The 113,992-nt window shown below is 71.3% G+C and carries 104 protein-coding genes, 3 tRNA genes and 1 riboswitch (2 of these 108 cut by a window edge); of the genes, 66 read left to right on the top strand and 41 right to left on the bottom strand.

Features of this window, described 5'->3' with window-relative positions:
• Together SROS_RS38980 and SROS_RS50385 are read right to left on the bottom strand one after the other, a co-directional pair.
• A protein-coding gene (locus SROS_RS38980; RefSeq protein ID WP_012894469.1) for a hypothetical protein crosses the window boundary here: on the bottom strand, positions 1-264 show its beginning. The gene continues 573 nt to the left of window position 1, outside the view; 264 of the gene's 837 nt are visible here — the first part of the coding sequence; its start codon is at positions 262-264; its stop codon lies off the left edge, out of view.
• Complete coding sequence (locus SROS_RS50385; protein WP_012894468.1) at positions 261-560, bottom strand: hypothetical protein; 300 nt, start codon at positions 558-560, stop codon at positions 261-263. Before SROS_RS50385 ends, SROS_RS38980 begins: the two co-directional genes overlap by 4 nt.
• Positions 561-719: 159 nt before the next feature.
• On the opposite strand from SROS_RS50385, the gene SROS_RS46575 reads away from it, so the two are divergent.
• Complete coding sequence (locus SROS_RS46575; RefSeq protein ID WP_012894467.1) at positions 720-1,133, top strand: YbaB/EbfC family nucleoid-associated protein; 414 nt, start codon at positions 720-722, stop codon at positions 1,131-1,133.
• Positions 1,134-1,268: 135 nt separating this feature from the next.
• Here the strand turns inward: SROS_RS46575 and SROS_RS38970 are convergent, their stop codons facing one another.
• The 3 genes from SROS_RS38970 to SROS_RS38960 form a co-directional block, all read right to left on the bottom strand.
• The gene (locus SROS_RS38970) at positions 1,269-3,578 is read right to left on the bottom strand and encodes a serine/threonine protein kinase (RefSeq protein ID WP_012894466.1); all 2,310 of its coding nucleotides are present in this window, start codon (positions 3,576-3,578) and stop codon (positions 1,269-1,271) included.
• Between the two features lie 281 nt (positions 3,579-3,859).
• Positions 3,860-6,040 carry a protein kinase domain-containing protein gene (locus SROS_RS54105; RefSeq protein ID WP_012894465.1) on the bottom strand — a complete coding sequence of 727 codons (2,181 nt, stop codon included), beginning with the start codon at positions 6,038-6,040 and terminating at the stop codon, positions 3,860-3,862.
• 101 nt (positions 6,041-6,141) lie between these two features.
• Positions 6,142-7,302, bottom strand: a complete 1,161-nt coding sequence (locus SROS_RS38960) for a S8 family serine peptidase (protein ID WP_012894464.1) — start codon at positions 7,300-7,302, stop codon at positions 6,142-6,144.
• Between the two features lie 204 nt (positions 7,303-7,506).
• Here SROS_RS38960 and SROS_RS38955 point away from each other — a divergent pair, with 204 nt between their 5' ends.
• The 10 genes from SROS_RS38955 (at position 7,507) to SROS_RS38910 (ending at position 19,962) form a co-directional block, all read left to right on the top strand.
• Entirely contained in the window at positions 7,507-8,511 is a 1,005-nt protein-coding gene (locus tag SROS_RS38955; RefSeq protein ID WP_012894463.1) for a methionine synthase, read from the top strand.
• Between the two features lie 130 nt (positions 8,512-8,641).
• Positions 8,642-10,822, top strand: coding sequence for an NAD-dependent DNA ligase LigA (ligA, locus tag SROS_RS38950; RefSeq protein ID WP_012894462.1), 2,181 nt, complete (start codon positions 8,642-8,644; stop codon positions 10,820-10,822).
• 203 nt (positions 10,823-11,025) lie between these two features.
• The gene (locus SROS_RS38945) at positions 11,026-13,107 is read left to right on the top strand and encodes a putative bifunctional diguanylate cyclase/phosphodiesterase (protein ID WP_012894461.1); all 2,082 of its coding nucleotides are present in this window, start codon (positions 11,026-11,028) and stop codon (positions 13,105-13,107) included.
• Positions 13,108-13,342: 235 nt separating this feature from the next.
• On the top strand, positions 13,343-13,642 hold the full coding sequence (gatC, locus tag SROS_RS38940; protein ID WP_012894460.1) for an Asp-tRNA(Asn)/Glu-tRNA(Gln) amidotransferase subunit GatC: 300 nt from the start codon (positions 13,343-13,345) through the stop codon (positions 13,640-13,642).
• On the top strand, positions 13,639-15,129 hold the full coding sequence (gene gatA, locus SROS_RS38935) for an Asp-tRNA(Asn)/Glu-tRNA(Gln) amidotransferase subunit GatA (RefSeq protein WP_012894459.1): 1,491 nt from the start codon (positions 13,639-13,641) through the stop codon (positions 15,127-15,129). The genes gatC and gatA overlap by 4 nt, the downstream gene beginning before the upstream one ends.
• Positions 15,130-15,177: 48 nt before the next feature.
• A complete protein-coding gene (locus tag SROS_RS38930) occupies positions 15,178-16,266 on the top strand; it encodes an AAA family ATPase (RefSeq protein WP_012894458.1) in 1,089 nt (362 codons plus the stop codon).
• Entirely contained in the window at positions 16,263-16,841 is a 579-nt protein-coding gene (locus SROS_RS38925; protein WP_012894457.1) for a hypothetical protein, read from the top strand. Before SROS_RS38930 ends, SROS_RS38925 begins: the two co-directional genes overlap by 4 nt.
• 84 nt (positions 16,842-16,925) lie before the next feature.
• Complete coding sequence (gene gatB, locus SROS_RS38920) at positions 16,926-18,431, top strand: Asp-tRNA(Asn)/Glu-tRNA(Gln) amidotransferase subunit GatB (RefSeq protein ID WP_012894456.1); 1,506 nt, start codon at positions 16,926-16,928, stop codon at positions 18,429-18,431.
• A gap of 203 nt (positions 18,432-18,634) precedes the next feature.
• A complete protein-coding gene (locus tag SROS_RS38915; RefSeq protein ID WP_012894455.1) occupies positions 18,635-19,003 on the top strand; it encodes an SH3 domain-containing protein in 369 nt (122 codons plus the stop codon).
• Positions 19,004-19,311: 308 nt separating this feature from the next.
• On the top strand, positions 19,312-19,962 hold the full coding sequence (locus SROS_RS38910) for an NADPH-dependent F420 reductase (protein WP_012894454.1): 651 nt from the start codon (positions 19,312-19,314) through the stop codon (positions 19,960-19,962).
• A gap of 30 nt (positions 19,963-19,992) precedes the next feature.
• Here SROS_RS38910 and SROS_RS54100 read toward each other — a convergent pair whose 3' ends face one another.
• The 4 genes from SROS_RS54100 to SROS_RS38895 form a co-directional block, all read right to left on the bottom strand.
• Positions 19,993-20,121 carry a hypothetical protein gene (locus tag SROS_RS54100; RefSeq protein ID WP_281047980.1) on the bottom strand — a complete coding sequence of 43 codons (129 nt, stop codon included), beginning with the start codon at positions 20,119-20,121 and terminating at the stop codon, positions 19,993-19,995.
• Between the two features lie 283 nt (positions 20,122-20,404).
• The gene (locus SROS_RS38905; RefSeq protein WP_012894453.1) at positions 20,405-21,904 is read right to left on the bottom strand and encodes a tripartite tricarboxylate transporter permease; all 1,500 of its coding nucleotides are present in this window, start codon (positions 21,902-21,904) and stop codon (positions 20,405-20,407) included.
• The gene (locus SROS_RS38900) at positions 21,905-22,441 is read right to left on the bottom strand and encodes a tripartite tricarboxylate transporter TctB family protein (protein ID WP_012894452.1); all 537 of its coding nucleotides are present in this window, start codon (positions 22,439-22,441) and stop codon (positions 21,905-21,907) included.
• Complete coding sequence (locus SROS_RS38895; protein ID WP_012894451.1) at positions 22,441-23,418, bottom strand: tripartite tricarboxylate transporter substrate binding protein; 978 nt, start codon at positions 23,416-23,418, stop codon at positions 22,441-22,443. The genes SROS_RS38900 and SROS_RS38895 overlap by 1 nt, the downstream gene beginning before the upstream one ends.
• Positions 23,419-23,598: 180 nt before the next feature.
• Between SROS_RS38895 and SROS_RS38890 the strand changes: the two genes are divergently transcribed.
• From SROS_RS38890 to SROS_RS38880, 3 genes are all read left to right on the top strand, one after another.
• On the top strand, positions 23,599-25,350 hold the full coding sequence (locus SROS_RS38890) for an ATP-binding protein (protein WP_012894450.1): 1,752 nt from the start codon (positions 23,599-23,601) through the stop codon (positions 25,348-25,350).
• Complete coding sequence (locus SROS_RS38885) at positions 25,344-26,018, top strand: response regulator (RefSeq protein ID WP_012894449.1); 675 nt, start codon at positions 25,344-25,346, stop codon at positions 26,016-26,018. The genes SROS_RS38890 and SROS_RS38885 overlap by 7 nt, the downstream gene beginning before the upstream one ends.
• 87 nt (positions 26,019-26,105) lie before the next feature.
• Positions 26,106-28,178 carry a VanW family protein gene (locus tag SROS_RS38880; protein WP_012894448.1) on the top strand — a complete coding sequence of 691 codons (2,073 nt, stop codon included), beginning with the start codon at positions 26,106-26,108 and terminating at the stop codon, positions 28,176-28,178.
• A 522-nt stretch (positions 28,179-28,700) separates the two neighbouring features.
• Here SROS_RS38880 and SROS_RS38875 read toward each other — a convergent pair.
• The gene (locus SROS_RS38875) at positions 28,701-29,783 is read right to left on the bottom strand and encodes a PQQ-dependent sugar dehydrogenase (protein WP_012894447.1); all 1,083 of its coding nucleotides are present in this window, start codon (positions 29,781-29,783) and stop codon (positions 28,701-28,703) included.
• 73 nt (positions 29,784-29,856) lie between these two features.
• On the opposite strand from SROS_RS38875, the gene SROS_RS38870 reads away from it, so the two are divergent.
• From SROS_RS38870 to ilvC, 5 genes are all read left to right on the top strand, one after another.
• Positions 29,857-30,765: a 2-hydroxyacid dehydrogenase gene (locus SROS_RS38870; protein WP_012894446.1), complete on the top strand. Its 909-nt coding sequence runs from the start codon at positions 29,857-29,859 to the stop codon at positions 30,763-30,765.
• Between the two features lie 370 nt (positions 30,766-31,135).
• Positions 31,136-33,694, top strand: coding sequence for a putative bifunctional diguanylate cyclase/phosphodiesterase (locus tag SROS_RS38865; protein ID WP_245564438.1), 2,559 nt, complete (start codon positions 31,136-31,138; stop codon positions 33,692-33,694).
• A gap of 307 nt (positions 33,695-34,001) precedes the next feature.
• Positions 34,002-35,765: an acetolactate synthase large subunit gene (locus SROS_RS38860; protein WP_081453322.1), complete on the top strand. Its 1,764-nt coding sequence runs from the start codon at positions 34,002-34,004 to the stop codon at positions 35,763-35,765.
• Positions 35,766-35,847: 82 nt separating this feature from the next.
• The gene (gene ilvN / locus SROS_RS38855) at positions 35,848-36,372 is read left to right on the top strand and encodes an acetolactate synthase small subunit (protein ID WP_012894443.1); all 525 of its coding nucleotides are present in this window, start codon (positions 35,848-35,850) and stop codon (positions 36,370-36,372) included.
• Between the two features lie 39 nt (positions 36,373-36,411).
• Positions 36,412-37,392: a ketol-acid reductoisomerase gene (ilvC, locus tag SROS_RS38850; RefSeq protein WP_043657831.1), complete on the top strand. Its 981-nt coding sequence runs from the start codon at positions 36,412-36,414 to the stop codon at positions 37,390-37,392.
• Positions 37,393-37,516: 124 nt separating this feature from the next.
• Here the strand turns inward: ilvC and SROS_RS53520 are convergent, their stop codons facing one another.
• Together SROS_RS53520 and dacB are read right to left on the bottom strand one after the other, a co-directional pair.
• Positions 37,517-38,434: a CAP domain-containing protein gene (locus SROS_RS53520; protein WP_012894441.1), complete on the bottom strand. Its 918-nt coding sequence runs from the start codon at positions 38,432-38,434 to the stop codon at positions 37,517-37,519.
• Positions 38,435-38,625: 191 nt separating this feature from the next.
• Positions 38,626-40,176: a D-alanyl-D-alanine carboxypeptidase/D-alanyl-D-alanine endopeptidase gene (gene dacB / locus SROS_RS38840; RefSeq protein ID WP_012894440.1), complete on the bottom strand. Its 1,551-nt coding sequence runs from the start codon at positions 40,174-40,176 to the stop codon at positions 38,626-38,628.
• 122 nt (positions 40,177-40,298) lie between these two features.
• On the opposite strand from dacB, the gene SROS_RS38835 reads away from it, so the two are divergent.
• The gene (locus SROS_RS38835) at positions 40,299-41,660 is read left to right on the top strand and encodes an MFS transporter (RefSeq protein ID WP_043653822.1); all 1,362 of its coding nucleotides are present in this window, start codon (positions 40,299-40,301) and stop codon (positions 41,658-41,660) included.
• On the opposite strand, the gene SROS_RS38830 is transcribed toward SROS_RS38835, so the two are convergent.
• Positions 41,641-42,186, bottom strand: a complete 546-nt coding sequence (locus SROS_RS38830; protein WP_012894438.1) for an FHA domain-containing protein — start codon at positions 42,184-42,186, stop codon at positions 41,641-41,643. The two genes, SROS_RS38835 and SROS_RS38830, sit on opposite strands and share 20 nt — an antisense overlap.
• Before the next feature lie 97 nt (positions 42,187-42,283).
• Here SROS_RS38830 and SROS_RS38825 point away from each other — a divergent pair, with 97 nt between their 5' ends.
• The 4 genes from SROS_RS38825 (at position 42,284) to SROS_RS38810 (ending at position 48,888) form a co-directional block, all read left to right on the top strand.
• Positions 42,284-42,811, top strand: a complete 528-nt coding sequence (locus SROS_RS38825; protein ID WP_012894437.1) for a PadR family transcriptional regulator — start codon at positions 42,284-42,286, stop codon at positions 42,809-42,811.
• Entirely contained in the window at positions 42,808-43,515 is a 708-nt protein-coding gene (locus SROS_RS38820; RefSeq protein WP_012894436.1) for an ABC transporter ATP-binding protein, read from the top strand. Before SROS_RS38825 ends, SROS_RS38820 begins: the two co-directional genes overlap by 4 nt.
• Positions 43,516-43,576: 61 nt before the next feature.
• Positions 43,577-46,135, top strand: coding sequence for an ABC transporter permease (locus SROS_RS38815; protein WP_012894435.1), 2,559 nt, complete (start codon positions 43,577-43,579; stop codon positions 46,133-46,135).
• Positions 46,136-46,212: 77 nt separating this feature from the next.
• Entirely contained in the window at positions 46,213-48,888 is a 2,676-nt protein-coding gene (locus SROS_RS38810) for an FtsX-like permease family protein (protein WP_012894434.1), read from the top strand.
• A gap of 160 nt (positions 48,889-49,048) precedes the next feature.
• On the opposite strand, the gene SROS_RS38805 is transcribed toward SROS_RS38810, so the two are convergent.
• Complete coding sequence (locus SROS_RS38805; RefSeq protein ID WP_012894433.1) at positions 49,049-50,008, bottom strand: hypothetical protein; 960 nt, start codon at positions 50,006-50,008, stop codon at positions 49,049-49,051.
• 216 nt (positions 50,009-50,224) lie between these two features.
• On the opposite strand from SROS_RS38805, the gene serA reads away from it, so the two are divergent.
• Positions 50,225-51,814: a phosphoglycerate dehydrogenase gene (gene serA / locus SROS_RS38800; protein ID WP_012894432.1), complete on the top strand. Its 1,590-nt coding sequence runs from the start codon at positions 50,225-50,227 to the stop codon at positions 51,812-51,814.
• Positions 51,815-52,118: 304 nt separating this feature from the next.
• Positions 52,119-52,241 (top strand): hypothetical protein, encoded by a 123-nt coding sequence (locus tag SROS_RS54095; RefSeq protein ID WP_012894431.1) that lies wholly within the window; start codon positions 52,119-52,121, stop codon positions 52,239-52,241.
• 103 nt (positions 52,242-52,344) lie between these two features.
• Here SROS_RS54095 and SROS_RS38795 read toward each other — a convergent pair whose 3' ends face one another.
• Positions 52,345-53,868, bottom strand: coding sequence for an MFS transporter (locus tag SROS_RS38795; RefSeq protein ID WP_012894430.1), 1,524 nt, complete (start codon positions 53,866-53,868; stop codon positions 52,345-52,347).
• A gap of 170 nt (positions 53,869-54,038) precedes the next feature.
• Here SROS_RS38795 and SROS_RS38790 point away from each other — a divergent pair, with 170 nt between their 5' ends.
• Entirely contained in the window at positions 54,039-54,788 is a 750-nt protein-coding gene (locus SROS_RS38790; protein WP_012894429.1) for a TetR/AcrR family transcriptional regulator, read from the top strand.
• A 58-nt stretch (positions 54,789-54,846) separates the two neighbouring features.
• On the opposite strand, the gene SROS_RS51850 is transcribed toward SROS_RS38790, so the two are convergent.
• Positions 54,847-55,479 carry a C40 family peptidase gene (locus SROS_RS51850; RefSeq protein WP_012894428.1) on the bottom strand — a complete coding sequence of 211 codons (633 nt, stop codon included), beginning with the start codon at positions 55,477-55,479 and terminating at the stop codon, positions 54,847-54,849.
• A riboswitch (cyclic di-AMP (ydaO/yuaA leader) is annotated at positions 55,467-55,683 on the bottom strand. Its footprint overlaps the gene before it by 13 nt.
• Before the next feature lie 157 nt (positions 55,684-55,840).
• Here SROS_RS51850 and SROS_RS38780 point away from each other — a divergent pair.
• The gene (locus tag SROS_RS38780; protein ID WP_012894427.1) at positions 55,841-56,887 is read left to right on the top strand and encodes a 3-isopropylmalate dehydrogenase; all 1,047 of its coding nucleotides are present in this window, start codon (positions 55,841-55,843) and stop codon (positions 56,885-56,887) included.
• Positions 56,888-57,059: 172 nt separating this feature from the next.
• Positions 57,060-58,154 carry a branched-chain amino acid aminotransferase gene (locus SROS_RS38775; protein ID WP_012894426.1) on the top strand — a complete coding sequence of 365 codons (1,095 nt, stop codon included), beginning with the start codon at positions 57,060-57,062 and terminating at the stop codon, positions 58,152-58,154.
• Between the two features lie 57 nt (positions 58,155-58,211).
• Here SROS_RS38775 and SROS_RS46565 read toward each other — a convergent pair whose 3' ends face one another.
• Both SROS_RS46565 and SROS_RS38765 read right to left on the bottom strand, forming a co-directional pair.
• Complete coding sequence (locus SROS_RS46565; RefSeq protein ID WP_012894425.1) at positions 58,212-58,805, bottom strand: Uma2 family endonuclease; 594 nt, start codon at positions 58,803-58,805, stop codon at positions 58,212-58,214.
• A 102-nt stretch (positions 58,806-58,907) separates the two neighbouring features.
• The gene (locus SROS_RS38765) at positions 58,908-59,570 is read right to left on the bottom strand and encodes an O-methyltransferase (RefSeq protein ID WP_425358624.1); all 663 of its coding nucleotides are present in this window, start codon (positions 59,568-59,570) and stop codon (positions 58,908-58,910) included.
• Between the two features lie 270 nt (positions 59,571-59,840).
• Between SROS_RS38765 and cimA the strand changes: the two genes are divergently transcribed.
• On the top strand, positions 59,841-61,418 hold the full coding sequence (cimA, locus tag SROS_RS38760) for a citramalate synthase (protein ID WP_012894423.1): 1,578 nt from the start codon (positions 59,841-59,843) through the stop codon (positions 61,416-61,418).
• Between the two features lie 57 nt (positions 61,419-61,475).
• On the opposite strand, the gene SROS_RS38755 is transcribed toward cimA, so the two are convergent.
• From SROS_RS38755 to SROS_RS38745, 3 genes are all read right to left on the bottom strand, one after another.
• Entirely contained in the window at positions 61,476-63,158 is a 1,683-nt protein-coding gene (locus SROS_RS38755) for a heparinase II/III domain-containing protein (protein ID WP_012894422.1), read from the bottom strand.
• A 128-nt stretch (positions 63,159-63,286) separates the two neighbouring features.
• Positions 63,287-63,892: a cysteine hydrolase family protein gene (locus tag SROS_RS38750; RefSeq protein WP_012894421.1), complete on the bottom strand. Its 606-nt coding sequence runs from the start codon at positions 63,890-63,892 to the stop codon at positions 63,287-63,289.
• Positions 63,893-63,956: 64 nt separating this feature from the next.
• A complete protein-coding gene (locus tag SROS_RS38745) occupies positions 63,957-64,958 on the bottom strand; it encodes a helix-turn-helix domain-containing protein (RefSeq protein WP_012894420.1) in 1,002 nt (333 codons plus the stop codon).
• 70 nt (positions 64,959-65,028) lie between these two features.
• Here SROS_RS38745 and SROS_RS38740 point away from each other — a divergent pair, with 70 nt between their 5' ends.
• Positions 65,029-65,625 (top strand): HD domain-containing protein, encoded by a 597-nt coding sequence (locus SROS_RS38740; protein WP_012894419.1) that lies wholly within the window; start codon positions 65,029-65,031, stop codon positions 65,623-65,625.
• A gap of 169 nt (positions 65,626-65,794) precedes the next feature.
• Here the strand turns inward: SROS_RS38740 and SROS_RS38735 are convergent, their stop codons facing one another.
• The 7 genes from SROS_RS38735 to SROS_RS38705 all read right to left on the bottom strand — a co-directional run bounded on the left by SROS_RS38735 (position 65,795) and on the right by SROS_RS38705 (position 68,918).
• Entirely contained in the window at positions 65,795-66,169 is a 375-nt protein-coding gene (locus SROS_RS38735; protein ID WP_012894418.1) for an antibiotic biosynthesis monooxygenase family protein, read from the bottom strand.
• A 63-nt stretch (positions 66,170-66,232) separates the two neighbouring features.
• Complete coding sequence (locus tag SROS_RS38730; RefSeq protein ID WP_148269348.1) at positions 66,233-66,820, bottom strand: hypothetical protein; 588 nt, start codon at positions 66,818-66,820, stop codon at positions 66,233-66,235.
• A 5-nt stretch (positions 66,821-66,825) separates the two neighbouring features.
• Entirely contained in the window at positions 66,826-67,320 is a 495-nt protein-coding gene (locus SROS_RS38725) for a DUF6286 domain-containing protein (protein WP_148269347.1), read from the bottom strand.
• Between the two features lie 182 nt (positions 67,321-67,502).
• The gene (locus SROS_RS38720; RefSeq protein WP_012894415.1) at positions 67,503-67,976 is read right to left on the bottom strand and encodes an Asp23/Gls24 family envelope stress response protein; all 474 of its coding nucleotides are present in this window, start codon (positions 67,974-67,976) and stop codon (positions 67,503-67,505) included.
• Positions 67,973-68,161 (bottom strand): hypothetical protein, encoded by a 189-nt coding sequence (locus SROS_RS38715; RefSeq protein ID WP_012894414.1) that lies wholly within the window; start codon positions 68,159-68,161, stop codon positions 67,973-67,975. The genes SROS_RS38720 and SROS_RS38715 overlap by 4 nt, the downstream gene beginning before the upstream one ends.
• Entirely contained in the window at positions 68,158-68,424 is a 267-nt protein-coding gene (locus SROS_RS38710) for an Asp23/Gls24 family envelope stress response protein (RefSeq protein WP_012894413.1), read from the bottom strand. The genes SROS_RS38715 and SROS_RS38710 overlap by 4 nt, the downstream gene beginning before the upstream one ends.
• Entirely contained in the window at positions 68,421-68,918 is a 498-nt protein-coding gene (locus SROS_RS38705) for an Asp23/Gls24 family envelope stress response protein (protein ID WP_012894412.1), read from the bottom strand. The genes SROS_RS38710 and SROS_RS38705 overlap by 4 nt, the downstream gene beginning before the upstream one ends.
• A gap of 265 nt (positions 68,919-69,183) precedes the next feature.
• Between SROS_RS38705 and SROS_RS38700 the strand changes: the two genes are divergently transcribed.
• Positions 69,184-69,960 (top strand): fumarylacetoacetate hydrolase family protein, encoded by a 777-nt coding sequence (locus tag SROS_RS38700; protein WP_012894411.1) that lies wholly within the window; start codon positions 69,184-69,186, stop codon positions 69,958-69,960.
• A 28-nt stretch (positions 69,961-69,988) separates the two neighbouring features.
• The gene (gltX, locus tag SROS_RS38695; RefSeq protein WP_043653815.1) at positions 69,989-71,320 is read left to right on the top strand and encodes a glutamate--tRNA ligase; all 1,332 of its coding nucleotides are present in this window, start codon (positions 69,989-69,991) and stop codon (positions 71,318-71,320) included.
• Here the strand turns inward: gltX and SROS_RS38690 are convergent.
• Positions 71,214-72,578 (bottom strand): MATE family efflux transporter, encoded by a 1,365-nt coding sequence (locus SROS_RS38690; RefSeq protein WP_012894409.1) that lies wholly within the window; start codon positions 72,576-72,578, stop codon positions 71,214-71,216. The two genes, gltX and SROS_RS38690, sit on opposite strands and share 107 nt — an antisense overlap.
• A gap of 55 nt (positions 72,579-72,633) precedes the next feature.
• On the opposite strand from SROS_RS38690, the gene SROS_RS38685 reads away from it, so the two are divergent.
• Entirely contained in the window at positions 72,634-73,170 is a 537-nt protein-coding gene (locus tag SROS_RS38685) for a PadR family transcriptional regulator (RefSeq protein WP_012894408.1), read from the top strand.
• Between the two features lie 257 nt (positions 73,171-73,427).
• Here SROS_RS38685 and SROS_RS38680 read toward each other — a convergent pair whose 3' ends face one another.
• A complete protein-coding gene (locus tag SROS_RS38680; RefSeq protein WP_012894407.1) occupies positions 73,428-75,407 on the bottom strand; it encodes a M3 family metallopeptidase in 1,980 nt (659 codons plus the stop codon).
• Positions 75,408-75,581: 174 nt separating this feature from the next.
• On the opposite strand from SROS_RS38680, the gene SROS_RS38675 reads away from it, so the two are divergent.
• The 4 genes from SROS_RS38675 (at position 75,582) to SROS_RS38660 (ending at position 76,986) form a co-directional block, all read left to right on the top strand.
• A tRNA-Gln gene (locus SROS_RS38675) sits at positions 75,582-75,653 on the top strand.
• A 61-nt stretch (positions 75,654-75,714) separates the two neighbouring features.
• A tRNA-Glu gene (locus SROS_RS38670) sits at positions 75,715-75,790 on the top strand.
• Positions 75,791-75,805: 15 nt separating this feature from the next.
• Positions 75,806-75,878 (top strand) — tRNA-Glu (locus tag SROS_RS38665).
• Positions 75,879-76,017: 139 nt separating this feature from the next.
• Positions 76,018-76,986, top strand: coding sequence for a TlpA disulfide reductase family protein (locus SROS_RS38660; protein ID WP_012894406.1), 969 nt, complete (start codon positions 76,018-76,020; stop codon positions 76,984-76,986).
• A gap of 60 nt (positions 76,987-77,046) precedes the next feature.
• On the opposite strand, the gene SROS_RS38655 is transcribed toward SROS_RS38660, so the two are convergent.
• The gene (locus SROS_RS38655) at positions 77,047-78,783 is read right to left on the bottom strand and encodes a hypothetical protein (protein WP_012894405.1); all 1,737 of its coding nucleotides are present in this window, start codon (positions 78,781-78,783) and stop codon (positions 77,047-77,049) included.
• Positions 78,784-78,834: 51 nt separating this feature from the next.
• On the bottom strand, positions 78,835-79,551 hold the full coding sequence (locus SROS_RS38650) for an IclR family transcriptional regulator (protein WP_012894404.1): 717 nt from the start codon (positions 79,549-79,551) through the stop codon (positions 78,835-78,837).
• A gap of 70 nt (positions 79,552-79,621) precedes the next feature.
• On the opposite strand from SROS_RS38650, the gene leuC reads away from it, so the two are divergent.
• The 4 genes from leuC (at position 79,622) to SROS_RS38635 (ending at position 82,275) form a co-directional block, all read left to right on the top strand.
• Positions 79,622-81,001 (top strand): 3-isopropylmalate dehydratase large subunit, encoded by a 1,380-nt coding sequence (leuC, locus tag SROS_RS38645; RefSeq protein ID WP_012894403.1) that lies wholly within the window; start codon positions 79,622-79,624, stop codon positions 80,999-81,001.
• A gap of 11 nt (positions 81,002-81,012) precedes the next feature.
• Positions 81,013-81,600 (top strand): 3-isopropylmalate dehydratase small subunit, encoded by a 588-nt coding sequence (leuD, locus tag SROS_RS38640; RefSeq protein WP_012894402.1) that lies wholly within the window; start codon positions 81,013-81,015, stop codon positions 81,598-81,600.
• Positions 81,579-81,833 (top strand): SCO5555 family protein, encoded by a 255-nt coding sequence (locus tag SROS_RS48285; protein ID WP_012894401.1) that lies wholly within the window; start codon positions 81,579-81,581, stop codon positions 81,831-81,833. The genes leuD and SROS_RS48285 overlap by 22 nt, the downstream gene beginning before the upstream one ends.
• Positions 81,834-81,975: 142 nt before the next feature.
• Positions 81,976-82,275: an HU family DNA-binding protein gene (locus tag SROS_RS38635; RefSeq protein WP_012894400.1), complete on the top strand. Its 300-nt coding sequence runs from the start codon at positions 81,976-81,978 to the stop codon at positions 82,273-82,275.
• Positions 82,276-82,326: 51 nt separating this feature from the next.
• Here the strand turns inward: SROS_RS38635 and SROS_RS38630 are convergent, their stop codons facing one another.
• Complete coding sequence (locus SROS_RS38630; RefSeq protein ID WP_043653812.1) at positions 82,327-82,548, bottom strand: hypothetical protein; 222 nt, start codon at positions 82,546-82,548, stop codon at positions 82,327-82,329.
• Positions 82,549-82,615: 67 nt separating this feature from the next.
• On the opposite strand from SROS_RS38630, the gene SROS_RS38625 reads away from it, so the two are divergent.
• Complete coding sequence (locus SROS_RS38625) at positions 82,616-83,842, top strand: MFS transporter (protein WP_012894398.1); 1,227 nt, start codon at positions 82,616-82,618, stop codon at positions 83,840-83,842.
• Between the two features lie 106 nt (positions 83,843-83,948).
• Here SROS_RS38625 and cofC read toward each other — a convergent pair whose 3' ends face one another.
• On the bottom strand, positions 83,949-84,617 hold the full coding sequence (gene cofC / locus SROS_RS38620; protein ID WP_012894397.1) for a 2-phospho-L-lactate guanylyltransferase: 669 nt from the start codon (positions 84,615-84,617) through the stop codon (positions 83,949-83,951).
• A gap of 66 nt (positions 84,618-84,683) precedes the next feature.
• Here cofC and SROS_RS38615 point away from each other — a divergent pair, with 66 nt between their 5' ends.
• Genes SROS_RS38615 through SROS_RS38600 form a run of 4 tightly spaced genes read left to right on the top strand, consistent with a single transcriptional unit; the run spans position 84,684 to position 88,805 of the window.
• Positions 84,684-85,397 (top strand): lysophospholipid acyltransferase family protein, encoded by a 714-nt coding sequence (locus SROS_RS38615; RefSeq protein WP_012894396.1) that lies wholly within the window; start codon positions 84,684-84,686, stop codon positions 85,395-85,397.
• 20 nt (positions 85,398-85,417) lie between these two features.
• A complete protein-coding gene (locus tag SROS_RS38610) occupies positions 85,418-86,428 on the top strand; it encodes an NAD(P)H-dependent glycerol-3-phosphate dehydrogenase (protein ID WP_012894395.1) in 1,011 nt (336 codons plus the stop codon).
• Complete coding sequence (locus SROS_RS38605; protein WP_012894394.1) at positions 86,425-87,645, top strand: trans-sulfuration enzyme family protein; 1,221 nt, start codon at positions 86,425-86,427, stop codon at positions 87,643-87,645. Before SROS_RS38610 ends, SROS_RS38605 begins: the two co-directional genes overlap by 4 nt.
• 50 nt (positions 87,646-87,695) lie before the next feature.
• On the top strand, positions 87,696-88,805 hold the full coding sequence (locus SROS_RS38600) for a D-alanine--D-alanine ligase family protein (protein ID WP_012894393.1): 1,110 nt from the start codon (positions 87,696-87,698) through the stop codon (positions 88,803-88,805).
• Here SROS_RS38600 and SROS_RS38595 read toward each other — a convergent pair.
• The gene (locus SROS_RS38595) at positions 88,797-89,234 is read right to left on the bottom strand and encodes a DUF3515 domain-containing protein (protein WP_012894392.1); all 438 of its coding nucleotides are present in this window, start codon (positions 89,232-89,234) and stop codon (positions 88,797-88,799) included. The genes SROS_RS38600 and SROS_RS38595 overlap by 9 nt on opposite strands.
• Before the next feature lie 17 nt (positions 89,235-89,251).
• Positions 89,252-89,485: an Lrp/AsnC family transcriptional regulator gene (locus SROS_RS38590; RefSeq protein WP_012894391.1), complete on the bottom strand. Its 234-nt coding sequence runs from the start codon at positions 89,483-89,485 to the stop codon at positions 89,252-89,254.
• A 51-nt stretch (positions 89,486-89,536) separates the two neighbouring features.
• On the opposite strand from SROS_RS38590, the gene SROS_RS38585 reads away from it, so the two are divergent.
• From SROS_RS38585 to thiD, 3 genes are all read left to right on the top strand, one after another.
• The gene (locus SROS_RS38585; protein WP_012894390.1) at positions 89,537-90,493 is read left to right on the top strand and encodes a thiamine-phosphate kinase; all 957 of its coding nucleotides are present in this window, start codon (positions 89,537-89,539) and stop codon (positions 90,491-90,493) included.
• 292 nt (positions 90,494-90,785) lie between these two features.
• A complete protein-coding gene (locus tag SROS_RS38580) occupies positions 90,786-91,622 on the top strand; it encodes a hypothetical protein (RefSeq protein ID WP_148269345.1) in 837 nt (278 codons plus the stop codon).
• Between the two features lie 15 nt (positions 91,623-91,637).
• Positions 91,638-92,456, top strand: a complete 819-nt coding sequence (gene thiD, locus SROS_RS38575; protein ID WP_012894388.1) for a bifunctional hydroxymethylpyrimidine kinase/phosphomethylpyrimidine kinase — start codon at positions 91,638-91,640, stop codon at positions 92,454-92,456.
• Positions 92,457-92,512: 56 nt separating this feature from the next.
• Here the strand turns inward: thiD and rpmB are convergent, their stop codons facing one another.
• Positions 92,513-92,698: a 50S ribosomal protein L28 gene (gene rpmB, locus SROS_RS38570; RefSeq protein WP_012894387.1), complete on the bottom strand. Its 186-nt coding sequence runs from the start codon at positions 92,696-92,698 to the stop codon at positions 92,513-92,515.
• 198 nt (positions 92,699-92,896) lie between these two features.
• On the opposite strand from rpmB, the gene SROS_RS38565 reads away from it, so the two are divergent.
• From SROS_RS38565 to ftsY, 12 genes are all read left to right on the top strand, one after another.
• Positions 92,897-94,462 carry a DAK2 domain-containing protein gene (locus SROS_RS38565; RefSeq protein ID WP_012894386.1) on the top strand — a complete coding sequence of 522 codons (1,566 nt, stop codon included), beginning with the start codon at positions 92,897-92,899 and terminating at the stop codon, positions 94,460-94,462.
• Positions 94,463-94,596: 134 nt separating this feature from the next.
• Entirely contained in the window at positions 94,597-96,768 is a 2,172-nt protein-coding gene (gene recG / locus SROS_RS38560; protein WP_012894385.1) for an ATP-dependent DNA helicase RecG, read from the top strand.
• A gap of 666 nt (positions 96,769-97,434) precedes the next feature.
• Positions 97,435-98,004, top strand: a complete 570-nt coding sequence (rsmD, locus tag SROS_RS51755; protein ID WP_012894384.1) for a 16S rRNA (guanine(966)-N(2))-methyltransferase RsmD — start codon at positions 97,435-97,437, stop codon at positions 98,002-98,004.
• Between the two features lie 15 nt (positions 98,005-98,019).
• A complete protein-coding gene (gene coaD, locus SROS_RS51750; protein WP_012894383.1) occupies positions 98,020-98,496 on the top strand; it encodes a pantetheine-phosphate adenylyltransferase in 477 nt (158 codons plus the stop codon).
• 66 nt (positions 98,497-98,562) lie between these two features.
• On the top strand, positions 98,563-99,117 hold the full coding sequence (locus tag SROS_RS38540; RefSeq protein ID WP_012894382.1) for a YceD family protein: 555 nt from the start codon (positions 98,563-98,565) through the stop codon (positions 99,115-99,117).
• A gap of 1 nt (position 99,118) precedes the next feature.
• Positions 99,119-99,298, top strand: a complete 180-nt coding sequence (gene rpmF / locus SROS_RS48275; RefSeq protein WP_012894381.1) for a 50S ribosomal protein L32 — start codon at positions 99,119-99,121, stop codon at positions 99,296-99,298.
• Between the two features lie 218 nt (positions 99,299-99,516).
• Positions 99,517-100,242: a ribonuclease III gene (rnc, locus tag SROS_RS38535; RefSeq protein WP_043653806.1), complete on the top strand. Its 726-nt coding sequence runs from the start codon at positions 99,517-99,519 to the stop codon at positions 100,240-100,242.
• A gap of 19 nt (positions 100,243-100,261) precedes the next feature.
• Positions 100,262-101,128 carry a bifunctional DNA-formamidopyrimidine glycosylase/DNA-(apurinic or apyrimidinic site) lyase gene (mutM, locus tag SROS_RS38530; RefSeq protein ID WP_012894379.1) on the top strand — a complete coding sequence of 289 codons (867 nt, stop codon included), beginning with the start codon at positions 100,262-100,264 and terminating at the stop codon, positions 101,126-101,128.
• Entirely contained in the window at positions 101,125-101,400 is a 276-nt protein-coding gene (locus SROS_RS38525) for an acylphosphatase (protein WP_012894378.1), read from the top strand. Before mutM ends, SROS_RS38525 begins: the two co-directional genes overlap by 4 nt.
• A gap of 188 nt (positions 101,401-101,588) precedes the next feature.
• Entirely contained in the window at positions 101,589-101,783 is a 195-nt protein-coding gene (locus SROS_RS38520) for a hypothetical protein (RefSeq protein WP_012894377.1), read from the top strand.
• A gap of 494 nt (positions 101,784-102,277) precedes the next feature.
• The gene (gene smc / locus SROS_RS38510) at positions 102,278-105,961 is read left to right on the top strand and encodes a chromosome segregation protein SMC (protein ID WP_012894375.1); all 3,684 of its coding nucleotides are present in this window, start codon (positions 102,278-102,280) and stop codon (positions 105,959-105,961) included.
• A gap of 47 nt (positions 105,962-106,008) precedes the next feature.
• Positions 106,009-107,193, top strand: coding sequence for a signal recognition particle-docking protein FtsY (ftsY, locus tag SROS_RS38505; protein ID WP_012894374.1), 1,185 nt, complete (start codon positions 106,009-106,011; stop codon positions 107,191-107,193).
• A 15-nt stretch (positions 107,194-107,208) separates the two neighbouring features.
• Here the strand turns inward: ftsY and SROS_RS38500 are convergent, their stop codons facing one another.
• Genes SROS_RS38500 through SROS_RS38490 form a run of 3 tightly spaced genes read right to left on the bottom strand, consistent with a single transcriptional unit; the run spans position 107,209 to position 110,137 of the window.
• Positions 107,209-107,991 carry an ABC transporter ATP-binding protein gene (locus SROS_RS38500; protein WP_012894373.1) on the bottom strand — a complete coding sequence of 261 codons (783 nt, stop codon included), beginning with the start codon at positions 107,989-107,991 and terminating at the stop codon, positions 107,209-107,211.
• On the bottom strand, positions 107,988-109,088 hold the full coding sequence (locus SROS_RS38495; RefSeq protein WP_012894372.1) for a FecCD family ABC transporter permease: 1,101 nt from the start codon (positions 109,086-109,088) through the stop codon (positions 107,988-107,990). The genes SROS_RS38500 and SROS_RS38495 overlap by 4 nt, the downstream gene beginning before the upstream one ends.
• Positions 109,085-110,137, bottom strand: a complete 1,053-nt coding sequence (locus tag SROS_RS38490) for a FecCD family ABC transporter permease (protein WP_012894371.1) — start codon at positions 110,135-110,137, stop codon at positions 109,085-109,087. The genes SROS_RS38495 and SROS_RS38490 overlap by 4 nt, the downstream gene beginning before the upstream one ends.
• A 95-nt stretch (positions 110,138-110,232) precedes the next feature.
• Here SROS_RS38490 and SROS_RS38485 point away from each other — a divergent pair, with 95 nt between their 5' ends.
• A complete protein-coding gene (locus SROS_RS38485) occupies positions 110,233-111,243 on the top strand; it encodes an ABC transporter substrate-binding protein (RefSeq protein ID WP_012894370.1) in 1,011 nt (336 codons plus the stop codon).
• An 87-nt stretch (positions 111,244-111,330) separates the two neighbouring features.
• On the opposite strand, the gene cds1 is transcribed toward SROS_RS38485, so the two are convergent.
• Complete coding sequence (gene cds1, locus SROS_RS38480) at positions 111,331-112,407, bottom strand: L-cysteine desulfhydrase Cds1 (protein WP_012894369.1); 1,077 nt, start codon at positions 112,405-112,407, stop codon at positions 111,331-111,333.
• A gap of 278 nt (positions 112,408-112,685) precedes the next feature.
• Between cds1 and SROS_RS38475 the strand changes: the two genes are divergently transcribed.
• The 3 genes from SROS_RS38475 to SROS_RS38465 all read left to right on the top strand — a co-directional run.
• Positions 112,686-113,273 carry a sigma-70 family RNA polymerase sigma factor gene (locus SROS_RS38475; protein ID WP_043657805.1) on the top strand — a complete coding sequence of 196 codons (588 nt, stop codon included), beginning with the start codon at positions 112,686-112,688 and terminating at the stop codon, positions 113,271-113,273.
• A gap of 332 nt (positions 113,274-113,605) precedes the next feature.
• The gene (locus tag SROS_RS38470; protein WP_012894367.1) at positions 113,606-113,911 is read left to right on the top strand and encodes a hypothetical protein; all 306 of its coding nucleotides are present in this window, start codon (positions 113,606-113,608) and stop codon (positions 113,909-113,911) included.
• A 27-nt stretch (positions 113,912-113,938) separates the two neighbouring features.
• Positions 113,939-113,992 carry the 5' end (the start) of a polysaccharide deacetylase family protein gene (locus tag SROS_RS38465; RefSeq protein ID WP_012894366.1) on the top strand. Its footprint extends 810 nt past the window's final position, so the window shows 54 of its 864 coding nt (coding positions 1-54); the start codon lies at positions 113,939-113,941; its stop codon lies off the right edge, out of view.

Here is a 113,992-nt window from a genome sequence, read left to right as displayed (position 1 = left end):
GGGATATTTGACCTCAAGCTCTTTGGCGAGGGCTTGCCAGTTCGCCTTGGCGTCGCCCATCCCGTCGACGTTCGCGATAGCCGTGGTGGCGATGGCCACCGCCGTCATCAGGCTGGGAACAAGCCTGCAGCTTGTCTTGAGCGTGTCGAGCGCGGCTTTGGACGCGGCCTTCAGTTCGGCCTGCGCCAGCGCCAGTGCCTGCGCCTCGGCCTGCGCGGCCCGCGCCGCACGGCCGGCGTGGACGAGACTTATCGGAGTCGTCATATGTACTTGACCGTACTCGCCTCTTCGGCGTCTCTCCAGTTCCTTTGGATGGTCTCCAACGCCTCGATCCAGGATTTGAGGGCGTCGATGGCACTGTCGGAGAATTCTTTGATGTCGTTCTGGGCGGCTCTGTACTTGTAGGAGAGTGCCGCGCCCAGCACACCGAATTCGGGGAAGCCGATATTGGTGTTATTGATGTCCGATTTGAGTTGCCTGAAGGCCGGAATTGTTTCCTCGTTGAGGTTGCGTTGAATTTTTTCGATGCAACTTGAGGTGACGTATTTGTCTTGAGCCATGTGTTGACTTGCCTCCGGATCTGTGCGTACCGGATGCTCTCCTGTCCATTCTTAAGACAGGGGCGACAGTTACATTGATTTAACAGTATCTTCGCTTTGGACTTATGTCAGTAGCGCTTGGGTAACCTGATTGTCACGCAATGTTTAGGAGGGCGTGCGGTGTTCGATTCCACCAACTTCGAGTTGGAAGACCTGGAGCGGTTCAGCCGGGACGCGGAGCAGGAGATACGGCGCCTCGCCGGTATCGAAGGCGAGCTCCGAGAGATACACGGCACCGGAACGGGTGCCGACGGGCTGATCAGCGTGACCGCCAACGGCTCAGGGCAGGTGGAGAAGATCGACCTCAACCCCCGAGTGATGCGGCTGGACAGTCACGTCCTGGCGGCAGAGCTCATGAAGGCGATCGACGCGGCCCGAGCGGACGGGGAGCGCAAGACCAACGAGCTTCTGAGCGGTGCGGGTATCTCCGCCGACACGCCGAACCTCGACGAGTTGCAGGAGCGGATGACCGTGACCTACGAGGCGTTCGCTCGCTCCATGGACGGCCTCTCACGCCGCCTGGACCGTGACTGAGCGCGGGAGCCCCGACCTCCTTCCGGCGCCGGTCTCGTGCCGGCCGGCGCTCCACTGAGGTCCTTCACACGCGGAGAGCCCCTTCCCCGGGCGGATGCGGGGGAAGGGGCTCTCGTCATCGGAGCCGGAACCGCGTTATCCGCAGTTGGCCCAGCTGGAGGTGCCGGTGCTGCCGCCGGGGCCGCCGCCGCTGAAGCGGACGCACTTGCCCTTGGAGGACAGGATGACGCCTCCGGCGTAGTACTCGAAGTTGCCGCGGTCGGTCTTGCTGCTGCCGCCCTGGACTTCGAGGGTGGCCCAGACCGAGGTGGCGGTGCCCACGTCGGCGGTCTTCATGGTGACGACGCAGTTGGAGCCGGTGGAGGTGTTGTAGAGCTGGTAGGTGGTTCCGCCGGGGAAGGAGGCGGAGCGCTGCACGTAGTAGCCCGATCCACAGGCCTGCTGCGGGGTGTAGGGGTTGGAACGCGCGGCCGGCGGAGTCGACTTCGCCGGGCTCGGCTTCGGGGTCGGCTTGACGGCCGGCGGGGTGGGCTTCGGGGTCGGCTTGACGGCTGGCGGGGTGGGCTTCGGTGTCGGTTTCGGGGTCGGCTTGACGGTCGGTTGCGCGGTCTTGGTGGGCTGCGCGGGGGGTTTCGTGGGCTGCGCGGTCTTGGTGGGCTGCGCGGGCCTGGTCGGCTGTGTGGACTTGGCCGGCGTCGACGGCTGAGCCCGGGGAGGCTTCTGCGTCGGGCTCGCCTTCCGCGTCGGCGCCGTCGTGGGCTTGGAGGCCGGTTCGCCGGTCGGCTTGGGCGTCCGGCTGGGCCTGGCGCTCCGGGTGTTCCCGGGCTTGGCCGTGGGCTTGGCGTTCCGGGTGTTTCTGGGCTTGGCCGTGGGCGGAGCCTTGGTAGCGGCCTTCTGCGTGGCCTGCGGCGCGATGGGGGCCGGGAACGTCGGCACCGGGATCGGCGGCGCGGTGACGGGGGAGGTCATCGACTGCGCCGGAACCGTCGGGCTGCCCGTGCTCAGCCGCAGCGGCGCGACGTCCGGGTTCCGCGGCTCCGACGTGGCGCCCGAGGGCACGGTCATCTTGTCCGCCGACGTGTCCTCGCCTCCCTGCCCGGCCTCCTGCGGCAGGCCCTGACCCTGGCCCGCCGGCGCGGAGATGACGTCGGGGATCTTTCCCTCGGCGGCCGTCCGCCCCATGGCGCCGAGGGAGGTGTAGTTCCCGGCGGCCCACAGGCCGAGTCCGGACAGCAGGGCGACCACGCCGACGCAGGCGGCGAGTATGAGGGGGAAACCCCTGGTCCTCGGCCGTTCCCGGACGGGCGCGGCCTTCGGCGGCGCGGCCGCGCCCGCCGGAGGCGGGCTCCCCGGGAGCACCGGAGCCCCCCAGAGCGGCAGTGCCGTCGGCTGCGCCGGCGCGTCCGCCACGGCCGCGGCCGGGGGAACGGCCCCCTCAGAGGAGTTCCGCTCCGTCCCGGAGCCGGCCGTACGGTCGCCCTCGGCGGGGGTGGGGGGCACTGACTGCTCGCCGAGGAGGCGGAGCATGGCGGTCTTGGTGTCGGGGCGTGCGTGGGGGTCCTTGTCGAGGCACGAGGCCAGGAGGGCGGCGAGCTCGGGTGGGAGGCCGCTGAGGTCGGCGGCGCCCTCCCGCACCCTGCCGGTCTCCCCGCCGAAGGGCGGCTTCCCGGTGGCGGCGTAGGCGAGGGCGGCGGCCCAGGAGAAGAGGTCCGCGGGTCTGCCGAGGCCGGGAACGGCAGCGGTGGCGGAGCTGGGCTCGGTGGGCGGGGGGGCGACCTGTGAGGGCTCGGCCTGCGGAAGCTCGGCCTGTGAGGGCTCGGCGTGCGGGGGCTCGGTGGGCGGAAGCTCGGCGTGTGCGGGGGCGGCCTGTGGGGGCTCGGCGTGCGAGGGCCCGGATATGAGGGCGGGCTCGGCGTGCAGGTTTTCGGGGGCGCGGTAGTCGGGTTCGCCGCTGGTGATGCCGAGGCCGATGTCGCAGACGCGGGGTCCGTCGGGGCCGAGGATGACGGTGTCGGGGGTGAGGGCGTCGTGGGTGAGGCCGGCCAGGTGGATGGCGGTGAGTGCGGTGAGGGTGGTGACGGCGAGGTGTTCGAGGGCGTCGCCGGTCAGGGGGCCGTCGGCGGTGACGGCCTGGCGCAGGGAGCGGCCTTCGACGTGCTCGCGGACGATGTAGGGGGAGTCGTCGAACCAGCCGACTTCGATGAGTTTGGCGGTGTGGGCGCCGGAGACGCGTTTGGCGGCGTGCAGTCCGTTGGTGATCTGCTCGCGGGCCTGGGGGGTGGCTTCCGGGCGCGGGGCGAGTACGCGGATGACGCGGAGGGTTTCCTCGTCGGGCAGGTGGCCCAGGTACACGGCCTGCTGAGGGTCCTGGCCGAGCCGCCCGACGAGGATGTGGACGCCTACGCGTTCCGGATCCTCTGGCAGTAATGGGTTGAAATCCCCCATTGCAATCCTTCCACCTCAGCTACCGATAGGTATCACTATCGGACGATCTAGCAACATCCAACCAAATTTGTCACACCAAAATGGTCGATTTCAGACGTCAGTTCCGATCCGAATCGGCCGCGATCCCCTCTCAGCCCTCCGAGAGGAGGTCCGGGCAACGGAGAAGGCCCCCGCCCCTTGCGCTTTCTGGGGAGAGGGCCTTCCGGCGACGGGGCGCGGTCAGCCCCGTTACGCCTCCGCTTTCAGGTCGGTCGGTGCCCGGCCGTTCCGGGTCGGGGATGTCATCCGCAGTTGGCCCAGCTGGAGGTGCCGGTGCTGCCGCCGGGGCCGCCGCCGCTGAAGCGGACGCACTTGCCCTTGGAGGACAGGATGACGCCTCCGGCGTAGTACTCGAAGTTGCCGCGGTCGGTCTTGCTGCTGCCGCCCTGGACTTCGAGGGTGGCCCAGACCGAGGTGGCGGTGCCCACGTCGGCGGTCTTCATGGTGACGACGCAGTTGGAGCCGGTGGAGGTGTTGTAGAGCTGGTAGGTGGTTCCGCCGGGGAAGGAGGCGGAGCGCTGCACGTAGTAGCCCGATCCACAGGCCTGCTGCGGGGTGTAGGGGTTGGAACGCGCGGCCGGCGGAGCCGACTTCGCCGGACTCTGCGTCGGCTTGGTGGTCGCCGGAGGCGGTGTCGGTTTGACGGTGGGCGCCGGAGGCTGCGTCGGCTCGACGACCGGGGGCGGCGATGACGGCTTCGGCGTCGGCTTGGGGGTCGCCGCGGGAGGCGTCGGCCTGACCGTGGCCGTCTGTGTCGCGGATGGCTTCGGCGTCGGCTTGGGGGCCACCGCGGGAGGCGTCGGCTTGGCGGTCGGCGTCTCCGTGGCGGGCTCGCTCGGTGCCGGAGCGGGCGTCTCCGTGGCGGGCTCGCTCGGCCTGGGCGTCGTGCTCGGGGACGGCGTGGCCGTCGGGGCCGGGGTCGGATCGACCCTGGGCGGCGTCGGGGTCGCGCTCGGGGTCGGGGTGACGGTCACGGTCGCGGTCGTGCTCGGGGACGGCGTGGCCGTCGGGGCCGGGGGCGCCGTCGGGGCCGCGGTCGGAACCGCGGTCGGCGGCACGGGCGCGTTGGTCGGGATCGCCGGCGGGGTGACGAACGAGGTCATCGACGGGGCCGGAACCGTCGGGCTGCCCGTGTTCAGCTGCATCGGCCCGACATCCGGGTTCTGCGGGTCGGTCGTGGCGCCCCAGGGCACGGTCACCTTGTCCGGAGGCTCTTCTCCGACGCCGTCGCCGACGCCGATGCCCTGCCCGTCGCCCTGGGGCTGTCCCGGCCCCTGCTGGCCCTGGTCGACCAGTCCCAAGGACGCGTGGGGAGCGGCGGCGGCGTTGGCGGCCGCCCGTTCCGCCTCACCGAGGGAGGTGTAGCTCCCGGCGGCCCACAGGCCGAGTCCGGACAGCAGGGCGACCACGCCGACGCAGGCGACCAGCACGAGGGAGAAGCCGCCGCGCTTCGGCCGCTCGCCGGGCTGGGCCGCTCCCCGCAGGACGAACGTCGCCTGCGCCGGGGGAGCCGGGTCCTGCGGGAGCGGCGGTGCGCCCCAGCCGGCCGGCGGCGGCGCCTGCGCGGGAGCCGGCTGCTGCGGTACGGCCGGCAGCGCCTCGTCCTGCCACGTGTCGTCCCCGGTGATCAGGACCGCCGACTGCTCGCCGAGGAGGCGGAGCATGGCGGCCTTGGTGTCGGGGCGTGCGTGAGGGTTCTTGTCGAGGCACGAGGCCAGGAGGGCGGCGAGCTCGGCGGGGATGCCGGTGAGGTCGGCGGGCCCTTCCATGACGCGGGGGAGCTCTCCGCCGAAGGGCGGCTTCCCGGTGGCGGCGTAGGCGAGGGCGGCGGCCCAGGAGAAGAGGTCCGCGGGCCTGCCCGCGGTGGGGGCGGCGCCGGGGTTGAGTTCGGCGTGCAGGTTTTCGGGGGCGCGGTAGTCGGGTTCGCCGCTGGTGATGCCGAGGCCGATGTCGCAGACGCGGGGTCCGTCGGGGCCGAGGATGACGGTGTCGGGGGTGAGGGCGTCGTGGGTGAGGCCGGCCAGGTGGATGGCGGTGAGTGCGGTGAGGGTGGTGACGGCGAGGTGTTCGAGGGCGTCGCCGGTCAGGGGGCCGTCGGCGGTGACGGCCTGGCGCAGGGAGCGGCCTTCGACGTGCTCGCGGACGATGTAGGGGGAGTCGTCGAACCAGCCGACTTCGATGAGTTTGGCGGTGTGGGCGCCGGAGACGCGTTTGGCGGCGTGCAGTCCGTTGGTGATCTGCTCGCGGGCCTGGGGGGTGGCTTCCGGGCGCGGGGCGAGTACGCGGATGACGCGGAGGGTTTCCTCGTCGGGCAGGTGGCCCAGGTACACGGCCTGCTGAGGGTCCTGGCCGAGCCGCCCGACGAGGATGTGGACGCCTACGCGTTCCGGATCCTCTGGCAGTAATGGGTTGAAATCCCCCATTGCAATCCTTCCACCTCAGCTACCGATAAAGCTGCTAATAAGTTGATCTAGGGCTATCAAAGCAAATATCGACCCTGAAATTCACTGATTTCACATGTCTTTCACGATCTGTTATCCAGGGCTCCCGGCTGCCACCTGCGACGACGTCCCGCCGGAATCGTGACGCTACCCAGGGCGATCAGAATGACGGCGGCGAGCGACAGCAGGGCGATCCACGTGGCGACCGAAATGCTCCGGGTGTCCTCCGGCGGCGCCTGCCGGATCGCGTCGGCCGCCAGCGGGGCGGGCTCCGGCGGCGCGAGCGCCACCGCCTCCGACGACAGGATCGCCGAGACGGCCTGCAGCGGGTTGACCATCCCCTTTCCGGTGCCGGTCCCGGAGCCGCCGTCCGCGGTCAGCGCGATGCGCCGCACCACCTCCGCCTGGCTCAGCTCCGGATAGCGGGAGCGGACCAGCGCGGCGACCCCGGACACGTACGCCGCGGCGAAGCTGGTGCCCTCCCGTTTCTCCGCGTAGACCTGGAAGGGCCAGGGGGCGGTGAGGTCCGTGCCGGGAGCCAGCACGGTGACGGGCGTGATCGGGTTCGAGGAGTCGGCTCTGCGCCCGTCGGGACCGGCGGAGCCGACGGACAGCACGCCGGCGTAGGAGGCCGGATAGGCGGGCACGGGGGAGCCGTCGTCCTTGTTGACGTTGCCGGCCGCGGCGACCACCACCACGTCCTTGGACAGCGCGTAGGCGATGGCGTTGCTCAGGTCGGGCTGGTCGGCCGCCTGGGTCGACACGTTGATCACGTCGGCGCCGAGCTCGACGGCCTTGGCGACGGCCTGGACCAGCCTGCCGACCTCTCCGCTGCGCTCCACGGTGTATTTGACGGAGACCAGCTTCACCGCCGGCGCGACCCCGGAGAAGAGGACCCGGGCGTGCGGGACGGCGGCGATGATGCCCGCCACCGCGGTGCCGTGGCCGTAGCAGTCGCGCGGCCCGGTGCCGGTGACGTCCTCCGCGCGGGCCCCCCTCAACTGGGGATGCGTGGTGTCCAGGCCGCTGTCGAGGACCGCGACGGTCACCCCGGCTCCCTTGGTCAGCCGCCACACCTCGGGCAGGTTGAGCCGCTTCTGGCCCCATGACTCCGCGATGCTCACCGTGCCGCGCTCGGGGGCGCACTTCTCGGGCGCCGCCGCGGCGGACGCGACCGCCGGAGCCGCCGACACCGTGGCCGCCGTCAGCAGCGACACCGCGGCGAGCATCCGACCGATCACCATGTGTTCCCCCAATGCGGGTGAAAGACCGCCAGAACCCTACTCAACTTGATCAAGCGTTGTCACGACGGGACGGGCCACGCGCGATCGCTCAGGTGAGCGGCGGCGCCCGGCGGTCCTAAGCTGGCTGTCGAACGAGCGAGGCGGACGGGCCGACAGGCGCGCCGGTGATCGATCGTTTCCCGACATATGTGGCTGGGAGCGGGCATGAGCGAATATCCGTGGGGCGAGGCGACCGCCACCGGCGTCGGGTCGCACCCGGGGGCGGACCACGCGGAGGCGATCAGGGTCGTCTTCGGAGAGCTGCCCGCGCTGCCGTACCTGCCGGAGCTGCCCGCGCGCGGGGTGGGCGCCGACCTGATCGGGCGCACCGCGTCGCTGCTGGTGGACTTGGCGGTGGAGGTGCAGCCGTCCGGCTGGCGGTTCGCCGACCGCCCGGGGCGCGACTTCAAGCGGGCCCGCGACCACCTCGTACGCGACCTCGACGCGCTGGAGGAGTCGGCCCAGGGATACGAGGGGCCCTTCAAGATCCAGGTGTGCGGGCCGTGGACGCTGGCCGGGGCGGTCGAGCTGCGCCACGGCGACAAGACGCTCGCCGACCCCGGGGCCGTGCGCGACCTGGTGGGCTCCTTCGCCGAAGGGCTCGCCGCGCACGTCGCCGACGTGCGCCGCAGGGTGCCGGGCGCCTCGCAGATCGTGGTCCAGCTCGACGAGCCCGGCCTGCCCGGCGTCCTCGCCGGCACGGTGCCGACCGCGTCGGGTTTCGGGCGGCTGGCCGCCGTCGAGGCCCCGATCGCCGCCGAGCGGCTCGGGGAGGTGCTGCCCGAGGGCGCGTTCACGGTCGTGCACTGCTGCGCCCCCGGAGTGCCCTTCGGCGTGCTCCGCGCGGCGGGCGCCGGCGGCATCTCGCTGGACGCCTCCCTGCTCAGGCGGCGCGACGAGGACGCGATCGGGGAGGCGATCGAGGCGGGGACGGCCTTCTTCCTCGGCGTGGTGCCCGGCGTCGACTCCCGGCTGCCCGACGTCGACGTGGTCGCCAAGCCCGCCGTCAAACTCTGGCGCCGCCTCGGCTTCCCCGTCGCCACCCTGGCCTCGCAGGTCGTGCTCACCCCCGCCTGCGGGCTGGCCGGAGCCTCGCCCGGCTACGCCAGGGCGGCTCTGGCCAAGGTGCGGGAGGCGGCCCGCGTGCTGAGAGACGACCCCGGGGAGTGAGCGCGGCCGGCACCTCCGGACTGGAGGGCGGGGCCGGGGGGATTGCCCATCTCCGGGTAAGGCCGCCGCGGGATGTCGGTGTCCGGCGATAGCGTTTCCCTTGGTCGGATCGATGAGGGGAGAGCTGGCGATGGGTGCTGAGGTCGAGGGTGTGCCGGTGGCGGCGCTGGATCGGCACGCGGAGCTGACCGAGCTGGTCGAGCAGGCCAACTGGCGCTATCACGTGCTCGACTCGCCCACCGTGAGCGACGCCCAGTACGACACGTGGATGCGCGAGCTGCGCGGCATCGAGGAGGAGCACCCGAGCCTGCGCACGCCCGACTCGCCCACGCAGAAGGTCGGCGCGCCGATCTCCAGCGACTTCACGCCGGTCGCCCACCTGCAGCGGATGGAGAGCCTGGACAACGCGTTCAACGCCGACGATCTCGCCTCCTGGCAGGCGCGGGCCGAACGGCTGGCCGAGCGTGACCCGGCCCCCTACCTGTGCGAGCTGAAGATCGACGGCCTGGCCATCGCCCTGGTCTACGAGAAGGGCCGCCTGGTCCGGGGCGCGACCCGGGGCGACGGACGCGTGGGCGACGACGTGACGGCCAACGTGCGCACCGTCGCCGGTGTGCCGCACCGCCTGGCCGGTGACGACGTGCCCGACCTGGTCGAGATCCGGGGCGAGGTCTACATGCCCGTCGACGGGTTCGTGAAGCTCAACGAGCAGCTCGTCGCGGCGGGCAAGGCGCCGTTCGCCAACCCGCGCAACTCGGCCGCCGGCTCGCTGCGGATGAAGGACCCGCGGATCACCGCGCAGCGCCCGCTGCACCTGATCGTGCACGGCGTGGGCAGGTGGGAGGGGACCGCCCTGCCCCGGACCCAGTCCGGGGTCTACGAGCGGCTCCGGGAGTTCGGCCTGCCGGTCAGCGATCTCTACAAGGTCGTCGACGACCTCGACGGCATCAACGCCTTCATCGAGTTCTACCGCGAGCACCGCCACGACCCGGCCTACGAGATCGACGGCGTCGTGGTGAAGGTGGACCGCATCGAGCTCCAGAACAACCTCGGCTCCACCAGCCGGGCGCCCCGCTGGGCGATCGCCTACAAATACCCGCCCGAGGAGGTCAACACCAAGCTCCTGGACATCCAGGTGGGAGTGGGCCGGACCGGCCGGGTCACGCCGTACGGCGTCATGGAGCCGATCGTCGTGGCCGGTTCCACGGTCGAGCGCGCCACGCTCCACAACGGCTCGGAGGTCGCTCGCAAGGGCGTGCGCATCGGCGACACCGTGGTGCTGCGCAAGGCGGGCGACGTCATCCCCGAGATCGTCGGGCCGGTCGTGGACCTGCGTGACGGCACCGAGCGCGAGTTCACGATGCCGACGCACTGCCCGGAGTGCGGCACCGCGCTGGCCTACGAGAAGGAGGGCGACGCCGACCTGCGCTGCCCCAACACCAGGGCGTGCCCCGCCCAGCTCCGCGAGCGGATCTTCTTCGCCGCCGGGCGCAGGGCCCTCGACATCGAGGGCCTGGGCTACGTGGCGGCCACCGCGCTGACCCAGCCGCTGCCGCCCCAGGAGCCCCCGGTCCGCACCGAGGCCGACCTGTTCGACCTGACCATCGAGCGGCTGCTGCCGATCCGGTCGGTCGTCCGCGACCCCGACACCGGCCTGCCCAAGACCGACCCGGAGACGGGCGATCCCAAGGTTGTCGCCTTCTTCGCCAACCAGAGCGGCGAGCCGAGCAAGAACGCCGAGAAGATGCTGGAGGAGCTGGAGAAGGCCAAGGACCAGCCGGTCTGGCGGGTCCTGGTCGCGCTCTCCATCCGGCACGTCGGACCGCCCACCGCCCAGGCCATCGCCGCCGAGTTCCGCTCGATCGACGCGATCGCGGCCGCCTCGGAGGAGGAGCTCGCCGCCGTCGAGGGCGTCGGCCCCCGGGTGGCCGCCGCGATCCGCGACTGGTTCGAGGTCGACTGGCACCGGGAGATCGTCGACCGGTGGAAGGCCGCGGGGGTCCGGATGGAGGACGAGCCGCCCACGGATCAGCTCCCGCAGACCCTGGCCGGGCTCACCTTCGTGGTGACCGGCACGCTGGAGGCCTTCACCCGCGACGAGGCGGGCGCGGCCCTGGCGGCCCGGGGCGGCAAGGTGTCGAGTTCGGTGTCGAAGAAGACCGCCTTCCTGGTCGCGGGCGAGAACGCCGGATCCAAGTTCGACAAGGCGGTCAAGCTCGGCGTGCCGATCCTCGACGAGGAGGGTCTCCGGGTCCTCCTGGCCGAGGGGCCGGAGGCGGCGGCCGGGCCGGCGGTCCAGCCCGAGGAGTGACCGAGCCGGTGAGACGACCGGTGGCGGGAGCCGGGCCGGGGTGGGAGCCGGACCGGCGGCCGGGCCGGAGGATTGACCGGGGGCGGGAGTCGCGACAGCGCGGGCGTTTCAAATGACCGGTAACGGAACGTGCGCAACCGGTTTCGCGAAGTGGCCCAGAGGCCGTACTCTCCCATAGTGAACTAATGGGGGTTTTGTTACTCATGGCCGACCCAAACGACACACGCGACAGCGGACCGCGCATGGGCTCACCTCTGTGGGCCTATCTCGCCACCGTCATCACGATCGGGTTCACCGCCCTCGTCGTGGCCCAGTGGTGGATCAGCCCGCCGGAGCTGGCCGACCTCGCCCGCAGCCCGCTGTTCTGGATGCTGACGGCCCTGGTCGTGCTGGGGGAGCTGCGGCCGGTGCTGCTGTCGTCGTCGATGACGGTGGGCGGCACCTACCCGTCGACGATGTTCACCTTCGCCGCGCTGCTCCACTACGGGCTGCCGGTCGCCGTGCTGATGCAGGCGGTCGGCATGGTCGTCAACTGCGCCGTCACCCGCAAGGCGTGGCACCGGGTCATGTTCAACATCGCCCAGGCGACACTGGCCTGCACCGCGGCCGGGCTGGTGCTCGCGCTGTTCGGGAGCCCTCCGTCCCCGGAGGTCTCCTGGGTGCCCAGGGGGCCCGACATGCTCGCGATCGGGCTGGCCGGGCTCGCCTACTTCGTGGTCCGGGCGCTGCTGGTCTCCGGCGCGGTGGCGCTGCACGAGCGCCGGTCGATCAACCGGGTGATCAGGACCACGATCGGCCACCAGAGCCTGGTCTACGCCGGGCTGCTCGGGCTGGCCCCGCTGGTGGTGGTGGTGATGAACCACTCGCCGGCACTGGTGCCGCTGTTCGTCGCCCCGATGGCCGCCGTCTACTTCACCGCCACCCTGTCGGTCCGCCGCGACCACCAGGCGATGCACGACGGGCTCACCGGGCTGCCCAACCGCAAGCTGCTCGTGCTCGGCACCGAGGAGGCGCTCGCCGAGGCGCGGCTGAGCGAGCGGGTCGGCCTGTTCCTGCTCGACCTCGACAGGTTCAAGGAGGTCAACGACACGCTGGGGCACCCGGTGGGCGACCGGCTGCTGCAGATCGTGGCGCACCGGCTCACCCACAGCGTACGGCCGGGCGACGTGGTGGCCAGGCTCGGCGGCGACGAGTTCGCGGTGCTGCTGCCCTCGATCAGGGACGCCGCCGCGGCCCGGGAGGTGGCCGCGCGGCTGCGGGTGGCCCTCACCGAGCCGGTCCTGCTGGAGGGGATGACCTTCGACCTGGACGCCTCGGTCGGCATCGCGCTCTACCCCGACCACGCGCCGGACTTCGAGCTGCTGCTGCAACGCGCCGACGTCGCGATGTACCTGGCCAAGGAGGGGCGGACCGGTGTCGAGATCTACGTCGCCGACAAGGACCGAAACAGCCCCGAACGGCTCAACCTCATCGGCGACCTGCGCAGGGCCATCGACCGCTCCGAGCTCCGGCTCCACTACCAGCCCAAGCTCGACCTGGCCAGCGGGCAGGTGCGGGGGGTGGAGGCGCTGCTGCGCTGGCGTCACCCGGAGCGGGGGATGATCTCCCCGGGGGAGTTCGTGCCGATGGCCGAGCAGTCCTACCTCATGCGGCACCTCACCCAGTACGTCATCGACGCGGCACTGGAGCAGGCGGCTCACTGGTGGCATACCGGAGTGCATGAGCAGATATCGGTAAACGTTTCCGCCCGTGATCTGCTCGACTCCGCCCTCCCCGACCGGCTGGAGGCGGGCCTCGCCCAGTACCGGCTGCCGCCCAAGGCGATCCAGCTGGAGGTCACCGAGCGCATCCTGATGACCGACCAGGCCTACACCGCCGACGCCGTCCGCGCCCTGGCCTCGCTCGGCGTGCCGCTCGCGCTGGACGACTTCGGCACCGGCTACTCCTCGCTGGTCCGCCTGCAGCGCCTGCCGGTCTCCGAGGTCAAGATCGACTCCTCGTTCGTCCGCAGGATCTGCGAGTCCAAGGACGACGAGCGGATCGTCCGCTCCATCGTCGACCTGGTCCGCTCCCTGGGCCTGCGCTCGGTCGCCGAGGGCGTCGAGTCCGCGGAGGTGGCCACCTGCCTGGCCGACATGGGGTGCGACCTCGCCCAGGGCTGGCTGTTCGCCGAGCCGATGTCGGCCGTCGACGCCACCGTCTGGCTCCGCAAACACCGCGGTCCGGCCACGCCCGGATTCTGTTTCCTCGGCTCCGCCGAGGTCCTCGACCCCCAGACGGCCTAGTCTCCGGATCCGGCGGGCCGCTCGGAGCCCGCCGTGCGGCCGGTCGGGCGGGGCCGGACCTCTCCGGCCGGCCGGAGGCCTCATCACCGCCCCCGCGTACGGCGGCGCGGCCGGTCCGACCCTTCCAACAGATCTTCGCGGGGTTACCGCGACGTTAATGAGTCAGGCACGTTAGGTCACGAGCCCTAAGATGACAGTGTCCAATTGCCATTCCACGAAACGGGTTCAACGACTCATGTCCGCCATAACCCGCGACGAGGTCGCTCACCTCGCCCGGCTGTCCCGGCTGGCGCTGGCCGACGAGGAACTCGACCACTTCGCCGCCCAGCTCGATGTGATCATCGGTGCGGTCGCCCGCGTCGCCGAGGTGGCGGCCGACGACATCCCGCCGTCCTCGCACGCGCTCCCGCTCACCAACGTCTACCGCCCCGACGAGGTACGGCCCAGCCTGACGCCCGACCAGGCGCTTTCGGGCGCCCCGGCAGTCGAGGACGGCCGCTTCCGTGTTCCGCGCATCCTCGGGGAGGAAGCATGAGCCTCATCCACAAGTCCGCCGCCGAACTGGGCGCGCTGGTCGCAGGCGGAGAGGTCTCGGCCGTCGAGGTGGCCCAGGCCCACCTCGACCGGATCGCCGCCGTCGAACCGCAGGTCAACGCCTTCCTGCACGTCGACGCCGAGACGACGCTGGGGCAGGCACGCGCCGTCGACGCCCGCAGGGCCGCCGGGGAGGACCTCGGCCCGCTCGCCGGTGTGCCGATCGCGCACAAGGACGTCTTCACCACCGTCGACATGCCGACCACGGCCGGATCCAAGATCCTTGAGGGCTACCGCCCGCCGTACGACGCCACCGTGACCCGCCGCCTGCGCGAGGCCGGACTGGTGATCCTCGGCAAGACCAACCTCGACGAGTTCGCGATGGGCTCCTCCACGGAGAACTCGGCCTACGGTCCCACCCGCAACCCGTGGGACCTGAGCCGCATCCCGGGCGGCTCCTCCGGCGGCTCGTCCGCCGCGGTCGCGGCCTACGAGGCCCCGCTGTCCACCGGCACCGACACCGGCGGCTCGATCCGCCAGCCCGCCGCGGTCACCGGCATCGTCGGCATGAAGCCGACCTACGGCGGCTCGTCCCGCTACGGCCTGATCGCCTTCGCGAGCTCCCTGGACACGCCGGGCCCCTTCGCCCGCAACGTCATGGACGCGGCGCTCCTGCACGAGGCGTTCTCCGGACACGACGCCATGGACTCCACCTCCATCGACGCCCCGGTGCCCTCCGTCGTCGAGGCGGCGCGCAACGGCGACGTGGCCGGGCTGCGCATCGGCGTGGTCAAGGAGTTCGGCGGCGACGGCTACCAGGCGGGCGTGCTCGCCCGCTTCCACGAGACCGTCGAGCTGCTGGAGTCCCTCGGCGCCAAGGTCGTCGAGGTCTCCTGCCCGTCGTTCAGCACGGCCCTGCCGGCCTACTACCTGATCGCCCCGTCGGAGGCCTCCTCCAACCTGGCCCGTTTCGACGCCATGCGCTACGGCCTGCGCGTCGGCGACGACGGCACGCGGAGCGCCGAGGAGGTCATGGCGCTGACCCGGGCCGCCGGTTTCGGCCCCGAGGTCAAGCGGCGCATCATCCTGGGCACCTACGCGCTGTCCAGCGGCTACTACGACGCCTACTACGGCCAGGCGCAGAAGGTCCGCACGCTGATCGCGCGTGACTTCGAGGCGGCCTTCCACCAGGTGGACGTGCTCGTCTCGCCGACCACGCCGACCACGGCGTTCCCGATCGGCGAGCGGGCCGACGACCCCATGGCGATGTACCTCGCCGACCTGTGCACCATCCCGACCAATCTGGCGGGCAACGCGGCCATCTCGGTGCCGTGCGGCCTGGCCGACGAGGACGGCCTGCCGGTCGGCCTGCAGGTCATGGCTCCGGTGCTCGGCGACGACCGCTGCTACCGGGTCGGCGCCGCGGTGGAGAGGGCTCTCGAAGGCCGCTGGGGCGGCAGCCTGCTGTCCAAGGCCCCGGCGCTGTAGGGCGCTGCGGGGCTTTCGGGGCGACAGGGCGACAGGGGGAACGGCGGCATGATCACTCGGATCGAGATCGACGGGTTCAAGTCATTCTTGAACTTCGACCTCGACGTGCCGCCCTTCCTCGCGCTGGTCGGCCCCAACTCAAGCGGCAAGTCGAACCTGTTCGACGCCGTCGGATACGTCGCGGACGAGATCGTCGGTTCCGGCGGGCTGCTCGACGCGCGCCGCGGCCTGCCGGGGGAGCAGTTCCACCGGGTCGCGCGGGGCACTCCCGTGCCGGGGTTCGTCGTCTCGGTGGAAGCCCTGGTCTCCCCGGAGCCCGGCGCGCTGCTGCCGATCCGGTTCGACGTGGGCGCGGAGATGGTGCTCAGGATCCCCAGGTCCAGCGGGGCCGTCATCAGCCATGTGGCCCACCGGCTCCCGGAGGAGCTGCTGGAGTTCATGGTCGAGGACCCGGAGCCGGAGATCACGCCTCGCCGTACGGTCCAGTCGTGGCGCCGCTACGTCCCGTCGCCGGGGGCCATGCGCCGCCGGTCCTCCCCGGCCGACCGCGGGCCGCTCGCGGCCGACGGCGCGAACCTCGCCGCGGTGCTCGGGCGGATGGCGGGCTCGGCGGCGCTGGCCGACCTCGTGGCCGACCTCGCCGGGGTGGTCCCCGACGTGGTCGGGCTGGTGCCCCGGGCCGACCGTGAGGAATGCTCCTTCGACCTGGTCGTCGACGGTCAGGGCACGGTGCCGGCCCCGCTGCTGTCGGACGGGACCCTGCGGATCCTCGGCCTGCTCGCGGCCCTGCACGATCCGGACCACTCCGGGACCCTGCTGGTGGAGGAGATCGAGAGCGGGGTGCACCCGAGCCGGCTCGGCGAGCTGCTCCGCCGGATCCGGCAGCGGATCGCCGAGCCGGGGAGCGTGAAGCCGTTCCGGCAGGTGATCCTCACCAGCCACTCCCCGGTGGTGGTCGCCGAGATCTACCGGAGCGACCCCGGCGCGCTGACCTTCCTGGACACCGCCGTCCGCGTCGACCCCGACAAGGACCGGGTCTCGCGGGTGACCGTGGCCAAACCGGTCCAGCCGGACGGCGAGCCGGGCACGTACGTGTCGCCCCGGCAGGTCCGCAAATACCTGGGCGCGGCGGCATGAGCCGCCCCCTGGTCCCGGGGCTGGTCGCGGAGGGAGAGGCCGACGAGGGTTTCCTCGGCATCGTCATCTCCCGGCAGCTGCGCGAGCTCACGTGGATGTCGCCGCACGCGGTCGACGTCGAGGCGACGGAGGTCGTCTCGTGCGATCGGGAGCACATGGTGACGGCGCTGGAGGAGCTCGCGGCGGACTGCCACCTGCTCTTCACCCACGACGACATACGGGAGCGCGGGAAGACGGGCGGCAAGACGGACGGCGTCCGCTACCACTCGCACTACCTGGTGCCGGTCATCGGTCTGGGAGAGACCGAGGCCTGGCTGCTCGCGGACCGCGGTGTGTGGGCCGGTCTGGAGGGCAGCGACCTCAGCCTGCTGCCCGCCCGGCCGCGCGACGTCGAGAGGATCACGGACCCCGCCGGGATCCTGGCCGTGACCGTTCCCCGCAGGGGGAAGCCGATCCGCGACTACTTCGAATACATAGGACGGAACATCGATCTCGCGGTCCTTGCTCAGGTGCCCGCCTACGCGGACTGGGTCGCCGAGACGAGAAACGCACTGAAGGGACTTGGTTACCTGTGAGCGGGAGAGAACCCGACGCAGTGAGCGTAGTGGCGCGCGAGGGACGAGCGCTCCGCGTAGTAAATGAGGAGTGGTGAACGACCGATGAACACCGAAACGCTGATGCCGTACGACGAGGCGCTGGAGCGCTTCGAGCCGGTGCTGGGCCTGGAGACGCACGTCGAGCTGGGCACGGCGTCGAAGATGTTCTGTGGTTGCCCGACCACGTTCGGCGCCCCGCCGAACACCCATGTCTGCCCGGTCTGCCTGGCCCTTCCCGGGGCGCTGCCGACGGCCAACGCCGCGGCGATCGAGTCGACGATCCGGATCGGCCTGGCGCTCAACTGCTCGATCGCCGAGTGGTGCCGCTTCGCCCGGAAGAACTACTTCTATCCGGACATGCCGAAGAACTACCAGATCAGCCAGTACGACGAGCCGCTCTGCTCCGACGGCTACCTCGACGTCGAGGTGGACGGGAAGACCGTGCGGATCGAGATCGAGCGGGTCCACCTGGAGGAGGACACCGGCAAGTCCACCCACGTGGGCGGTGCGACCGGCCGCATCCACGGCGCCGACTACTCGATCGTCGACTACAACCGCGCGGGCATCCCGCTGGTGGAGATCGTCACCAAGCCGATCCCGGGGACGGACCGGCTGGCCCCCGAGATCGCCCGCGCCTACGGCACCGAGCTGCGCGAGGTCATGCGCGGTCTCGGCGTCTCGGACGTGCGCATGGAGGAGGGTTCCATGCGCTTCGACGTGAACGTCTCCCTCATGCCGCGCGGCTCCTCGGAGTGGGGCACCCGTACCGAGACCAAGAACGTGAACTCGCTGCGCAGCGTCGAGCGTTCGGTCCGCGGTGAGATCGAGCGCCAGGCCGCGATCCTGGCGGGCGGTGGCCGGATCTTCCAGGAGACCCGCCACTTCCACGAGAACACCGGCACCACCACCTCGGGCCGCTCCAAGGAGGAGGCGCAGGACTACCGCTACTTCCCCGAGCCCGACCTGGTGCCGATCGCCCCCGACACCGCGTGGGTGGCCTCGCTCAAGGCCGCCCTGCCGGAGCTGCCGAGCGCGCGGCGCAAGCGGCTCCAGCAGGAGTGGGGCGTCTCCGACCTCGACATGGCGGCGATGCACAACGCCGACGCCATCGGCCTGGTCGAGGCGACGGTCGCCGCCGGTGCCCCGCCCGCGGACGCCCGCAAGTGGTGGATGGGCGAGCTGGCGCGCCGGGCCAACGAGGCCGGGGTGCCGCTCAGCGAGCTGCTGATCACCCCGGACCAGATCGCCCGGGTGTGCGCGATGGTCGCCGGAGGGGCGCTGAACGACAAGCTGGCCCGCCAGGTGCTGGAGGGCGTGCTGAACGGGGAGGGCTCCCCGGACGAGGTGGTGGCCGCGCGCGGCCTGCAGATCGTCAACGACGAGGGCGAGCTGACGGCGATCATCGACCAGGTCCTGGCCGACAACGCGGCCGCGGCCGACAAGGTCCGCAGTGGCAAGATCGCTGCGGTCGGCGCTCTCGTCGGCGGTGTCATGAAGGCCAGCCGCGGCAAGGCCGACGCGGGCCGGGCCCGTGAGCTCCTGCTGGAGAAGCTGGGCGTCTCCGAGTAGTCCGCTCGGGTCTCCGCGGGCCGCTCTCCGCGCGGACCATATAAAAGGCCCCGCCGATCGAAAGACCGGCGGGGCTTTTGTATGTGGTAATTCCGATTTTTCATATCAAGTACATATTGACTCAATTGTTCATTACTTGCACAGTAATCACGTTAGTAACCCCTTTATCTCTGGCGCTGTTCGGCCCCAGGATCGGAGAACGCGTGAAAAGGTATTTGGCGCTCCTGGCCATGGTCTCGGCCGTGCTCGGCGGGACGCTGGCGACCGTCTCCCCAGCTCACGCCGCCACCCCCGCCCCCAGCGCCTCGGCGGCCCTCGGAGTGGACGCCGTCATCGTCGCCAACGGCGTCCGCCTGCGGTCGAGTCCCGGAGGCTCGTACGTGATCGGCCTTCTCTACTACGGCGATTACGGCCAGATACTGGGCTCGTCGAATGGCTGGTGCCGCTTCCGGCTGGGCGGCAGGTCGTCGTCCGGGCTGCCCGCGGGGACCACGGGCTGGGCGTCCTGCTCCTACTTCGCGACGGAGGAGGGCCGGCGCATGTCGGAGGTGTCCGTCGACTCCCTGGAATAGCGGGCTCCCCACGACCGACTCCCCGCGACGGCGGTGGTCCCGAGGGGGCGGGCGGGGCCCCGCCGCTCTCCGGTGAAACCGTTGGCGAAGTAGTTCGAACAGCAGCGGCCCCGTGATCACATGAGTGATCACGGGGCCGGTTTCATGTCAGGAGGCGTGTGCTCCGCCGGATCGACCGAGATCAGGGGCGGCGTGCTCGCGTGGCGGGTGGCCTCGCGCCGGGTGCGAGGTCCTACGACCAATGGCGTACGGCATACCCGGCTGTGGTCGGAGGCGGCAGCGGGCGAGACCGCCGTAGCGTCAACGCCATGAAGATCGGAATTCTCGGAACGGGCAACGTAGGACGGGCACTGGCCGTTGGCTGGGCCGGTGCGGGCCATGACGTCGTCCTGGGATCGCGGCGGTCGGACGACACGGATTTGCGAGCGGAACTGGCGGCTGCGCTGGGAGAGGGCATACCGGTCGTGGACCCGTCCTCAGCCGTCATGGGTGCGGAGGTAGTGGTCAACGCGACGCCCGGCACCGCATCCGTGCCGCTGCTCGCCGAGATAGGCGCCCCGGCCCTGGCGGGGAAGGTGCTGCTCGACGTAGCGGTCGGTTTCACTGAGGACGGCGCGCTCTCCCATCCTGGAGAGAGCCTGGGAGAGGAGATCCAGCGAACGTTTCCGGACACGAAGGTCGTCAAGACGCTCTGTACCGTCGACGCACGGCTCATGGGCGCGCCTGACTCGTTGGAGGGGCCGAGCACGATCTTCCTCTCGGGGGATGACGCCGAGGCCAAACGCGCGGTCGGCGGCCTGCTGAACGAGCTGGGCTGGCCTGCGGAGTCGCTGCTCGACCTGGGAGGCATCACCACGGCTCGGGGCCAGGAGCATTACAGCTTGCTCTTTCTGGGGATCGCCGGCGCCATCGGCTCGTACGGCTTCGGGATACGGGTGGTTCCTCCGACCCGGGGCTAGGGGCAGTCTTCAACCCTTTGCGTTGGCTCCTCATGGTGGATCGGCGGCATAGCCGAGCACGGGCCGGTCCGCGCTCCAGAAATCCACGCGCAACAGCGTGTGAGATCGCCGATACGGTTCGGCAGAGAAGATCTTCCGGGGTGGATCGAGCTTGCTCACGGACAGACACCCGGCGGAGGCTCGTCCCGCGGCAAGACGCAGGGTGGCGACGCGCGATGTACGGGTCGGGGCCGGTGGCGTGCTGGTAAGCCAGGCGTCGAGCCCGGTGGGGTTTATCGCCGCGGTGGTTAGTAGGTGCTGGAGATGGGTCTTGGCGGTGCCGCGGTAGCGGGACCGCCGTGATCATGGGGTCGTTACTTTTTGATCTACTTCGCCAACGATGTCCCTCCGGTACGGCGGGCCCCGGGAACCGGCCGGCACATGCCCGGCGCCCGGGGACGGTCTACGCGCCGCGTGACGGGCGTGCGACCAGCTTCCTGACGAGCGGGGCGGCCAGCACCAGCAGCGCGACCACCAGCAGCACCGCCGCTATCGGGCTCCTGACCAGGACCGTCACGTCGCCCGCGCCGATGGCCAGGGCCCGGCGGAGCTGGATCTCGGCCATCGGGCCCAGGATCATGCCGATCACGGCCGGGGCCACCGGGAGCCCGAAGCGGCGCATCGCGAAGCCCAGCATGCCCAGGATGTAGAGGATGACCAGCTCCACCCAGGAGGAGTTGAGGGCGTAGACGCCCAGCGCGGCGAACAGCACGATGCCCGCGTAGAGGTAGGGACGGGGCACGTGCAGCACCCGGGCCCAGAGCGGGGCCAGCGGCAGGTTGAGCACCAGCAGCATGGTGTTGCCGATGAACAGCGAGGCGACCATGCCCCAGACCAGCGCCGGGTTGTGGTCGAAGAGCTGGGGGCCGGGCTGCAGGCCGTACTGCTGGAAGGCCGCCAGCAGGATCGCGGCGGTCGCCGACGTGGGCAGGCCCAGCGTGAGCAGCGGGACGAGGGTGCCCGCGGCCGAGGCGTTGTTGGCGGCCTCGGGGCCGGCGACGCCCTCGATGGCGCCCTTGCCGTACTCCTCGCGGGCGACCCCGCGGGCCAGGCGCTTCTCGATCGAATACGACAGGAAGGTGGGGATCTCCGCGCCGCCGCCGGGCAGCGCCCCGAACGGGAAGCCGAGCGCGGTGCCGCGCAGCCACGGCCGCCAGGACCTCGACCAGTCGGAGCGGCCGAGGAACGCCCGGCCGACCGGGACGACCTCCGGCTCGCCGTGCCGCAGCCGCGAGGCGACGTAGAGCACCTCGCCCAGCGCGAACAGGCCGACCGCGACGATCACCACGTCGATGCCGTCGAGAAGCTGCGGGACGCCCAGGGTCAGCCGCGCCTGCCCGGTCTGCTGGTCGATGCCGACCAGGCCGATGACCAGGCCGATCCCCAGCGAGGCCAGCCCGCGCACGACCGAGCGCGACAGCACCGACGACACCGCGGTGAAGGCCAGTACGGCCAGGGCGAAGTAGTCCTCGGGACCGAACGAGATCGCGAAGTCCACCACCAGCGGAGCGGCGACGACCAGCAGCCCGGTGGCGATCGTGCCCGCGACGAACGAACCGATCGCGGCGGTGGCCAGCGCCTGGGCCGCCCGGCCCCGCCTGGCCATCTTGTTGCCCTCGAGCGCGGTGATCATCGAGGAGCTCTCGCCGGGGGTGTTGAGCAGGATCGAGGTGGTGGACCCGCCGTACATGCCGCCGTAGTAGATCCCGGCGAACATGATGAACGCGCTCGCCGGGGGGACGGTGAAGGTGATCGGCAGCAGCAGCGCCACGGTCATGGCCGGTCCGATGCCGGGCAGCACCCCGACCAGCGTGCCGAGAGTGACCCCGACCAGCGCGTAGAGCAGGTTGACCGGGGTCAGCGCGGTCGCGAACCCCTCCATCAGAAGCTGGAACGAATCCACCTAGATCACCCCCGACAGCAGCCCCGCGGGCAGCGTCACGCCCAGACCCTTGACGAAGGCCAGGTAGGTGACGGTGGACAGCACCACCGCGATCACGCCCGCCTGCAGGCGCCGGGTGGCCCCGAGCACCACCGAGAGGCCGAAGAAGAGCAGCGCGCCCGCGATGATCCAGCCGAGCAGGTCCAGCAGCCCGGCGAAGGCCAGGAAGACCACGCTCACCAGCGCGACCGTCCGCCAGTCCGCGCGGGCGCCGGCGTCGACGTCCTCGCTCTCCTCGGGGTCGCCGTGGCCGCCCCGGACCACGTCGATCACGTAGAACAGCCCGATCAGCAGCAGCGCCGAACCGACGATGACCGGGAAGAACCGGGGCCCCAGCCCGAGAGAGGAGCCCTCGGTGCTGACGTCCGCGGTCCCCGCGATCACGAAAACACCCAGCCCGAGGACGATCAGCGCCAGGACGAGTTCGGGCCGCCGCCATGAGTGCGCCGGGCCGGCGCCACGGTCGGTGGCGCCGGACGGCTCTTCGGTGGAGTACATCAGGAGACGAGTCCCATTTCCGCGATGATGGTCTTGACCTTGGCCTGCTCGGCGGCGAGGTAGTCGGCGAACTGCCGGCCGGTCTGGAAGGAGTCGATCCAGCCGTTCTTGGCCACCGCGTCCTTCCACGCCTGCGAGTCGTGCATCTTGGTGACCAGGTCGGTCAGGTTCTTCTTGGCGGCGTCGTCCAGTCCGGGCGGGGCCACGAACCCGCGCCAGTTGGCCAGCTCGACGTCCAGGCCGCCCTCCTTCAGGGTGGGCGAGTCGACGCTGTCGACACGGGCGGGCGAGGTCACGCCGAGGGCGCGGAGCTTGCCGGACTTCACGTGCTCGGCGAACTCGCCGATGCCGGAGATGCCCAGCGCCACCTTGTTGCCCAGCAGCGCGTTGAGCGCCTCGCCGCCCCCGGAGTGGGCGATGTAGTTGACCCGTTTGGGGTCGATCCCGGCGGCCTTGGCCATCAGGCCCGCCACGATGTGGTCGGTGCCGCCGGCGGAGCCGCCCGCGATCGCGATCTTCGCGGGGTCGGCCTTCCAGGCCGTCACCAGGTCGGCCAGCGTCTTGTACGGCGATTCCGCCGGAACCACGACGATCTCGTACTCCTCGGTGAGCTTCGCGATGGGCGTGGTCTCGGCCAGCGTGACCTTCGACTTGTTCTGCTCCACCGCGCCCACCATGACCAGGCCCATGGTCATCAGCAGGTCGCCGTTGCCCTTCTGGCCCGCGAGCTGGGCCAGACCGATGGTGCCGCCCGCGCCGGGGACGTTGTAGACCTCCACCTTGCGGGACGGCTCGGCCGACTTGAGGGCCTCCGCCGCCGTACGCGAGGTCTGGTCCCACCCCCCGCCCGGCGAGGCCGGAGCCATGATTTTCAGCGTGCCGACGCCCGAACCCGAGCCCGAGCCCGAGCCCGAGCCGCACGCGGTGAGGGCGGCGAGGGACAGGGCCGCGAGGGCGGCGAGTCTCCGAAGACGCATGGTCAACTCCCAACAACGGAAAGAAAGCGTGGTGAGGATGCTGGGCGTCGCAGACAACGGTGTCGATCCTTTGCGAGGTTGCCGTCGTATCGGTCGTATTGGTCATGCCGGGCACGGTCGCCGCGACCGCGCCGTTATCTCCGACTGCTTTCATAATCTCCCTGACCAGGGAGTTCACTCGTGCGACGCATACTCAACGCCTCCCTCGGCACCCAGCTGTTCGTGCTGCAGACGGTGATCGTGTTCCTCGCGGTGGGCGGTACGGCGGGCGTCTGGATGGAACACACCCGCAGCCAGCTCGACCGGCAGTACCAGCAGCGCGCGCTGGCGATCGCTGAGTCCGTCGCAGGGCTTCCCCAGGTCCGCGAGGCCTTCGCGCGCCCCCGGCCGGAGCTGAGCCTGCAGCCGATCGCCGCCGGGGTGCAGGCGGCCACCGGCGCCGACTACGTGGTGATCGCCAATCGCGAGCAGATCCGCTACGCGCACCCCAACACGGCCCTGATCGGCAAGAGGCTGTCCACCGACGGCTCGGAGATCCTGAGCAGCGGCCACGCCTGGACCGGCATCCAGACCGGCACCCTCGGCCGCTCCGTGCGCGGCAAGGCCCCGATCTTCGACTCCTCCGGCCGGGTCATCGGCCTGGCCTCGGTCGGCGTGCTCCAGGACACCGTCGCCGACGAGCTCGGCTCGGCGCTGCCGCCGCTGCTGTGGACCGTGCTCGCCGTACTCCTCGCCGGGTCGGCGGCCACCGGGCTGATCGCCCGGCGGGTCCGCCGGCAGACCTTCGGGCTGGAACCCCGGGAGATCGCGGCCCTGCTCGAACAGCGCGAGGGGGTGCTGCACGGCGTGAAGGAAGGGGTGCTCGCCCTTGACCTCCAGGGCCGGGTGACGCTGGTCAACGACGCGGCCCGCGACCTGATCGGCCTCTCCGCCCACGACGTGGGCCGGGAACTGCGTGAGATGCCGCTGTCGGACCGGATGCGAGACGTGCTGGACGGCGTGGACTCCGGCGACGACCGGGTGGTGCTCCACCGCGACCGCGTGCTCGTGCTCAACCGCACCCCGGTCGCGGTCCGCGACCAGCAGAGCGGCTGGGTGGTCACCCTGCGCGACCGGACCGAGCTGGTACGGCTGGCACACGAGCTCGACCAGGCCAGCAGCACCACCGACGCGCTGCGCGCCCAGGCCCACGAGTTCGCCAACCGGATGCACACCGTGGTCGGCCTGCTGGAGCTCGGCGAGCACGACATGGCCGTCAACTACATCACCCAGACCTCCGAGGCCTACGGTGTGTACGCGTCCGGCATCCGGGAGAAGGTCGCCGATCCGACCCTGGCCGCGCTGCTGCTGGCCAAGTCCGCCGAGGCGGCCGAGCGGGGCGCGTCTCTGCTGCTCGCCGAGGACTCCCGGGTGGAGGAGGGCGTGCTCGGCGACCCCCATGACGCCGTGCTGGTGGTCGGCAACCTGGTGGCCAACGCCCTCGACGCGCTGGAGGAGATCGGCGGCACGGTCGAGGTCTCGGTCCGCACCGAGACCGACGGCCTGCACGTCCGGGTCGGCGACTCCGGTCCGGGGATCACCCCCGGCCTGGCCGAGGAGGTCTTCCGCGAGGGCTTCACCACCAAGATCGCACACGCGGGCCCGCGCGGCCTCGGACTCGCCCTGACCCGCCAGGCGTGCTCGCGCCGGGGTGGCTGGGTGCGGGTGCACAACGCCGGCGGCGCCGTCTTCACGGCCCTGCTGCCCCGTCGCGAGGACCCCGAGGGGGCCCGGCCGCGGGGAAGCGGGACGGGCGAGCGGCGGAGGGACGGATCGGACGGGCGGCGGGAGAGCGGGACGGCCGGGCAGAGGGAGAGTGGGACGGGCGAGGAGAGGGAGAGCGGGACGGGCGGCGGGCGGGGCCGGGTCACGGACGCGGAGGTGTCGTGGTGATCCGCGTGCTCGTCGTCGACGACGACTTCATGGTGGCCAGGATCCACAGCGGCTACGTGGCGCGGGTGCCCGGGTTCACGGTGGTGGACGCCGTGCACACCGGCAGGGCGGCGGTCGCGGCGGTGGCCGAGCACCGGCCCGACCTGGTGCTGCTGGACATCTACCTGCCGGACATGTCCGGCCTCGACGTCCTCATGACGCTCAGGGGCGTGTCCCATCCGGTCGACGTCCTGGTGATCACCGCCGCGCGCGACGTGGCGACGGTCCGCGCGGCCATGCGCGGCGGCGCGGTGAACTACCTGATCAAGCCCTTCACCGCCGGAACGCTCACCGAGCGCCTCGGACAGTACGCCGACACCCGCAGGCAGCTCGCCGCCATCGGGTCCGAGGTCCGCCAGGACGAGGTGGACCGGTTCTTCGGCGCGGCCAGGGGCGGGCCGCCGCCGCTGCCCAAGGGGCTTTCGGCCACCACCTGCGGCCTGGTCGCCGACGCGCTCAGGGAGACCGGCACCGACGTGTCGGCGGCCGAGGCGGCGGTGCTCACCGGGCTCTCCCGGGTCAGCGCCCGGCGCTACCTGGAGTACCTGTGCGCGGCGGGTCAGGCCGAGCTCCGGCCTAGGTACGGCACAGCCGGGCGGCCCGAACACCGCTACCGGTGGACGGGCTGATTCGTTACGCCTTTTCGGGCCTTGGCCGATGGTTGTGGTTTAGGGTTAACGGAGGTAAAAACTGCGAAGCAGGAGGAGACGGAGGCCGTGCGGAACGCCGGAGCGTCGATAGACCCGCCGACGGACCCGTTCGCGGCAGTGCCCCTCCCCTCACGCCCGGTCCGGCCGGGCGCCCGCGACCCCAACGCTGCTTCCTCCGGCGACCGTCCCAAGGGCGGACCGCGGCTCCCTCCCGGCGTCTCGCCCGACATCTTCGGTCCATCGGGGGGCGCCCAGCCCGCGGGGTCCTCCGGGTTCGGCCGGTCCGCCACGGGATCGGCCGGGCTGCCGCCGGCGGCCTCACCGCCCCAGCCCTGGAAGATGGCCACCCCGCCCGAGCGTCCCCTCCAGGAGCGGCCCCCGCGCGAGGAGCCCCCGGCCGCGTCCGGCGGTGACCCCCGGCAGCCGGAGTCGTCCCGCTACGAGGAGCCGTCCCGCCGGGGCCGCAGGCTCACCGTCCTGCTCCTGCTCCTGCTGCTGCTCGCCGGTCTCGCCTATGCCGTGCCCGCGATCGTCATGTCCGGCAAGATGCTGCCCGGCACCCGCGTCCACGGCGTCGACATCGGCGGGCTGACCGCCACCGAGGCGGCCGACAAACTCAGGGACCGGCTGCCCGGCAAGGCGGGCGAGGAGATGGTCGTCCGGGCCGTCGACAGGAAATACTCCATCGATCCCGAGAAGGCCGGGCTGGAGTTCGACGTGGTCGCCACGATCGACCAGGCGCACAGCGGCTTCCCCGCTCCGATGGAGGTCTGGCGGGCGCTGACCGGCACCACCGAGCTGGCCCCCAAGATCTCCGTCGACTCCGAACGCATGCAGAGCACCGTCACGGCCCTGGCCAGGAAGATCGACCTCAAGGTCCGCGAGGGCGCGGTCACCTTCGAGGGCGGCAAGCCGGTGGTGGTGACCCCCCGCGACGGGCGCGAGCTGGAACGGGAGGCCGCGGCCCGCGCCATCAGGAACGCCTTCCTGGGCCCCGTCGGCGAGGTCGAGCTGCCGGTCTCGGTGATCAAGCCCAAGGTGACGGCCGAGGTGGTCAGGGAGGCCGCCGCCGACGCGGGGAAGGCCCTGTCCGGCCCGGTCACCCTGACCTACGCGGGCAGGCAGGCCCAGCTCCCGGTGGAGACCCTCGCCGCCCACCTGTCCTTCGAGCCCGACAGCTCCGGCGGCATGGGCCCGGTGTTCGACGCCAGGAGCGCGGTCGCGACCGTGGAGAACAGGCTCGTCGATCCGGCCCTGGCCCCACGCGAGCCCACCTTCCAGATCGTCGGCGCCGCGCCGAAGCTGATCCCCGGCCGCAAGGGCAAGGGGATCGACGACGACAAGCTCGCCGAGGCCGTGGCCCGGATGGTCGCCGAAGGCGGCAGCCGGACCATCCCGGTGGTCCTCACGACCGTCCAGCCCCGGGTCTCCGAGGCCGAGGTGCGCAAGCTCGGCATCAAGGAGAAGATCAGCGAGTTCACCACCCCGTACGACTGCTGCCTGCCCCGGGTGACCAACATCCGCACGATCGCCAAGCTCCTGGACGGCTACCTGGTCAAGCCCGGCGAGACCTTCTCGCTCAACGGCGTCGTCGGCCAGCGCGACACGGCCCGGGGCTTCGTCCCGGCACCCATGATCCAGGGGGGCCGGCTGGTCGACTCGGTGGGCGGCGGCATCTCCCAGTTCGTCACCACCATGTACAACGCGGTGTTCTTCGGCGGCCTCGAGGACGTCCAGCACATGGCGCACGAGTTCTACATCTCGCGCTACCCGGCCGGCCGCGAGTCCACGGTCTCCTGGCCCGCGCCGGACTTCCGCTGGAAGAACGACTCCAAGTACGGCGTGCTGGTGAAGACCTCCTACACGGACAAGGGGGTCACGGTCGCCTTCTGGAGCACCAAGCGCTACGACATCGAGTCGATCTCCTCCGATCGCTACGACGTCACCCCGTTCAAGAGCGCGACCGACAGCGGTCCCACGTGCATCCCGATGGTCGGCCAGCAGGGGTTCACCATCGACGTGACCCGGGTCTTCAAGCAGGACGGCAAGGAGGTCAAGCGGGAGACGAAGAAGACCGTCTACAAGCCCGAGACCGACCTCAAGTGCGTCCCGTCCACCACTCCCGCCCAGGACGAGTAGTCCCGGAGTCTGTCCGTTCTGCGGTGGATGTTCTGGTTGCTCGTACTGCGGCGGGTGTTCCGGTTGTGGTGGCTGTTCTCTGTTCGCGCTGCGGTGGGCGGGTGTTGCGGCCGGCCGTCGTTGGCGGGGGCCGGTGTTCTCAGGCCTCCGGCCTGGCGGGCGTGGTGGTTGCGGTCCTTTTATACGCCGGCCGCAACACCCGCCCACCTCCGCGCCATCTCGTCTCGCCGTACGGCATGCACGCCGTAGCCGCTCGCTTTCCGGCCGCTCAGTGGAGCGGGGAGGCTGAAGCGATCTCCGCATGACCGTTCAGGGCGCGTCGCCGTAGCTGAAGCGTCACTTTCGAAAGGAGCGCACAGCCAGGCGCTGTGGAAGAGGGGCGCACAGCCGGGCACCGTGGAAGAGGCCCTGGGCTGTCCTGCACCAGGTAGGGCCGGCGTCGCGCTCCGGGCGGGAATGCCGGAGCCCACCGGGGCGCGCAGGCGCGGACCGTCATCTGCGGATCAGTGAAAGCCTCCGGAGTTACGAGGTCAGGACCAGGATGCGGTCGTCGCCGGGGGCGGGGGAGCCGCGGCCGTCCTTGTTGCTGGTGCCGATCCACAGGGAGCCGCCGGGGGCGGCGGCGACCGCGCGGAGCCTGCCGTACCGGCCCTCGAACCTGGCGGCGGGGGTGCCGGCCGTGCCGTCGGCGGCGAGGGGGACCTGCCAGAGCCGGCGGCCCCGCAGGGCGCCGACCCAGAGGGAGCCGTCGGCGTAGGCCATGCCGGAGGGGGAGGCCTCGTCGGTGCTCCAGGTGACGACCGGGTCGATGAACCGGGGGCCGCCGCCGGCACCCTCGACCTCGGGCCAGCCGTAGTTGCCGCCCTTCCTGATGAGGTTGATCTCGTCGAACGAGCTGGACCCGAACTCGCTGGCGTACAGCCGGCCGGACGGGTCCCAGGCCAGGCCCTGGACGTTGCGGTGGCCGTAGCTCCAGACGACGTCCCGGAACGGGTTGCCGGGGGCGGGGCGGCCGTCCGCGGTCATGCGGAGGATCTTGCCGGCGAGCGAGCCGCGGTCCTGGGCGAGGTCGCGCTCGCCGGTCTCGCCGGTGGTGGCGTAGAGGTATCCGTCGGGGCCGAAGGCCAGGCGGCCGCCGTTGTGGATGCCGCCCTTGGGGATGCCGTCGAGGATCACGGTGGCATCGGTCAGGCCCCGGTCGTAGCGGTAGCGCACGATCCGGTTGTCCCGGGCGGAGGTGAAGTAGAGGAAAACGGACCGGTCCTTGTCGAAGCCGGGGGAGACGGCCACGCCCATCAGACCGCCCTCGCCGTCGGGGCGCACGTCGCCGATCTCGCCGACCTCGGTGACCTTCCCCGCCTCGGTGACCCGCAGCAGCCTGGCGGTGCCGCGCTCGGTGACCAGGGCGTCGCCGCCGGGCAGGAACGCGATGCCCCAGGGCACCTCCAGGTCCTCCACCAGGGTGCGCGGTTCGCCGGAGGGGGCGGCGGCCACGGCGGAGGCGGGGGTCCGCGCCGTGCCGGCGGGAGCCGCCGAGCAACTCGCCAGCAGCGCCGCCACCAGTGCCGCTACCGGGACGGGAGCCAGTCGTGCCATCCGAATCATGCGAACCTCCTCCTTCATTCATACCGTCGTATATGGGGGGAGGTTCCAGGACGATCCCCTGGATAATGCAGCCATGAAGATCTGGGTCCCCTCCAAAGCCGCCGTCGACGTCCTCAGTGATCTACCCGATGTGGAGTGCGTCGTCTACGACGGCACCGGCCCGGTCCCCGACGGGGCAGGGGAGGTCGAGGTCTGGGTCCCGCCGCTCCTCACGGTGGCGGGGCTGCCGGAGCTGCTCGGCCGGATGCCCCGGCTGCGGCTGCTGCAGACCGTCACGGCGGGGGTGGACGCCTACCGGCCGCACCTGCCGGAGGGCGCGGTGCTGTGCAACGCGCGGGGCGTGCATGACGCGGGCACCGCGGAGTGGGCGGTGGGGGCCATGATCGCGGTCATGCGGGAGTTCCCCGGGTTCGCCGCCGCGCAGCGCGAGGGCGAGTGGACCTACCACCACACCGGTGTGCTGGCCGACTCCACGGTGCTGATCATCGGTTATGGCTCGATCGGCGAGGCGCTGGAGCGGCGGCTGGACGGTTTCGAGGTGGACGTCGTCCGGGTGGCGAGGACCGCCCGGGGTGACGTGCACGGCCAGGACGAGCTGCCGGAGCTGCTGCCCCGGGCGGACGTGGTGGTGCTCCTGGTCCCGTCGACCCCCGCCACCACGGGGCTGGTGGATGCGGACTTCCTGTCGGCGATGAAGGACGGCGCGGTGCTGGTGAACGCGGCCAGGGGCGCGGTGGTGGACACCGACGCGCTGGTCGCCGAGCTGCGGAAGGGCCGGATCCTGGCCGCGCTCGACGTCACCGACCCCGAGCCGCTGCCCGCGGGGCATCCGCTGTGGACGGCGCCGGGGGTGTTCATCACCCCGCACGTCGCCGGCAGCACCCCGGCGTCCGGGCGGCGCCTGCTGAAGCTTCTCCGCTCCCAGCTCCTGCGCTACCTGGCAGGTGAGCCGCTCAAGAACGTGATCACCGGCTCGTACTGACCCCGATCCGCGCCGCCCTGGACCCGTGCCGACCAGCTCTTTACCTGCTGTAATCCGTACCGACCGGGAAAGGAATCCGGACCGTGGCTACCTCGTGACCTCGGGTCCGTACGGTGATTGACTGCGACCCTGATCGCTCGCATGGTTATCAGATCGGTGACGACTACGGCGTTGTCACCCCCCGCACCGGCCGGAGAGCACACACTGACCGTGTGCCGTCGCGGAAGCGAGACGAATCGACACTGATGGGCAGACGACATTGATCCGCTGGCGTGACCCCCGGGTACCGCTGACCGCCGCTGCCGGAACCGGCGCGGTGGGGCTCGTTGCCGCCCTTCTCAGTGGTGTCTCGCCCGGGACCGTCGGAGCGGTGGCGGGTGTCGTCGCCGCCGCGATCGCCGCGGTGTCACTGTTCGCCGGGCTTCTCCGGGGCGCCGACCGGCGCAGGGCGACGGCGGTCCGGTGGCTGGCCGGTGGCTCGGTCACCTGGCTGGTCGGGGTCGGTGCGCGGCCGCTCGCGGACGGCACGCCCTTCGCCGTGTCCTTCGCCGACCTGGTGGTCCTCGTCGGTACGGCGATGCTCACCGTCGGCACCGGGCTGTCCGCCACCCGGCCCGCGCACGGGCGTGCCCTGCTGCGGGATCTCGCCGACTCCTACATGTGCGCCGGCTCGCTGTTCGTGATCGGCTGGGTCCTGCTGCTGGGCCCGTCCTACCGCCAGGCCGACGACGCCGGCACCTTCGCGATCACCATCGCCCCGCCGCTGCTCTGCCTGATCCTCGCGTGCGCCGTGGGCCCGGCGGTGCTGCCGATCCGGCGGTCCGCCTGGCCGATGGGCCTGGCGGCGCTGGCCGTGCTGGCCGCCATCACGGCGTCCGAGACGGGCACCGCGCTGGCCCGCGTGAGCGGCGACGCGCCGCCGCTGCTCGGGGTGTGGCTGGCTCCGGCGGCCTTCCTGCTGCTGGCCGTCGTCCCGTGGAGCGGCCGTACGGCGCCCGCCGCGGGCCCCGACGACGAGGAGGAGGAGCCGTCCGTCGGGCAGGCCACCTCCTGGCTGATCGCGGCCCTGCCGCTGATCCTCGTCGTGGCGGCCACCGGGGTCGTGCTCCTGCGCGTGCTCGGCGGCAGGGTGCAGGGGCCGGTCCCGGTCCTCGCCCTGGTGTCGACGTCGATCGTCTGCGTCCTGGTGGTGCGCCTGTTCGTGGTGCTGATGGAGACGGGCCGGATGCGGCGCCTGGTGGATCTCGGCGAGCGGCAGCTCCAGGACCTGGCGGAGAGCACCGGCGACGTGGTCCTGCTGTGCGACTACGACGGCGTGGTGCGGGAGATCGGCGAGGGCGTCGAGATCACGTACGGCTACCGCCCCGACGAGCTGGTCGGCGGGACGATCTTCGACTACATCCACCCCGAGGACGTGCCCGGGATCCAGGTGGCGCTGCGCGCGATGAGCCTGGACGAGGAGCCGGTCGAGGGGCCGGGCACCTGCATGATCGCCTGCCGGGTCCGGGCGTCCGACGGCACCTGGCGGCCCACCGAGTCGGTGGCCACCCGGCACGTGCGCGGCGAGGACCTGCTGCTGGTCACCACCCGCGACGTCAGCGACCAGGAGGCCCTGCGCAACCAGGTCGCCCACCTGACCTTCCACGACGGCGTCACCGGTCTGCCCAACCGGGCCTACTTCGAGGAGCGCACCCGCGAGGTGCTGGCCCGTCCGGGCGCGAGCAGCGCCGTGGTGGTGTTCCTGGATCTGGACGGCTTCACGGCGGTCAACGACTCGGTCGGCCACGCCAGCGGCGACTATCTGCTGGGCCAGGCCGCCCGCAGGCTCCGCGCCGCCGTACGGGCCGACGACACCCTGGCCCGCTGGGGCGGCGACGAGTTCGCGGTGCTGCTGGAGGCGGCGGTGGACGCCCAGACGGCGGTGGATCTGGCCGAGCGGCTGGTCCGCACGGTCTCGTCCGAGCCGTTCCGGGTGGCCGACCGTGACATCGCGCTGACCGCGAGCGTCGGGGTGGCCTTCGCCGAGGACGACGTGTCCTCCGGAGACCTGATCCGTAACGCCGACGTGGCGATGGCCAGGGCCAAGGATCTCGGAGGGCGCCGGGTCGAGGTGTTCGCCGCGCACATGCACGCCGACGTGGTGCGCCGGCTGGAACTCGCCGCCGACCTGCAGCGGGCGCTGCTGGAGAACCAGTTCGCGATCGAGTACCAGCCGGTGGTGGACCTGGCCACCTCGCGTGTCACCGCCGTGGAGGCGCTGGTGCGCTGGTGGCGGGGGAGCGCGTTCGTGCCGCCCGAGCACTTCCTCGGCCCGGCGGAGGACACCGGCCTGATCGTCCCGCTGAGCGAGTGGATCCTGCGCGAGGCCTGCCGGGAGGTCGCCGCCTGGCGCGCGTCCTCCTGGGACATCGGGCTGTCGCTCAACCTGTCGGCCCGGCAGATCATGGCGCCGCGTTTCGTGGAGACCGTCGAGTCGGCGCTGGCCGAGAGCGGCCTGCCGCCCAGCGCGCTGACCCTTGAGGTCATCGAGGAGATGCTGGTCGAGGACGCCGACGAGACCATCACCCGGCTCTCGGAGCTGCGCAGGCTCGGGGTGCGGCTGGCCATCGACGACTTCGGCACCGGCTACGCCTCGCTGGCGTTCCTGCGGCAGCTCCCGGTGGACATGATCAAGATTGACCCGTCGTTCGTGTCGGGGCTCGGCCGCGACGAGACGCTGACGCTGCTGACCCGCACGATCGTACGGCTCGGCCACGATCTGGGGCTGATCGTGGTGGCCGAGGGCATCGAGCGTCCCGAGCAGCTTGAGCTGCTGCGCGAGATGGGCTGCACCCGGGGTCAGGGCTTCCTGGTGGCGCGGCCGATGGCCGCCCGCGGGGTCGACTCCCTCATGCGCACCAGCCTCTCCAGCCTGCACAGCGGTGTCTGACGGCGCGCGCGCCGCCCTGCGGCGTGCGCACCGAGGAGTGTGTCTTTCCTCACCGCTTGTCCGTTCTGTTACCTCGTTTTCCTGTCCGGACCGGGTCCGCGCCCGTATCTGTCATCTCGGACTTTGAGACTCCTGTCCCATGAATTTGACGCAGACGCACTCTGTCGGCCATGGTGGAGCCATGCATCACAGTGGGATTCTCGTAGTACTTCGCCGGCGCGCAGGCCGATAGCGAAGCACTTCGACCTGCGCGCCGCCCCAGCTCCGCCGTCTCAGGCGGAATGGGGCATTTTTTATGCCGCCAAACATGCTTAGCCACACAAGGAACGAGCCGATGACCGAACAGATGACAGGTGCCCAGGCCCTCGTCAGAGCGCTGGAGCACGTCGGGGTCGACACTGTGTTCGGGATCCCGGGCGGCGCGATTCTCCCCGCCTACGATCCTCTCTACGACTCGGCCAAGGTCCGGCACGTGCTTGTACGGCACGAGCAGGGCGCAGGCCACGCGGCCCAGGGCTACGCGCAGGCCACTGGCAGGGTCGGGGTCTGCATGGCCACCAGCGGCCCGGGCGCGACCAACCTGGTCACCCCCATCGCCGACGCCTACATGGACTCGGTCCCGATCGTCGCGATCACCGGCCAGGTGGCCAGCGCCGCCATCGGCACCGACGCGTTCCAGGAAGCCGACATCTCCGGCATCACCATGCCGATCACCAAGCACAACTTCCTGGTCATCAACCCGGATGACATCCCCAGGACGATCGCCGAGGCCTTCCACATCGCCGCGACGGGGCGTCCGGGGCCGGTGCTGGTCGACATCGCCAAGGACGCGCTCCAGGCGATGACGACCTTCCAGTGGCCGCCGGTGATGCAGCTGCCGGGCTACCGCCCGGTGACGCGGCCGCACTCCAAGCAGATCCGGGAGGCGGCCAAGCTGATCGCCGACGCCAAGCGGCCGGTGCTCTACGTCGGCGGTGGCGTGCACAAGGCGCGGGCGGCGGCGGAGCTGCTGGAGTTCGCCGAGCTGACCGGCATCCCCGTGGTCACGACGCTGATGGCGCGCGGCACCTTCCCCGACAGCCACCGCCAGCACCTGGGCATGCCGGGCATGCACGGCTCGGTGCCGGCGGTCGGGGCGCTGCAGCGCTCCGACCTGATCATCGGGCTCGGGGTCCGCTTCGACGACCGCGTCACCGGGCAGCTGTCCACCTTCGCCCCGCACGCCAAGATCGTCCACGCCGACATCGACCCGGCGGAGATCTCCAAGAACCGGCACGCGGACGTCCCGATCGTGGGCGACTGCAAGGAGGTCATCTCCGACCTGATCGCCGCGGTGCGCAACGAGGACCGCAAGGGCGACTACAGCGAGTGGTGGACCCAGCTCGACGCCTACCGGGCGACCTACCCGCGGGGCTACGACGAGTTCGAGGACGGCTCCCTCGCCCCGCAGTACGTCATGGAGCGGCTGAGCGCGCTCGTCGGGCCGGACGCCATCTACACCGCGGGCGTCGGCCAGCACCAGATGTGGGCCGCCCAGTTCATCGGCTACGAGAACCCCGGGACCTTCATCAACTCCGGCGGCGCCGGCACGATGGGCTTCGCGCTGCCGGCCGCGATGGGCGCCAAGATGGGCAGCCCGGACACCACGGTCTGGGCCATCGACGGCGACGGCTGCTTCCAGATGACCAACCAGGAGCTGGCCACCTGCACCATCGAGGGTGTGCCGATCAAGGTCGCGATCATCAACAACGGCAATCTCGGCATGGTCCGGCAGTGGCAGACGCTGTTCTACAACCAGCGCTACTCCAACACCGACCTGCAGACGGTCCGCCGGATCCCGGACTTCGTGAAGCTGGCCGAGGCGTACGGTTGTGTCGGCCTGCGGTGCGAGCGCCCCGAAGACGTGGACGCGACCATCAAGAAGGCGATGGAGATCAACGACGTGCCTGTCGTGGTCGACTTCGTGGTCCACCAGGACGCCATGGTCTGGCCGATGGTCGCGGCCGGGACCAGCAACGACGAGATCAAGTTCGCGCGCGACATGGCGCCGGTCTGGGACAGCGAGGACTAGCGGTGAGTGATCGAAGCGAGCCGGCGGACAGGCGCAGAGGCCCGGCGGGCGCGCGAGCGGGCCGCCAGGCGAGGAGGAAGGCATGAGCAGGCACACGCTCTCCGTGCTGGTGGAGAACAAGCCCGGCGTGCTCGCGCGCGTCGCGTCGCTGTTCAGCCGCCGCGGGTTCAACATCGACTCGCTGGCGGTCGGGCCGACCGAGCACGAGGACATCTCGCGGATGACCATCGTGGTCAACGTCGAGGAGTTGCCGCTTGAGCAGGTCACCAAGCAGCTCAACAAGCTGGTCAACGTGCTGAAGATCGTGGAGCTCGATCCGGCGCAGGCCGTGCAGCGCGAGCTCACGCTGATCAAGGTGCGGGCCGACGCCGAGAACCGCTCCAGCGTGCTGGAACTGGTCAACCTCTTCCGCGCGCGCTGCGTTGACGTCGCCGCCGACGCGGTGACCATAGAGGTCACCGGCACGCCGGACAAGCTGCAGGCCTTCATCAAGCTCCTGGAGCCGTTCGGCATCAAGGAGCTCGTCCAGTCGGGCATGGTGGCCATCGGCCGCGGCGCCCGTTCCATCACCGACCGTTCTCTCCGGGCCCTGGACCGGACTGCGTAACCCGCACGAGAAACCTGAAAGGTTAAGCAAGTGACTGAGATCTTCTACGACGACCAGGCCGACCTGTCGATCATCCAGGGTAGGCACGTGGCCGTCCTGGGGTACGGCAGCCAGGGCCACGCCCACGCTCTGTCCCTCCGTGACTCCGGCGTCGACGTCCGGGTCGGTCTGCCCGAGGGTTCCAAGAGCCGTGAGAAGGCCGAGGCCGACGGTCTGCGGGTGCTCACGCCCTCGGAGGCCGTCGAAGAGGCCGACCTGACCATGATCCTCGCGCCGGACCACATCCAGCGTCACCTCTACGCCGAGCACGTGGCCCCGAACCTCGTCGAGGGCGACGCCCTCTTCTTCGGCCACGGCCTCAACATCCGCTACGGCCTCATCGAGGCTCCCGAGGGCGTCGACGTGGCCATGGTCGCGCCGAAGGGCCCCGGTCACCTCGTCCGCCGCCAGTACACCGCGGGCCGCGGCGTGCCGTGTCTCGTCGCCGTGGAGAAGGACGCCAGCGGCAACGCCTGGGACCTCGCGCTGTCCTACGCCAAGGGCATCGGCGGCACCCGCGCCGGCGCGCTGAAGACGACCTTCACCGAGGAGACCGAGACCGACCTGTTCGGCGAGCAGGCCGTCCTGTGCGGTGGCGTGTCCGAGCTGATCAAGGCCGGCTTCGAGACCCTGATCGAGGCCGGCTACCAGCCCGAGGTCGCCTACTTCGAGTGCCTGCACGAGATGAAGCTGATCGTCGACCTGATGTACGAGGGCGGCATCTCCAAGATGTACTGGTCGGTCTCCGACACCGCCGAGTACGGCGGCTACTCCCGTGGCCCGCGCGTCGTGACGCCGGAGACCAAGAAGGAGATGCAGCGCATCCTCGCCGAGATCCAGTCCGGCGAGTTCGCCAAGGAGCTGGTGGACGAGTTCGACGGCGGGCAGAAGAAGTTCACCGCCTACCGCGAGGAGATCGCACAGCACCCGATCGAGAAGACCGGCGCCAAGCTCCGCCCGATGATGAGCTGGCTCAAGTAGCGGCGGGCCCCTCCCGGGCGGTTCCCGGGCGAACGGGGCGCCTCGTACGGCGACGCCCCCGTGACGGTCATCCGTCGCGGGGGCGTCGCCGTTCCCGTCGCCGTCTACGGCGGTGGGCCGGACCCTACTTGGCGGCGAAGTTCTGGGTCCAGTAGATCGTGCCGTCGGACTTCTTGGCCGCGCCGACACCGATGAGGGTGTACTTGCAGTTCATGATGTTGGCCTTGTGACCCGAGCTGTTCATCCAGGAGCTCATCACGGAGGCCGGGGTCTTCTGCCCGGCGGCGATGTTCTCCGCCCAGCCCGACCCGCCGGTGAAGCCGGCCGCCCGGATGCGGTCCATGAAGCTGCGGCCGTCCTTGGAGGTGTGGCTGAAGTAGCCCTGGGCCGCCATGTCGGCCGAGTGGCCGTAGGCGGCCTTGCGGAGCTGTGCGTCGTGCTTGAGGGGCCGGCAGCCGCCCTTCGCCCGCTCCGCGTTGACCAGCCGCACGACCTCGTTCTCCTCGGCCGTCCCCACGGTGCCGCCCGGCGAGGTCGCGGTGGGGGTGGGGGTCGGCTTCACGGTGGGGGTGGGCTTCACGGTGGGGGTCGCCGTCGGCTTCGGCGTCGCGGTGGGCGTCGCGGTGGGCTTGGACGTGGCGGTGGGGATGGGGGTCGGCGTCGCCGAGGGGGAGCAGGACAGCCGGGCGGCCTTGGACCTGCCCGCGTTGCCGCGGTAGTCGGTGACGACCGCGTAGTAGACGCCCGGGGCGCACGGCAGCGCGACGGTGACCCGCCCGTTGTGCCCTCTTCTGGAGGCGCTCTTGACGACCGGGTCGGGGCCGGCCTCGGCGCGCTTGACGCGGATGCGGACCAGTGCGGTGTCACCACAGCCGAGCCGTGCGGCGGACGCCTGGATCTTCCCGGCGGCCGTGACGTAGGGAGCGGCCGCGTACACGCGGCACGCCGCCTGCGGGGCCGTCGCGGCGTGGGCGGTGGCGACCGGCGTGCCGAGTGCCGCCAGGCTCCCGAGGCACGCGAGTACCCCTAGCGGTCTACGCATATCGGTTTCCTCCAGTTGGGTGGACGCTGGATGGATTCCGCATTCTGTCGGGGTCGAGTACTCCCTGTCACGAAATTTCGGATATTAATTTGAGATCCAGGTAAACCAGAGTGATCAGATAGGCGTCTGGGAGCGTTCCCGTTTCCCTGCCTCCCCGCCCCCGGCAGGAGGACGGGGAGGCGGGCGGCGGGTCAGCAGCCGACGGGCTTCAGCCAGGAGCACTCGACGTCGGCGGAGTCCTGCTGGACCTGGCGGAGCTGGACGTTCGCGACGTCGGCCGGGGCGGTCCGGCTGAACTGGGCGAGACGGATGGCGATCTTGTCCTCGATGTCCTTGGGGGAGCCGGACAGGAACTGGTTGAGCATGACGGAGAAGACCAGGGGCTCGTTGTCCGCGCTGGTCACGTAGCCGGACAGGGAGGTGACGCCGGTCAGCGAGCCGGTCTTGGCGTGGACGTTCCCGGCGGCCGGGGTGCCGCGCATCCGGCTCCGCAGGGTGCCGCCGACCATCCGGTCGGGGTCACCGGCGATCGGCAGCGAGCCGTACCAGGTGGAGAACCAGGGCTTGGAGCGCAGCGCGAGCAGCAGGCCGGTGACGCCGCCGGGGGTGAGGCCGTCCGCCCGGGACAGGCCGGAACCGTCCCGCATGCGCAGCGTCGGCATGCCGTTGGCCTGGGCGAAGGAGGTGAGGGAGGCGAGCCCGGCGCTCCAGGTCCCGGCCCCGGAGACCTTGCGCCCGATCGACTTGGTCAGGATCTCGGCGTGCATGTTGTTGCTGAGCTTCATGAACGGCACGAGCAGCTCGCTCAGCGGCATCGAGTCGCGCGAGGCCACGGTGGCGGCCCCGGCCGGGGTCGCCTCGCGGGCCGTGGGGCCCAGCACCCGCACGCCGTGCTTGGCCAGCGCCTTGCGGAAGAGCGAGGCGGCGTATCCGGTGGGGTCGTCGACGGCGACCCACTCGTCATAGCCGTCCGCCACGGTCCCGGTGATCAGCACGGTGTTGGTGCTGTGCTGGCGCTCGATCAGCACGTCGGTCTCGGCCCCGGTCGTCGCCCGGTTGACGATCTTCAGATAGTCGGTCTCGGGGGTGGTGGAGACCTTGGCGGGCTTGCCCGCGGCGTCGCCGGGGGCCACCGAGACGATGACGGTCCCGGCGTCGTAGTCGGTGTCCGGGGAGGCGGTCAGCGCGGAGATCTGCGCCGCGTAGTAGTACGGCTCGTCGTCCCAGGCCCAGTCGGTGCCGAGCCGTACCGAGTCGAACCAGGTGTCGTCGGCGACCAGCTTGCCCGTGACCATCTTGATCCCCGAGGCGGCCACGCGGGCGGCCAGCGCGTCGTAGTCGGCGGCCAGGAGGGTGGGGTCGCCGGTGCCCTTGAGGTAGAGGTTGCCGGTGAGGGCCGAGCCGGCGCGGCGGCCGGTGGACAGCACGCTCGTGGTGAAGCGGAAGTCCAGGCCGAGGGTGTCGGCCGCGGCGGCGGAGGTCACCAGCTTGGCGTTGGAGGCGGGGGTCAGGACCTTGCCCGAGTCCTGGGCGTAGAGCTCCTCGCCGGAGGCGGCGCTCTTGACCACCACTCCGGCTCGGGCGGGGGTCAGCCGGGCGTCGCTGAGGATCTGGTCGATGTCCTTGACCAGATCGGTGACGCCGGAGGCGGGTTCGACGGCGCTCGCCGGGGCCGAGGCCCAGGCGAGGCTGGCGATTAAGAGGGCGGAGACGGAGATCGTGGTTCGTCGCGTGGGCCGCACGGTTGCTCCCGGTGCCTAGGTGTTTGCGGAGATCATGAGGAATCGCGGGCCACGTGACAATACGGAAATGTTCGTATCTTTCAGGCCTGCCGAGCGGTCGCTTGCTGCGATTGAATGTGCGCATGGTCACACCGGAGCCCGCTCCCGCCCTCGTCACCGTGCCGCGCGGAGTCCGCATCGGCTACGGCATCGGCTCAGTCTCCACCGCGACCTTCTCCACGGTCCCGGGATTGCTGCTGTTGTTCTACATGACCAACGTGCTGGCGGTCCCCGCCTGGATCGCCGGCATCGTGGTCTTCCTCCCCAAGGTGTGGGACATGCTCATCAACCCCTGGGTGGGCCAGCGCTCCGACCGCACGGTCTCCCGGCTCGGCGCGCGCCGGCCGTGGATGCTCCTCGGCGCGCTCACCCTGCCCGTGGCGTTCGCGCTGACGTTCGCCGGGCCACCGCTCACCGGCGTGTCGGCCGCGCTGTACGTCGCCGTCTGCTACTTCCTCACCGCGACCGCCTACGCCTTCTACGAGGTTCCCTACAAGGCCATGGCCGCCGAGATGACCGACGACTACCACGAGCGCTCCTCGCTGCTGCAGTGGAAGATGGTCTTCGTCGGCCTGGCGATCCTGCTGTCGGGAGCCGGCGCCCCGGCCATCGCGGGCACCGAGGCGGCCGGATACCGGCTCATGGGCCTGGTCATCGGCGCGGTGCTGCTGGTGTCCATGCTCGCCGCCTTCGCGGGTACGGCGCGCGCCCCGATGGTCACCAGGGCCGAGGCGGAGCCGTCGATCCGGGCCCAGTTCGCGGCGGCCCGCTCCAGCGGGCCGTTCATGATGCTGCTCGGCCTGAGCTGCGCCCAGATGTTCGCCGCGGGCACCCTGCTGGCGGGCTCGCCGTACTTCGCCACCTACGTCCTGGGCGATCCCGGGATGACCACCACGCTCTTCCTGTGCATCGTCGGGCCGCTGCTGGTCACGATGCCGGCGTGGGTCTGGCTGTCCAGGCGGTACGAGAAGCGCGGGGCGATGATCCTCGGGGCGGCGCTGTTCACGGCGGGTACGGCCGCGCTGGCCCTCGCCGGGGAGTTCGGGACGGTGTACGCGCACGTGTGCGTGCTCGTCGTCGGCGTCGGCTACGCCGGATTCCAGCTGCTGCAGTTCTCCATGCTGTCGGACGTGATCGTCCATGACGCGCAGGTCACCGGGAAGCGCCGCGCCGGGGTGTTCACCGGGCTCTGGACGGCCTGCGAGACCGTGGTCTTCGCCTTCGGCGCGCTGGTGCTCGGCTGGCTGCTCGGCGCGACCGGGTTCGTGGAGTCCGACCCCGGCACGCCCGTGGCGCAGCCCGAGGCGGCGATCACGGCCACGCTGTACGGCGGCACGCTGCTGCCCGCGCTCATCGCCGGGATCAGCATCCTGCTGACGGCGCGCTACCCCCTCACCGCGGCGGCCCTGGCGACCCCGGAGCCCCTCAGATCAGCTGAGGGGTGATCACCAGGAACATGCAGTCGCCGAAGGACAGGACGTCTCCCGGCCGGACCTTCGCCGGTCCGACCAGGCGCCAGTCGTTCAGCCGGGTGCCGTTGAGCGAGCCGAGGTCGACGACGATCCAGCCCTCCTCGTCGCGGCGGAGCTCGGCGTGCACCCGCGAGACGGTCAGGTCGGCCAGGACCAGGTCGCAGGCCGAGCCGCGGCCGACCACGTAGCGGGTGCGGCTGTCGCCGGGCAGCGCGAGCCTGGGCAGCCTGGGCCGCCGCCAGGCGGACTCCACGCGCTTGGTGAACTCGGAGGCCGAGGCGACGATCTCGGTCACCATCCGGCGCATCCGGCCGCGCTGCGGCAGGTCGGCGACCAGGTCCTCAAGCTCGCCCTGGCTGCGCGCGCGCAGCGCCATGTCGACGCGGCCGAGGAACGTGTCGTGCGACAGACGGCCCTCGACGGCGCGGTCGCGGAGCTCGTTGATCGCACGATCGCGGTCCCCGTCGGACGCGCGGGACGGGGGAGGCGGCGAGCTCATCTCCCGAGTATCAGCCCCAGGGATGGAACCTGTCCAGAATATGCGGATCTCTTGCCCGGCTTGCCGTGACCATACCGAGTATGCATACTCAGTATCCATGGCGATCCGACAAGGGCTCCTCGCCCTGCTGAGCCAGGGGCCCCGCTACGGCTACCAGCTGCGTGCCGAGTTCGAGGCGTCCACAGGGGCGACCTGGCCGCTCAACATCGGCCAGGTCTATACGACGCTCTCCCGCATGGAACGCGACGGTCTGGTGGCCCCCGGCGAGCAGGACGACCAGGGCCGGGTCGTCTACACGATCACCGAGGCCGGTCGGGCCGAGATGGAGCGATGGTTCGGCACCCCCGTCGCCCAGTCCGACCGGCCCCGGGACGAGCTCGTCATCAAGCTCGCGATGGCGGTCACCGCCGCCGCCGACGTGCGGCCCGTGATCCAGGCCCAGCGCGTCGCGACCATGCGCACGCTGCAGGAGCTCACCCGCGCCAAACGGGCGAGCGCGGAAGGCCCCGCGCAGCGGCTGGTGCTCGACTCGATGATCTTCCAGGCCGAGGCCGAGCAACGCTGGCTCGACCACTGCGAGGCCGTGCTCACGGCCTCCCCCCAGACGCAGGAGAGACAATCATGAGTTTCGATCCGGTCGTACGGCTCGCGGGCGTCAGCCGCGTGCACGGTGACGGGCCGCAGGCCGTGGCGGCATTGCGGGAGGTGAGCCTGGATGTCGCCGCCGGAGAGCTGGTGGCGGTGATGGGGCCGTCGGGGTCGGGCAAGTCCACCCTGCTCAACCTCGCCGGTGGCCTGGACCGGCCCACCTCGGGCGAGGTGGTCGTCGAGGGCACGCCGTTGTCCGGCCTGTCGGCCAAAGACCTCGCTGGGCTCCGCCGCCGCCATGTCGGCTACGTCTTCCAGGATCTGAATCTGATCCCGTCGCTGACCGCGATGGAGAACGTCATGCTGCCGCGTGAGCTGGACGGCGTCAGGGCCGGGCAGGCCCGCCGGGAGGCGATGGAGGCCCTGGAGGAGGTCGGTCTGGCCGGGGTGGCCGGGCGTTTCCCCGAGGAGATCTCCGGTGGTCAGCGTCAGCGGGTGGCGATCGCCCGCGCGCTGGTCGGGGAGCGGCGGCTGATCCTGGCCGACGAGCCCACCGGAGCTCTGGACACCCCGACCGGTGACGACGTCCTGCAGTTGCTGCGCGCCCGCTGTGACGCGGGGGCCACCGTGCTGCTCGTCACTCATGAGCCGCGCTACGCCGGCTGGGCCGACCGGGTGGTCTTCCTGCGCGACGGCGCGATCGCCGACTCCACCGCCGCCCCGCTGGAGAGCGCCCGATGAGCGAGCGGACGGACACGCGGAACGTGCCGGCGACCCGCGGGCCACGGGACGGGAGGGCGGCATGAGCGCCTTCCTCGCCGCGCTGCGGATCTCCCGCCGGGACGCCTGGCGGGCCAAGGGCCGCAGCGCGCTGATCATGGTGATGGTCGGCCTGCCCGTCCTCGTCATCACCGGACTGCTGACCTTCGCCGAGACCGCGGACCTCACCCCGCAGGAGCGCCTCACCTCGGAGATCGGAGCGGCCGACGTCCGTCTCCGGACGACACCGGCCCGCGGCAGGCTGCACCAGGACCTTCAGGGCCGGTGCTGCCAATCCGGCAACGGTCCTCCCTCCACACGGCCGTGGACGGCTGCCGAGCTGGCGGAGCTCCTCGGCCCCGGCGCCCGGCTCCTTCCGATGAACGACGGCACCGTCGACTTCCGCAGCCCGGTCATGCGCGACCGCGTGGACGCGCACGAGCTGGACCTGCGAGACCCCCTGACGGCGGGCACCTACCACCTGGTGGAGGGCCGTTTCCCGGCCTCGGACCAGGAGATCGCGGTGACCCCCGGGGTGCTGGAGAAGGGGGCCCGCCTCGGCGCCCCGCTGGCCATCACACGGGAGGAAAGGCCGCTGCGGGTCGTCGGGGTGATCGAGCACCCGCACCGGACCAATAGCCGGGAGATCATCGGGCTGCCCGGCACCCTGCTGTCCGACAAGCGGGACGGCTCCGGCTCCGGCTGGCTGGCCGACACCGCGGAGCCGGTCACCTGGGCCGTCGTCCAGCGGCTGAACGCCGTCGGGCTGCTGGCCCAGTCCCGTTCCGTCATCGAGAATCCGCCCTCTCCGGCCGAGACCGGCGAGGTCCACGAACCGCCGCTCAACGTGGACATGACGGTGCTGATCGGGCTCGCCGCGATCATGATCCTGCTGGAGGTGGTGCTGCTCGCCGGCCCCGCCTTCGCGGTCGGCCTGCGCCGCCGCCGCCGTGAACTCGCGCTCATCGCCGCCCAAGGGGGCTCCCCGGGCCACCTGCGGATGATCGTCCTCGCCGACGGCGTCGTCCTCGGCGGCGGCGCGGCGGTGATCGGCCTGGTTCTCGGCATCGGCCTGGCGTCGCTGTCGGCCGCGCTGGAAGCGGGCAGGCTGATCGGCGGGGTCGGCCCCCTGGAGATCCCCTGGGGACTGGTCGTGACCGTCGCCCTGACCGGAGCGGGCAGCGGGCTGATCGCGGCCCTGGTGCCCGCCGTACAGGCGGCCCGGCAGGACGTGGTGGCGGTGCTCGGCGGGCGGGTGAGCGCGGTGCGTGACCGGGCCGGTCTCCCCGTGCTCGGCCTGATCCTGCTCGTCGCCGGGATCGTGGCCGCCGTGTTCGCCGTCAGGATCGCCTACGTCTGGGTGCTCGCCGCCGCACTCCTCGCCCAGCTCGGGCTGGTCGCGCTGGCGCCCAGGCTGGTCAGGGTGGCCGCGCGGGCGGCAGCCCGGCTTCCGCTCCCGTTCCGGCTGGCCGCCCGTGACGCCTCCCGCCATCGCGGCCGTACGGCCTGCGCGGTCGCGGCCGTCATGACCGCCGTGACCGCGGTCGCCGCCGCGGGCATGGCGAGCAACAGCCGGTTCGCCGAGCGCCGGGACGCCTTCCACGGGACCCTCGCCGCCGGGACCACGACGATCGAGGCCGGTCGTCTTGACGACGCGGGATGGGCCGGGCTGAGGGCCGCCGTCGAGCGAAAGCTGCCGGGGGTGCCGCTGATCGAGGGCGCCCAGGCCATGAACGCCGAAAACGTCACCGTCTACCTGGACCCTCAGACCGTTCACGGGAACGGATCGGGCTCTTCCCTCGATTTCTTCGGCGGCCTGCCGATCGGCGACGAGCGCCTGCTCGCCCTCGTCCAGGGGTGGCGGGACCCGGTGGCGGCGGCCGCGCTCGCCTCGGGAAAGGCCGTCGTGTTCCATCCGCGCCTGGTGCGAGACGGCCGGCTGAGCATGAGATTGACCACACAGGGCGGGGCGCCCACGGCGGTCCGGGAGATCACGGTCCCCGCCGTCGTGGCCAGGGCCGCCGACCCCCGCTACGCCGTCGGGGTGGTGCCCGCCGCCGCCATCCAAGCCGCCGGGCTGAAGACGAGGCCCCACGAACTGTACATCGACCCGGCCTCCTACCGGCCCACCCCTCAGCAGGCGATGGGCCTGGAGTGGGAGCTCGGGGCGGGGATCGCCGACTTCCGTGTCTACGTCCGTGAAGGCTTCCGGGATGACAACGCCGTCATGATGTGGCTGCTCCTGGCGGCGGCGCTCGTCCTGGTGCTGGGCAGCACGTTCGCCGCCACCGGGCTCGCGGCGGCCGACATGCGGCCCGACCTCACGACGATGGCCGCGGTCGGAGCGCCGCCGGGCACACGCAGGCTGGTCGTCGCCGGGCAGGCCGGGTTCATCGCGGGACTCGGCGTCCTGATCGGCACGCCGGCCGGACTCCTCACCGGAACCGCCGCGCTCGTGCCCGTGATGGGCTTCAGGAGGCTGACGGTCGAGGCTCCCTGGCTCTTCCTCGCCGAGGTGGTGATCGGTCTGCCGCTGCTGGCGGCGTTGCTGGCGGGGGCGTTCACCCGGACGAGAACGACGCTGACCCGCCGCACCGGATAGCGGCCGCGGGCGGTACCGCCTGCTCGATCACCGCGAGGCCGTGCTCACGGCCTCGCCCAGGCGCAGGAGAGACAATCATGAGTTTCGATCCGGTCGTACGGCTCGCGGGCGCCGGCCGCGTGCACGGTGACGGGCCGCGCGCCGCACGCTCCCCGCTGGCCGCGCTTCTGGCCGCCCTGCGGATCTCCCGGCGGGACGCGCTGCGGTCCAGGGGCCGCAGCGCCCTGATCGTCGCGATGGTCGGCCTGCCCGTTCTCGTCATCACCGTGACCCTGACCTTCGCCGAGACGGCGGACATCACCCCGCGCGAGGGCCTCACCGCGCAGATCGGCGCCGCCGACCTGCGGATCTGGACGCTCGGTGGGCAGCGATTCCCGGCGCGAGACGCCGGCGGTGAGATCTCCTGGACGGAGGTTCCCAGCTCGCCGGCGGAGATCGTGAGTCTGCTCGACCACGGAGCCCGGGTCATCCCGGCGAACGACGGCAGCGTCGACTTCAGGGGTGAGGATGGCTACGACCACGTGGCCGCCCATGAGCTGGACCTGCGCGACCCGCTGACGGCCGGGATGTACCGCCTGTTGCGCGGCCGCCTCCCGGCCGCTCCCGGGGAGATCGCGGTGACTCCGGGGACGGAGGAGCGGGGAGCGCCTCTCGGCACGACACCGGCCGTCGGCCCGAAGAAGACGCCCAAGCGGGTGGTCGGCGTGGTCGAACATCCGCACCGGACCAGGAGTGCGGAGATCGTGGGCTTGCCGGGCACCCTGCTTCTCGATGGGCGGGACGGTCAGGGCACCGGCTGGCTGGCCGACACCTCGCAACCGATCACCCGGGAGGACATCCGCAGGCTGAACGCCGCCGGGCTGGGCGTCCGCGCTCCTGTCGTCCCCGAAGGCTCGGACGGCTCAAACGACTGCTGCTGGATCGTCAGCCCCTATGACGTCGAACAGCTCATGGCCATCGGCCTCGCCGTGGTCATGAGTGTGCTGGAGGTGGTGCTGCTCGCCGGTCCCGCCTTCGCGGTCGGGCTGCGCCGCCGCCGCCGCGAGCTGGCGCTGATCGCCGCGCAGGGCGGGGCACCGGGGCACCTCCGCATGATCGTTTTAGCCGATGGTGTGGTTCTGGGCGGTGGCGCGGCGCTGCTCGGCCTGATCCTGGGCGTCGGCCTGGGGGCACTGGCGGCACTGCTGGAAGCGGGTCGGCTGATCGGCGGGCTCGGTCCACTGGACATCCCGTGGCACCCGATCCTGACCGTCACCCTGCTGGGGGCGGTCAGCGGGATCACGGCCGCCGTGGTGCCCGCCGTACAGGCGGCCCGTCAGGACGTCGCGGCGGTGCTCGGCGGGCGTAGGAGCCAGGCGCGCGACCGCGCGGGCCGTCCGGTCCTCGGCCTGGTCCTGCTCGTGGTCGGCGCCGCTGCGGCCGTGTTCGCTGTCAGGTTCCACCCGGTCTGGGTCCTCGCCGCGGCCGTCCTGGCCCAACTGGGGTTGGTCGCGCTGGCTCCGGCGCTGGTCAGGATCGCGGCGAGCCTGGCCACGCGGCTTCCCCTGCCGGTCCGGCTGGCCGCCCGCGACGCCTCCCGCCACCGGGGCCGTACGGCCTCCGCTGTCGCGGCGGTCATGACGGCGGCGGCGGCCTTCACCGCGATGGCTGTCATGACCAACAGCAACTTCGCCGTCAGCCGGGACTCTTTCCAGGCGGCGCTCCCCGAGGGGATCATGAGGATCAGCGGGCCCGACCGCGACGACGCCCGGTGGACCGGGATCAAGGCGGTCGCCGAGCGGATGTTCCCCGAGACACCGCTGATCGAGGCCGCCGAGCCCTTGGACATCACGGGAACCTCCATCGAGCTCGCCCCCCTGCACTTCTCGGACGGCGGGCCGTACGCGGGACGTTCCTACTCCGGAGGGCTGCCAGTCGGAGGTCGGCAGCTGCTGGAGCTCGTCCAGGGGCGGCGGGATCCGGTCGCCGCGGCGGCGCTCGACGCGGGCAAGGCCGTGGCGTTCGACCCGCGCCTGGTGCGTGACGGGCGGATGAGGCTGCATGTCATGGCGTTCACCTCCGAGGAGTACGAGGTCCCGGACGACCTCACGGTCCCCGCGGTCGTGGCCGAGGCCGCCGACCCCCAGTACGCAGTCGGGGTGCTCCCTGCCTCCGCACTCCATGCCATCGGGCTGAAGACGAAGGCCGACACGCTGTACATCGACCCCGCCGGCCACCTACTCGACCGGGAGCGGGAGGGCAAGCTGGAGCGGGAGTTGGCGGCGGCGGCAGGCGGCAGCGTCGACGTGTTCGTTCAGGGCGGGCTCGGGCAGGGCGTTCTTCCGCAGCTGGCGCTGTTCCTCGCTGCGGCGTCGGTCCTGGTGCTGGGTGGCACGTTCGCCGCCACCGGGCTCGCGGCGGCCGACCTGCGGCCCGACCTCGCGACCATGGCCGCCGTCGGGGCGCCGCCCGGCACGCGGCGGCTGGTCGTCGCCGGGCAGGCGGGGTTCATCGCCGGGCTTGGCGCGCTGGTCGGTGCCCTCGCGGGGATCGCGACCGGGATCGCGGCGATCTGGCCGGTGCTGGGACAGGCAAGGAATGTCGGCGGGCCGACGACGCCCGGGGGGCTGCCGCCGTTCCCCGGCAGGGCGCCGACCATCGAGATCCCCTGGCTCTTCCTCGTGGCACTGGTGGTCGGGCTGCCAGTGCTGGCGGCGTTGCTGGCGGGGGCGTTCACCCGGACGAGAACGACGCTGACCCGCCGGACCGGATAGCGGCCGCGGCGGAGGTGATCACATCGGGTACGGTGGCCCGCCCGAGCCGCGCGCCGCCGTACTCGCGCGGGTCCTCGCCCGCACCGCCCTCGCGGTGCGGGCTCTCCCTGCGTCGACGTACCCGTGCGGGCTCCCGCGCGGTGTGCGCGTGCGGGTCCGGTCAGCCGGTGACGTCGGCGCAGACCACGTGGGCGCCGATCTCGACCATCCGCTGCTCGCTGCGCGCGTCGGCGACCCGGGCCATGAGGATCGGCGCCTCGCTCGCCGCGAGCTGCGGCAGCCGGGCGCGGACCCCGCGATGGATGTCCCTGACCACGTCCTCGGCGGCCGACATGTGCACCTTGACGTGCAGCATGATCCCCGGCGCGCCGGAGGAGGTGCGGGCCTCGGAGATCCACACGTGGTGGACGAGCGGGTAGTCGGCGAGCACGTGCGAGATCGCCACGCGCAGCGCGGGCAGGATCGGATGCTCGCACCGCCGGTAGCCGGGGTCGACCATCTGCATCGGCCCCGACAGGTGGGGGCGGGGCGCGGGGATCCATGGCTGGGCGGGCGCGGCCGGCACGGAGGCCCGCTGCGGGTGTGCCGCCGGGGTCTCCGGCGGGCGCGCGACCGGGAACTCCGGCCGGCGCGCGACCGGGGTCTCCGGCGGGCGCGTCGCCGGGAACTCCGGCTGGCGTGTCACCGGCGGAGTCTGCGGGCGCGAGACCGTGGCCATCGCCCCGGTCGCGTACGCCGTCAGGGCCACGCCGGACAGCGCCGGCGTGGGGCCGGTGCGGGTCGACAGCAGGTAGCGCTGGAGGTCCTCGATGGGGACGGCGGCCGCCGCCGGTCCCGCCGCGTCGATCACGATTTCCCGCACACCGGTGACGCGCTGGATGTCGAGGATGGTGTCGGCGTCGCAGGCCGACAACGAGTGGCTGCCACGGTGCCGTGCGTAGGTGCTCGCGGAGGTGTATCCGAGCAGCACCCGTTCACCCGCCTGCGTCGTGCCGAGCACGACGGAGCGGTCCGGTCGCACGGCAACCAGGAGTCCCCATTCGGCAAGCGCCGTCAGCAGGCGGTGCGGGCCGCCGTGCTGTGCGAGCACATCGCCGAGAGCGGGGTTCCCGATGCTCATATGAGGAACGATAGGTAGGGGACCACGGCTTATGAGGGTAATCGTGAACTTTTGCCAGTAGCAATACCAAGTTGAATTTTCTGCGCATGGATGCGTCAGGGGTGGGTACCTCAGTCGGCCCGTCTCGGATCGCGGGACACTCGTGAACGCGTTCACAAGCGCCGATAGACTACGTGAGGTCCGTGCAGCTCCTCCACGTCTCAAAGGATCTAGCCTGTGAACAAGCCCGTCGTACTGGTCGCCGAGGAACTCTCCGAGGCCGGTCTCGCGGTCCTGGGCGCGGACTTCGAAGTCCGCCACGCCGATGGCGCCGACCGCGCCCAGTTCCTGCCCGCGCTCGCCGACGTGGACGCGCTCATCGTGCGCAGCGCCACGCAGGTGGACGCCGAAGCCGTCGCCGCCGCGCCCAAGCTCCGGGTCGTCGCCCGGGCCGGCGTCGGTCTGGACAACGTGGACGTGGAGGCCGCCACCAAGGCCGGTGTCATGGTCGTCAACGCGCCCACCTCCAACATCACCAGCGCCGCCGAGCACACCGTCGCGCTGATCCTCGCCTCCGCCCGCAACGTCGCCCAGGCGCACTCCGCGCTCAAGGGCGGCGAGTGGAAGCGCTCGAAGTACACCGGCGTGGAGCTCGACGAGAAGGTCGTCGCGATCCTCGGCCTCGGCAAGATCGGCCAGCTCGTCGCCCAGCGGCTGCAGCCGTTCGGCGTCGAGCTGATCGCCTACGACCCCTACCTGCAGCCGGCCCGCGCCGCGCAGATGGGCGTCCGCCTGGTGTCGCTGGAGGAGGCGCTGCGCGAGGCCGACTTCATCACCGTGCACCTGCCCAAGTCCAAGGAGACCGTCGGGCTCATCGGCGACAAGGAGCTCCACACGGTCAAGCCGTCGGTGCGCCTGATCAACGTCGCCCGCGGCGGCATCATCGACGAGAACGCGCTCTACTCGGCGATCAAGGAAGGCCGCGTCGCCGGCGCCGGCATCGACGTCTTCCCCAAGGAGCCCGTCACCGACAGCCCGCTGTTCGAGCTGGACCAGGTCGTCGTCACCCCGCACCTGGGCGCCTCCACCCACGAGGCCCAGGAGAAGGCCGGCACCCAGGTCGCGCGGAGCGTGAAGCTCGCCCTCGCCGGCGAGTTCGTGCCGGACGCGGTCAACGTCCAGGGCGGCGCTGTCGCCGAGGACGTCAAGCCGGGCCTGCCGCTGGCCGAGAAGCTCGGCCGGGTGTTCACCGCCCTGGCGGGCGAGGTCGCCACCAGGCTCGACGTCGAGGTCCGCGGCGAGATCGCCTCCCAGGACGTCCGCGTGCTGGAGCTGGCCGCCCTCAAGGGCATCTTCACCGACGTGGTCGAGGACTCGGTCACCTACGTCAACGCCCCGCTCCTGGCCAAGGACCGCGGCGTGACCGTCGAGCTGGTCACCAGCTCCGAGAGCCCCGACTGGCGCAACGTCGTCACCGTCCGCGGCGTCCTCGCCGACGGCCGCACGATCTCGGTCTCCGGCACCCTGTCGGGCCCGCGCCAGATCACGAAGATCGTCGAGGTCAACGGCTACCAGATGGAGATCGAGCCGACCGACCACCTGTCGTTCTTCACCTACACCGACCGTCCCGGCATCGTCGGCGTCGTCGGCCGCATCCTCGGCGACCACGGCATCAACATCGCCTCGATGCAGGTGGCCCGTGACGTCAAGGGCGGCAAGGCCCTGATCGCGCTGACCGTCGACACCGGCATCCCGGCCGACGTGATCGACCAGATCGGCGCCGAGATCGGCGCCGACAGCGGCCGCTCGGTCGACCTGGCCGACTAGCCCGTCTCCACCGAACGGCTGCCGCCCCGTCGCCCGGGGCGGCAGCCGTTCGGCGTCTCAGCATGTGAGAAGTGTGTACGGCGGGCGAGACGGCATTCCTACGGGCGGGTAACCTGGCATGAAATGCGCCAGGTTCTCGTACTCATTACCTGCCGCGGCGGGGCCTGACAGGACAGGCCGGCAGCGCGCCGGCTGTACGTCGCCGTCGACGGTCCGCGACCCGGACCGTGACACTCGGGCCCGGTCCGGATCCGTGACCGGAATCCGGACCATCTCCCCTGCTCGCATGCGACCGAGATGAGAGATGAGAATCGCCATGTACGACATGTATCCCTGGAACCGTTCCGAAGAGACCGAGGACGAGGCCGCCGCCGCGCTCCAGACCGCGCTGGACCGTCGCGACAACGGGGGCGCTCCCACCCGCTGAGCCCCGTCCTGCGATCTCGCCGGAGCGAGGGTCGGCCGAACAGGTCCGTGATCACTTCCATGTCGATCGGGGCCGGGGTGAGGATCCGGTCGGCGATTTCCACTCAACGGCTCAGGGCCGGTGGCGTGCTCGCGGCGGCCTCCTCGGCCGGGCCGCTCCGCGCCGGGGAGGCCTTACGGTCACGCATGACGAGCAGGGCCAGCACGGCAGCGGCCAGCACGCCACAGGCGCCGGCCGCGAAGCTGACGGACATGCCGGTGGTGAAGGCGTCACGGGCGGCACCGGCCAGGCTCGCGTCGCCGGTGCGGGCGGCCACGGCGAGCGCGTCGCCGATCGAGTGGCGGGCCGCCTCGGGCGCCGCCGCGGGCATGGCCGCGGTGAAGCCGCCGGCCAGGACGCTGCCCAGGACGGCCACGCCCAGCGCGGCCCCGGCCTGCTGGACGGTGTCGTTGAGCGCGGACCCGACCCCGGCGTGCTCGTGCGGCACGGCTCCCATCAGCGCCGCGATGGCCGCCGGCTGCGCCAGGCCGCCTCCCGCGCCGAACAGGACCAGGGCGGTGGTCACCATCGCGGAGCCGTCGCCCGGCGAGAGGGTCGCCAGCAGGCCGAACCCGGCCGCCAGCACGATCAACCCGGCGACCGTCAGGGGCCGGTTGCCGATCTTCTGCCCCAGGGTGGCGCCGACGGCGTTGACCACGATCACGACCAGCGCCATCGGCGCCAGGGCCAGGCCGGCCTGGGTGGGCGAGTATCCGAGCACGAACTGCAGATACTGGGGAAGCGCCAGCAGCAGCCCGCCGTTGCCGACCTGCACCAGCATGAGGGACAGGCTGCCTCCGCTGAAGTTGCGGTCGCGGAAGAGGCCGAGCGGGACCATCGGGTACGGCGTGCGCAGCTCCCAGATCACGAATCCCGCCAGGCCGATCACTGCCACGGCGAGCGCGACCAGGGTGCCCGGGTGGGCCAGGCCGTGCTGCGGAAGCGCGATGACCGTCCAGACCAGGGCGGACAGGCCGGCCATGGACAGGATCGCGCCGAGCGGGTCGGCCCTGCGCCAGGGTCCTCTGGACTCCGGCATCCACGCGATGGCGGCGGTGACCGCCACGATCACGACCGGAACGTTGATCAGGAACACCGAGCCCCACCAGAAGTGGGAGATGAGCGCGCCGCCCACGACCGGGCCGCCGACCACGCCGACCATGAGCACCGCGCTCCAGATCGACATCGCCCTGCGCCGTTCGGCGTCGTCGAACACGGTGATGAGGATCGACAGCGTGCTCGGCATGACCAGGGCGCCGCCGACTCCCATCAGGACGCGGCCCGCGATCAGCTGTCCCGGGCCGGCGGCATAGGTGGCCAGCAGCGAGGCGGCTCCGAAGATCACAAGGCCGATGATCATTACGCGCCGCCGGCCGTACCGGTCCGACAGGCTGCCCGCGGTGAGCAGCAGACCGGCGAAGACCAGGATGTATCCGTCGATGATCCACTGAATGTCCTGGGTGCTCGCCCCCAGGTCCTCGGTGAGCGGCGGGATCGCCACGGTGAGCACGGCGTTGTCGACGACCAGCGCCAATGTGCTGAGGCAGAGCACGGCGAGGATGAGCCAGCGCCGGGGGTGACGATCCATCACTCCTCCTTCTTGTACGGCGTTCGGGATTGATGAACACCGTACAGTTAAAACTGCACAGTGTTCAACCCCTGGACGCTGTGCAAGGAGGGGCTTCGCTCGACATGTTGCTTGAACGCTGTACATTCACGCGTACGACGTGCAATTCCGTCCGACCAAAGGAGGCCCGCATGTCAGCCGACGAATCGCCGCTCCCCTCGGTGTGGACCCGGCCGCGCAGGCAACGGCGCGAACAGCCGGCGCTGAGCCGGGAGCAGATCGTGTCCGAGGCCCTCAAGCTGCTCGACGGCGAGGGGATCGACGCCCTGAGCATGCGGCGCCTCGGTGGCCGGCTGGGCGCCGTGGCCACCGCGATCTACTGGCACGTGGCCAACAAGGACGAGCTGATCGAACTGGTCGTGGACGAGGTCTACAGCGAAATGCGGGTGCCGGACGTCGAAGATCCGGCCGACTGGCGGGCGGCCGCCGTCGGCTGCGCCCGCAGCATGCGGTCGGTGATCCTCCGCCATCCCTGGATGGTCTCCGTGCTCGACGAGGTGGGGCTGGCCTACCTGGGGCCGAACATGATGCGGCAGTCCGACCGCATGCTCGCCGTGTTCGAGGCGGCGGGCTTCGCGCTGAGAGAGGCCGACCAGGCCGTGCAGACGGTTGCCGCGTACGTCCTGGGGACGGCGACCAGCGAAGCCGCGATGCTCACGAAGCTCGCCGGTGGCGCCCGGAGCGAGCGGGACGTGGTGGAGGACCTGTGGCCGGCCGCCGAGGCGGCCGCGCTGGCGTATCCGAGGCTGCGGGAGCTGTACGCGACCTACCGGGGCGAGGACCCGGAGAAGAACCGGGAGGAGACCTTCGCCTACGGGCTCGAGCGAGTCCTCGACGGCCTCCAGGCCCGCCTCGGCCCGGCGGGCGGTTCCGCCGGCTGAGGGGCCCCGGGGGCGCCACGGGTGGAGCGGCCCGCGGCGTCCCCGGGGCCCCCGGTGCTCAGGCGGTGGCCTCGAGCATCGTGGGGGCGGGTTCGGCCGCGCGCTTGGCCTGCTCGACGGAGAGCTTGACGCCCGCGGGGTCGGGGCGGACGCCGCCGACGAAGCTGCTGCGGCGCCAGGCGTTGAGCTTCTCCTCCTTGACCACGTCGCCGCTCTGCGGGGCGTGCACCATGTAGCCGGGCTTGCTGATCATGCCGACATGGCCGAGGCCGTGGAAGAAGACCAGGTCGCCGGGCTTGAGGTTCTTCCAGGCGATCTTCTTGGAGAACGCGCGGTACTGGTCGGCGGCGACGCGGGGCAGCTTGATCCCGGCGGCGCCGTAGGCGCGGAGCATCAGGCCGGAGCAGTCGAAGCCGCCGCGGCCGGTGCCGCCCCAGACGTACGGGGTGCCGCGCTGGGCCATGGCCCACTTCAGGGCCTTCTTCCAAGCGGGCTTGGGGGCCTGCTCGGCGAGGATCTCCTTGAGCTTGGGGCCGGTGAGCGTCGTGGCCTCAGGCGAGGGGGCGGGGGAGGGGGCGGGGGCGGGAGTGTCGGCCTGCGCGAGGGACGGGGTCGCGAACACGGTGGTGCCGGCGACGAGAAGGGTCAGGACGCGGGGGTAAATCTTGCCGGACAGGATGGTTCCTTCCATAAGGCCGGCCGGGTTAGCTGTCGGGCTCGGGCGTGGAGGCCGCCCTACAGCGCGGGAAGCGCTGATTCGCCCCAAGGGATCCCGTTGAAGGCGGCCCAGGGCATGGCTCCGCCGTGCGAAGCGAGATGTCCTGGACGGCCGTGGATCCCAGATGGTGGTTCCCCGGCTCCGCGCAGGCCGAAAGGGGGACGGCCGGTGCGGATTAGGCGTCGGTTCGAATGGAGAGGACCATAACCAAAGTTAACGAAAGGGTCAATACGTCGCAAAACCGGACAAAGCGATCACGCGTCCCGGACGCGCTGAAATGTCCGATGGGTGAGATCGGTGTTCGATTACCGAGACGGACCGGTAAGGTGCCTGCATGGATTCGCGCAACATTCGCCTGGCAGTCATCCCCGGGGACGGGATCGGAGTCGAGGTCGTCACCGAGGCCCTGAAGGTCCTCGAAGCGGTCGGCACGAAGGTGGAGACCACCACCTACGACCTCGGCGCCAAGCGGTATCACAAGACCGGTGAGACCCTTCCCGACGCGGTCCTGGACGAGCTGCGCGGATACGACGCGATCCTGCTCGGTGCGATCGGCGACCCCAGCGTGCCCCCGGGCATCCTGGAGCGCGACCTGCTGCTCAAGCTCCGCTTCGAGCTCGACCACTACGTGAACCTCCGCCCGGTCAAGCTCTTCCCCGGCGTCGAGACCCCGTTGGGCAAGGCCCGTCCCGAGGACATCGACATGATCGTCGTCCGCGAGGGCACCGAGAGCCTCTACGCGGGAGCCGGTGGCGTGCTGCGCCGGGGCACCCCGCACGAGGTCGCCACGCAGGAGTCGCTGAACACCGCCTTCGGCGTCGAGCGGGTCGTCCGCTACGCCTTCGACAAGGCGCTCAGCCGGCCGCGCAAGAAGCTGACGCTGGTCCACAAGACCAACGTGCTCACCTACGCCGGTGACCTCTGGGCCCGCACCTTCGACCGGGTCAGCCTGGAATACCCCGACGTCACGACCGACTACTGCCACGTCGACGCCGCCTCGATGTTCTTCGTCACACAGCCGGAGCGCTTCGACGTGATCGTCACCGACAACCTCTTCGGCGACATCATCACCGACATCGGCGCCGCCGTCGCCGGCGGCATCGGCCTGGCGGCCAGCGGCAACGTCAACCCCGACCGCACCGCGCCGAGCATGTTCGAGCCGGTCCACGGCAGCGCCCCCGACATCGCGGGGCAGGGCAAGGCCGACCCGACCGCGACGATCTTGTCGGTCGCCATGCTCCTGGACCACCTCGGCCTGACCGCCGAGGCCGCCAAGGTCGAGCAGGCCGTGGCCGACGACCTCGTCGAGCGGCTGACCGGCTGGGCCGGCCGGACCACCCACGAGATCGGCGACGACATCACCGCCCGAGTAACCGGCTGACCAAGCCGCCTCCCCGATCCCAGACGCGCCCGGCGGCTCATGTGAGCCGCCGGGCGCGTCTTCGTTTACCCCGGCAGTGCCGGGTTTCGACATGGATGCAGTAGTTTCCCGTTACCCGGTCCATCGCAGAATGGACTCACGGGCAGACCGCCACAAGAGAAGGATCTCCGTCATGACCACCGCTCAGAAGCTCAGCTTCGACGTGCAGCTCTCCGACCACGCTCGCACCGCAGCCGAGCGTGAGCGGGTACTGGCGGATCCCGGATTCGGGCAGACCTTCACCGATCACATGATCTCGATCGACTACACCGAGGGGGAGGGCTGGCACGACGCGCGGCTCATGCCGTACGGCCCGCTGAGCCTGGATCCGGCGACGGCGGTCTTCCACTACGCGCAGGAGCTCTTCGAGGGCCTGAAGGCCTACCGCCAGGAGGGCGGCGCGATCGCGTCTTTCCGCCCCTACGCCAACGCCGCCCGGTTCAACCTGTCGGCGGCGCGGATGGCCATGCCGGAGCTGCCCGAGGAGACGTTCGTCGAGTCGCTGGAGCTCCTCGTCCAGACCGACCGCGAGTGGGTCCCCACGACCCCGGGCCACAGCCTCTACCTGCGTCCCTTCATGATCGCCACGCAGCCCGCCCTCGGCGTCAACTACCCTTCCCGGACCTACCGCTACATGGTGATCGCCTCCCCGGCGGCCGCCTACTTCGGCGCGGGCAGGCCCGTCTCGGTCTGGCTGTCCACCGAATACACCCGCGCCGCCCCCGGTGGCACCGGCTTCGCCAAGTGCGGCGGCAACTACGCGGCGGCCTTCGTCGCCCAGCGCCAGGCCGTCGAGCAGGGCTGTGACCAGGTGGTCTGGCTCGACGCGAGCGAGCACCGCTACGTCGAGGAGATGGGCGGGATGAACCTGTTCTTCGTCTACGGCGACCGCCTGCTCACTCCGGCCCTCACCGGCACGCTCCTGCCCGGCATCACCCGCGACTCGATCCTCTCCCTCGCCTCCGACCTGGGCCTGACCGCTGAGGAGGGGCGCCTGTCGATCGAGGAGTGGCAGTCGGGCGCCGAGTCCGGCGAGCTCACCGAGGTCTTCGCCTGCGGCACCGCGGCGGTCGTGACCCCGGTCGGCTCGGTCAAGGGCGCCGACCGCGCCTGGACGATCGGCGACGGCACCCAGGGCCCCGTCACCTCCAGGATCCGCGAGGAACTGGTCGGCATCCAGTACGGCTCCCGCCCCGACGCGCACAGCTGGGTCCACAAGATCTGCTGACCCGGACACGAGAAGAGCCCGGCCTCCCACCTGGCCGGGCTCTCCTCGCGGGAAGTCCTACGTCCCGGGCAGACCGTCGGTGTCGATGGTCAAGTTCCACGGCTCCGGCAGGTCGAGAGAGCCGCCGAGCTTGACGATGACCTCTCGCTGGTACCCCTTCTGGCTGGGGCGGCTGAGGAGCCGCACCTGCTCGTCGAAGGCGTCGACGACGAGATAGAGCGGCACGCCCGCCTGTGCGCAGCCCTGCGGCTTGATGACGTGATCGTCGTTGCTGCTGCTCGGGGAGACCACCTCCACCACGAGTAGGGTGACGTCGCCGTAGACCTCGTTCTTGTCCCACATCCTGGGATTGGGTGGCACGACGGTGAGATCAGGGCGGTATCGATCGGCCTGTGGGCCCAGGTGGAGCTTGATGTCGGGCCAGATCTTCCAGCCCCGCTCGGTCACGATGCCGACGAGCTGGGTGATGAGCCAGAAGACGATGTCGTTGTGGCTGTCGGTTGGCAACTCCCTCACCACGATCCGGCCGTTGATGAGCTCGACGCGCCGGTCGGGCAGACTTTCGCACATCTCAGGCAGCCGTCTCGCGAGCTCGTCGCGGAGATCCTCATGCGGTGGATCCGCGGTCGGTCGATCCAGAACTTTGGCCATGGTCTCATCTTCCCCTCCGCGCGGGTGGGCGCAACGTGTTTGACACGCAACTCAAAGTAACCGTAAAGATTTGCGTCCGCCCGCGATTCGGGGAACTTCTCGTCAGTGCTTTCGAATCATGGTGAGCCCGTCGGCGATGGGGAGCATCAGCGAGGTGACGCGGCCGTCGGCCATGACCATGTCGTTGAACTCGCGGATGGCGCGGGTGTCGTCGTCGTCGACAGTGGGGTCGGCGACGTGCCCGTTCCACAGGGTGTTGTCGACGAGGATCAGGCCGCCCGGGACCAGGCGGGACAGCAGGATCTCGTAGTAGACGGGATAGCCGGCCTTGTCGGCGTCGATGAACGCCAGGTCCACCTCCTGTCCGGCGGGCAGCTCCTCCAGGCGCTCGGCGGCCGGGCCGATCCTGAGCTCGACGCGGTCGGCGACCCCGGCCTTGTCCCAGTAGCGCTGGGCGATCGCCGTCCACTCCTCGCTGATGTCGAAGCAGGTCAGCCTGCCGCCGGGGGCCAGGCCCCGGGCGAGGCAGATGGCGGAGTAGCCGGTGAAGGTGCCCACCTCCACCGCGTTCCGCGCCCGGCTGAGCTGTGTGATCATCGTGAGGAACGGCCCCTGGTCGGGGGCGAGCTGCATGACCGCCCTGTCGCCGGTGGCCTCGCGGGTCTCCATGGCGAGCGCGTCGAGGACGTCGTCCGGCTGGGTGGTGTGCGCGATCAGGTATTGCCCGATGGCCGGAGCCAGATAGGTCGCCTTCATGCGGGCCATTCTCGTCACCGACGGCCGATCCGCGGCAGAGGCTCGCGCGGGAACCGGCGAGCCGTACATCTCGGATCCTGAGATCGATGTGTCAAATGGTGTCAGCGTATGGCAGACTCCGAAGCATCATGTTCTACGGTCTGCTCATTATCGGCAGGCGCGCTGGCTGAAAAGGGACACCGCCAGCGCGCAGACCTCTCACGTCCGTGAGGGGTTTTTTTGTTTCTCAGAGCCGGATGAGCGCGCGGCGAATCATCGAACCCGCGACAGGAGACTGACATGCCCGACGACCGCTTCCATGTGTACGACACCACGCTCCGTGACGGTGCCCAGCAGGAGGGCCTCAACCTCACGGTGGTCGACAAGCTGGCCATCGCGCGCCACCTGGACGGCCTCGGCGTCGGGTTCATCGAGGGCGGCTGGCCCGGTGCGAACCCGAAGGACACAGAGTTCTTCAGGCGGGCTCAAACAGAGCTCGACCTGAAGCACGCGCAGCTCGCCGCGTTCGGCGCGACCCGCCGAGCCGGTGTGAAGGCAGCCGACGACCCGTTGGTGGCCGCCCTGCGCGAATCCGGCGCGCCGGTCGTGACCCTTGTCGCCAAGAGTCACGACCGGCACGTGGAGCTGGCCCTCCGCACGACTCTCCAGGAGAACCTCGCGATGATCCGCGACACGGTCTCCCACCTCCGTGCGGAGGGACAGCGGGTCTTCCTCGACGCCGAGCACTTCTTCGACGGCTACGCCTCCAACCCAGCCTACGCGCTGGAGGTCCTGCGCACCGCCGCCGAGGCCGGAGCCTCGGTCATCGCCCTGTGCGACACCAACGGCGGCATGCTCCCCGACGAGCTCGCCGAGGTCGTGCACGCGGCCGTGCAGACCTCCGCCCGGGTCGGCATCCACTGCCACGACGACACCGGCTGCGCGGTGGCCAACACCCTGGCCGCGGTGAAGGCGGGCGCCACCCACGTGCAGGGCTGCGCCAACGGGTACGGCGAGCGGTCCGGCAACGCCAACCTCTTCACCGTCGTGGCCAACCTCCAGCTCAAGCGGGGCTTCGACCTCGTCCCGCGGGAGGCGCTGGCCGACATGACCCGGATCGCCCACGCGATCACCGAGGTCACCAACGTCACCCCGAACTCCCACGCCCCCTATGTGGGCGTCTCCGCCTTCGCGCACAAGGCCGGGCTGCACGCCAGCGCCATCAAGGTGGACCCCAACCTCTACCAGCACATCGACCCGGCGCGGGTCGGCAACGACATGCGCATGCTCGTCTCCGACATGGCCGGTCGCGCCTCCGTCGAGCTCAAGGGCCGCGAGCTGGGCTACGAGCTGTCGCCGGAGATCTCGCGCGAGCTGGTCAACCGGGTCAAGGACATGGAGTCCAAGGGCTACACCTTCGAGGCCGCCGACGCCTCCTTCGAGCTGCTGCTCCGCGACACCGTGGCGGGCGAGCGCAGGCGCCACTTCGAGGTGGAGTCCTGGCGGGTGATCGTCGAGCGGACCCGCGGCGGCGAGCTGGTCAGCGAGGCCACGGTCAAGCTGCACGCCAAGGGCGAGCGCATCGTCGCCACCGGCGAGGGCAACGGCCCGGTCAACGCCCTGGACAGGGCCGTCAGGCTGGGGCTGGAGAGGCTCTACCCCGAGCTGGCGGAGGTCGAGCTGACCGACTTCAAGGTGCGGATCCTGGAGGGCACCCACGGCACCGACGCCATCACGCGCGTCCTCATCACCTCCAGCGACGCGACCGGCGAGTGGGCCACCGTCGGCGTCGACGAGAACATCATCGAGGCCTCCTGGCAGGCCCTTGAGCAGGCCGTCACCTATGGCCTGGTCCGGGCGGGCCACGTCGCCGACTGACCCGGTCCCCGTGGGGTACGGCGGCGGCCGTACCCCACGGATCTTCGGAGGAGGACCTCAGGAGAGGTCGGAGCCGCTGACCCGGAAGCTGACCGAGCCCTTGGACGTCTCCAGGCTCACCTTGCCTCCGGCGCAGGAGAGCGAGGGCTTGTCGGTGCCCGGCACCACGACGGTCAGCAGCGAGTCGGGCGAGGCGGGGGAGACGACCGCGGGGGCGGCCTGCTTCTGCAGGTAGGCGGGGGAGACCCAGCCCTGGTAGGGGCTCTGCCCGCCGCGGACCACCTTCAGCCCGCTCACCGGCTTGCAGGAGGGCATCGCCACCTGGACCAGCGTCGCCTTCCAGCCCACCTTGTCCTTGACCACGACCTGGCCGCCGCTGTTCGACACGGTGGACAGGTCGGGGGCGAAGTGCCAGAGGTTACGGATCCGGGAGCCCCGGGGGACCGTGTCGAGCACGGCCATCACGTCCTCCTCGTGGTTGACCAGCACCGAGCGGGTCCTGGGCACGCCGTAGGCCCTGTCGGTCAGCCGGTAGCTCTGCCGGCTCTCCCCGATCGAGGATTTACTCAGGGCGGTGGCCGTCTTGTTGCGGAACCCGGCGCCGACGACGGACGGGACGTTGTGCGCCTCCGGGGACATCGTCCAGCGGCGGTAGGCGTTGTTCTCGTAGGAGTGGAAGCCCACGTCGACCAGGACGTCGCGGCCCTGGGCGTAGTAGGTCACGCCGAGATGGTCCTCGTGGCCGTGATACTTCTGGCCGGGGCCGAAGCGGATGGAGTAGAACGCCGACTCGGGCTTGTCCCAGGCGGTGCGCCCGTAGACGTAGCCGTTGCCGAACACCCGCACGGTCTTCTTCGGGTGGTCGTAGCCGACCGGCCGCACATCCGCGCCGCCGTCCCCGATCGGGACCATGAACCCGTTGGGCTGGGTGGAGTGGGAGATGAAGTCCTCCAGCGACTCCCAGCGCCGGGTGATCTCGCCGGGCACCTTCCGGCCGCACGCCTTCATCCCGTCCATCGCGACCTTGAGCCGCTCGTAGACGTAGATCGCGTAGCGCGGGGCCTGCTCGCGCAGCGCCCCCTGGGAGTCGACGTCGAGCTTCACCGTCTCGGTCAGCCGCTTGACGGCGAGAGCGGACCACTTGCTGTTGCCGTAGCGGCAGCCGATGCCCAGCAGCGCGATGTCCTGGTCGATCCCGTGGTTGTGGCCCTTCTCGTACAGGCTCGGGTCGGACAGCATCTTGGCGTGCTCGGCCAGGCTGCCGGTCAGCCAGGACGCGCTGACGTGCTTGCTGAGGCAGACCAGCGCGGGGGCGCGCAGCGCGATCGGGTGCTCCTGCCAGGCGTACGGGCTGGTCCTGGCGCCTCGGCGGGGGTTGTCCGCCACCCAGTCCCTGGCGATCTCGGTGGCACGGGTCAGATAGGCCGCCTGCCCGGTCGTCTCGTAGTCGGCGACCAGGCGGCCCATCCAGCGCAGGGAGTGGAAGACCATGCTCCACGAGCGGTTGCGGTAGGGGTCGGTACGCCAGTTGACGTCCTTGCCGACCTTCACCGGGGCCAGATCCAGGAACTCCAGCTCGCCGTTCATGATGTCCGGAGCGGTCGGTGTCGCCGGTAACCAGTCGCCCTGGCACTCGGCCGTGCGTTTGACCTTGTCTGCGGCCTCCGCTGTGCCGACCGCCGCGCCGCAGGTCACGAGGAGGATGAACGAGAGGATGAGTGGTGTGGTGCGGCGGCGCACGCCATTTCCTTCCAGGCCAGACGAAGAGGGCGGATCATGCTGTCCGAATCACACCAAACCGGTCAAGCCGGATGAGTCTCTTCCAGGAGATCGTTAGCAACTAGATGCGTGCCGGGCGTTTAGGGCCCTCAGGCGCGTCCCCGGGTGCTGGCCCAGATGTTCGGGCGCGGCAGGGGCTCGCCGGACCTGACGGCGCCGGCCCACTCGGCGGTGGTGGCCACCGAGGCGAAGTTGGAGTCCATCACCACCAGCACGTTGTGGTGCAGTTCCTCGGCCGTCACGCTGCCCGCCCGGTTCGACAGGGCGAGCGTGCCGGTCGCGTCCGACAGGAACTCCACGGCCATGCCCCGGTGGAAGGCGTCGCGGGCGGTCGATTCGTCGCAGTTCTGGGTCATGTATCCGGCGACGGTCAGCGTGTCGACCCCCTGGGCGTCCAGCCACCCGGCCAGATCGGTCCTGGCGAAGGACGAGGCCATCGTCTTGTCCATCAGGTGGTCGTACGGCCTGCGCGCCACCTCCTCGTGCAGCTCCCAGGAGTGGCCGCCGGTGGCGAACAGCGGGGACTCGGCGGGCGCGGAGTGCCTGACCACGATCACCGGGACGCCGTGCTCGCGCGCGGTGTCCATGGCGGTGAGGATGTTGGCCAGGCTCTCCTCGCGCGGGGGATGGGTGATGGGCAGGGCACCGGTGAAGTACTCGTTCTGGACGTCGATGACGATCAGTGCTCGTTTCATGCCGCCAGCCTGGCGGAGCGGGCCGCGGGGATGTGAGGGTCCTTCCGGCCATCCACCGCGACGATCAGGCCAGTTCGGGGACGGCCCGCCGCTCCGCGGGGAGATCCGGCGCGCCGGGTCCGCCGAAGGTCTCCCGGTAGGTGGTGGGGGAGACCCCGACCTGGCGGCGGAAATGGGGCCGCAGGGCCACCGCCGAGGCGAAGCCGGCGCTGCGGGCCACCCGCTCGACCGGCTCCCGGGTCGTCTCCAGCAGCCGCTGGGCGTGCAGGACCCGCTGGTGGAGCAGCCACTGGGTGGGCGTGGTGCCGGTGACCTGACGGAAGCGCCGGTCGAAGGTGCGGCGGCTCATCAGGGCGCGGGCGGACAGGGCGTCCACGGTGAGCTCCCGGTCCAGATGGCGCAGGGCCCAGTCGAGGGTCTCGCCGAGGGGGTCGCCGTCGGCGGGGGCCGGCACCGGGTGGTCGATGTACTGCGCCTGGCCGCCGGCCCGGTGCGGCGGCACCACCAGGCTCCTGGCGATGTCGTTGGCCATCTGCGAGCCGTACGTCCGGCGGATGAGGTGCAGGCAGAGGTCGATGCCGCCGGCGCTCCCCGCGGAGGTCAGGATGTCGCCCCCGTCCACGTAGAGCACATCGGGTTCGACCTGGATCCGCGGGTACGCCGAGGCGAGCAGCGGGGCGTAGCGCCAGTGCGTCGTGGCCGTGCGCCCGTCCAGCAGGCCGGCGGCGGCGAGGACGAACGTGCCGAGGCAGAGGCCGACCACCGTCGCCCCGCGCTCGTGGGCCCGGCGCAGCGCCTCCAGCGCCTCGCGCGCCGGCGGGCGGCCGAGCGGCCGCCGCCAGGTCGGCACGATCACCAGGTCCGCCTCGTCCACGGCGTCCAGGCCGTACGGCGCGGCGAGGGCGATGCCGGCGTCCGTGCGGACCGGGCCGCCCTCGGCGGCGACCGCGCGCACGTCGAACTCCGGCAGGCCGCCCCGCCGCTCCCCGAAGACCGCGATCGGCACCGAGGCCTCGAACAGCGGGATCTCGTCGAACAGCACCACCGCGACCGTCGTGAACCCCATGGCGGGATCCTATCGACGGTTGGCTTCCCGGCCACTCGCGGGCCGTTCCCCGCCGGGAGAGGCTGGCCCCATGAGATTCGCCGACATCGTGATCCCCGACACCTCCGCCACCCGTGGCGCGCTGGAGGTCGCCACCGCCTACTGCTCACCCGCCCTGCTCAACCACTCGGTGCGGGCCTACCTGTGGGCGGCGGCCTACGCGGGGATGAACGGCATCGCCTTCGACGCCGAGCTGCTGTACGTCTCGTCGATGCTGCACGACATCGGCCTGGTGAAGGAGTTCGACAGCCACACCGTGCCGTTCGAGGAGGCCGGAGGGCATCTCGCGTGGGTCTTCGCCGCCGGGGCCGGGTGGCCCGTCGAGCGGCGCGTGCGCGCCTCCGAGGTGATCGTGCGGCACATGTGGGACAAGGTGGATCTCGCCGAGGATCCCGAGGGCCACCTCCTGGAGCTGTCCACCGCCCTCGACATCTCCGGCCGGCGGCCGGAGGACTTCCCTGCCGGGCTCCGGGCCGAGGTGCTGGAGCGCTACCCGAGGCTGGGGCTCGGCGAGGAGTTCATCGCCTGCTTCAGGGACCAGGCCGAGCGCAAGCCGGACAGCCTGGCCGCCACGTTCGTCCGGGGCGGCGTCGCCGACCGCATCCGGGCGAACGCGCTGGACGGCTGACGGGCCGCCACGGGACGCCCGCGCGGCGGGGCGGGGACATCCGCGCGGCCCGGTGCGGGATGCCCGCGCGGCCGCCACGGGACATCCGTGCCGCCGGTGCGGGATGCTCGCGAGGCCTGCACCGGACATCCGCGCCGCCGGGCCGGGGCCCGGCCCGGCACGGATCAGGTCAGGAGCCGGAGGCGGGGCCGGTGCTCTGGACGACCTCGAACGACCAGAGCTGGGCCCCGGTCGCGGCCGGCCCCTGACCGTGGCCGTGCCCCTGGCCGGCGGCCTGGCCGTGGCCGTGCCCCTGCTCCTGGCCGCCGGCCTGGGCGTGGCCCTTCTGGAAGGCCTGGCTGTCGGTCCAGCGCTTGAAGTCCTCCTCGGACCGCCAGCGGGTGTAGACCATGTATTGGTCGGTGCCCTCCACCGGGCGGAGCAGCTCGAACCACTCGAATCCGTCCGCCGACTCCACGATCCCGGCGCGTCCGGAGAAGCGGCGCTCCAGCTCCTCGCGCATCTCCGCCGGCACGGTCAGCACATTGATCTTGACAACGCTCATGTAACCCATCCTGCCCTACCGCCCCCCGCCGCACCGCGAGCGCCGCCTCCCCCGGCCACGCCGTCAGGCGACGGTCCTGCGGGAGCGTGGCGGCTCCTCCAGGCTCACCTGAGCGACGGCCGGGATGCGCTCGGTCTCCAGCGCCTGGCGCATGTGCGGGATGGCCACCCCGTCCAGCTGCTCGCGGATCGCGTTCATCGGGAGGCTCTCGGCGGCCACCAACCGCACCCGCACCTCCGGGTGTGCTTCGGTGCCGACCATCGCGGCGCTGGCGCCGAGGATCGCGGGGTGCGCGCGGACGTCGGCGGCCATCGCGTCGGCCACGCCGCCGGTATGGAGATCGGTGACCCCTCCGGGGCCGCTCGCCAGGCGGATGTCGCCCAGCCTGGCGCGCCGTCCCTGGACCAGCAGCCAGCGCAGGCCGAACAGGGCCAGCACGATCCCCCCGGCGGCGATCGCCCACCACAGCCACGGGTCGTAGCGGGTGAAGGCCTCGCGCACCGGGCCGTTGACGAGCGGCTCGCGGGCGGGTGCCCAGTTCTGCGGGAACGCGCCCGCGCCACGGGCGACCGTGAGGCCGCCCAGGGCCGTCAGCAGCAGCCCGATGATCAGCAGCCCCAGCCGGTTGCCCCTTGAGGTCCTCCTGTCCAAGGCGATCACCTTCCTCGCAGGTTCACGCGCACGGGATAGTCGTCCACCGGAGCGAGCGCGGTGATCCGGTCGGTGACGGCCAGCCGTACGGCCTCGGCCAGCCCGGTGGTGTCCCGCAGGTGGCTGCCGGCCGTCACCTGGGCGGTCTTGCCGTGCAGCCGCACCCGGGCGTGGTCGACGCCCTGGACCTGCCGGGCGGCGTGGGCCAGGGAACGGGTGAAGCCGCGGCGCTGCATGCCGATGACCAGGTCGGGGTCGCCGGTCCTCGCCGGGATGAACCTGGGCCGTCCGGGGACGAGCGCGAGCAGCACCAGCAGCAGGCCGAGCGCGGTGACCACGCTCGCGCCGAGCATCACCCGCGGGTCGTTCCACGGCGTCGAGGACGCCCAGCCCAGCATCCGGTCGTACGGCACCCAGCGCGCCGGGCGGCCGAACAGCGCGGAGATCGTCTCCACCGCGACCAGGACGCCGATCACGGTCATCAGGGCGGCCGTGATCACGGCGGGGACCACCCGGCGCGGACGGAAGGCCCTGTTCGCCGCCCGGTCCGCCGCCCGGTTCCTCGGGACTCCGGCGGGTGTGGGCGGTGGGGCCTGTTCCGTGAGCTCCGCGCCGGGTGCGGCCGGCGGCTCCGGTGCGGGACTCGACCCGGAGGTTCGGTGGGGCGGATCGGAGGTGGCCGTCATCGGCGGTCCTCTTCCCCGGACGGCATCACGCCGGTCACGTCGATGTCGACGTGGTCGACGTGCAGGCCGGTCAGCACGCTGACCCGGTCGGCGACGTGCCGCCGGACCGCCTCGGTGACCTGCCGGAGCGGAGCGGGATACTCCACCGACACGTCCAGTCTCAGCACCGTGAGATCTCCGTCCAGGGTGGCACGGGTGCGTTCTCCGAAGGTCAGCGGCCCCCGCTCGCGGACCTCCAGCACCCGTGCCACCTCCCGGGCCGCGCGCGCCGCGATGCGCGACACCACCCGCTCCGCGATGTCCGTCTTCCCGCGCCGCTCGGCCGGTACGGCGGGCCGTACCGGCCGGATGGGCGGGGCGGGCCGGGCCGCGTCCGCGGGTGAGGTGCCTCCCGGCCGCTGTGCCGGGAGACCGCGCACGTCCGCGGGCGCCTCGGTGGATGCGGCGCGGTGCTCGACCGGTGTGGTCATTGCCGCCTCACGCCCAGCCGGGACAGGTCGATCTCGCCGCTCTCGACGATGCGGCCGATGAGGAGCCCGACGGCGCCCAGGACGAGCACCAGAAGGAAGGCGCCGAGACCGCCGAAGGCCGCCGCGAAGCCCAGGACGATGCCGACGAACATGCCGACGACGCTCCATACGGGGAACTGGTTCATCGAATACCTCCGATATAGACGTTCACCGGACGGTCACCCACCAGCGGGGCGATCGCCGTCCGCACCTCTTCCGCGATCTCCGGCAGCGGCCGTCCCATCTGGACGACGATGGAGACCTCCACCTCGCCGTCGCGTAACGCGACGCCGGACACCCTCTCGCCGGGCAGGTAGGTCGCCACGGTTCCGAAGGGGCCGCCTGACAGGTCGGCGACATCGGGGCATCGCCGTACGGCGTCGGCGATCTCGTGCGCGAGGTCGCTCACCGGACGCGCGGCCCCTGCTCGGAGTCCTCCGCCCTCTCCTCGTCCTTCTCCTGGCCGGGCATGTGCACGTCGTCGACCTTGATGTTGACCTCGGTCACCTCAAGCCCGGTCATGCGCTCGACGGCCGTGATCACGTTGCGGCGCACGGCGGAGGCGACGTCCGGGATGGCCACGCCGTACTCGACCACCAGGTCGAGGTCGACGGCCGCCTGCCGCTCGCCCACCTCGACGGACACACCCTGGGTGACGCTCTTGTCGCCGCCGACCATGCCGCGGACCGCGCCGAGCGCCCGCGCGGTTCCGGCGCCCATGTTGTAGACGCCCGAGACCTCCCGGGCCGCCATGCCGGCGATCTTCGCTACGACCCCGCTGTCGATGCTCGTGTTTCCCTTGGGGGTGGCCAGCCCTCCCTGGCCTCCAGGGGCATCGGTCCGAGCCCGCGGCACCGGGTTCTCGTCGCCCTTCGGCACGTTCACCGTGTTGGCTTCGGTCACGTCGATTCCTTCCCCCGAGGGGAAGCCGTGTGCTTCCCCAATGCTGCTTACAGGGCGTAATACCCCCCATAAGAACAGCAACCGGGACATACCTTTTTGTGGGGAAATCCTGGATATGTGTAATAAGTCTGATTAGCGGCGCTTGTCCAAAGCCGCTCTGCCCCGGGAGCGCCGGGAAGGTGCGCGGCGCTCTCCGCGCGGCGCGGCGGCGCCGGTCCGCCGGGCGGCGGTCCGGCGGGACCCCGGGCGCGACTAGCCTTGTCGTGTGCGTATAGCGAGGTTCTCCACAGGTGAGGGTGTCGGATTCGGCGTGGTCGAGGGCGGACCCGGCGAGGAGTTCATCTCCGCGATCTCCGGCCACCCCTTCGGCCCGATCCAGTTCACCGGTGAGCGTTACTCGCTCTCGCAGGTCAAGCTGGTCGCGCCCATGTTGCCCAGCAAGGTCGTCGCGATCGGCAGGAACTACGCCGACCACGCCCGCGAGATGGGCGGAGACGTCCCCGACGAGCCGCTGGTCTTCCTGAAGCCCTCCACCTCGGTGATCGGTTCGGGGGAGGCCATCGCCTACCCGACGGGGCTGTCCCGGCGGGTCGACTTCGAGGGGGAGCTGGCCGTGGTCATCGGCAGGCTCTGCCGGGAGGTCCCCGCGGAGCGGGCCCACGAGGTCGTCTTCGGCTACACCTGCGCCAACGACGTCACGGCCCGGGACCTGCAGAAGAAGGACGTCCAGTTCACCCGCGCCAAGGGCTTCGACACCTTCTGCCCGCTCGGCCCGTGGATCCAGACCGAGCTCGACCCGGGTGACCTGGGCATCACCACGACGGTGAACGGCGAGATCAAGCAGAGCTCGCGCACCTCCAAGCTCATGTACGACATCCCGACGCTGATCGCCCACGTGAGCGCGGTCATGACCCTGATCCCCGGCGACGTCATCCTCACCGGGACGCCCGAGGGGGTCGGCCCGCTGGACGTCGGCGACGAGGTCAGCGTCGGCATCGAAGGAATCGGCACTCTCACCAACCGGGTGGTCTCCCGTGACTAGGGTTCGTTTCGCTCCCTCTCCCACCGGCATGTTCCACGTCGGCGGCGCCCGTTCGGCGCTGTTCAACTGGGCGCTGGCCGAGCAGTCCGGCGGCACGTTCGTGCTGCGCATCGAGGACACCGACGCCGCCCGCAACCGGCCCGAGTGGACCGAGGGCATCATCTCGGCGCTGGCCTGGATCGGCATCAACGGCGACAGCCCGTTCTTCGAGGGTCCCTACTTCCAGTCGGCCTACGAGGAGCAGCACCGGGAGGCGGCGGCCAAGCTGGTCGCCGACGGCCGCGCCTACTACTGCGTCTGCACCCGCGACGAGGTGAAGGCCCGCACCGGCTCGGAGCACAAGGGCTACGACGGCTTCTGCCGCGACCGGGGCCTGACCGAGGGCGCGGTCCGCTTCCGCACCCCGGACGACGGCGTCACCGTGGTCCAGGACCTGGTCCGCGGCACGGTCGAGTTCCCCAACGAGGCGATGGAGGACTTCGTCGTCGCGCGGGCCGACGGCTCCCCGCTGTTCGTGCTGGCCAACGTGGTCGACGACATCGAGATGCGGATCAGCCACGTGGTCCGCGCCGAGGAGCACCTGTCCAACACGCCCAAGCAGCAGCTGCTCTGGGAGGCGCTGGGCGTCGCCCCGCCCACCTGGGCGCACGTGCCGGTCATCGTCAACGAGAAGCGCCAGAAGCTGTCCAAGCGCCGCGACAAGGTCGCCCTGGAGTCCTACCGCGAGGAGGGCTACCTGGCCGAGGCCATGGTCAACTACCTCATGCTGCTCGGCTGGGGGCCGGGCGACGACCGGGAGATCATGCCCTGGGCCGAGATGGTGCCGCTGTTCGACCTGGCGAACGTCAACCCGTCCCCGGCCTTCTTCGACGAGAAGAAGCTCCGTGCCTTCAACGGCGAATACATCCGGGCGCTGCCGCTCGACACCTTCGTCGCCCGCTGCGAGCCGTGGCTGGACCCGAGCTGGGACCGGGAGACCTTCGCCAAGGTCGCCGAGCTCGCCCAGACCCGGATCGCGGTCCTGTCCGAGATCACTGCGAACGTGGACTTCCTCTTCCTGGACGAGCCCGTCTTCGACCAGGCGTCGTGGGACAAGGCCATGAAGAACGCCGCGGTGGAGATCCTCACCGGCTACCTCGCCCGTCTTGAGAAGGTCAACATGGACTCCGAGTCGCTCAAGAGCGCGCTGGAGGAGGTCGGCGCCGAGCACGGCCTCAAGCTCGGCAAGGCCCAGGCCCCGGTCCGGGTGGCCGTCACCGGCCGGACCGTCGGCCTGCCGCTGTTCGAGTCGATCGAGGCGCTCGGCCGGGAGCGTTCGATGGATCGGATCCGCGCCGCCCTCGCCAGGCTCCAGGGCTGAGACGCGACCGGACGGGGCCCGCGGCCGAGGGGGCGGAGCCGCCCGGCAGGCCGGGCCCCGCGACGAGCGCGAGCGTGAGGGCGGCTCCGGCCGCCATCGCCAGCCAGACGCCGGGGAGGCCGAGCGCGGCGCCGAGCGCGTAGGCGAGAGGGAGCTGGGCCGCGAGACCCGCCAGGGTGGCGACGAGCAGCCTGCTCCCCTTCCCGCTCGCCTGGAGCACCCCGCCGACGGAGATCAGCCCGCCGAACGGGACCAGGTAGAGCGTCATCCAGCGCAGGAAGCCCGCGGCCTCGGCGGCCACCGCCGGATCGCCGGTGAACAGGCCCGCCGCGGGCGTGGCGAGGGCGTTGAGCACCGCGGCGACGGCCAGGCCCGCCGCCAGGCCGTACCCGAGGACGGGTCCCGCGTCGCCGGAGCGGGCCGTCTGGATCATGGCGGCCTGGCGGAGCGCGTAGAAGGCCATCACCCCGGCCAGCATGATCTTCGTCCCGATGCCGTAGCCCGCCAGCGCCACGATGCCGAACCCGCCGACCACCTCCACCAGGACCATGCCGGCGAGGGACCGGGCCAGGAAGTCCCCGGCCATGGGCAGGCCGGTGCGGACGATGGCCACGGCGTCGGCGCGGTTGGCGCGCGCCGGACGGTCGCGGGGCGCCCGCCGGGAGAGAAGGGTCAGCGCGACGGCGAGCGTGACCGCCCGGGCCAGCACGGTCGCCGCGGCGGCGCCCGGCACGCCGAGGTCGAGCCCGTAGATGAACAGCGGGTCGAGGACGATCACCAGCGCGTTGCAGAGCAGGGCGGTGCGCATCGGGGTCGTGGTGTCGCCGCGTCCCTTGAAGATCCCGTCGGTCAGTGACTGGGCGAAGAAGACGGGGAGCCCGGCCAGTGAGATCAGGTAGAAGTCGGCGGTCAGGCCGGCCGTCACGGCGTCATCGGTGAAGAGCCGGGCGAGCGGCTCGCGGAGCAGTACGCCGGGGACGGCCACCGCCAGGCTGACCGCCGCCCAGAGCAGCCACGCCGTACGGATCACCGGTGTGATCGGTTCCTTGCCGTCGCGCCGGCCGACCAGGACGGTCGTGCCGGTCTGGACGGCGAGGATGACGCCCAGGGCGAGGTATTCGGTGGTGGTCGCCACCGTCACCGCGGCCACGGCCTGGCTGCCCAGGCCGGAGACCCAGAGCAGGTCGATCAGGCCGACCGCGACCACGGCGGTCAGCAACTCCACGTAGACGGGCAGGGCAAGGCGGATCAGTCGCATATTCATACCTCGTTTCGAGCTATCTCGTTTAGAGGTATAGCGATACGATGCTTCCATGGCAAGCGGCGACCTGACCCTGTCGATCCTTGGCCTCCTCGGGGAGGGGCCGATGCACGGTTACGAGCTCAAGGCCCGGATCCTGGAGTTGAGCGGCCATCTCCGGCCGGTCAGCGACGGCGCCCTCTACCCGGCGATCACCCGGCTGGAGAGGGCCGGGCTCGTGGAGCGGCACGAGGAGGAGGGGGCGGGCGCGGCCCGCCGTCAGGTCCTCACCCTGACCGAGGCCGGGCGGGCGGAGCTCCTGCGACGGCTCCGGGAGCCCGCCGACCTCGACATCAGCGATCAGACCCGCTTCTTCGGCCTGCTGACCTTCCTGTCCCAGCTCCCCGGCCGCGCGGACCGGGCCCGGGTGCTCCGCCGCCGCCTCGACTTCCTGGAGGCCCCTGCCAGCTTCTTCTACCGGGACGGCAGGCCGCTGCGGGCCGAGGAGGTCCCCGACCCGTTCCACCGCGGGATGCTCCTGGTCGCCCGCGCGACCGGCGAGGCCGAGAGGCGGTGGCTCAGGGAGGCCGTCGCCGAGCTGGACCCCTGACGGGCGAACCCCTGACGGGCGAACCCCTGACGGGCGGATGCCGGTCCCGGTGCGGGCCACGGGCCGTGGTGACCCGCTCCGGGCGGGCCGAGGGGCCCGGTGGCCGCCGGTCCCGGAGCGTGGGCCGGTGCCTGGAGGTCGCCCGGCGGGCCGCCAGGCCGTTCTGGAGGGCGGGAAGGCGGGCGGATGCCGTCCGGTGGCGGCCCGGAGCCCTCCGGCCGGGGTGGAGCCGTCTCAGCCCCGGCCGGGGGGAGGGATCAGGTCAGCAGCCCGCGGCGCTCCAGCAGGGGCTCGATGCGAGGGTCGCGACCGCGGAAGTTGCGGAAGGCGGCCATCACGTCCATGGAGCCGCCGACCGACAGCAGGGCGGACCGGAAGTGGTCGCCGTTGCCGCGCTTGAGGCCGTCGTTCTCCTTGAACCACTCGACGCTCTCGGCGTCCAGCACCTCACTCCAGATGTAGGAGTAGTAGCCGGCGCTGTAGCCGCCCACGCCGCTGGAGAAGATGTGGGCGAAGTAGTTGGTCCGGTAGCGCGTGCGGACCAGGTCGAAGGCGATCCCCGCGCGCTCCAGGGCCGCGGCCTCGAACGCCTCGGCGTCCTCGACGGTCTCGCCGGGGGCCAGCTTGTGCCAGGCCCAGTCGAGCAGCGCCGCGGCGAGATACTCCACGGTCGCGAAGCCCTGGTTGAACTTCTCGGCGGCCTTCATCTTCTCCAGCAGCTCCGCCGGAACCGGCTCCCCGGTCTCGTGGTGCCTGGCGAAGTTGGCGAGGACCGACGGCCAGGTCGCCCACATCTCGTTGACCTGCGAGGGGTACTCCACGAAGTCGCGCGGCACCTCGGTGCCGGAGACCCGGGGGAAGCGGACGTCGGAGAACAGGCCGTGCAGGGCGTGGCCGAACTCGTGGAAGGCGGTGTTGACCTCGTCGAAGGTCAGCAGGGTCGGGCCCTCGGCGGGCTTGGTGACGTTGAGGTTGTTCATCACCACGGGCAGCTCGCCGAACAGGTGCGACTGGTCCACGAGGTTGTTCATCCACGCGCCGCCGCGCTTGGTCGGCCGGGCGTAGGGGTCGAACACGAACAGGCCGAGCTGCGAGCCGTCCGCGTTGAACACCTCGAAGACCCGTACGTCCGGGTGGTAGCCGGCCAGGTCGTCCCGGTCGGCGAAGGTGATCCCGTACAGCTCGCCGGCGGCGTGGAAGACACCGTCCCGCAGCACCTGGTCCAGCTCGAAGTAGGGGCGCAGCTCGGAGCTGTCGAAGTCGTAGCGCGCCTTACGCACCTTCTCCGCGTAGAACGACCAGTCCCACGCCTCGATGGGGAAGCCGGCCTGCTCGCTCAGCAGCTCGGCCTCGCGGCGGGCGTTGGCCACCGCCGGGCCCACCAGCTTGCCGAGCATCTCCTCGACGGCGTCGGTGGTCTTGGCCGTCTGGTCGGCGACGGAGTAGGCGGCGTGGCTGGGGTAGCCGAGCAGGGCGGCCCGCTCGGCGCGGAGCGTCGCCAGCTTGACGGCCAGGTCGAAGTTCTCCGGCGCCCGGCTCACCGACAGCTCGTACAGCTTCCTGCGGGTCTGCCGGTCGGTCAGCTCGGCCAGGGCGGGCTGGTTGGTGAAGTTGAGCAGCGGCAGGACGTACTTGCCGTCCTTCTCGATCGCCTTGATCGCGCTCTCGGAGAGCCCGTCGAGCTCGCTGACGTCCTCGACGACCAGCGCGGAGGCGGTGGAGGCCGTCAGCAGGTTCTGCGAGAAGGTGGTGGCGAGCTTGGTCAGCTCCTCGTTGAGCCCCTTGAGCCGCTCCTGGTCGGCCTCGGACAGGTCGGCGCCGGCCCGGACGAAGTCCACGCGGTACTTCTCCAGCAGCCACGCCTCCTCCGGGTCCTCGGTGGCGACCTGCTTGATCCGCTCGTAGAGGGCGCGGTTGAGGTGGATGGCGTCGCCGTGCTTGGTCAGCTTGGGGAGGATCTCGGTCTCGATCTCCCGGATGCCGTCGGTGGCGTCGGAGGAGGCGATGCTCATGAACACCGTCGCCGCCCGTTTCAGGATCTGGCCCGAGCGTTCCAGGGCCTCGACCGTGTTGGCGAACGTCGCCGGGCCGGGGTCGCCGGCGATCGCCTCGACCTCCCGTAGTTGGTCGGTCATGCCGCGCTCGAACGCGGGCAGGTAGTGCTCCTCCCGGATCTCGGCGAAGTTGGGCAGCTTGTAGGGCAACGTGCTGGGGGAGAAGAACGGGTTCTCAGCCAAGGCTCAGGCTCCTCACATGCGGACGGATCTCCGAAAGCAGCGTTACATAACGGACCCCCGGGTGCACTCCGCCGCCAGGGGGATCCGGCCGCCGTCAATCGTTTTGGCCTTGACCCCCAACCTGGGCTATTCTTTCGGAGTCGCCAACGAGCCCCGCAAGGGGGTCAAGCGCGGTGGGGTATGGTGTAATTGGCAACACGGCTGATTCTGGTTCAGTTGTTCTAGGTTCGAGTCCTGGTACCCCAGCTGCATCTCTGTCAAGAGATGCTGCGGGTTCGGTCCCCCCGAATCCGACGACAGTGTGTAGGGTCCCGTCGTCTAGTGGCCCAGGACGCCGCCCTCTCAAGGCGGTAGCGCCGGTTCGAATCCGGTCGGGACTACCACTGTCATCTCTGCAAGGCTCCGTCGTCTAGTGGCCTAGGACGCCGCCCTCTCAAGGCGGTAGCGCCGGTTCGAATCCGGTCGGGGCTACATGGGTGAAACCCCCGGAAGCATAGGCTTCCGGGGGTTTTCTGCTTCTCCGGCCACATCTTTCCGGGGACCGCCTCTTGTTTGGATAGCTTCACTGTCCAATAATTGGAGAGTAACGCTATCCAATAGGGGGCTGAAGATGATCACCTTGCTCGCCGACGGGCACGAGGAGAAGATCGACGGATTGGTCGTGCCGCACGGGGTGCCCATTCTCGGCTGGGAGCGCAAGCCGCACGGCTGGTGCAGGGGAGACGCGTGCATCCCGTCGTTCCGCGCCGTCGCCGCGGAGACCGAGGACGGTGTGGACCTGGTGCGGTTCGCCGAGCTGCTCGGCAGGCAGGCGGTGGCCGACCTGGACGAGGGCGTGGTCGTGGTCGGCGAGCCGGCTGCGCCCGCCCTCGGCCGGGCCCCGGAGTTCGGGCCGCTCGCCGGCCTGCGCGGCACCAAGGTCGCGCTGGTCTTCTGGGCCTCCTGGTGCGGCTGCCGCTACGACCTGCCCGCCTGGGAGGCCCTGCACCGGGAGCTCGGAGGGTACGGGTTCAGCGTGGTCAGCGTCTCTCTCGACCGCGACCCGCAGGACGCGCGGGAGTGGCTCGCGGACGTCACCCACCCGGCGGTGATCGACGCGGACGGACGGATCGCCGAGCTCTACAACGTGATCAACGTGCCGACCGTGGTCTGGATCGACGAGGAGGGCAGGATCGCCCGGCCGCAGGACACCATGACCGCCACCGACACCTTCCGGTCGATGAACGGTCTGTCCTCCGAGCGGGCCACCGCGGCCCTGCGCAGGTGGGTGATCGACGGCGACGCGGGGACGGCCCTCCGGGAGCTGCGCGCCCCCACCGGCGACGAGCGCCTGGCCCGGCTGCACGGACGGCTGGCGGCATGGCTGTTCCGCGATGACCGCAGGGCGGCCGGCGAGCGGCATCTCGCCCGGGCCGCCGAGCTGGCCCCGCACGACCTGGCCATCCGGCGCGGCCTGATGCCGCTCAACGGGGTGGACCCGTTCGGCGAGGCGTACTTCGACCTCCGCCAGGAGCTGGAGGACAGCGGTGTCGCGATCTACCGCCCGCTGCCCGACTGGCATGAGGAGGCTCCCCGGTGAACGACCTGCCGGTACGGCCGGCGCAGCCGATCCCCCTCTCGCCCGCGCCGGTTCCGCCCGTCAGTTGTGGGTGGAGCGGGCCTTGAACAAGGCCCGCTTGGCGGCCTTGCCCACCTGCTTGTCCGGGTGGGCCTTGCCGATCGCCTCCAGCAGCTCCTCCAGATGCGGGTGCGGCACCTTCCAGATCACGTCGAGCAGGTTGACCAGGTTCGGCACGTTGCCGATGTCGTCCAGGCTGCTGACGAACTCCGGCCGGCCGAGACCGGCGGAGATGGTCAGCATGTCGAGGATCAGCCAGTGGGTGTCGGCCTGGGTGGGCGGGGGAGCGTCGTCGACGCCGAGCTGGGCCAGGTGGGTGGCCGCGTAGGGGCGCAGGGACGGTTCGTCGAGGGCGTCCTGCCAGGCGGGCACGGCCACCTCGCCGAGCGAGCCGACCATGCTGGCCGCCTGGACCCGGATCAGGGCGTCCGCGTCGTCCTCGGCCGCGGCCTCCAGCAGCTCCTTGGCGGCCCGGTCGGGCTCGCGCAGCTCCATCCAGGCGGCGAACTCGGCGTCCGCCTCCTCCTCGGGCAGCTCCGCGCTGAAGGAGAGCAGGTCCAGGGCCGTCATCGCGTCGATGGCGGGCCGGGCGTCCAGCTCGATGTCGGCGTCGTCGGTCAGGTGGACCACGCCCTCCATGCCGAGCGGTGTCAGCCGTACCTGGTCGTGCTCGACCTCGACCATGCCGTAGCCGGCCAGCCAGTCGAGCACGGGGTTGAGCGGGTCGCCGTACTGCGCGGTGGCGGCGGCCCAGGCCTCGGCGCCCCGCTCGTCGTATTCGGCGGCGGCCTCCGCCAGCTCGGTGCGGAGCTCGGCCAGCGGCTTGGAGCCGGTCGCCAGGAGCACCCGGACCAGCAGCGCCCGGGTCAGCCCCGACAGGGCGATCGTGGCGTCCTCGTCCTCCAGCTCCGGGTCGCCGTAGTCGATCGAGTGCAGCCCGGCCATCCAGACGTCGAGGGCGTCGTCGTCCTCCTCGAAGGGCCAGTCGGCGGTGTCGGCGTCGGCGCTGACGGTGTCCTCGCCCTCGGGCTGGAGGAAGTCCAGGTCGATCGCGAGGTTCCAGATGTTCCAGAGCGCGGGCACGGAGTCGGCCAGCGGCTTGCCGCCCGGTGCGGGCGCGGGCAGTCCCAGAGCGGCCAGGGCCTCGGTGATCTCGGCGTCGGTCAGCAGGCTCGTCTCGCCCACCCGGCGCTCGGAGCCGACCCAGACCGCGAGGTCGCGGGCCTTGGAGATCAGAGTCGCCTGCCGGGTCGCCGCGGCCAGCTCGGCGTCGGGGCGGAGCCGGATCGTCGGCAGCTCGGCGAGCTCGTCCGCGAACGGCTCGAAGTCACCCAGCCCCTCGTCCTCCTCCTCGTCGTCCTCGTATTCGTCCTGGTCGACGACGATGTCCTCCATCGCGTCGACGAAGTCGTCCTCGAGGTCGTCGATCTCGGCGAGCAGCTCCTTGAGCGAGGAGGAGCCCGTGGCCAGCCGGTCCGTCTCCGACAGGAACGTCAGATAGGCGCGGACCGCGGGCACCATGCCGTCGGCGGCGGCGTCCGGGTCCTCCACCACCTGCGGCATCCGGTCGAGGAGCACCGTGCGCAGATCGGCCCGCTTCCACCGACCGACGTTGTCGGAGGCGATCAGCCGGTGCCACAGGACCACCGGGCCGACCAGGTTGGAGTCGCTGCCGGGTGCGTTCTCGCGCGCCCAGAGGATGAATTCTTGGAGCAGGGGACGCAGTTCAGCCGCGGCTGCCTCGATGCGATCTGTCACCTCCCCAGCCTAGGGGGCCGCAAGGGTGCTCGCCTCCCCATATCGCACGGTTCAGTTGGCCCGTCGCATCGTCTCGGTGATCCGTTCGGCGGCGGTGACCACGGGGGCGGCGTGCAGCCTGCCCGGAGTACGGGTGAGGCGCTCTATCGGACCGGAGACCGAGACCGCGGCGACGACCTTGCCGCCCGAGCCCCGGATCGGCGCCGAGACACTGGCCACACCCTGCTCGCGCTCGCCGACGCTGTGCGCCCAGCCCCTGCGCCGGACGCTCGCCAGCGTGGCCGCGGTGAACTTGGCCCCGCGCAGCCCCCGGTGGAGGCGGTCCGGCTCCTCCCAGGCCAGCAGGATCTGCGCCGCCGATCCGGCGAGCATCGGCAGGGCGGCGCCGACCGGGACGGTGTCGCGCAGCCCGCTGGAACGCTCGGCGGCGGCCACGCACACCCGCTCGTCCCCCTGCCGCCGGTAAAGTTGTGCACTTTCTCCCGTAAGGTCCCGGAGCTGGACCAGCACCGGCGAGGCGACGGCCAGCAACCTGTCCTCCCCTGCCGCCGTGGACAACTCCGACAGCCGCGGGCCCAGCACGAATCGGCCCTGCGTGTCGCGGGAGACGATGCGGTGGTGCTCCAGCGCGACGGCGAGCCGGTGGGCGGTGGGGCGTGCCAGACCGGTGGCCTGGACGAGCTGCGCGAGGGACGCCGGACCGGCTTCAAGGGCATTGAGCACGAGCACGGCCTTGTCGAGTACGCCGACTCCGCTAGAGTTGTCCATACACCGATACTGCCGTCTCGACATATGAGAAAGCAAGTGGGGTGCGGAATAGCGATCGCAAGGAGGCGACATGGGCCGCACGCTGGCGGAGAAGGTCTGGGAGCAGCACGTCGTGCGACGTGCCGATGGAGAACCTGATCTGCTCTACATCGACCTTCACCTCATTCACGAGGTGACCAGCCCGCAGGCGTTCGACGGCCTGCGCATGGCGGGACGCCCCGTCCGGCGACCCGAACTCACGATCGCCACCGAGGACCACAACGTCCCGACCCTGCTCGGTCCGATCAAGGACCCGGTGTCGCGCACCCAGGTCGAGACGCTGCGCAAGAACTGCGCCGAGTTCGGCATCCGGCTGCACCCGATGGGTGACGCGGGCCAGGGCGTCGTGCACATCATCGGGCCGCAGTTCGGCCTCACCCAGCCGGGCATGACGATCGTCTGTGGCGATTCTCACACCTCCACCCACGGCGCCTTCGGCGGCATCGCCTTCGGCATCGGCACCTCCGAGGTGGAGCACGTGCTGGCCACCCAGACGCTGCCCGCCTACCGGCCCAAGACGATGGCCATCGAGGTCTCCGGCGAGCTGCCGGCCGGCGTCACGGCCAAGGACCTGATCCTGGCGATCATCGCCAAGATCGGCACCGGCGGCGGCCAGGGCTACATCGTCGAATACCGCGGCGAGGCCATCCGCAAGCTCTCCATGGAGGGCCGGATGACCGTCTGCAACATGTCCATCGAGGCGGGCGCCCGGGCGGGCCTGATCGCTCCGGACGAGACCACGTTCGACTACCTCAAGGGCCGCCCCCACGCGCCGGCCGGCGCCGACTGGGACGCCGCGGTCGAATACTGGAAGTCCCTGACGACCGACGAGGACGCCGTCTTCGACACGGTCGTGGAGATCGACGCCACGACGCTGACCCCGTTCGTCACCTGGGGCACGAACCCGGGCCAGGGTGCTCCGCTGGGGTCGGCGGTGCCGGCCCCGCAGGACACCGACGACCCGGCCGCGGCCGAGCGCGCGCTGGAGTACATGGGCCTGACCGCGGGCACCCCGCTCCGCGACGTCGCGGTGGACACGGTCTTCGTCGGCTCCTGCACCAACGGGCGGCTGGAGGACCTGCGGGCCGTGGCCGAGGTGCTGCGCGGCCGCCAGGTCGTCACCCGCACGCTCATCGTCCCGGGCTCGATGCTGGTCAAGCTCCAGGCCGAGCAGGAGGGGCTGCACGAGGTTTTCAAGGCGGCGGGCGCCGAGTGGCGCGAGGCGGGCTGCTCGATGTGCCTGGGCATGAACCCCGACACGCTCGCCCCCGGCGAGCGCAGCGCGTCGACCTCCAACCGCAACTTCGAGGGACGCCAGGGCAAGGGCGGCCGTACCCACCTGGTCTCCCCTCAGGTCGCCGCCGCGACCGCCGTCACCGGCAAGCTGACCGCGCCCGCCGACCTGGTCTAGGAGAACCGATCATGGAAGCTTTCACCACCCACACCGGCCGGGCCGTGCCGCTGCGCCGCAGCAACGTGGACACCGACCAGATCATCCCGGCGGTCTGGCTCAAGCAGGTCAGCCGGACCGGATTCGAGAAGGGCCTGTTCTCGGCCTGGCGCGAGGACCCGGCGTTCGTCCTGAACGACCCCGTCCACGAGGGCGCATCGATCCTCGTCTCCGGACCCGACTTCGGCACCGGCTCCTCGCGCGAGCATGCCGTCTGGGCTCTGCAGCAGTACGGCTTCCGCGTCGTGATCGCGGCCCGTTTCGGCGATATCTTCCGTAATAATTCCACCAAGATGGGCTTGCTGCCGGTTGTCCTGCCGGCCGCCGCCGTCGAGGCCCTGCAGGCGGCCGTGGAGGCCGATCCCACTCTGGAAATCACGGTTGACCTGGGGGAACGCCAGGTCCGCTGGGCCGGGGAGATCGCCGGGTTCGAGATCGACGACTACACGCGCTGGCGGCTGATGGAGGGGCTGGACGACATCGGGCTGACCCTGCGTAATGCCGATGCCGTCGCGGTGTACGAGAATGGGCGGCAGCCATGGCTGCCGACGACCGTCTGACGCGTTCAGAAGACGAGCTGGCGTGGCGGCTGCGCGAGGCGCACCGCCGCGTCCGCGTGCTGCCCGTGTCCCTCCCGCAGAGGGAGCGCCTGAGCAGGCGCCTGCTCTCCATCTGTGATGTCGCCAAGCGTGATCTCAGCCATGCAGCGGGGCGTCTTGATTTATTCCTTCTAGACCTTGATGCTCTGGTTTCAGATACGCCGAGTGCTGGAAACATTGCGGAAGGTGATTGAGTCACAAGGCTCCGTCCCTTAATTTCAAGCGGGCAAGGGGTTTCTCGTTCTGTTGAGACCCCGTGCCGTGACAAATCGGGTGAGACGGGTTTTCTGCCTCATGACCCACTCCCAGACATCGGTAACAGGGGGAGCAACTTTTATGAACAAGAAGGAACTCGTCGACGCGATCGCGGATCGGGTGGGCGACAAGAAGACAGCAACCGAGGCCGTGAACGCGGTGCTCGACGCCATTCAGAAAGCTGTCGCCAGCGGGGACAAGGTCTCGATCACGGGCTTCGGCGCCTTCGAGATGGTGCACAAGCCCGCTCGCACGGCTCGGAACCCTTCGACCGGCGCCGAGATCAAGGTCGCCGAGAGCTGGGGGCCGAAGTTCCGGCCCGGATCGGACTTCAAGGAGCTCGTCAACGTGGAGGGAAAGAAGGCCGCGAAGAAAAAGTAGGGCTCCGCATGGGCGGCCCGGATTCCCGGTGAGGGGATCCGGGCGTCCGGCTTATCCGGGCCGGTCGGCCTGACCCGGCATCGGGAAGGTCGAGAGCGTGATGTAGGTGACCTGGCCGCCGTCCACGGTGATGTTCACCCGCTGGCCCGAGCGGAGCAGCCGCAGCGGCCCGGCGTCGAAGGCCGCGCTGCCGTACGGGACTTCCGTCCCGTCGTCCAGGAACACCGTCCCCGACCTGGTCGCCGGGTCAAAGTTCCGCACCGTCGCCTGCACCCGATCAGCGTAGCCCTTCGGAAAAGGCTTTGACCCGTCCCGTGCGGGACCGCCACGATCCCTGTTCATGCACACCGTGGGCGGCGGCGCCGGCATGTGGCGGGACCGGTCGTTCCGGCTCTTCCTGGGAGCCGACGCGATCAGCCAGTTCGGGACCCAGATCACGATCGTCGCCCTGCCGCTGGTGGCGGTGCTCACCCTCGACGCGAGCTTCTTCCAGATCGGCCTGCTGACCGCGGCCGAGCTGGCCGCCTTCCTGCTCATCGGGCTGCCCGTGGGCGTGTGGGTGGACCGGCTGCGTCGCCGCCCGATCCTGATCTGGAGCGACCTGATGCGCGGCGTCGCGCTGCTGTCGGTCCCGCTCGCGGTCGCCCTGGACGCGCTGACCCTGCCCCACCTCTACGCGGTCGCGCTGCTCATGGGCCTCGGCGCGGTCTTCTTCGACGTCGCGCACATGAGTTTCCTGCCCTCGCTGGTCGGCAAGGACGACCTGCTCACGGGGAACGGCATCCTGGAGACGCTGCGCAACACCGCAGTGCTGTCGGGCCCGGCGCTGGGCGGGTGGCTGGTGCACGCGGTCACCGCGCCGATCGCCCTGCTCGCCGACGCGATCAGTTACCTGGTCTCGGCGCTGCTGCTCGGCGGGGTCCGCGCGGAGGAGACGGCCACGCCGGCCGTGGAGCGCCGCAGGCTCAGGGAGGAGATCGGCGAGGGGATCCGCTACGTCATGGGAGAGCCGGTACTCCGGCGCATCGCCATGCTCGGCGCGCTCACCATGCTGTCCAACGGCGTCTGGGCCGTCGCCCAGCCGATCTTCATGCTCAAGGTCCTCCACGTGAACCCGGCGGTCTACGGCCTGCTGCTGTCCGGCGGCGCCGTCGGCTCACTGGCCGGGGCGGTGCTGGCCCCACGCGCCGCGGCCCGCTTCGGAGCGGGCCGGGCCATGTACGGCGGAGCCGCCCTGGCCGCGCTGGCCATCCTGATCGCGCCGATGGCCGCCGAGGGGCCGCTGCTGGTGCTGTTCCCGCTCGGCTGCGCGCTGAGCGGCGTGGGCGGTGCGGTGTTCGGCATCAACCAGCTCAGCTACCGCCAGCGGATCACGCCGGAGCACCTGCTCGGCCGGATGAACGCCAGCATGCGATTCCTGATGTGGGGCGCGGCGCCGATCGGCGGCCTGCTCGGCGGGGTGCTGGGGGAGTGGTCCGGCGCGCACGCCACCATCTGGATCGGCGCGGCCGGCATCGCCGTCGCCCACCTTCCGGTTCTGACCTACCGGAGGGTCCTGCGCCTCTAGCCTCCCCGGCGACGGAGGCCGGGTGCGGATGACGATCTCCATGCCCGGGTCGGACCGGCCGTCGCCGGACGCGGGGAGGCAGATGCGGGGGCATTGACCGCCGTGGTCACGGGGAGGGGAATCCTCCTCTGATCCTCTCCACCATCGCCAGGGTGCGGGGCCCCAGGCCGAGGGCCAGGGCCGCTCGCAGGTCGTCGGGGGTGTCCACGTCCCTGCGGACCGAGTCGATCCCGTCCAGGCAGATCTCCTTCGCGCCACGCCGCAGGTGGCGGTCGCGTGACTCGCCGCCGAACCCCGGGGTGAACGGGACGCCGGGCCGTACGCCGTAGAAGGTCGTGCCGACGTCGGCGGCGTCCGGCAGGAACGCCTGCTCGAACTCCGCGGCCGCGGTCAGCACGAGCGCCAGCTCCGCCGGGCGGAGGGCGGGGAGGTCGGCCTGGAGCGCGCCGACGGCGTCGCCGGGCGCCAGCCGTACCGCCTCCTGCGCTCCGCGCCGCAGCGCCGCGTTCAGCCCCGCCTCCGGGTCGCCGACCACGTGGGCGCCCACCCCGCCGAGCGCCTCGGCCGCCAGCGGGTCGCCCGTCACCACCACGATCCGCGCGACGATCACGCAGCTCAGCGCGGCTTCGACGGTGTCGCAGGCGATCGCCACGGCGAGTGCGGCCCGGTGTGGGCCCGCCGCCTCCGACAATCGTGTCTTGGCGGCGACCAATGTCTTGACGGGGACGACGAGGGTCCAGCCGGAGCTCTCCGAAGCAGGCATAGCCTTAAGCATCCCGCCTCGACATCCCACAGCGTCAACCGGGACACTTAGGGCGCATCGCGCTTACATGGAGGAGCTATGAGACGCCCTGGATGGCCTTCCCGGTTCTGGGTCGCCGTGGCGGTCGCGATCGTCAAGCCGACCGCCTGGCTCCTGGTCAAGAAGGACTGGCGCCGGGCCGACCGCCTGCCCCGGGCCGGCGGGATCATCCTGGCGACCAACCACCTCTCCTGGCTGGACCCCATCCTGCTGTCGCACTACCTCTACGCCAACGGGCGCTGGCCGACGATCCTGGCCAAGTCGGGGCTCTTCTCCGTGCCGGTGCTCGGGCACATGGTGAGGTCGCTGATGGCCATCCCTGTCTACCGGGGGAGCGCCGAGGCGATCCGCTCGCTCAGGGAGTCCGAGCGGAGGCTCGCCGACGGGGCGTGCGTGCTGTTCTACCCCGAGGGCACCTGCACCCGCGACCCCCGCTTCTGGCCCATGGAGGGCAAGACCGGGGCGGCCCGGCTGGCCCTGGCCGCCGGCGTGCCGGTGATCCCGGTGGCCCACTGGGGCGCGCAGGAGATCCTCCCCTACGGGAGCAAGAGGCCCCGGCTCTTCCCCCGCAGGACCTTCAGCGTGCTGACCGGCCCGCCGGTCGACCTGTCGAAGTACGCGGGGCAGGAGCTCCACGCCGAGGTCCTGCGCGAGGCGACCGCCGACATCATGACGGCGATCACCGCCCTGCTCGCTGAGTTACGCGAGGAGAAGGCGCCCGATGCGCCGTTCAAGAAACCTTCCGACAACTGACTTCGGCGTACGGTGATGAAATGACCAAGGCGGCTGTATTCGGCACGGGATCGTGGGGCACCACCTTTGCGATGATCATGGCGGGGGCGGGCACGCAGACGACCCTGTGGGGCAGGCGCCCGGAGATAGTGGAGGCGATCGACCGCCGCCACGAGAACCCCGACTACCTGCCCGGCGCGACGCTGCCGGAGACCCTGCGGGCCACGACCGACCCCGCCGAGGCTCTCGACGGCGCCGACTTCGTGGTGCTGGCGGTCCCCTCCCAGACCCTGCGGTCCAACCTGATCGGCTGGAAGCCGTATTTGCCGTCCGGCGCGGTGCTGGTCAGCCTGATGAAGGGCATCGAGCTGGGCACCACCAAGCGGATGAGCGAGGTGATCTGCGAGGTCGCCGAGGTGCCCCAGGAGCGGGTCGCGGTGGTGTCGGGTCCCAACCTGGTGGGTGAGATCATCCGGGGCCAGCCCGCCGCGACCGTGGTCGCCTGCACCGACGAGCGGGCCATGGAACGGCTCCAGGAGGCCTGCCACCTGCCGCCGTGGTTCCGCCCCTACACCAACCCCGACGTGGTGGGGGTGGAGCTCGGCGGGGCGGTCAAGAACGTGATCGCCCTGGCGGTCGGCGTCGCGGCCGGGATGGGGCTCGGCGACAACGTCGGGGCGATGCTGATGACGCGCGGGCTGGCCGAGATCTCCCGGCTGGGCGCGGTGCTCGGCGCGGACCCGCACACCTTCGCCGGCCTCGCCGGGATGGGTGATCTCATAGCGACCTGCACCTCCCCGTTGTCCCGGAACCGTACTTTCGGTAAGAATCTTGGTCAGGGCATGACTCTGGCCGAGGTCATCGCCGCGACGAAGCAGACTGCCGAGGGGGTCAAGTCCTGCGAGTCGGTCCTGGAGCTGGCCAGAAAGCACGATGTGGAGATGCCGATCACCGAGGTGGTGGTGGCCGTCGTCCATGACGGGATGCCCCCCAGCGAGGCCGCGATGCTGCTGATGTCGCGCACCCCCAAGCCCGAACGGTACGGCGTGTGAACCGCCGCGCCCGCAGACGGCAGGGCGAGAACACCCGATCGGTGCACCTGCCCGCCCCGCAGGCGCCGCAGCAGGCCCCCCTCGGCCTCCCGGTGTGGCGCAGCTCCGCGTGGAGCTCCGCCGACTCCGCCCGGCACGCCGAGGCCTTCGACGACAAGAGCTCCGCCCACGGCCGGATCGAGAACCCCACCACCGCCGCCTTCGCCGCGGCGGTGGCCTCGCTGGAGGGCGCCGCGGCGCCCGAGGACGTCGCCGGGCAGGCGTTCGCGTCGGGGATGGCCGCGGTCAGCGCGGTCCTGATGACGTTCCTGCGCGCGGGCGCGCACGTCGTGGCCCCGATCCCGCTGTACGGCGCGACCCGCTCGCTGATCACCAACGTGCTGTCCCGGTTCGGGGTCGAGGCCGGGTTCGTGAACTACGGCGACCTCGCCCGGGTGCAGGCGGCGATCCGGCCCGCCACGAAGATCATCTATGCCGAGACGCTGTCCAATCCCACGACGGCCGTCTCCGACATCCGCGGCCTCTACCGGATCGCCCGCCGGGCCGGGGCGCTGCTGGTGGTCGACTCCACCTTCGCCACCCCGGTCGTGTGCCGTCCCCTCGAACACGGCGCCGACATGGTGATCCACTCCGCGGCCCGCTACCTCGGCGGCCACGACGACTGCGCGGGCGGTGTCGTGGTCGGCCGGCCCGACCTGATCGCCCGGCTCCGGGAGGTCAGCGCCGACATCGGGGGCACGCTCTCCCCGGACGACGCGTTCCTGCTCCGCCGGGGGCTGGAGACCCTGCCGCTGCGGGTGCGCCGGATGTGCGCCACCGCGATGGTGTTCGCCGCGGCCGTGGCCAAGCATCCGGCCGTCCGCCGGGTCGACTACCCCGGCCTGCCCGGTCACCCCGGCCACCAGCTCGCCCGGCACCTGTTCGACTCCGGCCCCGAGGGCACCAGGTACGGCGCCTGCGTGACGATCACCCCGCGCGGCGGCTACGGGGCGGGCATGGCGCTGACCGACGCCCTCAAGCTCGCCTCGATCGCCACCTCCGCCGGCGGCACCCGCACCAAGGCCACGCACCTGGCCTCGGCCGGTCACCGCCGGTCCGGTGACGCCTCCGGGATCGACGCGGCGGCCGTCCGCTTCTCCATCGGCCTGGAGGACGCCGAGGATCTCATCGTGGACGTGACCCAGGCGCTCGACTCTCTCCCCGAATCGGCCGGATAGGCGCGTCTGACAGGCGGATTGACCCCCCAGAGAGGGTAGATTCGGTCATCATGAGCGAGCAGCACGAAACCCGGCCGAGGGTCGCAATCGTCTTCGGTGGCCGTAACTCCGAGCACGCCGTCTCCATCCTTGGGGCCGGAAGCGTGCTGGGGGCCATCGACCGGTCCAAGTACGAGGTGATCCCCATCGGGATCGCCCAGGACGGACGGTGGGTGCTCGCCTCGGGCGACCAGCGCTACGCGATCGAGGGCGACGAGCTGCCGTCCGTCGACGTCCAGGGCACGGGCCTGGCGCTGCCGTCCGGCGGCGGCTCGCTGGTGGCCTACGACGCCGGCAGCATCCCGGTCGAGCTCGGCCAGGTGGACGTGGTCTTCCCCGTGATGCACGGGCCGTTCGCCGAGGACGGCACGATCCAGGGCCTGCTGGAGATGGCCGGGGTCCGCTACGTCGGCTCCGGGGTGCTGGCCAGCGCGGTCGGCATGGACAAGGCCTACATGAAGATGGTCCTGGCCGCCTCGGGCCTGCCCGTCGGCCCCTACGTGGTGATCCGTGACCGCGACTGGCGGACCGACCGCGACCGGGTCCTCAAGGAGGTCCAGGAGCTCGGCTGGCCGGTCTTCGTCAAGCCGGCCCGTGCCGGGTCGAGCCAGGGCATCTCCAAGGCCCACGACCTGGAGGAGCTGGAGGCGGCCGTCGGGTTCGCCCGCGAGCACGACCCCAAGGTGCTGGTCGAGGCCGCGATCGCGGGCCGCGAGATCGAGTGCGCGGTGCTGGAGTCGCTGGGCGACGAGGCCGCGCGGGCCAGCGTGCCCGGCGAGGTGCTGGTCCGTGGCGACCATGAGTTCTTCGACTTCGAGGCCAAATACATCGGCGACGACATGTCCCTGTCCGTGCCCGCCGACATCCCCGCCGACGTGGCCGAGAACCTGCGGGCGATGGCCGTCCGCGCGTTCGAGGCGCTGGGCTGCGAGGGCCTGTCCCGGGTCGACTTCTTCTACACCGCCGACGGCCGGCTGATCCTCAACGAGATCAACACGATGCCGGGCTTCACCGCGATGTCGGTCGCGCCGCAGCTGTGGGCCGCCACCGGGCTGTCCTACGCCGAGCTGGTCGAGCGGCTGATCCAGCTGGCGCTGCACCGCTCGCCCGGCCTACGGTAGCGCCGCCTTGATCGGGGCGGCGAGATCGACGAGGACGTTCTCCGGGGTGTGCTGCCGGGAGATCGTCACCTCCACGTAGGCCTCCCTGCCGACCGAGGTGAACAGCAGCGGCCTGGCGGGGTCGGAGAACCAGGCCACCCCGTCGATCTCGGGCACCTGGTCGGTGGCCGCCATCGTCGCCGGGCGCGGCACCCCGCAGCGCAGCGCGATCCCGGCCTCCCCCCACACGGCGACGTACGGCGACGCCGGGGTGGTCTCCACCCGGGCGACGCCGTCGAGCCGCTGTGGGAGCCGCTCGCCGAGTGTCCTGCACGCGGCGGCGGCCGCCCCCTCCGGGGTGGGTGGATCCACCCGGACCGTACTACTGCATCCCGCCAGGATCAGCAGGGCACAGGCGTACCCCGTCCAACGAGCGAACCGGAGTGACATCACATGTTCCTGAAGAATCAGATATGGACGATGGGACACGTAAGAGTACGTGTGATCCCCGCGACCGCCTGAATCTGAGCCACGACAAGTTTGCCCAGCTCATCTACGTTCCGTGCCTCGGCGCGGACGATCACGTCGTAGGGGCCGGTGACGTCCTCGGCCTGCGTGACACCGGAGATCCCGGAGATCTCCTCGGCCACGTTCGCCGCCTTGCCGACCTCGGTCTGGATAAGGATGTAGGCCTGCACCATAACGTCCTCCCGGGCGATTGGATCAGTGCCGAAGGGCCACCGTACCCTGTGATGAACGGGAGGTGTGTCATCACAGTCGGAGATCTCGGCGAATTCGGAGTTGTTGCACGTATTACTGGACGCTTGCCCCAAGGTGGGGCGGTATTACTCGGTCCCGGGGACGATGCCGCCGTGGTGAGCGCTCCTGATGGCCGGGTCGTCGTGACGACGGACTTATTGATCGAGGGTAGGCACTTTCGTCGCGATTGGTCCAGTGGGTACGACATCGGCCGTAAAGCCGCGGCGCAGAATCTGTCCGACGTCGTGGCCATGGGCGCCGACCCCACCGGCATCGTGGTCGGTCTCGGCCTGCCCCCCGAGGCGGCCACCGGCTGGCTGGACGACCTCACCGACGGCTTCCGCGACGAGTGCGACCTCGTCGGCGCCAGCGTGGTGGGCGGCGACATCACCCGCTGCGACCTGGTGGTGATCGGTGTCACCGCCCTGGGAGACCTGGGCGGGCGCGAGCCGGTCACGCGTTCGGGAGCGCGTCCGGGCGACGTGGTGGCGGTGACCGGCCGGCTCGGGCACGCCGCCGCCGGACTCGCGCTGCTCCACGGCGGCCGGGCGGAACCGGCGGCGCTGATCGACGCCCACCGCCGCCCGGAGCCGCCCTACGCCCGCGGGCCGGAGGCGGCCGCGCTCGGCGCGACCTCGATGCTCGACGTCAGCGACGGCCTGTTCCAGGACCTGGGGCACGTCGCGGAGGCCAGCCGGGCAGGCATCGTGCTGGACCCGGAGTCCTTCGCCGTCCATCCCCTGCTGGAGGAGGCCGCCGGGCTCCTCGGCGCCGACCCGCTGGAGTGGATGCTCGCCGGCGGGGAGGACCACGCCCTCGCCGCGACCTTCCCGGAGGGGGTACGGCTCCCGCCGGCGTGGACCGCGATCGGGTGGGTGACCGACGGCGAGGGTGTGCAGGTCACGGGCCGTCCGATGGGCCGCGGCGGCTGGGATCATTTCCAGAAGTGACGTTTCCCACTCATGTGACATCAGTGAAATTTGCGACAAACGGTTATTAAACTGGTATGAAGATGGGCGGCCGAAACTCCCTAGAGAAAGGGGCAACATGGGCCGCCACGGTGGACATGAACAAGACGCCCCCCGCAGCCGGGGGAAACGTGAACCGGAGCACGCTCCGGAGCCTGGCTATCGCGACGAGCCGATCGGGCGCCGGCTCCGTCCCGAGGAGTCGGCGGTCACCGAACCCCGGACCGGATTCCTGGGGTCGGGGTGGTCGGCTCCGTCCGATCTGTCCGACCCGGTGTGGCCTGACGAGAAGCGCGGCTCCGGCAGGCGGTTCAGAACCGTGCTGCTGGCCGTCGCGGCCGTGGCCGTGGTACTCGGCGGGACCGTGGTCGGCGTTCAGGTGATGGGCGGCTCGGCGGGGTCGAGCGCCGACTGCCCGCCCGGCGGGTGCGCGGCGGAGACGCCGGGCGGGTCGGAGTCCTACCCGACCGGCCTGACCGACCCGGCCGACCAGACCGGGGAGCCCGCGCCGAGCGAGGAGCCCGGCCGGGCGACGGGCAAGACCACTCCCTCCCCCACGCCGGCGGTCACCCGTCAGCGGACCGGTCGCGCCTCCACCAGCCCCACGCCGACGCCGAAGGCCACGCGCGCCCCCCGGCGCACCGAGCCGGCGCGGCCCACCCGGGCGCCGGAGGCCGAGCCGAGCACGACCGGCGAGTCGCTCATCACCGGCGGGACGCAGAGCCCGACGCACACCCCGCCCGCCACCCAGCCCCCGGACACGCCGCCCTCCCAGACGTCCGCCCCGGAGCCCCCCGAGATCCCGGCCGCCGGCGGCGCGGCCGTCACGGTCGACTTCGGCGTCGTGCAGGAGAAGGAGGAGGTGTACACCGCCAAGCTCACGGTCACCGCGGGCGAGAAGGTCACCGGCCTGGCGCTGAGCCTGCCGGTCGGCGGCGAGGTCTCCTCGGTGAGCGGGGCCGGCTGGAAGCAGGACGGTGACACCCTGGTGCTCGAACCGGGCAGGGACCTAGAGGTCGGCGAGAGCCTGGTCCTCACCTTCACCGCGTACGGCCGCGCGGAGGCCCCGCGGACCTGCCGGAGCACGCCGGGAGAGTGCGCGGTCGTCTGAGCGGAAGCTGGTTGGATGGAGGACATGACCGATTTGACCCCTCCCCGCGTGCTGACCGTCGCCGGCTCCGACTCCGGCGGGGGCGCGGGCATCCAAGCCGACCTGAAGACCATGATGGCCCTGGGCGTGCACGGCATGAGCGTTATCGCCGCGGTGACCGCCCAGAACTCGCTGGGCGTGCAGGGATACTGGGAGCTGCCTCCGGAGGCGGTACGCGCCCAGCTCGACTCGGTGCTCGGCGACATCGGCGCCCAGGCGATCAAGACCGGGATGCTGGCCTCGCCCGTCCTGGTGGAGACGGTCGCCGAGGTGCTGGCCGGGGTGGACGTGCCGGTCGTGGTGGACCCGGTGGGAGTCTCCAAACACGGTGACGCGCTGCTCGCCCCCGAGGCCGTGGACACGGTGAAGTCGCTCCTGCTCCGCACGGCCACCGTGGTCACCCCCAACCTCTGGGAGGTTCTGCAGCTCACCGGGGTGAAGGTCGAGGACGAGAGGGACCTGCGCCGCGCCGCCGACGCGGTCCTGGAGCTGGGCCCCACCTGGGCGCTGATCAAGGGCGGTCACCTGCCCGGCGCCCCGGTGGACCTGCTGACCGACGGCACCCGGGAGTTCCGCCTCACCGCCGAGCGCCACGACAACCGTCACACCCACGGCACCGGCTGCACCCTCGCCTCGGCGATCGCCTCCTACCTGGCGCTCGGCGAGGACGTCCCGGCGGCGGTGGAGAGGGCCAAGGCGTACGTCACGGGCGCGATCGCCCACGGGTTCCCGCTGGGCCGGGGCATCGGCCCGGTGGACCACGCCTGGCGCATGCGCCAGGCGCCAGGCGGCTGAAAAGCGACAGCCCGCCGCCCCCTGGACGGGGACGGCGGGCTGCGCGGAAAGTCTGACTAGCGGGTGACCTTGCCGGCCTTGATGCAGGAGGTGCACACGTTCAGCCGCTTCGGCGTGCCGTTCACCACTGCGCGCACGGGCTGGATGTTCGGGTTCCAGCGGCGGCGGGTACGGCGGTGCGAGTGGGAGACGTTGTTGCCGAAGGTCGGCTTCTTAGCGCAAACGTCGCAGACGGAAGCCACGGTTCGCTCCTTATATCAGTCGAGAGGCTCGATCCGCCGCACTAGCGGGCGGTCATCGGGCACGCCGGGACAACCGGCTGGCCACACGAGGATATCCGATGTCCGGCCATGCATGCCAACACGGGCCGCCATGACTGGTCGAACGGGGATAATCTCCAGAGGCAACCGTAGCGCATCCCGGAAGGGTGGGGGGCAGGCATGCTGCAGGTTCTCGACCCGCCCGCGGTCCGGCAGTGGTCGCGGCTGGCCGCGGAGACACTGGGAAAGGCGCGCGAGGAGATCGACGCGCTCAACGTCTTCCCCGTCCCCGACGGCGACACCGGCACCAACCTGCACCTGACCATGCTCTCCGCGGCCGAGGCGCTCGACGGGCTGCCGGGCGACGCCGACGCCGCGACCACCTGGCAGGCGCTCGCGCAGGGCGCGCTGCTCGGCGCCCGGGGCAACTCCGGAGTCATCGTCAGCCAGGCGCTGCGCGGCCTCGCCGAGGTGCTCAGGGCGACCGAGGGGCGGGGCGCCGACCTCGGGCTCGGCCTGGTCAGGGCCGCCGAGCTGGCCCGCGCGGCGGTGGCCAGACCGGTCGAGGGCACGGTGCTCAGCGTGCTCACCGCGGTCGCCGGGGCGGTGCGCGACCTGACGGGAGACCTCGCCTCGGTGGCCAGGAGGGCGGCCGACGAGGCGCGCTCCGCGCTCCGCCGCACTCCGGACCAGCTCGACGTGCTCGCCCGGAGCGGCGTGGTGGACGCGGGCGGTGCGGGCCTGGCGATCATCCTGGAGAGCCTCGCCGCGGTGATCACCGACTCCTACACCGGGCGGGTCGACATCCCGGCGCCGACCCACCGGGTCGCCCCGGAGCCGGAGGAGGGCCCCGGCTACGAGGTCATGTACCTGCTCGACGCCGGCGAGGCGGCGGTCGGCGCGCTCCGCCGCGAGCTGGACGCGCTCGGCGACTCCCTGGTGGTCGTGGGCGGCGACGGCCTGTGGAACGTGCACGTCCACGTGGACGACGCGGGCGCGGCGATCGAGGCGGCCATGCGGGCGGGGCGGCCGCACCGGATCAGGGTGACCTACCTGGTCGGCTCCGGCCGGACCCACCCGGCGGCCCGGGGGCGCGGGGTGGTGGCGGTGGCGGCCGGGCCCGCGCTGGGCGCCGTGTTCGAGCAGTCGGGAGCCGTGGTGGTCCGCAGGGAGCCCGGCTCCAGCCCGCCCCTGGCGGCGGTGCTCGCGGCCATCCGCGAGGCGGGGGCGGAGGTCGTGGTGCTGCCCAACGACAGCGGGACCCGCGAGGTCGCGGCGGCCGCCGCCGAGATCGCCCGCGAGGAGGGCCTGATGGTCAGCGTGCTGCCCACCAGAGCCTCGGTGCAGGGCCTGGCGGCGCTGGCGGTCCACGATCCGCTGCGGCGCTTCGACGACGACGTGGTGGCCATGACCGAGGCCGCCGCGCACACCCGGCACGGGCACGTCTGGGTGGCCGACCGCGAGGTGATGACGAGCGCGGGCCTGACCGCGCCGGGAGACGTCCTGGGCGTCATCGACGGCGACGCCGCGGTGATCGGCGCCGACCTCGTGGGCACCGCCCTGGAGATCACCCGTCGCATGGTGTCGTCGAGCAGCGAGCTGGTGACCATGCTCGAAGGCGTCAACGCGCCGGAGGGGCTGGCCAGGGCCGTGCAGGACCATCTGGCCCGGATCCGGCCCGACGTCGAGGTCGTCCTGTACGAAGGCGGGCAGGGCGGCTACCCGCTGCTCATCGGCGTCGAGTGAGTTCGTCGAGTGAGTTCCGCGTGCCGGCGCCGCGGGCGAAGACGGCGGTCCTCGCCCGGGGAGCCGGTGACGGGCGGTGAGCGGGCAGGGGGTGCCGCGTGAATTCTGTCGTCCGGACGCGGTAGAAACTTGGGGTGACGAGCTTCGACGAGCCGCTGGCGAAGGCACTGGATCCCAAGACGGCCAAGCTGCTGGAGAGTGTCCTCGACCTGCGCACCGTCGGCGACCTGCTGCGGCACTACCCCCGGCGCTACGCCGAGCGGGGCGAGCTGACCGACCTCGACGACCTGCAGGTCGACGAGCACGTCACCGTGGTCGGCGAGGTCACCAGGGCCATGCGCAAACCGATGCGCAACAAGGGCGGCACGTGGCTGGAGGTCGAGGTCGTCGACGGCCGGCGCAGCAAGATCTATCTGTCGTTCTTCGGCAAGACCTCCCACATCGCGGAGTCACGGCTGCGGCCGGGCGCGCGGGGCATGTTCGCGGGGAAGGTCGGCGCGTTCGGCCAGGGCGACAAGCGCAGGTGGCAGCTGTCCCACCCCGAGTTCGAGATGTTCGACGAGACGGAGGCCGGGGCCGAGGAGTTCGCCGCCGCGCTGGTGCCGATCTACCCGGCGGGCAAGGACGTGACGCCCTGGGCGATCCGCCGCGCGCTGGGAGTCGTCCTCGACACCATGGGTCCCCTCGACGACCCGCTCCCGGCCGAGCTGCGGGCCCGGCACAAGCTTCCCGGCCTGGCCGAGGCGCTCCTCGCCGTCCACCGGCCGCGCGATCACGGCGACGTGACCCGGGCCCGCAAACGGCTCAAGTTCGATGAGGCGTTCCTGCTCCAGGCGGTGCTGCTGCAGCGCCGGATGGCCGCCGCCTCCTGGCCCGCCACGCCCCGGCCCCCGCGCGGCGACGGGCTGCTGGCCGACTTCGACCGGCGCCTGCCGTTCCGGCTCACCGAGGGGCAGCAGAGCGTGGGGGAGGAGGTGTCGGCCGATCTGGCCCTCGCCCATCCCATGCACCGGCTGCTGCAGGGCGAGGTCGGCGCGGGCAAGACCGTCGTCGCGCTGCGGGCCATGCTCCAGGTGGTCGACGCCGGAGGGCAGGCCGTACTGCTGGCGCCCACCGAGGTGCTCGCCCAGCAGCACCACCGGTCGATCTCGGCCATGCTCGGCGACCTGGCCGCCGGCGGCATGTTCGGCGGCACCGTGGTCGCCCTGCTGACGGGCTCGCTGGGCGCGGCGGCCCGCCGCTCGGCCATGCTCGACGCGGCCTCGGGGGCGGCCGGGATCGTGGTGGGCACCCACGCCGTGCTCCAGGAGCGCGTGCAGTTCGCCGACCTCGGCCTGGTCGTGGTGGACGAGCAGCACCGCTTCGGGGTCGAGCAGCGCGACGCGCTCCGGGAGAAGGCCGGCGGCGGGCGCCCGCACGTGCTGGTCATGACCGCCACCCCGATCCCTCGTACGGTCGCCATGACGGTCTTCGGCGACCTCACGGTCTCCACGCTCTCCCAGCTGCCCTCCGGCCGCGCGCCGATCACCACCCACGTGGTGCCCGCCGCGGAGAAGCCGCACTTCCTGGACCGCACCTGGACGCGGCTGCGCGAGGAGGTCGGGCTCGGACGGCAGGCCTACATCGTCTGCCCGCGCATCGGCGACCTGGAGGGGGACGAGGGCGACCTGTCGAAGGACGACGACGAGCGGCGCCCGCCGCTGGCGGTGCTGGACGTGGCCCAGATGCTGTCCGAGGGGCCGCTGCACGGCCTCCGCACGGCGGTGCTCCACGGCAAGCTGCCGCCGGAGGAGAAGGACGCGGTGATGCGGGCCTTCACCCGGGGTGAGACCGACGTCATGGTGGCGACCACGGTCATCGAGGTCGGCGTCGACGTCCCCAACTCCTCGGTCATGGTCATCATGGACGCCGACCGGTTCGGCGTCTCCCAGCTCCACCAGCTCCGCGGCCGGGTCGGCCGTGGCGGGCTGCCGGGGCTGTGCCTGCTGGTGACCGACTCCCCGGGCGGCACCCCGGCCCGCCAGCGGCTCGACGCCGTGGCGGCGACCCTGGACGGCTTCGAGCTGTCCCGGGTCGACCTGGAGCAGCGCCGCGAGGGTGATGTGCTGGGTGTGGCCCAGTCGGGCCGCAGGTCGTCGCTGAAGCTGCTCCAGCTCCTGCGCGACGAGGACGTCATCCACGCCGCCCGCCAGGACGCCGAGGCCATGCTGACGGCGGACCCCGATCTGGCGGAGCACGCCGTCCTCCGGATGGAGATCGACCGGCTGCTCGCCGACGAGCGCGCGGAGTATCTGGAGAAGACCTGAGAGGTCCGGGAGGGCGGCCGGGCGGTGAACGCGCACGCGTTTTCCCACGAGTCGCCTCTGGAGGTGCGGGGGCCGCGGCCGGGCGGTGAACGCCCAACTGCGGGGACGGCCTCCCCCCGAATGCCGTCCCCGCCTGGGCCCACTCTCGGGTCAGGTGCCGAGAGCACCGGCGTGCGGAAGGGCTCACGATCACGCCGGTCGGCCTCCCCCTGGGTCACTTGAAGGCCGCAGGACTCATCATGCAAGGCGCCGGGACCGGGCGGAACGACCCTTGCGCTTTCGTCGCCACTCCTTGCCCACTCTTGACCTAGATCACCTCCCCAGACCCTTTTGACCTGCGGTTATGCGATCCGCCGCGACACGCCGGGCTGCTGGGGCGTGCCGATGACGGTGATTGTGGGACGAGGGATGACATCGGTCCGGGGCTGCCCGGCCCGGTGTCCGACCGGCACCCCATCGGTGTCCGGCCCGGTGTCCGACCGGCACCCCACCGGCACCCCACCGGCACCCCATCGGCGTCCGACCGGCACCCCACCGGCATCCGGCCCGGCGCCCCGACCGGCGCCCCGGTCGGCGGCCGGGCCGGTGTTCTGATCGGCGCGGGTGCCGGTGCGCAGGTATCGGCGCACAGGCGGACGTCTCGACCGGCACTGAGACAATGGGCCGGTGAGTCGAGTCATCGCGGGAAGCGCAGGAGGGCGGCGGCTGGCCGTGCCGCCGGGGCGGGGGACCCGCCCCACGAGCGACCGGGCCAGGGAGGGGATCTTCTCCACCGTGGGGTCGCTGCTCGGCTCGCTGGACGGGGCGAGAGTGCTGGACCTCTACGCCGGATCCGGCGCGGTCGGGCTGGAGGCGCTGTCGCGGGGGGCGGTCCACGCGCTGCTCGTGGAGTCCGACGCCAAGGCGGCGCGGACGATCAGGGCGAACATCGCGACCCTCGGGCTGCCGGGGGCCCTGCTCGCCGCCGACCGGGTCGAGCGGGTGCTGGAGCGGGGCACCGAGGAGCCGTACGACCTCGTGTTCGCCGATCCGCCCTACGCGGTGACCGACGAGGCGGTGGACGCCGTGCTCGGGCAGCTGCGGGACCACGGCTGGCTGGCGGAGGACGCGCTGGTCGCGGTGGAACGGGAGAGCCGGGGGAAGGACCTGGTGTGGCCCACCGGATACGAGGAGGAGAGGGTCCGTCGTTACGGCGAAGCGTCCGTTTGGTACGGTCGCGCCGCCGGGAATCCATAGAGCAGGGGGTACACCTTGCGTCGCGTTGTCTGCCCGGGGTCTTTCGATCCCGTTACCAACGGTCATCTGGACATCATCGGCCGGGCTTCCCGGCAGTACGACGAGGTTGTCGTAGCCGTCCTGATCAACATCGAGAAGAAGAGCCTGTTCACGGTCGAGGAACGCATCGAGATGCTCCAGACCGTGACCAAGGAGTACGGCAACGTCCGCGTGGACAAGTTCCACGGTCTGCTGGTGGACTACTGCAAGCAGCAGGAGATCCCCGCCATCGTGAAGGGTCTGCGCGCTGTCAGTGACTTCGACTACGAGCTCCAACAGGCCCAGCTCAACTACCGGATGTCCGGCGTCGAGACGCTGTTCATGGCGACCGGGCCGGAGGTGTCGTTCCTGTCGTCCAGCCGTATCAAGGAGATCGTCCGGTACGGCGGGAGCGTGGCCGGGCTGGTCCCCGACCTCGTGCAGGAGCTCCTGGTCGAACGGCTCAGGGGCTAGCTGCTGGTATTCTCTTGTTTTGGCCTTGCACAACGGCGGTGATTCGCCATGCCTGATGAGAGCGGAATGACTCTGCGCAGCCTCGATCCCCGAGCCCCCTGGGTAATCTCCACCCATGATCTGGGCAGGCGACCGGGTTCGATGCTCCAGATCACCCGCACTCTCCCGGCACCGGCGGAGATCGGCGTTGACATGATCGGTGTCCCCAGGGGCACCGATGTCGAGCTGGAGATCCGGCTCGAGGCGGTCATGGAAGGTGTGCTCGTCACGGGCACGGCGCGAACCCCGCTGCGGGGGGAGTGCGCACGGTGTCTGGAACCGGTCATCTCGGAAACCGAGGTGGGCTTCCAGGAGCTGTTCTTCTACTCGGCAGAGGATGCTGCCGAGGGTGACTCGATCCTCGACGGTGAACTGCTCGATCTCGAGCCCACGTTCCGCGACGCGGTGGTTCTCACACTGCCGCTGAGCCCGGTCTGCAGTGAAGACTGCACGGGGCTCTGCGTGGAATGCGGGATCAGGCTCGCGGATGCCGAGCCTGATCACAAGCACGAGGTGATCGATGCCCGCTGGGCCAAATTGCAAGGTCTGATTCCGGAACATAACAACGATCAGGAGAGCTGACGTGGCTGTCCCCAAGCGCAAGATGTCGCGGAGCAACACTCGCTCCCGCAGGTCGCAGTGGAAGGCCGCCGCGGTTTCGCTCGTGAGCTGCCCCCAGTGCCGCTCGCCGAAGCGTCCGCACGTGGCGTGCCCGACCTGCGGCACTTACAACCGCCGTCAGGTGATCGAGCCCTCCGCCTGATCGCATTCTGACTGACGGATGCCGGCCGGGTCCTTCTGGTCCCGGTCGGCGTCACCGTCTGCACCACAATGCGATGGCGGTCCGCCCGCGGCTGTGGTGGACGCCGGGGTTCGCGGTAACGCGTACCCTCCCGGCGCCCACCACGTCTTCGGGCAATTCTCGTTCTCCCCTTCGCCATCGCGCATTCGATGAGAACCGTGCGAGGAGAAGACGTGGGTATGAGCGTTAAACCGGTGGCCGTCGAGTTCGTCAGGGACGAGCTGGAGCGCGTCCTTTCGGTGCGGCTGGACGTCGCGATCCTGGAGCGGGCGATGACCCACCGCTCCTACGCCTACGAGAACGGCGGCCTGCCCACCAACGAGCGCCTGGAGTTCCTCGGCGACTCGGTGCTGGGGCTGGTGGTCACCGACACCCTCTACCGCAACCACCCCGACCTGCCCGAGGGGCAGCTGGCCAAGCTCAGGGCCGCGGTGGTCAACATGCGCGCCCTCGCCGACGTGGCCCGCACGCTGGGCCTGGGCCGCTTCCTGCGGCTCGGCCGGGGGGAGGAGGGGACCGGGGGACGCGACAAGTCCTCGATCCTCGCCGACACCCTTGAGGCGCTCATCGGCTCGGTCTACGTCAACAGGGGCCTGGACGAGGCGTTCCGGGTCGTCCACCTGCTCTTCGACCCCCTCATCACCCGTTCGGCCTCGCTGGGCGCCGGGCTCGACTGGAAGACCTCGCTCCAGGAGCTCACCGCGTCCGAGGCGCTCGGCGTGCCCGAATACCACGTCGAGGAGAGCGGACCCGACCACGCCAAGTCCTTCACCGCCGTCGTCCTTCTCGGCGGTGAGGAGTACGGCTCCGGGTCCGGCCGTTCGAAGAAAGAGGCCGAGCAGCAGGCCGCCGAGGCGGCCTGGAACCGGATCCGCCAGGACCGGGACAAGCGCGAAGCCAGCTGACCCGTTCGAGGAGGGGCCCATGCCCGAGTTGCCCGAGGTCGAGGTCGTACGGCGTGGCCTGGAGCGCTGGGTGTCCGGGCGGGTCATCGCCCACGCCGAGGTGCTGCACCCGCGGGCGATCCGGCGGCACGTCCCCGGCGCGGAGGAGTTCTCCTCCCGCCTGAAGGGCCGCACGATCGGCTCCGCCGAGCGGCGGGGCAAATACCTCTGGCTGCCCCTCGACGGCTCCGACGCGATCCTGGCGCATCTGGGGATGAGCGGGCAGCTGCTGGTGGTGGAGCCCGGCTCGGCCCCGGAGAGGCATCTCCGCGTCCGGATCGGCTTCACCGACGGCGGCCCTGACCTGCGCTTCGTCGACCAGCGGACCTTCGGCCACGTGCTGGTGACCGCGATGGCCCACTCAGGCGGCCGGCCCGTGCCGGAGCCGATCACGCACATCGCGGCAGACCCGTTCGAGGAGCACTTCGACGAGGACCTGTTCGGCCGCCGCCTGCGTGCCAGGCAGACCGAGGTCAAGCGGGCGCTCCTGGACCAGTCGCTGATCAGCGGCGTCGGCAACATCTACGCCGACGAGGCGCTCTGGCGGGCCCGGCTGCACGGGGCCCGGCCCACGGGGGCGCTGACCCGCCCGAAGATCGCCGAGCTGCTGGGCGCCGCCCGCGAGGTGATGGCCGCGGCGCTGTCCGAGGGCGGCACATCCTTCGACAGTCTCTACGTGAATGTCAACGGCGAGAGCGGTTACTTCGACCGGTCGCTCGCCGTGTACGGCAGGCGGGACGAACCCTGTCCGAGGTGCGGCGCCCCGATCATCAGGGAGTCGTTCATGAACCGTTCCTCCTACAGCTGCCCCCGCTGCCAGCCCCGCCCGAGAAGGGCCGGGGCATGACGGCGGTCCGGTTGACCGCCTGGGCCAGAGGTCGCGTGCAGGGCGTGGGTTTCCGCTGGTGGACACGGGCGCGGGCGCTGGAGCTCGGCCTGGTGGGCTGGGCGAGGAACACTCCCGACGGGCGGGTGGAGATCGTGGCGGAGGGCTCGCGGGAGGCCTGCGCCAGCCTGCTGGAACTGCTCCGCGGCGGTGACGCGCCGGGCCGTGTCGACGGGGTCGTGGAGCGCTGGAGCGAGGCCAAGGGGGGATCGGCTGGTTTTGTGGAGCGTTAGCCGTTCCTTTAACCCCCTAAAATGAGGTATATTTTACCGTTGGGAGTGCCCACAGGTGCATCCGAGCGGAGCGTTCAACTTGACCGTCTCCCTCACCAGTGCGACTCTTGATAAGAACCACGCGCACCCCTCCCGCGGCAAGAAGTGCGCGAACCAGTCTGGTCACTCAGCGTGGAGGACCCTTAACCATGGCGAAGGCTCTACTCGGCCACGTCGGCGGTCCTGACCCTCGAATGGTCTCGGAAATGCGCCGTCTCCAGCAGCGTATCCGTGATCTCGAGGCAGAGCTCACCCGGCTCCAGGCCCAGAACGACGAACTCGCGGCCAGCACCCGTGATGAGGCGTTCACCCGCCTGCAGGATCGTGAGCCGGCCCTCACCTAGGGGCCGGGACGAACACACCGTCCAGGGACGCCTCTTCGGGGCGTCCCTTGTCATATCCGGCGTTACGGACAGCCGTCGCGGACGGCGTCAACAGGTGGCGCGAGAAGAAGGCCGGCTGCTCCGGTGTCACCCGGCGGCGGCAGGCCGTGTTCAGGCATCCGCCGGAGACGCCCCCCTCGGCCGGGTCACCCGGCGCCTTCAGGCCTTTCAGTATCGTCTCCGTCCGCGGAGCCCGGATGTCCCGTTCGCCGCAGCCCGGCCAGACCGGGGTGTCCACCGGCCCGGCAACCCGATCCGCCGGATGCCCGGGCCGCACTCGCGCACTCCCCACGGCTGATGCCCGCGGTGTGCGGGCGAGCGTGAGTGAAGAACGGTAGTCTTCCCACGCGGGGCGGGCCGACTGGGCGACGAGGGAAGACACCGGTCGCCGGCACCCGAGCCGTGACGCGCGGCGCCACGGTCCATGGGGCGCACCGGGGAGTGGGGGTTTCTGCGTGTATCTGAAGACTCTCACCCTGCGCGGTTTCAAATCCTTCGCCTCGGCCACCACCCTCCGCTTCGAGCCGGGCATCACCGCGGTCGTCGGTCCCAACGGGTCGGGCAAGTCCAACGTCGTCGACGCACTGGCGTGGGTCATGGGCGAGCACAGCGCGAAGTCGCTGCGCGGCGGCAAGATGGAGGACGTCATCTTCGCCGGGACCTCCTCGCGGGCCCCGCTGGGCCGTGCCGAAGTCACGCTCACCATCGACAACAGCGACGGCGCGCTGCCGATCGACTACACCGAGGTCACGATCAGCCGCCTGATGTTCCGGGCGGGGCAGAGCGAATACGCCATCAACGGCGACACCTGCCGGCTGCTCGACATCCAGGAGCTGCTGTCCGACTCCGGCATCGGCCGCGAGATGCACGTCATCGTCGGGCAGGGCCAGCTCGACCAGGTGCTGCACGCCGGGCCCGAGGACCGCCGGGCGTTCATCGAGGAGGCCGCCGGCGTCCTGAAGCACCGCAAGCGCAAGGAGAAGGCGCTGCGGAAGCTCGACGCGATGCAGGCCAACCTGACCCGCGTCCAGGACCTCGCCACCGAGCTGCGCCGCCAGCTCAAGCCGCTGGGCCGCCAGGCCGAGATCGCCCGCAAGGCCGCCGTCATCCAGGCCGACCTCCGCGACGCCCGGCTCCGCCTGCTCGCCGACGACGTGCTCACCCTGCGGACCACCCTGGAACGGGAGACCGCCGACGAGGCCGCCGTCCTGGCCCGCCGTACGGTGGTGGAGACCGAGCTGGAGCAGGGGCAGGTCGCGGAGGCCGAGCTGGAGGCCGCGGAGGCCGAGGCCCAGCCGCGCCTGGCCACCGCTCAGGAGACCTACTTCCGGCTCTCCTCGCTCCGCGAGCGGCTCAGGGGCCTGGCCGGGCTGGCCGCCGAGCGGCACCGCAACGCCACCGACCCCGCCGTGGAGCGGCGTGGGCGCGACCCGGAGGACTTCGAGCGCGAGGCCGAGGAGGTCCGGGAGCAGGAGCGGGTCCTCGCCGAGCTGCTCGCCGACGAGCAGGAGTCGCTCGCCAGGGCCGTGGCCCAGCGCACCGAGACCGAGAACGCCCTCGCGGCCGAGGAGCGGCGGCTGGCCGCCCAGGCCAGGGCCGCCGCCGACAGGCGTGAGGGGCTGGCCAGGCTCCGGGGCCAGGTCGGCGCCGTGCGCAGCCGGGCCGGAGCGGCCGAGGAGGAGATCGGCAGGCTGGCGCGCTCCCTGGAGGAGGCCGAGCAGCGCGCCGAGCGCGCCCAGGCCGAGCACGACAGCCAGGAGCAGGCCGACCCGGCCGCCGATCCCGCCCTCGCCGAGGAGCTGGAGATCGCCCTGGAGGTCGTCGACCAGGCCAGGCAGGCCGTCGAGGCGGCCAGGGCCGTGGTGGAGGAGGCCAAGGCGGCCGTCGCGGGCCCGAACGCGGGCCTCGGCGCGGCCAAGGCGGCCCTCGGTGCGGCGCGCAAGGCCGACCAGGAGGCGCAGCGCCAGGTCGCCGCGCTGGGGGCCAGGTTCGAGGCGCTGGAGCTGAGCCTGGCCAGGGGCGCGGACGGCGGCGCGGCGCTGCTCGCCGCCGACCTGGCCGGGGTGCTCGGCCCGGTGGCCACCATGCTGACCGTCCGGCCGGGCGCCGAGGTGGCCGTCGCCACCGTCCTGGGCGCGGCCGCCGAGGCCGTCGCCGTGGAGTCCCTGCAGAGCGCGGCGGACGCCATCGACTTCCTCAGGAGCGAGGGCGGCGGCCAGGCCGCCCTGGTCATCGCCGCCGGCGGGGCGGAGACCCCGGCGGCCGCTGTGCCGGTGGCCGGTGCCGAATGGGCGATCGACCTGGTCACCGTCCCCGCGGAGCTGCGGGCCGCCGCCGCGCACCTGCTGGCCGGCGTGCTGGTCGTCGACGACCTGACGACCGCCAGGAAGGCGGTCGACCAGCGGCCGGAGCTGCGGGCCGTCACCCGTTCCGGTGACCTTCTGGGCGCCTACGCCGCCCGGGGAGGTTCGGCCGGCGGCACCTCGGCTCTCCAGATGCGTGCCGCCCTGGACGAGGCGGCCGCCGACCTGGCCACGGCCGGGGTGGCCGCCGAACAGGCCGCGACGGCGATGGAGGAGGCCGCCGAGGCCGAGGGGGAGGCGCAGTCCGCGGTCGAGGCCGCCCAGGCGCGGGTGACCGAGGCGCAGACGGGTGTGCAGACCGCGCAGGCGGGCGTCAACGCGGCGCAGGCCGCGCTGGACCAGGTCCGGACCCGGCAGCGCGACGCCGACCAGCGGGTCGCCGCGGCGGCCCGGAGGCTCGCCCAGCTCGGAGCCGCGGCCGAGGCCGCCCGGGAGGAGTGCGAGCGGCTGGCCGGGGGCGTGCGGGCGGCGCGGGAGGCGCGCGACCGGGACGCGGCCGGGCTGACCGAGCTTGAGGAACGGCTCGCCGCCGCGGAGGAGGGCGAGGGGCTGGAGTCCGAGCCCACCACCGAGATCCGCGACGAGCTCGCCGAGGTCTGCTCGGTGGCCAGGCAGGCCGAGATGGAGGCCCGCCTCGCCGTACGGACGGCCGAGGAGCGGGTCAGGGGCCTGGAGGGCAAGGCCGACGGCCTGGTGCGCGCGGCCGAGCGGGAGCGCGAGGAGCGCGCCAGGGCCGCCGACCGGCGCGAGCGGCGGCGCAGGCAGGCGCAGGTCGCCCAGGCGGTGGTCCGGGGGACCGAGCTGACGCTGCGGGCGCTGGAGGCCTCACTGGCGGGCGCCGCGGCCGAGCGCGACGAGGCCGAGCAGGCGCGCGGGCAGATCGACGCCTCGCTCAAGTCCGTCCGGCTCCGGGTCCGCGAGCTCTCCGGCGAGCTGGACAAGCTGGTCAACCGGGCGCACGGCAGCGAGGTGGCCAGGACCGAGCAGCGGATGCGCCTGGAGCAGCTGGAGGCGCGGGCGGTGGAGGAGTTCGGCGTCGAGTCCGGCACGCTCATCGCCGAGTACGGCCCGGACGAACCGGTCCCCACGGGGGACGGCGACCCGGTGCCCTACGTCCGGGAGGAGCAGCAGAAGCGGGCCAAGGCGGCCGATCGGCAGATGGCCCAGCTCGGCAAGGTCAACCCGCTGGCGCTGGAGGAGTTCGCGGCGCTGGAGGAGCGGCACGCCTTCCTCACCTCGCAGCTGGAGGACCTCAAGAAGACCCGCCGCGATCTGCTGCTGGTGGTCAAGGAGGTGGACGACCGGGTCGAGCAGGTGTTCACCGCCGCCTACCACGACGTGGCCCGCGAGTTCGAGACGATCTTCACGCGGGTGTTCCCCGGAGGCGAGGGCAGGCTGCTGCTCACCGACCCGGAGAACATGCTGACCACCGGGGTCGAGGTCGAGGCCCGGCCGCCGGGCAAGAAGGTCAAGCGGCTGTCGCTGCTGTCCGGCGGCGAGCGGTCGCTGACCGCCGTCGCCTTCCTCGTCTCCATCTTCAAGGCGCGGCCCTCGCCGTTCTACGTGATGGACGAGGTCGAGGCCGCGCTGGACGACACCAACACCCAGCGCCTGCTGACCCTGTTCGAAGAGCTGCGGCAGACGTCACAGATCATCATCATCACCCACCAGAAGCGCACGATGGAGATCGCCGACGCTCTGTACGGAGTGTCGATGCGGGGAGACGGTGTCACCCAGGTCATCAGCCAGCGTCTGAGAGAACACGAGGCCGTCTGACCCCAGGAGGTCGGAGCATCCCGGGTCGTCTGGAAAACTGTGGTCTTGTGGAAGCCTATCTCGGCATAATCGCGATCGTTGTCGTCGTCGCCCTGCTTGCGGCAGGCGGCGTGTTCCTGCTGTTCAGGCCGGGGGGCAAGACGGCTCCGCCGCCGGTCGAGCCGCCCGAGGTGCTGCCGATCCCCAAGGAGGGGGAGCAGGCGCCTCCCCGGGGGGCGACCGACGACGACGCGGCGACCACCACTCTCCCGCCTCCGCCGGTCAAGCCGGCCGAGCCCGTGGTCGTCGCCCCGGTCATCGAGGTTCCGCCGCCCTCCGCCGGCCGGATGGTACGGCTGCGCGCCCGGCTGGCCCGCTCGCAGAGCACCCTCGGCAAGGGACTCCTCGACCTGCTCTCCCGGGACCGTCTCGACGACGACACCTGGGACGAGATCGAGGAGACCCTGATCACCGCGGACGTCGGCGTCGCGCCCACCCGGGCGATGGTCGAGGAGCTGCGCACCCGGGTGAAGGTGCTGGGCAGCCGGTCGCCCGAGGAGGTGCGCGGCCTGCTCAAGGAAGAGCTGCTCACCCAGCTCGGCGTCGACCTCGACCGCACCCTGCACGTCAAGCCGCACGGCGAGCGCCCGGCAGTGGTGCTCGTGGTCGGCGTCAACGGCACCGGCAAGACCACCACCACCGGCAAGCTGGCCCGTTCCCTGATCGGCGACGGCAACAAGGTCGTGCTCGGCGCGGCCGACACCTTCCGCGCCGCCGCCGCCGACCAGCTCCAGACCTGGGGAGACCGGGTCGGGGCCGAGGTCGTGCGCGGTCCCGAGGGGGGCGACCCCGCGTCGATCGCCTTCGACGCCGTGGCCAAGGGCATCGAGGACAAGGTCGACGTGGTGATCGTGGACACCGCCGGGCGGCTGCACACCAAGACCGGCCTGATGGACGAGCTCGGCAAGGTCAAGCGCGTCATCGAGAAGAAGGCCACGGTGGACGAGGTCCTGCTCGTCCTCGACGCCACCACCGGCCAGAACGGCATGCGCCAGGCCCGGGTGTTCGCCGAGGTCGTGGACGTCACCGGCATCGCCCTGACCAAGCTCGACGGCACCGCCAAGGGCGGCATCATCATCTCCGTCCAGCGCGAGCTGGGCGTCCCGGTCAAGCTCGTCGGCCTGGGTGAGGGCCCCGACGACCTGGCCCCGTTCGACGCCGAGGTCTTCGTGGACACGCTCCTCGGCGACTGACCGCGCCGACCGGGTCTAGTGGCGCACGCCGACCGGGACGACCAGGGGGGTTCCGGCTACGGGGTCCTCGATCACCTTGGCGTCCAGGTCGAAGACCTCCGCGAGGAGGGGCTCGGTGAGGACCTCGTGCGGCGGCCCGGCGGCGATGACCTTGCCGCCGCGCATGGCGACCAGGCGGTCGGCGTAGCGGGCGGCCAGGTTGAGGTCGTGCAGGACCATCACCACGGTGCGGCCGAGCTCGCCGTGGAGCCTGCGGACCAGCTCCAGGACCTCGACCTGGTGGGCCAGGTCGAGGAAGGTCGTGGGCTCGTCGAGCAGGAGCAGGTCGGTGCCCTGGGCGAGGGCCATCGAGATCCACGCCCGCTGGCGCTGCCCGCCGGACAGCTCGTCCAGCGGGCGCTCGCCCAGCTCGAGCAGGCCGGTCATGGCCAGAGCCTCGCTGACCGCCGCCTCGTCGTCGGAGGACCACTGCCGGTACCACGTCTGGTGCGGGTGCCGTCCCCGGGCCACCAGGTCGGCCACGGTCAGCCCCTCCGGGGCCGTCGGAGCCTGCGGCAGCACGCCGAGGACCTTGGCGACCTCCTTGGTGGGCATCCTGTCGATGCGCTTGCCGTCCAGGAGGACCTCGCCGCCCGACGGCCGGAGCAGCCGTCCCAGCGCGCGCAGCAGCGTGGACTTGCCACACCCGTTCGGCCCGATGATCGTGGTCACCGTTCCGGCCTCGATCCCGAGATCGAGGCCGTCGACGATGACACGGTCGCCGTAGCCCAGCCTGACGTCGACGGCTTGCAGTCTCACGAACGTGCCTCTCTGCGAACACGGATCAAGAGGTAGATCAGGTAGGGGGCGCCGAGGACCGCGGTGACCACGCCCACCGGCAGCTCGACGGGGCTGAACAGGGTCCGCGCGACCAGGTCCGCCGCGGCGGTGAGGACGGCTCCGGCGAGGGCCGAGACGACCAGCGGCGGCTGGCCCACCCCGGCCAGGCGCAGCGCGATCTGCGGGGCGGCCAGGGCGACGAACGCGATGGGCCCCGCGGCGGAGGTGGCCACCGCCGCGAGCAGGACGGCGGCGAGGATCATCAGGCCTCTGGCCAGGTTCATCCGGACGCCCAGGCCGGTCACCGTGTCGTCGCCGAAGCGGAGCGCGCCGAGCGAGCGGGTGCCGGCCAGGGTCAGCGGGATGAGCACGGCGAGCGCGATCGCGACGGGGACCACGTGCTCCCAGCCCCGGCCGTTCAGCGAGCCGCTGATCCAGACCATGGCCCGGCCGCTGTCGGTGACGTCTCCCACGGTCAGCAGCCAGTATTTGACGTTGGTGAACACCGCCGAGACGCCGATGCCGACCAGCACCAGGCGGTAGCCGTCCAGCCCCTTGCGCCAGGCCAGCAGGTAGACGATCAGCGCCCCGGCCAGGCCGCCGGCCAGGGCCATGAGGGGGATGCCCACCTCGGCCAGGGCGCCGCTGGCGCCGCCCGCGGTGCTTCCGGCGGCCACGATGATCGCGACCACGGTCACGCTGGAGCCGGTGGTCACGCCGAGGACGTCGGGGCTGGCCAGCGGGTTGCGGGCGATGGCCTGGGTGATCGCGCCGGCCAGGGCCAGCGCCGCGCCGACGAGGACGCCGGTCAGCGCCCGGGGGAGGCGGAGCTCCATCACGACGAAGTGGTTCGAGCCGTCGCCGATGATCGCCTGGAACACCTCGGGGACGCTCATCGGGATGTCGCCGATGCGCATGCCGAGCGCCATCAGCAGGACCGCGGCGGCCAGCAGGACCAGGGCCACGGTGGCCGAGCGCAGGCGCAGCAGCCAGGAGGCGGAGCCGAGCCGCAGGGACCGTCCGTTCGCGGGCCGTACCGGAGGTTCGTGCGGGAGCCGTACGGGGGAGGAGGTCACAGGCGGACCGGCTTTCTCCGGCGGACCAGGAAGACGAAGAACGGCGCGCCGAGCAGGGCGAGCACGACCCCGACCTCCAGCTCGCCGGGGCGGGCGACCACCCGGCCGATCACGTCGGCGGCGAGCAGGGCCGCGGCGCCGATCAGCCCGGAGTACGGCAGCAGCCAGCGGTGGTCAGGGCCGGACAGCGGGCGGGCCAGGTGGGGGACCATCAGGCCGAGGAAGGCCAGCGAGCCGCAGGCCGCGACCGAGGCCCCGCTGAGCAGCGTGATCGCGGCCACCCCGACGGTGCGGGTCAGGGTGACGTTCTGGCCGAGGGCGCGGGCGACGTCCTCGCCCAGGGAGAGCGCGTTGAGGCCGGGCGCGTTGACCAGGGCCAGGACCAGGCCGACGGCGATGAACGGAAGCACCTGCCAGACGACGTCATCGCCCCGGCCCGCGATCGAGCCCGCCTGCCAGAAGCGGAAGACGTCCATGGCCTGCTCGTCCATCAGGACCAGGGCCGAGGTGAGGGCGTAGAGGAAGGCGCTGACCGCGGTGCCCGCGAGGGCCAGCGTCACGGGGGTGGGGGCGCCGCGGCCGCCGGCCATGCCGAGGGCGAAGACTCCGACGCTGGCGATCAGGGCTCCGGCCAGGCCGAACCAGATGTAGCCGTAGAGGCTGGTGACGCCGAGGACCATGATGCTGAGCACCATGGCGAACGCCGCGCCCTGGGTGACGCCGAGCAGGCCGGGGTCGGCCAGCGGGTTGCGGGTGTGCCCCTGCATGAGCGCGCCCGCGACGCCGAGCGCGATCCCGGCCAGGACGCCGACGGCGGTCCTGGGGATGCGCAGCGACCGGATGATGATGTCGTTCTCGCTGCCGGTCGGGCCGGTCAGCGCGTGCCACACGTCGGCGGGCGGGACCGGCTTCGCGCCGATCATGACGCTCAGCAGGGCCGTGATCGCGAGAGCCCCAAACAGCCCGGCCAGCACGAGCAGGCGATGCCGGTGGACCGCACGGGCCCTTCCACGCGACGGGGGGCGCGTGGCGGCTGCCACTGTGCTCACCTGCGCTCCTCTCGTTTGCCGGATCCCGCACAAGTATGTCAGCTTAGGTATGGCTAAGCTAAATTAGGTTGGCTGTACCTTGAAGGGAACCCTTGATGAGAGCGTTGCGAGCCTTGACCGTGGGCGTTGCGGGAGCCGTACTCTCCCTCGGCCTCGCCGCCTGTGGGGCGAGCACCTCCAGCACGACGGCCGGCTCCGGCGGGACGACCCCGGCTCCGGCGGCGAGCGACGCGGCGGCGTTCCCCCGTACGGTGAAGCACGCCATGGGCGAGGCCCAGATCCCGGCCCAGCCCAAGAGGGTCGTGGCCCTCGACCAGAGCTTCGTGGACGCGGTGCTGACCCTGGAGACCGACGTCGTCGGCTTCACCACCTACCGGGCGATCGACGACAAGCTCCCCGACTACCTGACCCCGGTCCTCGGCCACGCCAAGGAGGCCAAGCCGGTCGGCACGCTGGAGCAGCCGAGCCTGGAGCAGATCATCGCGCTCAAGCCCGACCTGATCGTCTCGGCCAAGGTCCGCCACGAGGCGCTGTACGACAAGCTGTCGAAGATCGCGCCGACGGTGTTCAGCGAGACCACGGGGGCCATCTGGAAGGAGAACCTCAGGCTCATGGGTCAGGCCCTGGGCAAGGAGGAGCTCGCCGAGCAGAAGATCAAGGCCTATCAGGACCGCGCCGCCGCGATCGGCGAGTCGATCAAGGCCAAGGAGGGCAAGATGCCCACCGTCACCGTCGCCCGCTTCGCCGGCGAGCCGACCGTCCGCCTCTACGTGGAGAACTCCTACTCCGGCCTGGTGCTGAAGGACGTCGGTTTCCCCCGCCCCGAGGGGCAGCCGACCACCACTGAAACGATCATGGTGGAGGTCAGCCAGGAGAACATCTCCCAGCTCGACGCCGACCACATCTTCGTCGCCGCCTACGCCGACCCGGCGGTCGAGCCGATCAAGAAGAAGTTCGAGGCCAACCCGCTCTGGGGCAAGCTCAAGGGCGCCAAGCACGACGTCGCCGACATCACCTGGATGAGCGCCGTCGGCATCCAGGGTGCCCACGCCATCCTCGACGACCTGGCCGCGACCTTCGAGGTCGACCCGGCCAAGGCGGCCTGACCGCTCCTTCCGGTCCTTCCGGCCCGGCTCCTCCCTCCGGCCGTCCCGCGCGCGGGACGGCCGGAGGCTCCGCGCGCGACGCCGGGGTCAGGGCTGGGCGAGGAAGGACCTCAGCTCCTCCAGATGGGGGGCGATGTCCAGGCCCCGTTCCGCCAGCCAGGAGTCGTCGTCGTAGGTGCCCCGGTAACGTTCGCCGCCGTCGCAGATCAGCGTGACGACGCTGCCCTGCTCGCCCGCCTGGCGCATCTCCCGCAGGATCTGCACGGCCGCGGCCACGTTGGTGCCGGTGGAGCCGCCCACGTCGCGCCCGGTGACCTCGCGGACCCAGCGCATGGCCGCGATGGACCGGGCGTCGGGGACCTGGATCATGCGGTCGATCACGGTGGGCATGAAGGACGGCTCCACGCGGGGACGGCCGATGCCCTCGATGCGGGAGCCGGGCGCGGTGGCCGCGGCGTCGCCCGAGCACCAGGAGGAGTAGAACGCCGAGCCCTCGGGGTCGACCACGGCCAGGCGGGTGGAGTAACGCCGGTAGCGGATGTAGCGGCCGATGGTGGAGGAGGTGCCGCCGGTGCCGGCGCCGACCACGATCCAGGTGGGCTCGGGGTGGGGCTCCATCTCCATCTGGCTGAAGATGCTCTCGGCGATGTTGTTGTTGCCGCGCCAGTCGGTGGCCCGCTCGGCGTAGGTGAACTGGTCCATGAAGTGCCCGCCGGTCTCCACGGCCAGCCGGTGGGACTCCTCGTAGATGGTTCCGGGATCGTTCACCAGGTGGCACTTGCCGCCGTAGAACTCGATCAGCGCGATCTTCTCCGGCGAGGTCGAGGCGGGCATCACCGCGATGAACGGCAGGCCGATGAGCCGGGCGAAGTAGGCCTCGCTCACCGCCGTCGAACCGCTGGACGCCTCGACGACCGTGGTGCTGGGACCGATCCAGCCGTTCGCCAGGCCGTACAGGAACAGGGAGCGCGCGAGCCGGTGCTTGAGTGAACCGGTGGGGTGGACTGACTCGTCTTTCAGGTAGAGGTTTACCCCCCACCGCGGGGGAAGCGGAAAGACGTGGAGATGGGTGTCGCAGCTTCTATGGGCGTCGGCCTCGACTCGGCGGATGGCTTCGGCCACCCAGGAGCGGGTCTCGGGGTCGTGTCGATCCACGTATTCCATAGACCCAAAGGTATCGCTAGCTGGGGTTATGTGATGATAGACACATGTTCGACCAAATTGAAGGAAGGATGTTACGATAATGAGACTTGTCCGGCTGTAGGGCGTGTTGCACCCGCCATTGGCGCAGCCAGTGACGAACCCCCTGAGCAGGCACAACCACTCTTAACGGCACCTTTACCGGGTGCCTGCGAGCATGCCGTAAGCCGTCGGGAAGGGTGCGTCGTACTCCGGCCGGACGGTGACTGGGGGAACAGCAAGAGGGGGATGACGTGATCACGATGACCGAAGAGCAGCGCCAGGACTGGTTCGAGCGCGACGTTGTACCGGTCACCAACCAGCTCTACGCGTCCGCGATGCGTCTGACCCGCAACTCCGCCGATGCCGAGGACCTCGTCCAGGAGACCGTGACCAAGGCGTTCACCTCCTATCACCAGTTCCGCGAGGGCACCAACCTCAAGGCGTGGCTGCACCGCATCCTCACCAACAACTTCATCAACGACTACCGCAAGAAGCAGCGCTCGCCCAAGCTCTCGGCCACCGAGGAGATCGAGGACTGGCAGCTCGCCGCCGCCGAGTCCCACATGTCCTCCGGGCTCAAGTCCGCCGAGACCGAGGCGCTGGAGCAGCTGCCCGACAGCGCCGTGATGAACGCCCTGCGCGCCTTGCCCGAGGACTTCCGGGTGGCCGTCTACCTGGCCGACGTGGAGGGCTTCGCCTACAAGGAGATCGCCGAGCGGATGGGCACCCCCATCGGCACGGTCATGTCGCGCCTGCACCGGGGCCGCCGCCAGCTCCGGACGATGCTGGAGGACTACGCCATCGAGGAAGGCGAGTTCCGGCTGCCCGCGCAGCGTCAGGCCGCGTAGGCCCGCGCACGCGTGGCGCCAGGCCAGGCGCGGGTCCGCGTGGGTCCGCGCCCACGCGATGCCGGCTGCCGGCCGGCACCGGCGCGCCCGCCGTCCTGGAGCTGCGGGACCGGCGGCCGGCGCCGGGGGGGACCACCGCGACGGCGACGGCCCATCCACCGGGCACCCGCGAGACGCCTGACCAATAGCGGCGAACCACTGTTCGGCAACAAGCTGGAGCCGCATCATTACACTATGTCGCTTTCGGTCTCCCGCTCCGGTGTGCCGGCACCGCCGGACAGCGGGCGCGTCCCTCACCGTGCGCCTTTCTCTCCCCGTCCGGGAGGTGGCGGGTGAGCGAGTCCCGCACGGCGACGGACCGGCTCCGTGCGGAGCTGAGAGAGCTCGGTGTGACCGGGGTGTACGAGGTCGGGAATGACGGCATCCTTTCGGTGTGGATAGGGCTGGTCATACGTTTCCGTGATGGTTTCTACCGGTGGCAGGAAGGGCCGGTGAAACGTCGCCATCTGGGCACGGATCCTGGCGGATGCGCCATTCGCGTGGCGCGTCGATACGCCGAATTACAGGCCGATGTCCCATCCTGGTGGGAGGACCTGGCCAAGATCTTGCGGGGGGACGCGGCCGAGGACTATCCGTAGCCCCGCGCTCGCCTTCTTGGGGGAAGCGTGCGGCTGTGCACCGTTCTGCTCGCCCTGCTGCTGGGGGCCGGGGGATGTGCC

Origin of the sequence: Streptosporangium roseum DSM 43021 (assembly GCF_000024865.1) — a bacterium.
Lineage (GTDB): Bacteria > Actinomycetota > Actinomycetes > Streptosporangiales > Streptosporangiaceae > Streptosporangium > Streptosporangium roseum.
This window is presented reverse-complemented; position numbering and strand designations above follow the sequence as displayed.

Bases quoted from the DNA above. Each gene is read 5' to 3' on its own strand.
- SROS_RS50385 (WP_012894468.1), bottom strand. From the start codon at position 560: ATGGCTCAAGACAAATACGTCACCTCAAGTTGCATCGAAAAAATTCAA.
- SROS_RS38970 (WP_012894466.1), bottom strand. From the start codon at position 3,578: ATGGGGGATTTCAACCCATTACTGCCAGAGGATCCGGAACGCGTAGGC.
- SROS_RS54105 (WP_012894465.1), bottom strand. From the start codon at position 6,040: ATGGGGGATTTCAACCCATTACTGCCAGAGGATCCGGAACGCGTAGGC.
- SROS_RS38960 (WP_012894464.1), bottom strand. From the start codon at position 7,302: ATGGTGATCGGTCGGATGCTCGCCGCGGTGTCGCTGCTGACGGCGGCC.
- SROS_RS38955 (WP_012894463.1), top strand. From the start codon at position 7,507: ATGAGCGAATATCCGTGGGGCGAGGCGACCGCCACCGGCGTCGGGTCG.
- ligA (WP_012894462.1), top strand. From the start codon at position 8,642: ATGGGTGCTGAGGTCGAGGGTGTGCCGGTGGCGGCGCTGGATCGGCAC.
- SROS_RS38945 (WP_012894461.1), top strand. From the start codon at position 11,026: ATGGCCGACCCAAACGACACACGCGACAGCGGACCGCGCATGGGCTCA.
- gatC (WP_012894460.1), top strand. From the start codon at position 13,343: ATGTCCGCCATAACCCGCGACGAGGTCGCTCACCTCGCCCGGCTGTCC.
- gatA (WP_012894459.1), top strand. From the start codon at position 13,639: ATGAGCCTCATCCACAAGTCCGCCGCCGAACTGGGCGCGCTGGTCGCA.
- SROS_RS38930 (WP_012894458.1), top strand. From the start codon at position 15,178: ATGATCACTCGGATCGAGATCGACGGGTTCAAGTCATTCTTGAACTTC.
- SROS_RS38925 (WP_012894457.1), top strand. From the start codon at position 16,263: ATGAGCCGCCCCCTGGTCCCGGGGCTGGTCGCGGAGGGAGAGGCCGAC.
- gatB (WP_012894456.1), top strand. From the start codon at position 16,926: ATGAACACCGAAACGCTGATGCCGTACGACGAGGCGCTGGAGCGCTTC.
- SROS_RS38910 (WP_012894454.1), top strand. From the start codon at position 19,312: ATGAAGATCGGAATTCTCGGAACGGGCAACGTAGGACGGGCACTGGCC.
- SROS_RS38900 (WP_012894452.1), bottom strand. From the start codon at position 22,441: ATGTACTCCACCGAAGAGCCGTCCGGCGCCACCGACCGTGGCGCCGGC.
- SROS_RS38895 (WP_012894451.1), bottom strand. From the start codon at position 23,418: ATGCGTCTTCGGAGACTCGCCGCCCTCGCGGCCCTGTCCCTCGCCGCC.
- SROS_RS38875 (WP_012894447.1), bottom strand. From the start codon at position 29,783: ATGATTCGGATGGCACGACTGGCTCCCGTCCCGGTAGCGGCACTGGTG.
- SROS_RS38870 (WP_012894446.1), top strand. From the start codon at position 29,857: ATGAAGATCTGGGTCCCCTCCAAAGCCGCCGTCGACGTCCTCAGTGAT.
- SROS_RS38860 (WP_081453322.1), top strand. From the start codon at position 34,002: ATGCTTAGCCACACAAGGAACGAGCCGATGACCGAACAGATGACAGGT.
- ilvN (WP_012894443.1), top strand. From the start codon at position 35,848: ATGAGCAGGCACACGCTCTCCGTGCTGGTGGAGAACAAGCCCGGCGTG.
- SROS_RS53520 (WP_012894441.1), bottom strand. From the start codon at position 38,434: ATGCGTAGACCGCTAGGGGTACTCGCGTGCCTCGGGAGCCTGGCGGCA.
- SROS_RS38835 (WP_043653822.1), top strand. From the start codon at position 40,299: ATGGTCACACCGGAGCCCGCTCCCGCCCTCGTCACCGTGCCGCGCGGA.
- SROS_RS38830 (WP_012894438.1), bottom strand. From the start codon at position 42,186: ATGAGCTCGCCGCCTCCCCCGTCCCGCGCGTCCGACGGGGACCGCGAT.
- SROS_RS38825 (WP_012894437.1), top strand. From the start codon at position 42,284: ATGGCGATCCGACAAGGGCTCCTCGCCCTGCTGAGCCAGGGGCCCCGC.
- SROS_RS38820 (WP_012894436.1), top strand. From the start codon at position 42,808: ATGAGTTTCGATCCGGTCGTACGGCTCGCGGGCGTCAGCCGCGTGCAC.
- SROS_RS38815 (WP_012894435.1), top strand. From the start codon at position 43,577: ATGAGCGCCTTCCTCGCCGCGCTGCGGATCTCCCGCCGGGACGCCTGG.
- SROS_RS38810 (WP_012894434.1), top strand. From the start codon at position 46,213: ATGAGTTTCGATCCGGTCGTACGGCTCGCGGGCGCCGGCCGCGTGCAC.
- SROS_RS38805 (WP_012894433.1), bottom strand. From the start codon at position 50,008: ATGAGCATCGGGAACCCCGCTCTCGGCGATGTGCTCGCACAGCACGGC.
- SROS_RS54095 (WP_012894431.1), top strand. From the start codon at position 52,119: ATGAGAATCGCCATGTACGACATGTATCCCTGGAACCGTTCCGAAGAG.
- SROS_RS38795 (WP_012894430.1), bottom strand. From the start codon at position 53,868: ATGGATCGTCACCCCCGGCGCTGGCTCATCCTCGCCGTGCTCTGCCTC.
- SROS_RS38790 (WP_012894429.1), top strand. From the start codon at position 54,039: ATGTCAGCCGACGAATCGCCGCTCCCCTCGGTGTGGACCCGGCCGCGC.
- SROS_RS51850 (WP_012894428.1), bottom strand. From the start codon at position 55,479: ATGGAAGGAACCATCCTGTCCGGCAAGATTTACCCCCGCGTCCTGACC.
- SROS_RS38780 (WP_012894427.1), top strand. From the start codon at position 55,841: ATGGATTCGCGCAACATTCGCCTGGCAGTCATCCCCGGGGACGGGATC.
- SROS_RS38775 (WP_012894426.1), top strand. From the start codon at position 57,060: ATGACCACCGCTCAGAAGCTCAGCTTCGACGTGCAGCTCTCCGACCAC.
- SROS_RS46565 (WP_012894425.1), bottom strand. From the start codon at position 58,805: ATGGCCAAAGTTCTGGATCGACCGACCGCGGATCCACCGCATGAGGAT.
- SROS_RS38765 (WP_425358624.1), bottom strand. From the start codon at position 59,570: ATGGCCCGCATGAAGGCGACCTATCTGGCTCCGGCCATCGGGCAATAC.
- cimA (WP_012894423.1), top strand. From the start codon at position 59,841: ATGCCCGACGACCGCTTCCATGTGTACGACACCACGCTCCGTGACGGT.
- SROS_RS38750 (WP_012894421.1), bottom strand. From the start codon at position 63,892: ATGAAACGAGCACTGATCGTCATCGACGTCCAGAACGAGTACTTCACC.
- SROS_RS38745 (WP_012894420.1), bottom strand. From the start codon at position 64,958: ATGGGGTTCACGACGGTCGCGGTGGTGCTGTTCGACGAGATCCCGCTG.
- SROS_RS38740 (WP_012894419.1), top strand. From the start codon at position 65,029: ATGAGATTCGCCGACATCGTGATCCCCGACACCTCCGCCACCCGTGGC.
- SROS_RS38735 (WP_012894418.1), bottom strand. From the start codon at position 66,169: ATGAGCGTTGTCAAGATCAATGTGCTGACCGTGCCGGCGGAGATGCGC.
- SROS_RS38720 (WP_012894415.1), bottom strand. From the start codon at position 67,976: ATGACCACACCGGTCGAGCACCGCGCCGCATCCACCGAGGCGCCCGCG.
- SROS_RS38715 (WP_012894414.1), bottom strand. From the start codon at position 68,161: ATGAACCAGTTCCCCGTATGGAGCGTCGTCGGCATGTTCGTCGGCATC.
- gltX (WP_043653815.1), top strand. From the start codon at position 69,989: ATGTTCCACGTCGGCGGCGCCCGTTCGGCGCTGTTCAACTGGGCGCTG.
- SROS_RS38690 (WP_012894409.1), bottom strand. From the start codon at position 72,578: ATGCGACTGATCCGCCTTGCCCTGCCCGTCTACGTGGAGTTGCTGACC.
- SROS_RS38685 (WP_012894408.1), top strand. From the start codon at position 72,634: ATGGCAAGCGGCGACCTGACCCTGTCGATCCTTGGCCTCCTCGGGGAG.
- SROS_RS38660 (WP_012894406.1), top strand. From the start codon at position 76,018: ATGATCACCTTGCTCGCCGACGGGCACGAGGAGAAGATCGACGGATTG.
- SROS_RS38650 (WP_012894404.1), bottom strand. From the start codon at position 79,551: ATGGACAACTCTAGCGGAGTCGGCGTACTCGACAAGGCCGTGCTCGTG.
- leuC (WP_012894403.1), top strand. From the start codon at position 79,622: ATGGGCCGCACGCTGGCGGAGAAGGTCTGGGAGCAGCACGTCGTGCGA.
- leuD (WP_012894402.1), top strand. From the start codon at position 81,013: ATGGAAGCTTTCACCACCCACACCGGCCGGGCCGTGCCGCTGCGCCGC.
- SROS_RS48285 (WP_012894401.1), top strand. From the start codon at position 81,579: ATGGCTGCCGACGACCGTCTGACGCGTTCAGAAGACGAGCTGGCGTGG.
- SROS_RS38635 (WP_012894400.1), top strand. From the start codon at position 81,976: ATGAACAAGAAGGAACTCGTCGACGCGATCGCGGATCGGGTGGGCGAC.
- SROS_RS38625 (WP_012894398.1), top strand. From the start codon at position 82,616: ATGCACACCGTGGGCGGCGGCGCCGGCATGTGGCGGGACCGGTCGTTC.
- cofC (WP_012894397.1), bottom strand. From the start codon at position 84,617: ATGCTTAAGGCTATGCCTGCTTCGGAGAGCTCCGGCTGGACCCTCGTC.
- SROS_RS38615 (WP_012894396.1), top strand. From the start codon at position 84,684: ATGAGACGCCCTGGATGGCCTTCCCGGTTCTGGGTCGCCGTGGCGGTC.
- SROS_RS38610 (WP_012894395.1), top strand. From the start codon at position 85,418: ATGACCAAGGCGGCTGTATTCGGCACGGGATCGTGGGGCACCACCTTT.
- SROS_RS38600 (WP_012894393.1), top strand. From the start codon at position 87,696: ATGAGCGAGCAGCACGAAACCCGGCCGAGGGTCGCAATCGTCTTCGGT.
- SROS_RS38595 (WP_012894392.1), bottom strand. From the start codon at position 89,234: ATGTCACTCCGGTTCGCTCGTTGGACGGGGTACGCCTGTGCCCTGCTG.
- SROS_RS38590 (WP_012894391.1), bottom strand. From the start codon at position 89,485: ATGGTGCAGGCCTACATCCTTATCCAGACCGAGGTCGGCAAGGCGGCG.
- SROS_RS38585 (WP_012894390.1), top strand. From the start codon at position 89,537: ATGAACGGGAGGTGTGTCATCACAGTCGGAGATCTCGGCGAATTCGGA.
- thiD (WP_012894388.1), top strand. From the start codon at position 91,638: ATGGAGGACATGACCGATTTGACCCCTCCCCGCGTGCTGACCGTCGCC.
- SROS_RS38565 (WP_012894386.1), top strand. From the start codon at position 92,897: ATGCTGCAGGTTCTCGACCCGCCCGCGGTCCGGCAGTGGTCGCGGCTG.
- SROS_RS38540 (WP_012894382.1), top strand. From the start codon at position 98,563: ATGACTCTGCGCAGCCTCGATCCCCGAGCCCCCTGGGTAATCTCCACC.
- rnc (WP_043653806.1), top strand. From the start codon at position 99,517: ATGAGCGTTAAACCGGTGGCCGTCGAGTTCGTCAGGGACGAGCTGGAG.
- mutM (WP_012894379.1), top strand. From the start codon at position 100,262: ATGCCCGAGTTGCCCGAGGTCGAGGTCGTACGGCGTGGCCTGGAGCGC.
- SROS_RS38525 (WP_012894378.1), top strand. From the start codon at position 101,125: ATGACGGCGGTCCGGTTGACCGCCTGGGCCAGAGGTCGCGTGCAGGGC.
- SROS_RS38520 (WP_012894377.1), top strand. From the start codon at position 101,589: ATGGCGAAGGCTCTACTCGGCCACGTCGGCGGTCCTGACCCTCGAATG.
- SROS_RS38485 (WP_012894370.1), top strand. From the start codon at position 110,233: ATGAGAGCGTTGCGAGCCTTGACCGTGGGCGTTGCGGGAGCCGTACTC.
- cds1 (WP_012894369.1), bottom strand. From the start codon at position 112,407: ATGGAATACGTGGATCGACACGACCCCGAGACCCGCTCCTGGGTGGCC.
- SROS_RS38475 (WP_043657805.1), top strand. From the start codon at position 112,686: ATGACCGAAGAGCAGCGCCAGGACTGGTTCGAGCGCGACGTTGTACCG.